The following is a 114667-nucleotide window of genomic DNA, read 5'->3' on the forward strand; positions in this document are numbered from 1 at the left end:
AGGAGAAAATCATGGCAAAGCTCAGCACTGAGGAGCTGCTCGACGCGTTCAAGGAGCTCACGCTCATCGAGCTGTCCGAGTTCGTGAAGGCGTTCGAGGAGACCTTCGACGTCACCGCCGCCGCCCCCGTCGCGGTCGCCGCTGCCGGCCCCGCCGGTGGTGCCCCCGCCGAAGAGGCCGAGGAGAAGGACTCGTTCGACGTCATCCTCGAGGCCGCTGGTGACAAGAAGATCCAGGTCATCAAGGTCGTCCGCGAGCTCACCTCGCTCGGCCTCGGCGAGGCCAAGGCCGTCGTCGACGGTGCCCCCAAGGCCGTGCTCGAGGGCGCGAACAAGGAGGCTGCCGAGAAGGCGAAGGCCGCTCTGGAAGAGGCCGGCGCTTCGGTGACCCTGAAGTAATCACGCCCCGCGCGTACCGACGGCCCCGGGATCCACGGATCCCGGGGCCGTCGTCGTTCCGCGACGCGCGTCAGAGCAGGGGCGCGCCCGGGTCGATGCCGTCCATCGGGGCGGTGGAGTTCCGCACGATCAGGCGCGAAGGGATCCGCAGTCTCGTGCGGGCCCGGGGCGGATCGGCGATCTCGGCCAGCAGGAGCTCGACGGCGGCCGTGCCCTGCTCGCGCGGTACCTGCTGCAGTGTGGTGAGGGCGAACATGTCAGCGAACTCGTGGTCGTCGATGCCGACGACGCTCAGGGCGGACGGCACGGAGATCCCGAGGCGGCGCGCGGCGATGATCGTGCCGATCGCGACTTCGTCGCAGACTCCGACGATCGCGCTGGGGCGCCGACGGGCGTCGCCGAGCAGGTCGACGGATGCCGCATACCCGCCGGGCATGGTCACGGGGGAGTGCACGTGGCGCACCCGATCGGCGAGACCGGCGTCGTTCATGGCGCGCTGATAGCCGGCGAGGCGCTGCTGGTCGACGTGCGCCCAGTGGCTCTCGGGCGCGCCGCCGACGAACGCGATGTCGCGGTGGCCGAGCCCGATCAGATGCTCGGTCGCTCGGCGGGCGGCGTAGTCGTCGTCGACGGCGACGACACTCGTCTCTTCGCCGTCGCCCACGACGCTGACGATCGGGCGCCCGATCCGGGTCAGTCGTTCCAGCTCTTGGTTGACGGGCTCGAGTCCGACCGCGATCAGGCCGTCGAACCGTTTGCGCGCGAGGAAGTCGTCGAAGATCCGCGCGCGCCCCTCGGTGCCGGGCTTCGCGTCGTACAGGGTCAGGTCGAGGCCGCGTTCCAACAGCGATCGCTGGATGCCTTCCAGCACCTCCGCGAAGAACCAGCGGTTGACGTACGGCATGACGACGCCGATCGTCTGCGTGCGTCCCGTGGCGAGGCTGACCGCGCCCGCGGAGGGGACATAGCCGAGGTCGTCGGCGGCGCGGCGCACGCGCTCGCGTGTGGCATCCGACACGTAACCCGTGCCGCTGAGCGCGCGGCTCGCGGTCGCTTTCGACACACCGGCCCGTGCAGCCACCTCCGCGATCCCCGCCATACCCGCTCCTCCTCGAGTCTTGGAGAACCCTACTCAGAACCGCCCAGGATATGGAACCGGTTGCCGAGGAATGGGTGCGCTCCCACGCCCGATCTCAGGCCGTTATCTGGTCGTGATCTTCCAGGCGTTGTGCGCGGATCGTTTCTCGCTTACCGTGACGTGGAAACGGTTCCCTACGGGGAACCCCCTGCACAGGGAACATCTGAGCACTCAATGAGGAGGAATCACATGGGGATGTCACGGCGGCGCTGGATCGCGCCACTGGCGATCATGGGTGTGGCGGGTCTCGCACTGGCCGGTTGCGCCGAGGGCGGCAGCAGCAATGGCGGCGCGAGCGGTTCGGCCGGAGGCACGGTCCGCATCGCGGGCGGCATCACGGGATCCGAGGCGGATGCTCTGCAGAAGGTCTTCGACGACTGGAGCAAGACGAGCGGCGTCACCGTCCAGTACACGGGCGACAAGAGCTTCGAGGCGAACATCGTGACCAAGGTGACCGGTGGCGACGCGCCCGACATCGCGATCGTCCCTCAGCCGGGTCTGCTGAAGACGCTCGTCGGCACGGGCGATGTGAAGGCCGCGCCCAAGGCTGTCGAGGACAACGTGGATGCCAACTGGTCGCCGGACTGGAAGAAGTACGGCACCTTCGACAACACCTTCTACTCGGCACCCATGCTGGCCAACATCAAGGGCTACGTCTGGTACTCGCCGGCGAAGTTCAAGGAATGGGGCGTCCAGGTCCCCAAGACATGGGACGAGCTGCTGACGCTCACCAAGACCATCCAGGAGAAGACCGGCGCGGCGCCCTGGTGCGCGGGCTTCGAGTCCGGCGGCGCGTCCGGGTGGCCCGGAACCGACTGGATCGAAGACCTGGTGCTGCGCCAGTCCGGCCCCGATGTATACGACCAGTGGGTCGCGAACGAGGTGAAATTCACTGACCCGAAGATCGCCGATGCCTTCACGGCTGTGGGCGACATCGTCCGCAACCCCGCGTACGTCAACGCGGGCTTCGGTGATGTCAAGAGCATCAACAGCACCGCGTTCGGCGATGTCGCGGCCAAGGTCGCCGACGGCTCGTGCCCGATGACCCACCAGGCGTCGTTCCTGACGGCGAACTTCCTCACCGTGAAGACGGCCTCCGGTGAGACGCCGAAGGTCGCGCCCGACGGCGACGTGTACGCGTTCGTGCTCCCGGGCTACAAGGAGGGGGCAGCCACGATCGAGGTCGGCGGCGAGTTCGTCGCGGGCTTCTCCGACAGCGAGGCCACTCAGAAGGTTCTCGAGTTCATGTCCTCGCCCGACTTCGCCAACGCCCGCGTCAGCGAGGGCGGCGCCATCTCGGCGAACCTCAAGGCCGACCCGTCCAAGGCATCCAGCGAGTTCCTCGTCGAGGCGATGAAGCTGCTGCAGGATCCCAACACGACGGTGCGCTTCGACGCTTCCGACCTCATGCCGGCCACGGTCGGTTCGGGCTCGTTCTGGAAGGGCATGGTGGACTGGATCGACGGCAAGGACCAGGCCACGGTCCTGAGCGACATCCAGGCCGGCTACAACAACTGATCACCGCATCCCGCGCGTGATCCGCGGGTGGGCGGCCGACGACACGTCGGCCCCCGCCCGCGGCGCGTGCACTCTCGTCATCCCTCGTCCCGCGTTCGCCGAAGCACACGGAGGCTCCTCGATGTCCGCACCCACCACCGCGCCCGCGCGACGTCAGGCGGAGGGCGTCACGCCTCCGCCGCGCGAGCGCCGATCCTTCTCCTCGCGCACGACGACGCTCATCGCCGTCGGCGCCCTCGTCATCGTCCTCGCCCTGGTCGTGCTGCTGCTCCTGAGCGCGCCGGTCTCCGATCCCGCGAAGATCGTCATCCCGGGGCTCTCGCTCACCGCGTTCTTCCAGTGGCTCGGCGTCATGGGGCCGATCGTGCAGATCCCGATCATCCTCGTCGTGTTCGGTGCTGTCGTGGGCATCCTGCTGCTCTTGATCGAGTACGCCCCGCGCGCCGGTCGGGTGTATTTCTGGATCCGGCTCGGCTCGTGCTTCGCGATCCCGGTCATCGCGCTGATGCTGCTGCGGCCGTACCAGAACGCCTTCATCTACGTGCTGGGCATCGCCGTGGTCGCCGGTGCGGCGCTGTTCCTGCTCGATTATCGCGCCCGGCAGGGCGCCGGCTACCTGTTCCAGCTCGTCCTGTTCGCCGCTCCCGCCGCCGTCCTGCTGCTGATCGGTCTCATCTACCCGTTCATCGCGACGTTCGTGCAGTCGTTCTACGACAAGACAGGTGCAGAGTTCGTCGGCTTCGAGAACTACGTGTGGGTCTTCACCCAGCCCGAGGGGACGTGGTCGGTCATCAACACGGTCATCTGGGTGCTCATCTGCCCGACGATCGCGACGGTCGTCGGCCTCGCCTACGCCGTCTTCATCGATCGCGCCGCCGGGGAGAAGTTCCTGAAAGTGCTGATCTTCATGCCGTTCGCGATCTCGTTCGTCGGCGCCGGCATCATCTGGAAGTTCATGTACGACTACCGCCAGGGCGACCAGCTGGGTCTTCTGAACGCGATCGTGACCCTCTTCGGCGGCGATCCCGTCGCCTGGCTGAGCGTCACGCCCCTGGTGAACAGTCTGCTGCTCATGGTCGTCTTCATCTGGAGCCAGACGGGGCTCGCCATGGTGATCCTCTCCGCCGCGATCAAGGCCGTGCCGACCGAGCAGATGGAAGCCGCCGAGCTCGACGGCGCGAACGCCTGGGAGAGGTTCCGCAACGTGACGGTGCCGGGCATCCGCTCGTCGATCGTCGTCGTGGTGACCACGATCGCCATCGCCGCCCTCAAGATCTACGACATCGTCGCCGTCATGACCGGCGGCCGGGCGAACACCTCGGTGCTCGCCTTCGAGATGGTCAACCAGCAGCAGCGCTTCCAGAGCTACGGCCACGCGGCGGCGCTCGCCGTCGTGCTGTTCATCTTCGTGACACCGCTGATCGTCTTCAACATCATCCAGATCCGCAAGCAGAGGGAGATCCGATGAGCACCGCCGTCGACATCATCGAGCCCGTCGCGGACACCCGCACGGCCCGACAGCTCTCGCGCGACACGCGCAAGCACGAGGCGATGGCGCGCAAGCGCCTGACCTCGAAGGGCGCCACGATCGCGGCCCTCGTCATCGCGATCTTCTGGACGATCCCGACCTTCGGGCTGTTCGTCACGTCGCTGCGGCCGGGCTCCGACGTGCAGAGCACCGGGTGGTGGACGGTGTTCGTCGACCCGGCGTTCACGGTGGAGAACTACCAGAAGGCGCTCACCTCGGGAGGAACCGCGCTGACCCTCGGGCAGTCGTTCCTCAACTCGCTCGCTATCACGATCCCGGTCGTGTTCTTCGCGCTCGCCACGGCGTCGCTCCTCGCCTACGCGTTCGCCTGGATCGACTTCCCGGGGCGCAACATCGCCTTCATCGCCGTGTTCGCCCTGCAGATCGTGCCGCTCCAGATGGCCCTCGTGCCGTTGCTGAGCCTCTTCTCCCGCGGCCTGTCGGTGGGTGACGTGATGATCTTCCCGCCCCTCGATCTGCGGGGGCTCGAGCACAGCTTCGCGACGGTGTGGATCGCGCACACCATCTTCGCGCTGCCGCTGGCCGTGTTCCTGCTGCACAACTTCATCTCGGAGATCCCGAGCGAGGTGATCGAGGCCGCGCGCGTGGACGGTGCCGGCCACGGGCAGATCTTCTTCCGGATGATCCTCCCGCTCGCCGCGCCGGCCCTGGCATCCTTCGCGGTGCTCGAATTCATCTGGGTGTGGAACGACCTGCTGGTGGCGACGATCTTCGCGCCGTCGTCCTCGCTGCCGATCACGCAGTCGCTCAACTCGCTGTCGGGCACCTGGGGCGACCAGTGGTTCCTGCAGGCGGCGGGCACGTTCATCTCGATTCTGGTCCCGCTCGTGGTGTTCTTCGCCCTGCAGCGGTTCTTCGTCCGGGGGCTCCTCGCGGGGGCGACGAAAGGCTGACCGCGCGCGGCGGCCCGTTCGGGGCCGCAGGGGCCACGGCTCCGGGTGACGGCGATCCTCGCCGCCCGGAGCCGTCGGCGTCCTAGGGTGAAGTCATGACGCCGTCGGTCGATCCGATTTCCGCTCCTGCCGTCGACGAGGTCGACCCCTCGACGGGCCTGACTGCCGCCGAGGTCGCGCAGCGCGTGGCCGCAGGAGAGACCAACGCGTACGAGGCCGACACCAGTCGCAGTGCCGCCAGCATCATCAGGGCGAACGTCTTCACCCTCTTCAACGGGATCGTCTTCGCGTGTTTCGGGGTGCTGTTCGCGCTCGGACGCTGGCAGGACGCCCTCTTCGGATTCGCCGCGGTCGCCAATGCGGTCATCGGCTCGGTGCAGGAGTTCCGGGCGAAGGCGGCGCTCGACCGGCTCGCGCTGCTGAACGCCGCGGCGGCGCGCGTGCGGCGGGACGGTGTCGAGGCGGAGATCGCGCCGGGAGAGGTCGTCCTCGGCGACATCCTCGTGCTGCGCGCGGGCGACCAGGTGCCCGCCGACGCCCGGGTCGTGACCTCGCGCGGATTGCAGATCGACGAGTCGATGCTCACCGGCGAGGCCGACGCCGTCGACAAGCGGCCGGGAGACGACGCGCTGTCGGGGTCGATCGTCGTCGGCGGAGACGGCGATGCGCAGGTGGTCCGCGTCGGTGCGGATGCCTACGCCAACGCGTTCGCGGACGAGGCGAAGCGGTTCTCTCTCGTCGGATCAGAGTTGCGCGACTCGATCAACCGCGTGCTGACGTGGGTCGGCTGGGGGATCGGCCCGATCGGTCTGCTCGTGCTGAACGCGCAGATGCAGGTCGCGGGCGGCTGGCGCTCGGCGTGGCAATCGGGTGCCTGGGTGCAGGCGGTCGTCAACACGATCGCCTCGCTCACGGCGATGATCCCCCTGGGGCTCGTCCTGATGACCTCGATCACCTTCGCGGTGGGTGCGGCGCGGCTCGCCGCTCGCCAGGTGCTCGTCAACGAGTTGCCCGCGGTCGAGGGCCTCGCCCGCGTCGACGTGATCTGCCTCGACAAGACGGGCACCCTCACGGAGGGCCAGATCACCTACGGCGATGCGACCGTGCTGGTCGAGGCCGATCGCTGGCAGCGGGTGCTCGGGTGGTACGGGACGGCGCCGGATGCCAATGCCACCGCCCGCACACTGCGGGGGCCGTTCGGCGAAGAGGCGCCGCTCGAGGCATCCGAGTCGATCGCGTTCTCGTCGGCGCGTAAGTGGAGCGCGGTCTCGTTCGCGGGAGCGGAGGGGACGTGGGTCCTCGGCGCGCCGGAGATGATCTTCGGGGCATCCGCCACCGATCGGAACGACCCGCTGGGTGCGGTCGTCATCGACCGCGCTGCCTCGGGGCGGCGGACGCTCGTGCTGGGTCTCGCGCCGGCGTCGCTCACCGCGGCGCAGGCCGACGCGGAGGAGCTGCCGGCACACGTCCGCCCCGTCGCGGTGCTCACGTTCCGCGAGAAGGTGCGCTCGGACGCCGCGCAGACCCTCGAGTACTTCCGCGAGCAGGGCGTGGGCATCCGCGTCATCTCCGGAGACAACCCGCGCACCGTCGCGGCCATCGCGCGCGAGGTCGGCCTCGATGTCGACGAGGGCTACGACGCACGGACCCTCCCGGACGACGACGATGCGCTCGCCGACGTCATGGAGGAGCAACACGTGTTCGGGCGGGTCTCGCCCGAACAGAAGAAGCGGATGGTCGTGGCGCTGCAGTCGCGCGGGCACACCGTCGCGATGACCGGTGACGGGGTGAACGACGCCCTCGCCATCAAGACCGCCGACATCGGCATCGCGATGAACTCCGGCGCGGCGGCAACGAAGGCGGTGGCCCGGCTCGTGCTGCTCGACGGGCGGTTCTCGCACCTTCCCGACGTCGTCGCCGAAGGTCGTCAGGTCATCGCGAACATCGAACGGGTCTCGATGCTCTTCCTCACCAAGACCACGTACGCCACGCTGCTGGCGATCCTGTTCGGCGTCCTGCTGCTGGAGTTCCCGTTCCTTCCGCGGCAGCTGTCGATCACCGACGGGCTCACGATCGGCATCCCCGCGTTCTTCCTCGCCCTCATGCCCAACGCGCAGCGGTACATCCCCGGATTCCTCCGGCGTTCGCTCAGCTTCGCGATCCCGGCGGGTCTCGTCGTCGCGATCACCCTGACGACGTACACGCTGATCGTGCGGGCCGCGGGCATCGGCGTCGACGAGGTGCGGACGGGCGCGACGATCATCCTCGCCGTCGTCGGCATCTGGATCCTGTCGGTGCTGAGCCGACCGCTCAACCGGTACAAGGGCGCGGTCGTGGGGGCGATGTTCGTCGCCCTGGTCGTGATCTTCTCGATCGGGTTCGCGCGCGGCTTCTTCGTGCTCGTCGATCCGAGCCAGCTCACCGCGACGGTCGTCGCCGTGTGCTCGCTCGCGGCGATCATCGCCGTGGAGATCGTCCGGGCCGTGCAGAAGCGCGTCATCGCGCGAGCCGAGGCGACCGGTGGCACGCCGGCGATCGCGGCGCATCCGACGGATGCCCCGCGCCGCCCGATCCCCGTGTCGATCGCCGTCGTGCTGGTGTATCTCGGCGGGTTGGCGAGCGCCCTGTTCGGCCTGCTGTTCCTGCTCGCCCGCTACGACGTGCCCGGCGACGAGGTCTTCGAGGTGTCGCTGATCGGTGTGGGGATCATGCTGTTCGGGCTGCTGTCGGTTGCGGCCGCGGCGGGTCTGTCACACGCGAGCGGGCTCTCACGGGTGTTCGTGACGGCCGCGACCGGCGTGCTCGTCGCTCTGCAGGTGTGGAGTCTCGTCGTCTCGCACGACTGGAGCTGGTGGTCCGCGGTGCAGATCGTCGTGTACGCCGTCGTCGTGACCGGGCTCTGGGCGCCGCCGGCCGGAGGCTACTTCCGGCCGGTGCTGCACGCGGGTCGCGGGTGACCGGCGCCGGTCACCCGGTGCAGGCCAGCGTGCGCTGCAGCGATTCCATGAGGTCGATCTCGGCGGACTGGGTCGCAGCGACGCCCTGAGCCACCTGCAGGGCGCGCGGATCGGTGCCCTGCTGTGAGAGCGCCTCGGCCATCGGCACGGCACCCCGGTGGTGCCGGATCATCAGCGAGAGGAACCGGCAGTCGGCGTCCGTGCCGGTCGCGGCTCGCAGCGCGTCGAGCTCCGCCGTCGTCGCCATCCCCATCTGCGCCCTCAGCTCGGCGTCGGACGCGGGCGCGGCATTCGTGTCGCCGCTGTGCGCGTGGCCGCTGCCCGGCATGGTCATCCATGCCATGAGCGGACCGCCGGCCTGCGGAAGGCTCCACTTCACGAGCCAGTCGTAGAACTCGCCCCTCTGGGCCGACTGCGTCGTCGCGATGTCGTAGGCGAGCGAGCGCACGGCATCGTTCTGCGTCGTGCGGTAGATATCCATCGACATCTCCACCGCTTGCGCGTGGTGCACCTGCATGTCGCGAGCGAAACCGGCTTCGGGTGAGTCGGTGCCCGGAGCGGAGGGGGCGGCGGCACCGAACGTCGAGAACCGCCCGATCGCGAAGGCGGCGGCGAGAGCCAGGATCGCGACGAGAAGCACCGCCCACCACGGCGGGAGCGTGCGAGCAGCGGCGCGAGGGGTCATGACCTCTTGCCGGGCCCGTCGATGCCGCCGGTGCAGGGCGCCCCCGGCTCGGGCACGCTCTGGCTGCGCCAGTACTCCTGGAAGAACGCGGTGATCCGCGGATCCGAGGCATCCTGCACCTTCAGCTGCGCGTTCCAGGCGCTCAGCACGATGGGGCTCGGCAGGCCTTCGTGCGGGGAGAGGAGGGCATAGCTCGACGGCATCAGGGCGCGGAGGCGATCGAGCTCGTCGCCCGAGACCTGGGTGCGGTCGTACGTGACCCACACCGCGCCGTGCTCGAGCGAGTGGACGGCGTTCTCGTTCTGCTGCGGCTCGTCGTAGACAGCGCAGTTGAGCCAGAACTGGTTGTGCGGGCCTCCGGCCGGGGGGTTCTGCGGGTAGTCGACCGTGCCCTCGACGTGGCGCGTCTCGTTCGAGAACGTCTCGACGCCGTCGATCCGGGCGCCCGACGCCTGCCCCGAGTAATCGGGCGCGCCGGGCGGGGCGAAGATGACGGATGCCGCGACGAGGGCGACCACCGCGAGCGCGGCTGCACTGCCGACCACCCACCACGTGAACCGGCCGCGACGGCGTCGGGCGAGCTGACGCTCGTACTCGGCGAGCTTCTCGCGCTTCTGCTCTTCGCGCTGGTGTTTGACCGACTGCTGGATCTTCGCCTGGGTGGCGGGGTTGCCGCTCTGTCGCTTGTTCGGGGGTGTCGTCGGGGTCATGGGGATGATCTCGCTCGGCTCGGTTCGACGGTGGGTCGGCGGCACCGCGGCGCGCGCACCCTCCCGATTTTATGCGCTCGCATGAGACCGCGGGTCGGCCCGCGGGTAGAATCGTCCGAGACGTCGAATCGTTTCGACCCTTTTCCGCCCGCACCCCGGGCGCATCCTCCTTCTCTCACTGCCATCGACGGGATCCCGTGCGCGACACCTCGACCATTCCCACCGCCGGCCACGCCGCGAGCCGCCCCACCTCGTCCACGGGGGCGATCCGCACCCTCGGGTCCGACCCCGCCACGGCGCCGATCGTCCTGCATCCGGGCGATGCGATTCCGGCCTCCCGTCGCGTCGTGTACATCCTGCTGCTCGGGGCTCTGACGGCGCTCGGGCCCTTCACGATCGATCTGTACCTGCCGGCGTTCCCGGTGCTGCAGGCCGACTTCGGCACGACGGCGGCGGCGATCCAGCTGACCCTGACCGGCACGATGATCGGCTTCGCCCTCGGTCAGCTCATCGTCGGGCCGCTCAGCGACCAGGTGGGTCGACGCATTCCGCTGCTCGCCGTCACTGCTCTGCACGTGCTCGCGAGCGCGGCCGCCGCGCTCGCCCCCGACCTCCTCCTGCTCAGCATCGCGCGCGTGCTGATGGGGGTCGGTGCCGCCGCGGGCGGCGTGGTGGCGATGGCGATCGTCCGCGACCTGTTCGGCGGACGCCGGCTCGTCGTCATGCTCAGCCGGCTCGCCCTCGTCTCGGGTGTCGCGCCGGTCATCGCCCCGCTGATCGGGTCGGCACTTCTCGCGGTGATGCCGTGGCGCGGACTGTTCGTCGTCCTCGCGATCTATGGGACGGTCATGCTCGTCTCCGCGATCCTGCTCGTGCCCGAGACGCTGCCGAAGGCGCGACGCAGTGCGGGAGGCGGTCGCGCCGTGCTGCAGCGCTACCGGAGTGTCTTCGGGGACCGCGTCTTCCTCGGGGTGCTCATCATCGGCGGAATGACCTTCAGCGGGCTGTTCTCCTACCTGTCCTCGTCCTCTTTTCTCTTCCAAGAGGGGTACGGATTCGACGCGCAGCAGTACGGACTGCTGTTCGCGGTGAACTCACTGGGCATCGTGTTCGGTGTGCAGCTGGCATCCCGCCTCGCGGCACGATTCGGTCCGCAGTGGGTGCTCGCGGTGTCGACCGCCGTGCTCGTGGTCGCGGGCTCCGCCATCATCGTCACCGACCAGTTCGGCCTGGGCCTGTGGGGCACGATGGTGCCGCTGTTCGTGTTCATCACGGCCTGCGGGTTCACGTTCCCGTGCGTCCAGGTGCTGGCGCTCGACCGGCACGGCGCGGCGGCGGGTACGGCGGCGTCGGTGCTGGGTGCGTGCAACTTCGGCGTCGCGGGCCTCATCTCGCCGATCGTCGGATGGGTCGCGCACGACGCCGGCATCACCGCGACGACGATGGCGTCGGTGATGGTCGGCTGCGCCGTGATCGGATGCCTCGCGCTCTGGCTCGTCGTGCGCCCCCGTACCGTGGAGCGGCTCGCGCCCTGACCTGCGCCGGGGCCTGATCCGCGCTCAGGTGCGGCGAGTCCGACCCCCGAACCCCGGGGCGCGTCGTGCGTTCTCGGTGTGGCCCCCCGGCCTGGGCCGGACCCGTCGGCCACACTGAGGCGATGGATGCCCCGGTCGACGACGAACGCCTCACCACCGCGCTGCAACGCCTCGTGACCGGCGTGCTGCTCGTCGCCGCGGCGGTGGTCCTCGGCATCCTCGTCACGGTCGAGGCCGACGTCGATCTCGACGACTGGTGGAACGGCGTCGTCTCGCTGTTCGCGCCGCTCGATCCCGTCGCGCTCGTGCTGAACTTCCTCGGCGGGGGATGGTTCGCGACGTTCGTGATCCCGCTCGGCGGCGCCGCCGCGCTCTGGGCGCTCCGACGCCCGTGGGGAGCGCTGTTCGTCCTCGTGGCGTCGGCCGCCAGCGCCGCCGGGGTGCAGGTGCTGAAGGCGGTCTTCGGGCGGGCGCGGCCCGAAGACATGATCGTCGTGTCCGATCACGGATCGTTCCCGTCGGGGCACACCGCCAATGCCGCCACCATCGCGGTCGTCGCCGTCGTGCTCTTTCCCCGTGTGTGGGTCGCCGTCGTCGGCGGCGCGTGGGTGTTCGTCATGGCCTTCAGTCGGACGCAGGTGCACGCGCACTGGTTCAGCGACACGGTCGGCGGAGCGCTCGTCGGCGCCGGGATGGCACTCGTCGTCGCGGCCGCCCTGACGACCCGAGTCGACCGTGAGCGGCGACACCTCTCGTCGGTAGGCTGACGACATGAACGCGCCGGATGCCGCTGAGATCGCCCGACTGCAAGCCGAAGCCGAGGCCGCCGAAGCGGCGCTGAAGCTCGCGCAGGCCAAAGCCGCGCTCGCCGCCGCACAGGCGGCCGCGGCGAGTGCGGCAGGTGCTGCCGGGGCGGATGCCGCGGGTGCTGGAGCGGCGGATGCTGAGGAGAAGTCGGCGCAGAGCGAGGAATCGGCCCCAGAGCCTCCTCAGGAATCCGCATCTCCTCAGGAGCCGACCGCCGAATCGGCCGCTGGACAGGCCGCCCCGACGGAGAAGCCGGCCGAGGCGGTGCCCGAGGCATCCGCGGGGCCGCTCGACCACGACCAGGTCGCCGCGATCACGAAGGGGTACACCTTCGAGGGGGCGACGCTGGATCTCGGCGCGCTGATGAACACCGACCCTGTCGCGGGCGCGCAGATCCGCATCCCCCTCGCGATGATGAACCGGCACGGGCTCGTCGCCGGAGCCACCGGAACCGGCAAGACCCGCACCCTGCAGGGCCTCGCCGAGCAGCTCGCCGCCAAGGGCGTGCCTGTCTTCGCGGCCGATATGAAGGGCGATCTCTCCGGCGTCGCGACGCCGGGTGAGCCCAGCGACAAGCTGCTCGCCCGCACAAAGGCGATCGGCCAGGACTGGACGCCGGAGGCATCCGTCACCGAGTACTTCGCCCTCGGCGGCATCGGCAAGGGTGTGCCGGTGCGCGCGACCGTGTCGGGCTTCGGTCCGCTGCTGCTGAGCAAGGTGCTGGGCCTCAACGCCACGCAGGAATCGAGCCTCGGACTGGTCTTCCACTACGCCGACGCGAACGGCCTCGCCCTGGTCGACCTCTCCGACCTGCGCGCCGTCCTCACCTGGCTCACGAGCGACGAGGGCAAGGGCGAGCTCAAGGAGCTCGGCGGCCTCTCGGCGGCGACGGCGGGTGTCATCCTGCGCGAGCTCATCACGTTCGCCGACGACGGGGCCGACGTCTTCTTCGGCGAGCCCGAGTTCGATGTGCACGACTTCCTGCGGACGGCGCCCGACGGGCGCGGCGTCATCTCGCTGCTCGAGGTGCCCGGCGTCGCCGACAAACCGGCACTGTTCTCGACGTTCCTCATGTACCTGCTCGCGGAGCTGTACGAGCTGCTGCCCGAGGTGGGCGACGCCGACAAGCCGAAGCTCGTCTTCTTCTTCGACGAGGCGCATCTGCTGTTCAAGGATGCCTCGAAGGACTTCCTCGCCTCGATCACCCAGACCGTGCGCCTCATCCGCTCGAAGGGCGTCGGCGTCTTCTTCGTGACGCAGACCCCGAAAGACGTCCCCGGCGACGTTCTCGCGCAGCTCGGCTCGCGCGTGCAGCATGCGCTGCGCGCCTTCACGCCCGACGACGCGAAGGCGCTGCGCGCCACCGTCGGGACCTACCCGAAGAGCGGCTACGACCTCGAACGGGTGCTGCAGGAACTCGGCACCGGTGAGGCGATCGTCACGGTGATGAGCGAGCGGGGAGCGCCGACGCCCGTGGCCTGGACGCGCCTGCGTGCGCCGCAGGGGCTCATGTCGCCGACGCCCGATCCCGACATCGAGAAGGCCGTGCAGGCCTCGCCATTGCTCGCGAAGTACGGCACCGCAATCGATCCGGAATCGGCGCGCGAGATCCTCGCGGCGAAGATGAACGCCGCCGCCGAGAAGGTCGCCGCCGACGAGGCCGCCGCAGCGCAGGCCGCCGCCGACAAGGAACAGGCCGCGGCGGACAAGGAGCTCGCGAAGCAGCAGGCAGCCGCGGCCAAGGCTGAGGCGGCGGCCGAGAAGGAGCGTCAGAAAGAGTACGACCGTCTCATGAAGGCATCCGGAGGGTCGCCGCGGAGCAAGCCTCAGAAGTCGGCGCTCGAGCAGGTCCTGAACTCCACATCGACGCAGACGATTCTGAACTCCGTCATCCGCGGCATCTTCGGTAACGGCCGCCGGCGCTGACCCGTCCCGCCCCTCCTCCGATAGGGATCCGATAGGGAGTAAGGGCGGGACCGCAAGGGGGTGCGTGCGCGGCGGCGGCCGGGTTAGCGTGACCGACATGGAGCATTCGGACACCCCGCTGTCGACCCCGACGGGCGAGGAGGAGGCACTGCGCGCGCAGCCCGGCCCGGCCGGTGCGCCGCCGCTGGTCCTGGTGCTGGGGTCGACGGGCTACATCGGAGGACGGCTCGTGCCACGGCTTCTCGCCGGCGGCTACCGCGTGCGGGTGCTGGTGCGCGACCCCGCCCGTCTCGGAGCATTCGATTGGGGCGACCGGGTGGAGGTCGCCCCCGGGTCGGCGACCGACCGTGACGCCGTCGCCGCGGCCTGCGCCGGTGTGGACGCGCTGTACTACCTCATCCACTCGATGGGTCAGGGGGCGGGGTTCGAGCGGGCCGACCTCGAGGCGGCGCGGACCGTCGCGGATGCTGCGGCCGCGGCATCCGTCGGTCGCATCGTCTATCTCGGCGGGCTGCATCCCGAGGGCGTCGCGCTCAGCCCCCACCTGCGCTCGCGCGTCGAGGTCGGGGAGGTGCTGCTCGCCAGCGGCGTGCCGACTCTGGTGCTGCAGGCGGGCGTCGTCATCGGATCGGGCTCGGCCTCGTTCGAGATGATCCGCCACCTCACCGAGGTGCTGCCGTACATGCCCGCGCCGCGCTGGGTGCGCAACGTCATCCAGCCGATCGCCGTGCGCGATGTGCTGTACTACCTGCTCGCCGCCGCCCGCGTTCCGCACGAGATCTCGCGGGCCGTCGACATCGGCGGGCCCGACGTGCTGCGCTACGGCCAGATGATGAACGGCTACGCCGTCGAGGCGGGTCTGCCGCAACGGCCGATCGCGCCGTTGCCGGTGCTCACGCCCGGCCTCGCGTCCCACTGGGTCAACGTCGTGACCCCGGTGCCCCGGTCGATCGCGCGCCCGCTGATCGCGTCGCTGCAGAACGAGTGCGTCATGGACGACCGCGACATCGACGCGATCATCCCGCCCCCCGAAGGCGGCCTCACCTCGTACCGCCGGGCCGTCGCGCTCGCCCTCGGGCGCGTCGAGGCCGACTCTGTCGAGACGAGCTGGCAGGATGCCGAGGTCACCGGCGTCCCGTCGGATCCGCTCCCGTCCGACCCCGAGTGGGCGGGGCGCACCGTCTTCACGGATGTGCGGACGGCCGACACCCCGGCATCCCCCGAGAGCCTCTGGGCGGTCATCGAGGGGATCGGCGGTGAGAACGGCTGGTACTCGGCGCCGCTGCTCTGGGCGGTCCGCGGCTGGATGGATCGCGTCGTCGGCGGTGTCGGGCTGTCGCGCGGACGTCGTAGCCGCTCGCGCGTCGCGGTGGGCGACGCGATCGACTTCTGGCGCGTCGAGAAGGTCGAGCCCGGGCACCTGCTGCGTCTGCGCGCGGAGATGAAGGTGCCGGGGCTCGCGTGGCTCGACCTGCAGTGCGAGCCGGGCGAGGGCGGGGGAGCGCGCTACCGCCAGCGCGCGGTGTTCTTCCCGTCGGGGCTCGCCGGTCGGCTGTACTGGCTGTCCGTTCTGCCGTTCCACGGCTTCATCTTCCGCGGTATGGCGAACCGCATCACCGCGGCCGCCGAGGCCGAGGGCGATCGTGGCCCGGCGACGCCGGGGACACCTGCGACCTAGACTCGCGGGATGCCTCACCTGCGACCGTTCCGACCCGGAGACGACGCCGCGCTCGCCGAGATCTGCCTCAGGACGGCGGATGCCGGCGCCGACGCGACGGGCATCCTCGAAGACGACGACGTCTGGGCCGCGGTCTTCGTGTTGCCGTACGCCGTGCGGCATCCGGATCTCGCGTTCGTCGTCGAGACCGACGACGGGCGCGCCGCCGGATATGTGGTCGGCGCCGACGACACCGACGCGTTCGAGAACTGGTTCGCCGCGGAGTGGTGGCCCCGCCATGCGGAGCGGTGGCCCCGACCCGCCACGCCGCCCGACGGGGCGACCCCGTCGCGGCAGGAGGGTCTGCTGACCTACGCCTACGGGCGGCGCGCCGGGGCTGAGCCGTTCGCCGCGACGTATCCGGCGCATCTGCACATCGACCTCCTTCCCGAGCTGCAGGGGCAGGGGTGGGGCAGGCGGCTCATCGACGAGCTCGCGGGCGCCCTGCGCGCCCGAGGAGTGGCGGGTCTGCACCTCGCGACCGACACGCGCAATGCCGGCGCGATCACGTTCTACGAGAGACTCGGCTTCCGTCGCATCCCGTCGCACGCCGACGTCGTCGCGTTCGGGATGTCGCTCGGCTGACGCGGCGGTTTCTCCCGAGATCGTCGCGGGGCGCTCCGGCGTAGGCTGGCGGGGTGAGCGTTCCCGCCCTGGTGATCACCGTGTCCGATCGTTCCGCGGCGGGGGTCCGCACCGATGCGAGCGGCCCGGTCGCCGTCGTCGCGTTGCGCGAGGCGGGCTTCGGATGCCCCGAGGCGGTCGTCATCCCCGATGGGGCGGATGCCGTGGAGGAAGCACTGGGCGTGGCGCTCGAGGCGGGCATCCGGCTCATCGTCACGACCGGTGGGACCGGGCTCGCGCCCCGCGACCAGACCCCCGAGGGCACGCGCCGGGTGATCGAACGCGACCTGCCCGGCGTCGCCGAAGAGCTCCGCCGCCGCGGGCTCGACGACACCCCGGCCGCGATGCTGTCGCGCGGCGTCGCGGGCGTCGCGGGTGACGCCCTGATCGTGAACCTTCCCGGATCGCCGCGCGCCGTGGCATCCGGTATGCCTGTGATCACGGCGATCGCGCACCACGCCCTCGCACAGCTCGACGGAGGAGACCACGCATGACCATCCGCATCGCCCGCATCAGCGACACCGCCCTCGACGTCACGGAACACCTCGCCGCTGTCGAGGAGCCCTGGGTCGGCGCCGTGACGAGCTTCGTCGGAACGGTGCGTGAGAACGACCCCGACGCGCGGACGCCCGTCGTCGCGCTCGAGTACTCCGCCCATCCGGATGCCGAGGCCACGCTCCACGACATCGTCACGACCGCGATCGGCGAGCACCGCGCCGTCGTCGCCGTGAGCCACCGCACGGGGCGTCTCGTCGTCGGCGATGCCGCCGTCGTCATCGCCGTCGGAACGGCCCACCGCGACGAGGCGTTCGGGATCTGCCGCACCGTGATCGAGGAGATCAAGCGCTCCCTGCCGGTGTGGAAGAAGCAATGGACCGACGACGGCGACGCCACCTGGAAGGGCATCGGCGGCTGAGCCTTCCGGTACCGGCCCGCGGCCGGCCCCGCCGCGGGCGTCGGAGGCAGCGCCGCGGGCGCGGGCGTCGGCGTGCCGATCAGCCGCCGGCGAAGGGCGGCAGCACGTCGACGAGGCTCGCGTCGGTGAGCGCGATGTCGTCGTCGGTGCGCCGGCCGTCGACCAGCACGGCGCAGCGGGGCAGGATGCCGCCGAGTGCCGGATGCTCGTCGACGAGCGCCGCGCGCAGATCGCCGAGCGTCGACTCGGTGCGCTGCTCCTCGGGCGTGCCGACCGCCTCTTCGGCCGCGGCGAAGTAGCGAACGCGCGCCATCAGTGCGTCCCGCCGGGTGCGCCGTCCCACGCGGTGGCGAGATCGACCACCGCCGCGACCGCGGTGCGTACGTCGTCGGGGGTTCCCCCGGCGAGCCCCGCGACGAGGCCGGCGACGAAGGCGCTGAACGGTGCGGCGGGCCGCGCCACTCCGTTCGCGACGTCACGGGCGAGGTCGAGGATCAGCGAGATCGGCAGATCGTCCTCGGCGAGGCCGAACCGTTCGCGCAGGGCAGCCGCCCACGCGTCGAGGGCTTCGGGGGGAAGGGTGCGGTCGCTCATGAGGTCTCCTTCGGGGAGGGCGAGCTGGGACGGGGGAGAGGTGAGGGTTCCGACGGGCGGAGCGGGGGCGGCGGCGCGGACGGGCGCCACGGCGCCCGTCCGCGCCACATCGTCCCAGGTGTCGATGTCGATGGTCGCATCGGTCGGCGCGGCGAGCACGACTGCACCGAGCGGCGCGAGAAGCGCCCGCGCCGGCGCGTTCACGCCGCGGCCCGGCAGGGCACGTGCGGCGGCGCGCAGTTCGTCGACGGGGTAGAGGCCGGTGAGCCATTGGGGCCGCGCGTCGCCGTCGCTGAGACAGAAGCCCCCGCGAGCATCGCCGTCCGACGACGTCGCACGTGCCGCGTGCAGCCGTGTGACGGCCGCGACGGGATCCACCAGATCGGCCGCGAGGACGAAGAGCCACGAGGGGGACGCGGGCCCGTGCGCACCGTCGTCGGGCTCGGACAGGTGGTCGAGTGCGGCGACGATCGCGGCGGCGGGGCCCGAGAACGGCGGATCCTCCCGCAGCCAGACGAGCGAGCGGATGCGCGGTGCGCCGTCGATGCCGGGGCGCCGCGGACCGACGATCACCACGGGGTCGCAGCCGGCCGCGGCATCGACGGCTCGCTGCAGCAGCGGGCGTCCCTGCACCTCGAAGAGCGGCTTGTCGAGGCCCCCCAGGCGCGACGCGCGGCCCCCGGCGAGGAGGATCGCGCCCGTGGTGGGCATCATTCCGGACGCGTCCAGTCGCCGCTCTTGCCGCCGGTCTTGCGCACGAGGCGCACGTTCTCGACGGCGGTCGATTTGTCCATGCCCTTCACCATGTCGACGACGGCGAGGGCGGCGACGGCGACGGCGGTGAGCGCTTCCATCTCGACGCCGGTGCGGTCGGCCGTGCGGACCGTCGCCTCGATCTCGACGCCGTCGTCGACGATGTCGACGTCGACCACGGCGCCGTGGACGCCGATCACGTGAGCGAGCGGCAGCAGCTCGGGGGTGCGCTTGGCGGCTTGGATGCCGCTGATGCGCGCCACGGCGAGCACGTCGCCCTTCGGGGTGGTGCCGTCGCGCAGCGCGGCGATGACGTGCGGCGCGCAGCGCACGAAACCGCGCGCCGTCGCCGCACGGACAGTCGGCTGCTTCTCGGTCACATCGACCATGCGGGCGTGTCCGGCGGCGTCCAGATGGGTGAAGGTCATGGCATCCTCGTGTTCTCGGGTTCGATCTGCGGCATCCGGCCGCTCAGTCGATCAGCATCACGTCGACGAGGTCGCCCGCCGCGACCGCGTCGACCTCGGCGGCGACGACGGCGTACCCCTCGGCGCCGCCGAGCCGTCCCGCGAGGTGCGAGCCTCCGCTGGAGGCGGGCGCGGCACGCCAGACGGCGGGGTCGGTGCGGTCGATCGTCACGGGCAGGTACTGGCGACGCCCCGCCGGCGTGCGCCAGCCGACGGCGGCGGGGATGCGCAGAAGGGGGCGCCGCACCTCGGTGCGCCCCTGCAGCGCGAGAAGGGCCGGGCGGACGAACACCTCGAACGACACCGCGGCGCTGACGGGGTTGCCGGGCAGACCGAACAGCAGCGTGCGGCCCGCGAGGCCGAAACCCTGCGGCTTCCCGGGCTGCATCGCGACCTTCCCGAAGGTCATCTGCGAGACCGTCTGGCGAACGACCTCGTAGGCGCCCGCGCTGACGCCGCCGGTGAAGACCACCGCATCCGCCGCGTCGGGGCCGGTGGTGACCTCATCGAGGAGAGCTCGCAGCGCCGAGCCCTCGTCGTCGACGATCTCGCGGCGGACGACCCGCGCTCCGGTCGCCGCGATCACGCCCGCGAGCAGGATGCCATTGGACTCGGGGATCTGCCCGCGCTCGAGTCGGACGCCCTCCGCCCCGGTCGCGCTCCCGAGTCGCTCCAGCGGAACCAACTCGCTGCCGGTAGACACGACGACGACGCGGGGGGCGACCGCCGCCGTCACCTCGGAGATGCCGACGGCGGCGAGGGCGCCGATCTGCAGCGGGCCGAGCAGGGTGCCCGCGGGCAGGACCACGTCGCCGCGCCGGGTGTCCTCGCCGCGGCGGCGCACGTGCACGCCGCGGCGCGCGGGGGCGGATGCCACCGCGATGACACCGAGCGAGTCGGCGAGCCCGCCGACGGTGTCTTCGAACGGGACGATCGTGTCGGCCGCGGTGGGCAGGGGCGAGCCCGTCATGATGCGCGCCGCCTCGCCGGTACCGATCGCGGGGTCGACGGCGCTCCCGGCGGGCAGGTCGGCGACGACCCGCAGCCGCACCGGAGCATCGGCGTTCGCCGCCGCGACATCGACGTGGTGCACGGCGAATCCGTCCATCGCGGAGTTGTCGAAGGGCGGCAGATCGATCACGGCGCGCGCCGGAGCGGCCAGGGTCGCGCCGAGCGCATCCGCCAGCGGGACAGTCCGCGCGGGCACCGGGACGACGGCGGCGAGCACCGCCGCGAGGTGCTCGTCGACGGTCAGGAGGGCGCGGGCGTGCAGGCCCGCGCCGTCGCTGGTGCCGGACGGCGTCGTCACGTCCACGCCGCGAGCCCGCCGACGAGCACGCGCGCATCGACGCCGCGCGCGTGCAGCACCTCGGCGGCCTGTTGGGCGCGCATGCCGTGTGCGCAGATGACCACGACCGGCCCGTCGGCGTCGAGCTGGGCCGGGTCGGCGAGGAAGTCTCCGAGCGGGATCAGCACCGAGTCGGCGACGACGCCCGACTGCGTCTCCCACGGCTCGCGCACATCGAGCAGGACGGCGTTCTCCTCGTCCTTCGCCGCAAGCATCTCGGCCGCCGTGACGTGCGCGATGGCGGGCGCGCCTCCGGTACCCGCGATCGAGGAGGTCGACGCGGAGGGCGAGACCGGGTGCGGGTGCGCCGATCCGTCTCGTCCGTCTCTTGCCGCCGGATCCGCCGTCGAGGACTCCGTCGTGGATTCCGACGTGGGGTGCAGCGGCACCTCGGTGAACCGGCCCTGCAGGGCGTCGATCACGAGTACCCGCCCGAGCAGCGGCTCACCGATGCCGGCGATGAGCTTGATCGCCTCGACCGCCATCACCGATCCGACCTGCAGCGTGAGGGCGCCGAGCACACCCACGTCGGCGCAACTCGGGGTCTGCCCGACGCGGTCGGTCGGGTGCAGGTCGGCGAGAACCACAGGTTCGCGCCCCTGAGGCGGCGCCGACCAGAACACCGTCACCTGCGCATGGAACTCCTGCACGACGCCCCAGACGAGCGGGATGCCGCGACGCTCGCACTCGGCGGCGACGATCGTGCGCGTCGCGAACGTGTCGGATCCGTCCAGCACGAGGTCGGCGTCCGCGAGCAGTGCGACCGCGTTCGCGGCATCCAGCCGTTCGTGCACCGCCACGACGCGGGTCTCGGGGCTGAGGTCGGCCGCGGCGCGCACGGCCGAGTCGACCTTCGGGGCGCCGACGTCGCCGAGGCGATGCAGCACTTGGCGCTGCAGGTTCGTCAGATCGACGTCGTCGTCGTCGATCACCGTGAGGGTGCCGACCCCGGCGGCGCACAGAGCGAGCACGGCGGGCGAGCCGAGCCCCCCGGCGCCGATGATCGCGACGTGCGCGGCGGCGAGATGGCGTTGTCCCGCCTCGCCGAACCCGCGGAGCGCCGCGTGTCGCTGCGTCCGCGCGCGCTCGTCGTCCGAGAGCGCGTCGACGGGGTGGACGAGCGGAGGCAGCGGCATGCGTTCAGGCTAACCCGCGGCTCCGACCGGAGCGGGCGCACGCCCGTGAAAACCGCAGGAGCGGATTATCCACGGTCAATGATCCGCGCCTGCGGGTAGATTCGTCTCATGACCAGCTACCGCATCGCCGATGCCGCGCGTCTTCTCGGCGTGAGCGACGACACCGTCCGCCGCTGGATCGATCAGGGCGCGCTCCCGACGAACGGCGCCGCGCCCGCTGAGATCCCGGGTGCCGCGCTCGCCGCGAAGGCCGTCGACCTCGCCCGTGCCCCGGGGGATCCGACCGACCGGCTCTCGAGCGCCCGCAACCGCTTCACCGGCCTCGTGACGCGGGTGCAGCTCGACGGGGTCATGGCGCAGGTCGACATCCAGTCCGGCCCCCATCGCGTCGTCTCGCTCATGTCGGCCGAAGCCGTCCGCGAGCTCGGTCTCGAGCCGGGTGCGCTTGCCGTCGCCGTTGTCAAAGCCACCACCGTCATCATCGAGATCCCGAAGGACTGACCCGTGCGCCGCACCCCCCTCACCGCCCTCGCCCTGGCATCCGCCCTCGCGCTCGCCCTCACGGGCTGCGCGGCTGCCGCCACTCCCGCGGAGTCTGCGGCTCCGACATCGTCACCCACCGCGTCGTCGACTCTCACGGGCGAGCTGACGATCTCGGCCGCCGCGTCGCTCAAGAAGGCGTTCGACGAGCTGGCCGTCGAGTTCGAGGCGGCGAACCCCGGCGTCGATGTGAAGCCGATCAGATACGACGGCTCATCGACCCTCGCGACGCAGATCCTCGAAGGCGCGTCGGTCGACGTCTTCGCCTCGGCCGACGAGAAGAACATGAAGAAGGTCGTGGATGCCTCGCTCGCGAGTGCGCCCGAGCTGTTCGCGACGAACGTGCTGACCCTCGTCGTGCCGAAGGGCAACCCCGGCAAGGTCACCGGACTCGCCGACCTCGCGAAGCCCGACCTCGACGTCGTGCTGTGCGCGGCCGAGGTGCCGTGCGGCGCCGCGTCGACGACGCTGCTGCAGAACGCCGGCGTCCAGGCATCCGTCGACAGCTACGAACAGAGTGTGACCGCCGTGCTCACCAAGGTCGCGAGCGGCGAGGCCGACGCGGGGCTCGTCTACGTGACGGATGCCGCGACGAACGCCGACGTCGAGACGGTGACCACGGCCGGCGCGGACGCCGTCGTGAACCGCTACCCGATCGTCGCCCTGACGCACGCAGCCCACCCCGAGGCGGCGGCTGCCTTCGTCCGGTTCGTGCTCTCCGACGCCGGGCGGTCGGTCCTCGGCGGGCTCGGCTTCGGCCACCCCTGAGCCGGGCCCGCCATCGATGGAGGAGCGGCGAGGGTTCGTCCCGCAGGTGCTGATCGTGCCGGCGGTGTTCGGCCTCGCCCTGCTCGCCGTCCCCCTCGCTGCACTCGTCGGGAGGGTCGACTGGTCGACGCTCTGGGGTGATGTGACCTCTCCCGAGGCGCTGTCGGCCCTGCGGCTGTCGCTGCTCACCGGCGCGACGGCGACGGCGGTGTGCGTCGTCCTCGGTGTGCCGCTGGCGCTCCTGATCGCGAGATCGGGCGACCGGCTCGCCGCCGCGCTGCGCGCGCTCGTCACGGTGCCACTGGTCCTGCCGCCGATGGTGGGTGGGGTCGCGCTCCTCTTCCTCTTCGGGCGCAACGGCTGGCTCGGCGTTCTTCTGGCCGACGCGGGGGTGAAGCTTCCGTTCACGACGCCCGCCGTCGTCATCGCGCAGACCTTCGTGGCGCTGCCGTTCCTCGTGCTCGCGCTCGAGGGCGCGCTTCGCTCGACGGGCGTCGGCTACGAGCAGACGGCGGCCGCACTCGGCGCGGGCCGCTGGCGCATCCTGTGGCGGGTGACGCTGCCGCTGGCCGCCCCGGGGCTCGTCGCGGGTGTGGTGCTGTGCTTCGCCCGCGCGGTGGGCGAGTTCGGGGCGACCGCGCTGTTCGCCGGCAACGCCCCCGGCGTGACCCAGACCATGCCGCTGGCGATCTACACGGCGTGGGGTGGGGCCGGGGTCTCGCAGGGGACAGCGGTGGCGCTGTCGCTTCTGCTTCTGGCGACCGCGATCGTCGTGCTGCTGCTCGTGCGTGCGTGGCGCCCCGCGACGGGGGTCGTGCGGTGAGCGGCGGCACCGCGGCGACTCGTCCGCTCGCACGGCAGGCGGCCTCGGCGACCGGCGCGGCACTCGACGCGCACGTCATCGTGCGGCGAGACGCTTTCACCCTGGATGCCCGCGTGACCGCCGCCCGCGGCGAGGTCGTCGCGCTCATGGGGCCGAGCGGGGCCGGCAAGTCGACTCTTCTCGGGGTGCTGTCGGGGCTGCTGCGCACGCGCGAAGGGCACGTGCGGCTGGACGGTGTGACCGTGTCGGGCGCGACGGTGCAGGTGCCGCCGCAGCGGCGCGGCGTCGTGCTGCTGGGGCAGGAGCCTCGGCTGTTCCCCCATCTCTCCGCGCGCGACAACGTCGCGTTCGCCCTGCATCGGCGGGGGCGTACCTCCCGTGCGGCGATCCATGACGCCGCGGATGCCTGGCTGCACCGCGTCGGGCTCGGTGACCGCGGTGCGCATCGTCCCCGCGCACTGTCGGGTGGTGAGCAGCAACGCGTCGCCCTCGCCCGCGCACTGGCCGCCGGGCCTCGGGTGCTGCTGCTCGACGAGCCGCTCTCGGCCCTCGACCCTGCGACGGCCGCGGACATCCGGGCCGTTCTGGCCGCCCAGCTCGCCGCCGCCGGCGCCACCGCCCTCATCGTCACGCATGCGGTCGTCGACGCCGTCGCGCTCGGCGATCGGCTCGTGCTGCTCGAGAACGGGCGGGTGACCCAGTCGGGGGCGCCGCGCGAGATCCTCACGGCGCCGCAGACCGCGTTCGGTGCGGCCATCGCCGGCGTCACCCGTGTCGTCGGGCGGGTGGAGGGCGGCGTCTGGAGGGCGGGACGGCTCTCGCTGCCCGCCCCGGCGTGCCCGGCCGGAGCGGCCATCGCGACGATCGCCTCCGGCGCCGTGGCTCTCCTCGACGCGCTGCCCGCCGAGCCGGCCGGCCGAGTGGTCTGGACCGCACGGGTGACCCGGATCGATGCGACGCCGAACGGGGCCCGGATGCAGACGGCGGATCCCGACGTCGCGGTCGACATCGCGGCCGCCGCGTTCGCGCAGCGCCGTCTCTCGATCGGCGATGGGGTGACGCTCTGCCTCGACCCGGACGGCGTCCGCATCGCACCCGAGGCACTGCCCGCCGATACGGAGCGTTGACCGCCGGAGCGGGCCGGGCTGGCGCCCGCGGCGCGAACTGCTCCCGCGCACTGCTGCGGCGCGCAATCCTGCGGTCCGCTGCTGCGCCCCGCTATCGCCGTCCGCTACTGCACCAGGCGCCCATCGGCCAGGCGGATCGTGCGGTCGACCAGCCCGGGCGGCACGGCGACGTGGGAGATCAGCACGATGGCCTGGTCGGGGCCCACCGCGCCGAGCAGGTCGGTGAGCAGGGCATCGGATGCCGCGGGATCGACGCCGGCGGTGGGTTCGTCGAGCACGAGCACGGGGAAGGCGCGCAGGATGCCACGGGCCAGCGCGATCCGCTGCGCCTGTCCGCCCGACACGAGTGCGCCGCGCTCGCCGACGCGAGCGTCGAGACCGCCGCGCTGGCGCAGCCAGTCGCCGAGGCCGACGCGTGCGAGCACGGCGGCGAGCTCGGCATCCGTCGCGGTGTCCCGGGCGAACAGCAGGTTCTGCCGGATGTCCTCGTCGAAGAGCATGGGCTGCTGTTCGCAGAGCCCCACCGTGCGCCGCACGGCATCCGCCGGCAGCCTGTCGACGGGTATGCCTCCGACGGAATACTCGCCACCGGTCGGCTCGAGGAAGCGCACGAGCACGTGCGCGAGGGTCGTCTTTCCCGCCCCGCTCGACCCCACGACGAGGATGCGCTCGCCGGGTCGGACATCCAGATCGATGCCGTCGAGCGAGGCGGCGGATGCTCCCGGCCAGCGGGCGGTGACCCCGCTCAGGCGGAGGCCCTCGCCGAGATCCGCCGCCGCGGGCGCCGGATCTGCGGCTTCAGCGGGAAGCTCGTGCGGGGCCGAGGCCGGCACCGACGTGGCGATCCGCTCCGCCGCGGCACGCACCTGTCGCCACGACGACGCTGCCAGCGGAACCGCGGTGAACACCTCGAACACCGCCATCGGCACGAGGATCGTCACGGCGAAGGCGGGGCCGGTGATCGTGCCGTCCGCGAGCGCGGGAGAGGCGACCATCACGGCGAGGATCGATGCGGCGCCGGCGAGGACCGACACGATGGCCGTGGTGCCGGCCTGCGCGGCGGCGCGACGGGTCACTGCCCGGCGAAGAGACGCATCCGTTCGTCGGATGCGCTCTCGCCCCGCGCCGTCCGCGCCGTACGCGATGAGCACGTCGAGGCTGCCGAGGTAGTCGAGCACGGCGTCGGCGAGGCGTCCGCGCAGGGGCGCGATCGACCGTTCGGCGCGCGACCCCGACGCCCAGCCCCATGCCGTGGCGACCACCGCGCCGACGACGAGGCAGGCCAGCAGGGTGAGCGCGGCGGGCCACCAGACGAACGCGACCAGGATGACGGCGCCGACGGCCACGCAGGCCGACGAGACGAGGGGGAGGGCGACCCGCAGCGGCAGGTTCTGCAGCTCGTCGACGTCGTCGACGAGGGCGCCGAGCACCGAGCCCCGGCGCGTGCGGGCCAGGCCGTCGGGGGCCAGCGGGATGAGACGGCGGACGAGGTCGGTGCGCGTCGTGGCGAGCTGGCGCAGCGCCGCATCGTGGCTCGCGAGTCGTTCCGTGTAACGGAAGGCGGCACGGCTCAGCGCGAACGCCCGCACCCCGACGACGGCGGCGCCGAGGAACATGACGGGCGGCTGCTCGCTCGCGAACACGATCAGCCAGGCGCTGCACGCGAGAAGGGCGACGGCGGATGCTTCGGAGAGGAACCCGCTCGCCGCGCCGGGCCAGAATCGGCGCAGTGACGGAATGGCGCGCCGCAGGATGCCGGCGGCCGTCGTCGCCGGGGCCGGCGCGGTCTCGGAGGCTTCAGCAGTCGCCGGCGGCACCGGGGGCGCAGGCGTCGCCGGCGTCGGGGCGGGGGCGCTCATGCGGTCACCTCCGCCGGGTGCAGGGCGACGACCTGGTCGGCGATCGCGCGGGCGGTGGAGCGGTGCGAGACCAGGAGCACGGTGGCACCGGCATCCGCCAGTGAGCGCACCGACGCCCACAGCGCGGCCTCGGTGTCGGCGTCGAGCGCGGCCGACGGCTCGTCGAGGGCGATCACGGGGGCGTGGCCCGACAGATGACGGTGGAAGGCGCGCGCGACGGCGACGCGCTGGGCCTGACCGCCGGACAGACCGGCGCCCTGCACGCCGAGCTCCGCATCGGGGTCCAGCGCTCCGGCGCCGGCGAGATCGAGCGCGCGGCGCACGGTGCCGTCGGCGGTCGCGTCGCGGTCGTCGCCGAGGCGTACGTTCCCGCCGATCGTGCCCGAGACGAGGCCCGGCTGCTGCCCGGCCCACGCGAGCCAGTGCCACGGGGCGACGGTGCGGACGTCGCGACCTCCGATGTGGGCGACGCCCTCGAAGTCCGCGGCGCCGCGGAGGGCCGCGAGCAGGCTCGTCTTTCCACTGCCGCTCGGACCCTCGACGAGGGTGACCGTGCCGGGGCGCGCGGCGAAGCTCACCGGAGGAAGCAGCGCGGCGCCGCGCCGCACGCGCAGATCGCGGACCTCGAGGTCGAAGGATGACCCCGAGGGCAGGGGTGCGTCGGCGGCATCCGCTCCGGTGCGCGGCGCACGGCTCGCGGCATCCAGCACGGCGAACACGTCCTCGGTCGCGGCAACCCCTTCCGCGGCGGCGTGGAACTGCACGCCCACCTGGCGCAGCGGCAGGTAGGCCTCGGGGGCGAGCAGCAGCACGAAGAGTCCGACCGCGAGGATGAGCGAGCCGTCGATCAGCCGGAAGCCGATCGAGACGGCGATGATCGCGACCGAGATGGATGCCAACAGCTCGAGGGCGAACCCGGAGAGGAACGACACCCGCAGCACCCGCATCGTCTCGCGCCGGTACGACGCCGTCACCTTCTCGATCGACGAGACCGCACGGTACTGGCGGCCGAAGACCTTGAGCGTCGACAGCCCCCGCACCGTGTCGGCGAAGCGCGAGGCGAGCTGGCCGAGAGTCTTCCACTGCGCGTTCTGCACCGACCGGGTGGCGAGGCCGATGAGGATCATGAACAGGGGGATGAGAGGGATCGTGAGGACCACGGTGAGGCCCGAGATCCAGTCCTGCCACCACATGATCGCGATGAGGATGGGGGTGGCGATGGCCGTCAGCACGAGCTGCGGCAGGTAGCGCGCGAAGTAGGCGTCGAGGGCTTCGAGCCCGCGCCCCGCGACGACCGCGAGCCGGGCCGAGTTCTGCTCGGCCAGCCATCCCGGTCCGAGGCGCCCGATCGCCGCGACGAGCTGCTCGCGCAGCTGCGCCTCGACGCGCGCGGCCGCGCGGGCCGAGACGACCTCGCGCACCCACAGCAGCACTGCACGCACGGCGACGACCCCCGCGAGCAGCATCAGAGTGCGGGGCAGGTCCGCGCCCGAGGCTCCGGTGCCCAGCGCATCGATCGTCCCGGTGATCGCGCGGGTCAGCAGCCAGGCGAAAGCCGCGATGACGAGGGTCTGGGCGAACCCGATCGCGGCGATCGCGACGAAGAATCCGCGCGAGGCGGAGGCATACCGCAGCAGCCGCGGGTCGACCGGCCGCATACGTGTGCGCTCGGGCGACGACTCGGCATCCGGCATCTGTCCATCCTCTCAGATCGGCCCGCACCGAAGCCCGGCGCGCGGCGCCGGCCGAATTCCCACGGTGATCCCGGCGGAGTGTCCGGAAGGCCGGGGTAGCCTCGGACAATGGTCGCGATCCCGCTCACCCTCACCCGGCCCCGCGCCGCCGGTGCGGCGGTGCCGACCGCGGCCGGAGCGGCTGTGAACGGATGCCCGGGTGACCCGCTCGTCGACCGCTTCGGACGGGTGCACCGCGACCTGCGGATCTCGCTGACCGATCGGTGCTCGCTGCGCTGCACCTACTGCATGCCCGAGCAGGGCAACGAATGGCTCGCCCGATCGAGCATCCTGACCGTCGATGAGATCGAACAGGTGGCGCGCGTCGCCGCCGCATCCGGCATCACGACCTTCCGGCTGACGGGCGGGGAGCCGCTGCTGCGCACCGACATCGTCGACGTCGTCCGCCGGCTCGCGGCGATCCGCACGCCCGACGGGGCCCCCATCGACCTCGCGATGACGACCAACGGCATCCGCCTCGCCGACCTCGTCGGGCCCCTCCGCGAGGCGGGGCTGCGTCGGCTCAACATCTCTATCGATACGCTCCGTCGCGACCGGTTCCGACACCTCACCCGGCGCGACCGGCTCGGCGATGTGCTCGACGGGATCGCGGCGGCCGCGGCATCCGGTCTGCGCCCCCTCAAACTGAACGCCGTCGCCATGCGCGGGATCAACGACGACGAGATCGTCGACCTGGTCGAGTTCGCGCTCGCCCATGATGCGCAGCTGCGGTTCATCGAGCAGATGCCGCTCGACGCCGGCCACACGTGGGACCGGTCGTCGATGGTGACGCGCGCCGAGATCCTCGAGGCGTTGTCGGCGCGGTGGCGCCTCACCGCGGTCCCGGGCCGCGGCGGCGCGCCCGCAGAGAAGTGGACGCTCGACGGCGGGCCCGCGACCGTCGGTGTCATCGCCTCGGTCACGGCCCCCTTCTGCGGCGCGTGCGACCGGCTGCGCCTCACGGCCGACGGACAGCTGCGCAACTGCCTGTTCTCGACGGGGGAGTACGACCTGGTGCCCGCGCTGCGCGGCGAACCCGGCACCGGTGATGCCGATGGAGACGCGGTGCCTGCGGGGGATGCCGGGCCGCACCCCGCCTCGGATGCCCGGATCGACGCGGTGCTGCGCGCCTGCGTCGCAGGCAAGCTCCCCGGCCACGCGATCGACGACCCGTCCTTCCTCCAGCCGGCCCGCGGAATGAACGCCATCGGCGGCTGACGCCCCCGCGCTCGCCTCGCGTTGTTGCGCGCGTGCCTCGGGCAGCAGCGCGGCCTCGCTGCGACCGCACTCCTCGCCGTTGCGTCCGCGAGAAACCACTTTCGACGCGAGAAACACGCGCACGAGTGGTTTCTCGACTCGAAGCTGGTTTCTCGCTCCACGAGTGGTTCCTCACCCGTGGCGCTGTGCGGCCCAGGCATCCACCGCCGTCGGGCGTCAACGAGGCGCCCGTGCTGCCCTGTGTCAGCAGCGCGCACCGCCGTCGCGTCCGCGAGAAACCACGCTCGCCGCGAGAAACACCTGCAGGAGTGGTTTCTCGCCGCGAAGGTGGTTTCTCGGGCGCCAGGTCGCCCGCTGGTGTACCCGCCGCCTGGCATCCGTCGCCCGCGGCGCGCCGCGCCGTTGCCCCCGCCGTCACGTCGCCCGCGCCGCTCAGCACAGAAACGGCCGAGCCGCTGCGTTTCGACGGTACGAAACGCAGCGGCTCGGCGTGGATCGGGACGTGAGTCCCGGCGGGGTCAGTGCGCGCCGGCGAGCTCGGCCTTCTCGATGATCGAGCGCGTGACGCGCTTGCGGAACACCCAGTAGGTCCAGCCCTGGTACAGCAGCACGAGGGGCAGGAAGATCAGCGCCGCCCAACTCATGATCTGCAGTGTGATCGGCGTGCTCGACGCGTTCTGGATCGTCAGGCTGTACGCGTCGTCGGTCGAGGACGGCATGACGTACGGGAACAGTGCCAGCCACAGCGTGAGCACCGCGAAGACGATCGCCACGGCGCCGGCGGCGAAGGCCTGCCCGTCGCGGTCGGCCCAGTTCGCGGCGATGGATGCCAGGAGGGCGACGGCGGCGATGATGCCGCACGCGATCACGGCCCACAGCAGCGGAGCCTCACGGCCCGCCGCGAGGAAGATCGTCCAGACGACGGTTCCGGCAGCGAAAACGACCGCGGGGATCGCGAGCTTCTTGCCGAGCGCTTGCGCGTCGTGGTGCACCTGCCCATCGGTCTTGAGGCCCACGAAGTGCACGCCGTGGAGCCAGAACAGGAGCATCGTCGTCACGCCCACCCACAGGCCGTAGGGGTTCAGCAGCGTGAACAGCGTGCCGGTGAAGTTCTTGTCGGCATCGATCGGCACCCCCTGCACGATGTTGCCGACGGCAACGCCCCAGAGCAGGGCCGGCAGGAACGAGCCGATCGTGATCATCCCGTCGAAGCGGCGCTTCCACCGGATGTCGTCGCGCTGGTGACGGTACTCGAACGAGACGCCGCGGACGATGAGGGCGAGCAGGATGATCAGCAGCGGCAGGTAGAACCCGCTGAACAGTGTGGCGTACCAGTCGGGGAAGGCTGCGAACAGGCACGCGCCGGCGACGATGACCCAGGTCTCGTTGAGGTCCCACACGGGGCCGATGGTGTTGATCACCTGGCGGCGCGAGACCTCGTCCTTGCCGAGGAAGGGAAGCGACATTCCGACACCGAAGTCGAACCCGTCGAGGACGAAGTAGCCGACGAACAGCACTCCGACGATGAAGAACCAGAGGTAGGCGAGATCCATGTCTGTCAGCTCCTAGTAGACCGTCGAGGGGGTTTCTTCGACGGACAGTTCGTTCGGGTCGGGGTCGCCGGGCTTCGGCAGCGGTGCCGGACCCTCCTTCACCGTCTTGAAGATGAGGCCGAACTCCACCACGGCGAGGATCGCGTAGATCAGGGTGAAGGCGATCAGCGAGACGAGCACGGTCCAGCCGGGCACGTTGGGCGAGACGCCGTCCTGGGTGAGCATCAGCCCGAACACGATCCAGGGCTGGCGTCCCATCTCGGTGAAGATCCACCCGACGAGGATGCCGAACAGTGCCAGGGGTGCCTGCCAGATCGCGAGTCGCCACATCCAGCCGGCGACGGGGCGCTTGGCGTTCTTGCGGGTGACCCACAGGCCCGCCACGGCGATCGCCGTGCTGATCAGGCCGAAGCCCATCATCCAGCGGAACGCCCAGTACGTGATCCACAGGACCGGGGCGAAGTTCCCGTTCACCTGGTCGGCGAACTGCGGGAACATCTGCGTCGTGTAGAGGTGGTTGAGGTCGTTGATGCCCTCGACGCAGCCGTTGAAGTCGTGCGTCGAGAGGAAGGCCAGGGCGTACGGGACGCGCAGCGACCACACTTCGCTCGTGCCGTCGGGGGTTCCGATCGAGAAGATCGAGAACGAGGCGTTCGCGCCGCAGGCGGAGTTGAACATCGCCTCCGCGGCGGCCATCTTCATCGGCTGCGTGTTGACCATGACGATGCCCAGCTGGTCGCCCGACAGGGCGGTCGCAGCGAAGCCGGCGATCATGGCCCACAGGCCGAAGCGCAGCGACGTGCGCATGAGGTCGATGTTCTGCTTGCGGGCGAGGTGCCACGCGGATGCCGCGATCATGACACCGGCGGCGAACATGATGGCTGCCGAGATCGTGTGCGGGAACTGCGTGAGGGCGACGGGGTTCGTCAGCACCTTCCAGAAGTCGTCCATCTCGGCGCGGTGGCCCTGCGTGGACATCTGGTAGCCCTGCGGGTTCTGCATGAACGCGTTCGCGGCGAGGATGAAGTACGCCGAGAGCCACGTGCCGAACACGGTGATCCAGATGGTCGCGAGGTGGATGCCGCGCGGCAGCTTGTTCCAGCCGAAGATCCACAGGCCGATGAACGTCGCCTCGAAGAAGAACGCCATCAGGCCCTCGAAGGCGAGCGGTGCGCCGAACACGTCACCGACGAAGCGGCTGTAGCTCGACCAGTTCATGCCGAACTGGAACTCCTGCACGATGCCGGTGACGATGCCCATCGCGAAGTTGATCAGGAAGATCTTGCCGAAGAAGCGGGTCAGCAGCAGCCACTTCACGTTCGCGGTGCGGAACCACATCGTCTGGAAGATGGCGACGAACAGCGACATCCCGAGCGTGAGCGGCACGAAGATGAAGTGATAGAGCGTCGTCAGGCCGAACTGCCAGCGGGCGAGCAGCAGTGGGTCCAGGAAGTCCATCGTGGTCCTCTCTCACGGCCCGAGCGGACCGTCTTCCATATGACTGAAGGTACACAGCGGCTTCTCAGCCCTCAGGTGGGCGGCGCCGTGAAAAAGACGTGCGAATGGCTCGCGATCAGGCCTTCTGCGACGCGTGCAGCAGCTGGACGATGCATTCGCGGGGATCGCAGGAGGACCGCATGCCATCGACGGACAACGGCCCGCCGGCGGAGCTGAGGACGCTCTGCATGATGCTCAGGTGCACGCTGCACAGCACCTCGCGGTGGTCTGCCTGCGCGGATGCCTGGGCGCACGGCGTGAGCTCGACGGTCAGCTCGTCCTCGTCGACGAAGGGGTCGAACCCGGCGCCGACGAGGTCTTCGACCAGTGCATCGATCTGGTGGAGCGCGGTGGTGTCGAGCTCGGGCGTCTCACCCGGGATGACGCGCCGCATGAGGTCGCCGCGTTCGGCGGCCGCGCGGGCGCGGCGCCGCTGCACCGGGCTGCAGGCGTTCACGCCGTCGGTGGCGCTGTAGAGCACGCGGGGGCGGCCGCGCGTGGTGCGGTGCTCGGTCGCCGAGACGACGTATCCATCGTCCATGAGGCGCTGCAGATGCTCGCGCACGGTGTTCGGGTGGAGGGCCGTCGCCTCGACCAGTTCGGCGATCGTCCGCTGCGGCCGTTCCTGCACGAGGTGCAGGATCTCGACGCGTGAGTAGTTGGAAATGGCGCTGTAGCCCGCCGGGCGACCTGTGGTCATGCCACATATTATTCACGGGATCGGACGCCGGCGCCACTGGCGGGGGCCTCGGGTTTCTTCCGGCCCGGAGGTAGAGGGCCCGACCTGCTCCCATTCCCTCCTTTCGGAGGGGACGGGCGCTGCCTCCGCACTCAGCGGGATCACGGGTGGTGCGCTCTATAGTCGGCGCATGGATCTCTGGCAGCTGCCCGTCATCGAGGGCCCGCTGCCAGGGGCGACGCTGGCGGTGGCCGCGGCGCTGTTCATCGTCGTGGCGGTGCGGCGGTGGCGTCGCCGTGCTCTGATCTGGGCGCTGGCGAGTGCCGGTGCCGGCGCCGTCATCGGATATCTCACCTGCAAGATCGTGAGCGAGGCGAAGGTGTTCGGCACCCTCCTGCCGCCGTTCGTGTGGCACTGGGTCGTTCCGGTGTTCGCCGCCGTCGGCTTCGTGCTCGGAGCGCTGCAGGGGACGAGGGCGTGGCGGAAAGTCGTCTCCGTCGCCGCCGCTGTCGCGATCCTGGTCGCGGGCGCGCTCGGGGTGAATCTCGCGTTCGGTCTGAATCCGACGCTGGGAAGCGTCGTCGGCGTCGCGCAGCCGGAGATCGAGATCCCCGCCGTCGAAGCGAGCTCGGCGGCGCCCTCGCAGCCGCTCTATCAGACGTGGACGCCGCCGGCCGGAATGGCTCTCATCGGCAAGCGCGGAAGCCAGATCATTCCCGCAACCTCTTCCGGATTCGCGGCTCGGCCCGCGGGTATCTACCTCCCGCCGGCTGCCCTGGTGAAAGACCCGCCCGCGCTCCCTCTGGTGATCATGATGATGGGGCATCCGGGCACTCCCGATCCCACGTCGATCTCGTCGGCCCTCGACGGCTTCGCCGCCCATCATCAGGGTCTTGCGCCGATCGTGATCGTCCCCGACCAGCTCGGCGAGAACGTCGCCGACACCGCCTGTGCGGACTCGGATGCCTATGGCAAGGCGCGCACGTACGTCACCGTCGATGTCGTCGCGTGGGCCAAGGCGCACCTCAACGTCATCCAAGACCCCGCCTACTGGACCATCGCGGGCTACTCGAACGGCGGCGGCTGCGCGATCACCTTCGGAGCCCAGTCGCCCCAGCTCTGGAAGAACATCCTCGACATCTCGGGTGAGCCCTACCCGGGATCGGAGCAGCCGGCGAACATCACCAAGATCATCTACGGCGGGAACGCGTCGGCGTTCGAGGCATCCAAGCCCGTCAACATCCTCGCGGCGGCGGCGCCCGGCAGCTATCAGGGCATGAATGCGATCCTCACCGCCGGCGGGGCGGATCCCGAGTACATCAAAGGCGCGGACATGCTCGCGAAGGCCGCCGGCGCGGTGGGCATGAACGTGGTGCGCTACAACGTGCCCGGAGCCGGACACACGGGTGATGCGCTCAAGGGCGGGCTCGCCGAGGGCATCCGGGTGCTGTACCCGATCCTGGGGCTGTCTGCGCCCTGAGCGCCGGGGAGTCCTGTGTCAGGCCGGTGGTTCCGCAGGGTGCACGTCCGGTCGCACGGGACCGAAGGCGTCGATGAGCTGAGCCACCTGTCTGCGCAGGCGCTCGCCGAACTGCTCCGGGGTGAGGGCGCACTCCGCGTGGAGCACGCCGTAGACCTCGTGCGAGGCGATGGCATAGAACTCGCGCACGAGGATCGGGACACTCTCCGGCGGCGTGAGCCCGAGCTCCACCAGGGTGCGGGCGGACCTCTCGAACTCGCGGCGTCGTTCCGCGCGCACCTCGTCGAGCATGGTCGCCGCCCGAGGGTCGGCGTCGGCCGCCGCCTGGAGGGCGCGCCAGAGGCGGTGGGTGCGCGCGATCGCGCCGGCGAGCAGGGCGAGGTACTCGTCGATCGCTTCGGGTAGTGGCATCCGTTGTGTCAGGCCGACGTAGGCCGGCTCTCCGGCGAGGGGAAACGCCTGCCCATGGCCGGCGAACGCCATCGCGAAGGCGGCGAACACGAGGCGACGTTTGGGCCCCGCCAGACCCACGCTCTCGACCGAGACCCCGGCGCGGTCGGCGATGGCCTGAAGGGTCGTCTGCCCGTAGCCGTTGTCCGAGAACAGCTCGGCCGAGGCCTGCAGAATCCTGCGCCGGGTGCCGGCGGCGGCATCGGCCCTGGTCACCATGCGGGTGTCCTGACGCCGGCGCACGGGCGGTGTGGCGGGAGCGCAGGATGCCGGAGCGGTCGCGCCGAGAAGATGTGTCCCACGTGCGGTCGTCCTCCGCGACGGGGGTGTTCGGGAGAGCCGAGGCGTCGGTCCGAACGCACGCTATCGGCGGTGATTCCACCGATGCTAGTTGGTTACGGTCTATCCGTAGCGAATCGGCGAGGAATCCCGTCGTGGTCACTGGTGGTATTCGAGGCGGTCGCACATATTCATTTGCATGTCGATATAGTCAAAGTGTCGCCGACGTCCGATCGTCCGGGCAGACCTCGCCCGTTCCGTCAGGAGAATCCATGAACGCCTCGATCCGCCGCCCTCTCTGGCCTCGTGTCTCCGGCATCCCGACCGTCATCGGGTCGGCCGGCGGGCCGCTCATCGCGCGGTCGCGGCTGACAGAGGCGAAGTAGCGTTCATCGTGCCCCGGAGCTATCACTCACCCCAGCGCCAGGCGGAGGCCGCGGCGACCCGCGCGACCATCGTCGAGGCCGCCGCGCGCCTATTCATCCGCGACGGATATGTCGCCACGTCGATCAAGGCGATCGCGGCAGAGGCGGGGGTCTCGGTTCCGACGGTGCATCTGAACGGGCCCAAGCATGCGCTCCTCATCGCCGCATTCGAGCGCACGTTCGCCGGTGACGAAGGACGGCACTCCCTCACCGAACGCCCCGAGCTGGTGTCGATCATGAGCGAATCCGACACCGACACGGCCATCGCGCGCTACGTCGACTTCCTCATCGATGCCAACCGGCGCGCCGCGGCGATCGTGCGCGCGATGCTTGCCGCCGCCGACAGCGACGACCAGGTGCGCGCCGCCTATCTCGATCTCGAGATGCGCCGGCACCGCGATATGACGATCGCGGCGGGATGGTTCCTGCAGCGCGGCCGCATCCGCGTCGATCAGCTCGCTGATGCCGCCGACGTGCTGGGCCTGCTCACCGGCGCCGACCCGTGGACGCACCTCATCGTCGTTCGCGGGTGGGACATCGCCGCCTACCGGTCGTGGCTGATCGCCCAACTGACCCGTCTGTCCGACAACCTCGCCTAGCCCCTCCGCGCCCGTGGGCGCTCGTCCTCGAAAGGTCCGAGATGACTTCCTCCGCCCTGCTGTGCAGCATGCCCGCCGTGGGTCATGTCGGGCCGCTCCTCGTCGTGGCACGGGAGCTGCAGCGGCGCGGCTGGCAGGTGCGGATGCTCACCGGCGCCCGTTACCGGAGGATGGTGGAAGACGCCGGCATCCGCTTTCTCGCCCTTCCCGCCGAAGCCGACACGCTCGACGGGATCGGAGCGGGGGACGACGAGCGCGATCGAGGCCTCGCGACCATCAACCGCGGCGTCGAACGGGCCTTCGTCGACCCGGCGGCGCCGGCCGCGGCCGCCCTCGAGCAGATCCTGCGCGACGAACCCGCCGACGTCGTGCTGCACGACATGACCTTCCTCGGAGTGCAGACCCTCTTCAGCCGGTCGGCGTCCGAGAGGCCCCTCACGGTGATGTGCGGAATCGGCCCCGCCGGATTCTCCAGCCGCGACACCGCACCGTACGGGCTGGGCATCACGCCGCTCCGGCAGCCCCTGCTCAACCGTGCGCGCAATGGCGTGCTGGGCGTTGCAGCGCGCGCCGTGCTGCGCCCCGTGCATCGATCGCTCGATCGCTTTCTGGCAGGAGTCGGCGCCCCCGAGCTGCGCGGTGCGTTCTTCATGGATGCCCTGTCGCGCAGCGATCTACTCGCCCAGTTCACGGTGCGCGAGTTCGAGTACCCCCGCAGCGACGCCCCGTGGAACCTGCGGTTCTACGGCCCGATGGCGACCGCCGCCGCACAGCCGACCCCGACGCCGGCGTGGTTCCACGAGCTCGATCCGGCGCTTCCCCTCGTGCATGTGACCCAGGGGACCGTGGCCAACACCGACTACACCGAGGTGATCGAGCCGACGCTCGCCGCCCTCGCCGATCTGCCCGTGCAGGTCGCGGTCACCACGGGGGGGTCGCGGCATCGACACGCTCCCACCGCTGCCGGCCAACGCCTTCGCCGCGAGCTACCTGCCGTACGACGAGCTTCTCGCCCGTACCAGCGTGCTCGTGACCAACGGCGGGTATGGCGGGCTGCATCACGCGATGCGCCACGGCGTGCCGATCGTGATCGCCGGCGATTCCGAAGACAAGGTCGAGACGTCCGCGCGGGTGCAGTACGCCCGGGTGGGCGTCAACCTGCGGACGGGGCGACCGACTCCGGACGCGATCCGCTCGGCGGTGCGCCGCATCCTCGACGATCCCTCCTACGCGGCCAACGCGCGTCGCATCGGCGATGCCATTGCGGTGGCTTCGGGAGCGCCGGGACTCGTGGACGACATCGAGAGGATGCTCGCCGTCCGCGCGTGATCCCGTGCGATCGCGCCGATGCTTCAGAGCTACGGGTACTTCGCGCCGCGCATCCGGCGCGGCTGACGAGCCGGCCGTTCGTCGACCGGACCGGCGCCCCCTGAGGGGCGGGCAGGATGCCGGTCCGGTCGAACGCCGGGACTGCGTCAGTGCTCGGTGTTCGGCTTCCAGCCGAGAGCCGGTGCGACGTGCGTCGCGAAGGACTCGATGACACGGAGGTTGAAGGCGACGCCGAGCTGGCTCGGGATCGTCAGCATCAGCGTGTCGGCCGACATGACCGCGGCATCCTGCATCAGCTGCTCGACGAGGACGTCGGGCGCGGCGGCATAGGTCTTGCCGAACGTCGAACGGAAGCCGTCGATGTAGCCGATGCCGTCGCCCTCGTTCGAGTGGCCGAAATACATCTCGTCTTCGGCCGTCGTGATGGGGAACACCGACCGGCTCACCGACACGCGCGGCGTGCCGGCGTGCCCGGCATCCGTCCAGGCCGTGCGGAAGCGGTCGATCTGCTCGGCCTGCAGCACGTCGAAGGGTCGTCCGTCGGCCTCGGTGACGAGCGTCGACGACATGAGATTCAGCCCCATGCGGCCCGCCCACTCGGCCGTGTCGCGTGAGCCGGCGCCCCACCACACGCGCGAGCGCAGGCCGGGGGAGTGCGGCTCGATGCGCTGCATGCCGTGCCCGCCGCCGAACGGCGAGTCGGCGTCGCGCTCGGCGAGGCCCTCGCCCTCGATGGCGCGCAGGAACAGGTCGAAATGCTCGCGCGCGAGGTCGGCGCCGCGGGGGTCTTCGGCGGTGTAGCCGAACGCCTCGTAGCCGCGCACGACCGTCTCGGGTGACCCACGACTGACGCCGAGCGCCAGGCGTCCGTCGGAGATGAGATCGACGGCGGCCGCCTCTTCGGCGAGGTAGAGCGGGTTTTCGTACCGCATGTCGATGACGCCCGTGCCGACCTCGATGCGCTGCGTCTTGGCCGCCATCGCCGCCAAGAGCGGCATGGGCGCGGCCTGCTGGCGGGCGAAGTGGTGCACGCGCACCGCCACGCCGTTCACCCCGATCTCATCCATGCCCTGCGCGAGGTCGATCGCCTGATGCAGCATGTCGCCGGCGGTGAGCTCGCGCCCGCCGCCGAGGGGGCCGTAGTGGCCGAAAGACAGAGTTCCGAAGCGTTCCATGACGAGGACAACGCTACGCCCCTGGCATCCATTCCGCTGAATGGATGCCAGGGTGCCGGCGATCTCGTCGCGAGAGGCATCCGCTGCCGCGCCGGGAGGGACGTCTGCTGCCGCGCTGCGAGGGGCAACCTCTGCTACTACGCCGTCGAGAAACCAGAACCGTCGCGAGAAACACGCGCTGACGTCGTTTCTCGCGTTCGAGTTGGTTTCTCGTGGGCGTTGACGCGCGGGATGCCGAGGCGGAGGTCAGAGCCCGTCGCGAACCCCGCGGACGAAGTCCTCGACATGGGTGCGCAGCGACCCGATGCGCGACTGGCGCGCGGCTTCGACGTCGAAATCGGCGTACGTCGATGTCGGGCGGCGGCGGGCGTTCTCGTTGCATTGGAAGCGATCGCAGGCGAGAGTGCCGACCGTGTCGCCCCGACGACCGGCGTCCCCGACGCGCTTGGCCGTGAACAGCAGCACGTCGTTGGGCAGGTGGATGTCGGCGCACCACGCGCACTGCGCGCGGCTCCGGGGCCGGGCATCGGCCTGGCGCAGCAGAAGCCCCGTCGGGATGCCGTCGAGTTCGACGACCACGTACCCGACGAGCGCGAGCTTGCGGTCGCGCGCTCCATAGAACTGCAGCGCGTCCCAGGGGGTGTCGGACACGTCGCCCGGAAGAGTGAGGTTTCGCCGTTCGGACTGGGTGACGTTGATGAGCGAAGCGCGGATCTGGGCTTCGGTGAGAGCGTGCATGACGATGGCCTTTCGTGACGAAGAGGCGGATGCCGCGGTGCCGTGCAAGACGGCGACCGATGGCGTACCCGAGGGGCGGGACGCGCGGCATCCGCGAGTGAAGAGGGATGACGATCAGCGCCGCGCGCGGGCAAGGCGCTCCACGCGGCGCGGAGGCGGGGTCACCTCTCGTCGGCGAAGAACTCGCCGACGACCTCCCTCTGGCCCGCACGTCGGGGGCCGTTCACGATGCTCACACTTTGAGCGTACGCCTCATCCGCATGGATGCCAGGGGCGTCAGCGTCACCGCGAGAAACCACATCCGACGCGAGAAACACCCACGTGGATGGTTTCTCGCGTCCCACGTGGTTTCTCGACGTGGCGCGAGGCGGGCCGAGTGGAGATGGTGCGAGATAGATGCCCGCCCGCGAGAAACCACAACGGGCACGAGAAACATGTGCTGGAGTGGTTTCTCACGCGCCATGTGGTTTCTCACGACGAGGCGAGGGGATGCCAGGCGGCGAGGCAAGACGGAGGGGGCGGCGGCGAGGGTCACCGCGGGGGTGGGCGCAGGCCTGTCTCGATCACGATGCGGCCTCCCGTGATGACGCCCGGGCCGTCGTCGGGCGTCGGGGCGGGCGCCGGCGTGATCTGCTCGGCCTCCCACACCGCGTGGGCCTCGGCTGCCGTCGGGCGCCAGACCTCGTCGAATCCGAAGGTGCCCCCGGAGGGGCGTGCGACGTGCTCGCCGCGTCGGCGCCGACGCGCGGTGTCCCAGGAGTACCTGGCGAACCACACGGGCATCGCGGCGAGTGCCGCGAGGAAGAACCACATGATCGCCGCCCCGAACATGTCGTCATCGTACGTCGCCGGGAACAGCCCGCGCAGTGGGGTGGTTGGATCTCATCATGACCCGTATCGGCAGCAGTGACCTCGACGTCTTCCCCCTCGCCCTCGGCGGCAACGTGTTCGGCTGGACGGCCGATCGCGACGAGTCCTTCCGCATCCTCGACGTCTTCCGCGAAGGTGGCGGCGACTTCATCGACACCGCCGACTCGTACAGTGCGTGGGCCCCCGGGCACAGCGGCGGCGAGAGCGAGACGATCATCGGCGAATGGCTCGCCAGCCGCCGCCCCGAGGGCGTGACGGTCGCGACCAAGGTCAGCCAGCACCCGCAGTACAAGGGCCTGTCGGGCTCGAACGTGCGGGCGGCGGCCGAGGCATCCCTCGCACGCCTGGGCGTCGAGCGGATCGATCTCTACTACGCGCACTTCGACGACGCCGAGACCCCGCTCGAAGAGACCGTCGCCGCTTTCGGTCAGCTCGTGGCCGACGGACTCGTGCGCTACACGGCGGTGTCGAACTACTCCGCAGACCGCATCCGCGAGTGGGTGCGCATCGCCCGCGAGCTCGGTGTCGCCGAGCCGGTCGCGATCCAGCCGCACTACAACCTCGTGCATCGCGAGACCGAGAACGACATCGTCCCCGTCGCCGAAGAGTTCGGGCTGTCGCTGGTGCCGTACTTCTCGCTCGCGAAGGGCTTTCTGACGGGCAAGTACCGCTCGACGGATGCCTCCGCGCACGACACCCCGCGGGCCGAGGGCGCCGCCGTGTACGCGACACCGCAGGGCCTGCAGATCCTCGACGTGCTCGAGCGCATCGGCGCGGCGCACGACGTCTCGATCGCGGCCACGTCGCTCGCCTGGCTGCGTGCGAAGCCGACGGTCGTCGCCCCCATCGCGTCGGCGTCCAAGCTCTCGCAGGTACAGGACCTGCTCGACGGTGGGCGCATCGAGCTCACCTCCGACGAGGTCGCCGAGCTCGACGAGGTCTCGGAGTGGACTCCCGCCGACATGTGATCCGCGTCGCGGGCAGGTCTCCGTCCGCACCATGATGGAGGCATGCCCGACGACTACACGCACGGCCACCACGAGAGCGTGCTGCGCTCGCACCGCTGGCGCACGGCCGAGAACTCCGCCGCCTACCTGCTGCCTGAGCTCGTTTCCGGGGCATCGGTGCTCGACGTGGGTGCCGGTCCTGGGACGATCACGCTCGATCTCGCCGTGCGGGTCGCTCCGGGCCAGGTGCGCGGTGTGGATGCCGCGGCGGACGTCATCGCGCAGGCCGAGGCGGATCGCGTGGCATCCGGCGTGGACAACCTGACTTTCGCCGTCGACGACGCGTATGCGCTGTCGTCGCCCGACGATTCGTGGGATGTCGTGCACGCGCACCAGGTGCTGCAGCACGTGACCCGGCCCGTCGACGCGCTGCGCGAGTTCCGCCGCGTCGTGAAGCCGGGCGGCGTCGTCGCCGTGCGCGACGTCGACTACGAGGGTGTCATCTGGTGGCCGCGGCTGCCGGGGCTCGATGAGTGGATCGAGATCTACCTGGCGGTCCACCGTGCGACGAGCGGCGAACCTGCGGCGGGACGCGAGCTCAAGGCCTGGGCGCGCGCCGCAGGGTTCACGGACGTGCGCTCGTCGGCGTCGCTGTGGCTGTTCGAGACACCCGAGGATCGCGCGTGGTGGGGCGGTATGTGGGCCGACCGGGCCCTGCAGTCCTCGTTCGCCGACAATGCGCTGCGGCACGGCATCACCGATCGTGACGGTCTCGAGCGGATCAGCGCCGCGTGGCGTGCGTGGGAGGCGGATCCCGACGCGTGGCTGCTCATGCCGCACGGCGAGGTGCTCGCCCGCGGCTGACGCGGTGCGGGGTGGAGATGTCGCGCCGGGCTCGTCTGGAGACGCGGAGAGGCGCGCCGTAGGCTGGGCCGGTGTCCGAGCCTCGCCCCGCCGTCCTGAACATCTCCGCGTACCTGTTCACGCATCTGCCGGATGCCGTGGCGCTGCAGCCCGCCCTGCGCGAGCGCGCCATGGCGCGCGGGCTCTGCGGCACGATCCTCCTCGCCGAGGAGGGCATCAACCTCTTCCTGGCGGGCGATCCGGACGAGGTCCGCAGGTTCGTGGACGAGCTGCGCACCGATCCGCGCCTGGCCGCGCTGCAGACGAAGGAGAGCTGGTCACAGGCCCAGCCCTTCCGCAAGATGCTCGTGAAGGTGAAGCGCGAGATCATCCGCATGGACCGGCCCACGATCCGACCCGAGACAGGGCGGGCTCCCGCTGTGGCACCCGCCACGCTCCGCCGCTGGCTCGACCAAGGCCACGACGACGACGGACGCGAAGTCGTGCTCCTCGACACGCGCAACGCGTTCGAGGTCGACGAAGGCGCCTTCGAGGGCGCCGTGGACTGGCGCATCGACCGGTTCACGCAGTTCCCCGACGCGGTGGCCGAGCACCGGGACGAGCTCGCGGGCAAGACCGTCGTCAGCTATTGCACGGGAGGCATCCGCTGCGAGAAGGCGGCGCTGCACCTGCGCGACGAGGGCATCGACGCGTGGCAGCTCGACGGAGGCATCCTCGCGTGGTTCGCCGAGGCGGGCGCGGCGCACTACCGCGGCGACTGCTTCGTCTTCGACGAGCGCCGCGCCGTCGACCCGAGCCTCGCGCCGGTCGCCCTGGGCGGTGCCGCATGAGCGGGCCGCGCGATCTCGGCGACGGCGCGGTGCTGCGCCCCGCCGCGGTGGGCGACGTCGACGGCATCCTCGCCCTCATCCACGCCCTCGCCGTCTACGAGCGCGAGCCGGATGCCGTGGAGAACACTCCCGAGATGCTCACCGAGGCTCTCTTCGGCGCCGATCCCCGGGCATTCGCGCACGTCGTCGAGCGGGACGGCCGGATCGTCGGCATCGCGATCTGGTTCCTCACCTACTCGACGTGGACCGGGCGGCACGGCATCTGGCTCGAAGACCTCTATGTGGACGAATCCGAGCGGGGCCGCGGATACGGGCGCTCTCTCATGTCGGCCCTCGCCGCGGTGTGCGTCGAGCGCGGCTACTCGCGTTTCGAGTGGACGGTGCTCGACTGGAACGCCCCGTCGATCGCGTTCTACCGGTCGATCGGTGCGGCGCCCATGGACGAGTGGACGACGCAGCGCCTCGACGGCGACGCCCTCACGGCCCTCGCCCGCGGCTGACCCGGGCCGGCGCGTCGTGGCGCGCCACGGTTTCGAGCCCGTGCGGCATCGCTGCGGATCGAGCGGCGCGGGCCTTGGCGACCGCGGTGGGGGAGGCGCGGAGTAGGGTCGCCGCATGCACGAATTGACGCGAGAGCAGGCGCGCCGCCTGGCGGTGCGCGCACAGCTGCTCGACGCCGATCGTCCCGGTGACGTCGTCGAGGTCGTCGAGCAGGTCGGAGCCATCAAGATCGACCCGACCGCGACGATCGCGCCCGCTGAGCAGACTGCGCCGTGGGCGCGGATCGGCTGGGGATACGAGCCCGGCCAGCTGACCAAGGCCGTCGAGCAGGACCGTCAGCTGTTCGAGTTCGACGGGCACTTCCGAGCGGCGTCACTGCTGCCGGCGACCCTCGCCCGTATGCGCGGACGGGTCTTCCGCGCCCAGGCATCCGAATGGCTCGCGGCCAACGATGCGTTCCGCGCCGATGTCCTCGCGCGACTGCGCGCCGAAGGGCCGGTCATCGCGGCGGCCATCCCCGATACGAGCCAGGTCGCCCACACGAACGAGGCCGGCTGGTACGGGTCGAACCAGGTGCCGCGCATGCTCGAGCTGCTCTCGTATCTCGGTGAGGTGGCGATCGTGGGTCGCGAAGGTCGTCAGCGGGTGTGGGACATCGGCGAACGCGTCTACGCGGGCGTACCCGAGATCCCCTACGACGAGGCGAGCGACATCCTCGAGCGGCGTCGTCTTCAGGCGGCGGGGATCGCGCGGCGGCGCTCGACGTGGACACCGGTGGGCGAGGCGGGCGAGCCGGCGCGGGTCGAGGGGTCCGCGTGGACGTGGCAGGTGGATGCGGCGGCGCTGGCGGGCCTCGAAGACGATGCCGGCGGGCGGGTCGCGATCCTCAACCCCTACGACGGGATGCTCTTCGACCGGCCACGGTTGAAAGAGCTCTTCGACTTCGAGTTCGTGCTCGAGCAGTTCAAGCCGAAGGCGCAGCGGCGCTACGGCTACTTCGTGCACCCGATTCTCATCGGCGATCGGTTCGTGGCGCTTCTGGACGCCCAGCTCGACAAGAAGAAGGAGAACCTCGTCGTCGCGGCCGTGCACGAACTCACCGACCTCGGCCCCGAGGATCGCGAGATGATCGACGCCGAGATCGACGACCTCGGCGAGTGGCTCGGTGTCCCGGTCGTGCGCAGTCGCTGACCGGCCCTGCCGCCCGTTCTCGCCGACGAGGCCGCCGACGCGCTGGGCGTTCCGGCCTCGGGACTCAGTCGTCGGCGCGCTCGCGCGGGGCCAGAGCGAGCGCGACCTGCTCGTCCGTCGTGAGCGGAGCGCGGGTGACGAGCTCGTGCACGAATGCCAGCTTGCGACGCACCGGCGGGCTGATCGTGAAGGGATACAGATCGGCGAGCCCCATGGAGCGGTTGATGCGGTTGAAGCCCTGCGACAGGGCCTCCCAGTCGCTGAGCACCCGACCGATCGGCTGATCGTCGTAGTGGTCCTCGGGAACCACGTCCACGTCGCGACGCGTGGCGGAGGCATCCAGTCTCATCCCGATCGCGGCGGCGGTCTTCAACGTGCCCACGATGTGCAGGTAGTGCGCGAAGGTCTCGGCGAAGTCCTCCCACGGGTGCATGGTGGCGTACTCGGAGATGAACGAGTCCTGCCATCCGGCCGGCGCTCCGGTCTCGTAATGGCGCGTCAGGGCGTCCTGGTAGCTCGCACGTTCGTCACCGAACAGGTCGCGGCACTGCGCCCACGCCGTGTCGTCGCGGATCAGCACGTTCTGGAAGTAGTGACCGCTCTCGTGGCGCAGGTGGCCGAGCACCGTGCGATACGGCTCGCCGAGGCGCACCCGCAGCGCCTCGCGCACATCGTCGAGGCTTTCGGCGAGGTCGATCGTGATGATGCCGTTCGCATGCCCGATGATGACGCGTCGGCCCTCGGAACGGCTCGAGAGCAGGTCGAAGCCGAGCCCGCCCGGCCAAACGTCCCACGGCACGATCGGAAGACCGAGGTCGCCCAGCTGCAGCAGCAGTCGGCGTTTGGCCTCTTCGGTGGTGGCGAGCTTCTCGAGGGCGATCGTGTCGTCCGCCGGCGGCCGTGTGCGCGTCAGCCGGCACGAGAAGCAGCGTCCCGCGGGGGCATCCTCGCGCACCAGCCAGTTGCAGCCCCACCGGCGCTCCGAGCAGGTGTACCAGGTGACCCCGTCGACGACCGCTCGTCCGTCGCGGATGCCGACGAAGCGGCGCTCGATCACTTCGAGCCCCATCTCGGTCGTGCAGTCCGGACACACCAGCGTGTCGAGGTAGACGAAGCGGCGGCAGGAGGGGCAGCGCGGCGTGGAGCTCACGCAGCAACCGTACCGCCCGGTCGACCCGCGCCGCGCGGCATCCCAGGCGCGGCCGGGTGTCACACGACGACACGCGATTCGTGCGGCGGGACGGGTCGGCACGACGATGGACCACGGCGACGCGAGGCGCAGGATGCCCGTGACGCAGAAAGGACGGACGATGACCACCCGGGGGTTCACGACACGGCAGCTGCACGAGCGGGCGACGGGAGCCACTCCCACTGCACGGGCGACACCCATCTACCTCACGGCGGGCTTCGAGTTCGACGAGTACGACAACGCCGCCGCGCATTTCGGTGCAGGCGAGGGCTACGCCTACACCCGCATCGGAAACCCGACCGTCGAGACCGTCGAGCACACTCTGGCGGCGCTCGAGGGCGGCTCGCAGGCGCTGCTGCTCGCGAGCGGGCAGGCCGCCACCTCCGTCGCTCTGCTGGCTCTGCTCGAAGCCGGCCAGCACATCGTCTCGTCGACTCACATCTACGAAGGCACCCGCGGACTGTTCCGCGACAACCTCTCGCGGCTCGGCATCGCCACGACCTTCGTCGACGACATCGACGACCCGGATGCCTGGGAGGCCGCGATCCGGCCCGAGACCCGCGCGTTGTTCGCCGAGTCGATCTCCAACGCCGCGAACCGGCTCATCGACATCGCCGCGATCGCCGAGGTCGCCCATCGCCACGGCATCCCCCTCGTCGTCGACAACACGTTCGCCACCCCGTACCTTGTGCGCCCGATCGAGCACGGCGCCGACGTCGTCGTGCACTCGGCGAGCAAGTTCCTCGCGGGACACGGCAGCGTGCTCGGCGGCGCGATCGTCGACAGCGGGCGGTTCGATCCGGCGCGCGACGGTCACCTGTTTCCGCACCTCATCGAGCCGGGTCGGGGCGGAGCCGCGAGCATTGCGGACCGGGTGGGCGGGGACGCCCGCATCGCGTACGCGCGCGAGAGTGTCGCGCCGCGCTTCGGACCGACGCCCTCGCCGCTGAACGCCTTCCTCATCGGGCAGGGGATCGAGACGCTGAGTCTGCGCGTCGAGCGCCAGAGCGCCAACGCCCTCGCCGTCGCCCAGTGGCTCGAGGGCCGCCCCGAGATCGCCGCCGTCGACTACGTCGGGCTCATCGGGCACCCTCATCACGCCCTCGCCGAGCATCTGCTGCCCGACGGCTACGGCTCGGTGTTCAGCTTCACGGTGCGCGGGGGATCGGACGCCGCCCGGCGCCTCGTCGAGAGCCTCGAGGTGTTCACCCACATGACCCACCTCGGCGATGTCCGCTCGCTCGTGCTCCACCCGGCCTCGACCTCGCACGTCACCCTCAGCGCCGACGAGCGCGCCGCCGTCGGCGTGTTCGAGGGCACCCTGCGGGTGTCGATCGGCATCGAAGACGTCGCCGACCTCACCGCCGACCTCGCACGGGCTCTCGCCGTGGCGTCCCCCGTCGACGTCGCCGTGGTCGCGTGAGCGCGCCCGGCTCGGGGAGCGCGCGGCCGCAGCACTTCGGCTGGTTCCTCGCGCGCGGCTTCGGCCCGCACGGGTGGGGGCATCCGTACCTCGACTGGGACTACGACTGGACCCGGCCCGACCTCTATCAGCAAGTCCGCGCGCGAGCTCGAACAGGCCGGATTCGACTTCGTGCTGATCGAGGATGCCCCCTCGCTCGGCTCGGCGGAGACGATCGACCTGCGCGTGCGGCACGCGTTCGGCGGTCCGAAGCACGATCCGCTGCTGCTCGCGCCGTACCTCTTCCAGGCGACGCGTCATCTCGGGGTGATCCCGACCGTCAACCCCGCGGCCACGCTGCCGTACACCGCGGCGCGCCAGTTCGCGACGCTGCAGCACCTGAGCGGCGACCGCCTCGGGCTCAACGTCGTCACCGACACCGGCAGTGCGCGTCATTTCTCCGACGCCGCGCCCCTCGGGCACGACGCCGCCTACGACCGCGCCGAGGAATGGCTCTCGTCGTTGCGCGAGCTGTGGGCATCGTGGAGCTCGCCGGCTGGCAGCGCCCTCGTGCGCGACGCCGCCTCGGGCGTCTATGCCGACGGCACGCGACTGGATGCCGTCCGCCACCGCGGCGAGTACTACGCCTTCGACGGTCCGCTGAACGCGATCCCGTTCGAGCGGGGCGAACCCGTCATCGCCTCGCCCGGCGGCTCGGGTCGCGGCCTCGCGTTCGCGGGGGCGAACTCCGACATCCAGCTCGCGCTCGCGCCGCTCACCGAGAAGAGCGTGCGCGAGTACCGTGCCCGCATCCACGCGGCTGCGATCGAGCGGGGGCGCCGCCCCGACGACATCCGCATCATGTTCGCGATCCAGCCGGTGATCGTGTCGTCTCCGGAAGAAGCCGATCGGCTCGTCGCCGCATCCGCCGCCCCCACCGACGATGTCCTGCGGCAGATCGCGCAGCGCCAGTCCAGCGACCTCGAGACCGATCTCACCTCGCTCGATCTCGACGCCCCGCTCCCGTCACGTCTGTTCGCCGAGCACGTCTCGCAGGGGTCCCTGCGCAGGCTGACCGGAGACCGGGATGTGGCGACCGCGCCGCTGCGTGCACACCTCACGGCGCTCGCGCGGCTCGGGCGCATCTCCGACCGGTCCGGGTTCGTCGGCACGGCGGAGGAATTCGCCGACCTCGTCGAGGAACTCGGCACCTGGGGCAACGACGGCGTGCTGCTGTGGGGCGACCTCCACCCCGTCACGGTGCATCGCACCCTCGACGAGCTCGTGCCGGTGCTCCGCCGCCGCGGCATCCTGCGCCGCGATCACACGGGGCAGGGGCTGCGCGCCGATCTGCACGCGTTCTGACCTCCGGGCGCCGCGCACCGGGCGGAAGCGCCACGCGAAAAGGCCGCGTCACCCCGACGGGTGACGCGGCCTTCTCGCAGGAAGGTCAGCCGAGCTTGTTGGCGCTCAGCCACGCCTTCGCGGCGTCCTTCGGGGACTTCTGGTCGACCTTCACCTCGACGTTGAGAGCGACGAGGCCCTCGGGGGTCAGGGCGGCGCTCACCTTGTTGATGACGTCGGCGACCTCGCCCGACACCGAGGCGTTCACGAGCGGCACGACGTTCGACGCGAGGAAGAGCCCCTTGGGGTCTTCGAGGGTGACGAGGTCCTTCGTCTTGATGTCGGGCTCGGCGCTGTAGACGTTCGCGACCTGGATGCCTCCGGCCACGAGCTCGTCGACCGTGGTGTCGGCGGTCCCCTTGAAGGTCACGTCGACGCCATACTTGTCCTTCAGGCCGCTCGGACCGTAGGGACGCTGCTCGAGCTCGGGCGCGCCGCCGAGCACGAGCGGCGAGATTCCGGCGAGATCGCCGATGGTCTTGAGGTTGTGCTGCTGGGCGAACGCGGCGGTCACGTTGTACGAGTCCTGGTCGGTCGCCGAGGACTTGTCGAGCACCGCGAGGCCGGCCGGCAGCGCCTTCTTCAGCGCCGCGTAGACGTCGTCCGACGCCGTGACGGTCGTGTTCTTGTCGAAGTACTGCAGCAGGTTTCCGGTGTACTCGGGCGTGAGCTGGATGGTGCCGTCCTGGAGCGACGGGATGATCGCCTCGCGCTGTCCGATGCTGAACGTGCGCTTGACGGTGAAACCGGCGCCTTCGAGTGCCTGGGCGTAGATCTCGGCGATGACCTCGTTCGAGTAATAGGCCTGCGAGCCGACGACGATCGTTCCCGAGGCAGGCGTCTCGGACGCGGCGCCCCCGGTCAGCGGGTCGGACGAGGCGCAGCCGGCGAGAGCCAGCGCGGTGACGGTCGCAGCGCCGAGAGCGGCGACGAGGCGGGTGCGGATGCGGGACATGGGGTGCCTTTCTGAGGATGCTGTGTGGTGCGGAACGGGGAGGTCAGGGTGCGGCCGGCACCGCGCGCGACGCGGTGCGACTCTCGCGGGCGACGCGACCCGCGACGCCGCGCGGGACGACGAGGCGCTGGAGCAGGGCGAACGCGCCGTCGAGCAGGAGCGCGAGCGCCACGACGAGGAGGGACGATCCGAGGATCTGCGGGAAGCTTCGGACCTGGATGCCCTGGATGATGAAGAATCCCAGTCCGCCGAGACCCACGTACGCGGCGACCGTCACCGTCGCGACCACCTGCAGGGCCGCGGAGCGGAGGCCGCCGATGAGGAGGGGGAGCCCGAGCGGTACCTCGATGCGCCAGAGGATCTGCCAGTCCGTCATCCCGACGGCGCGCCCCGCATCGATGACCGTGCGATCGATCGCTTCGAACCCGGCGTAGGCGCCGGCGAGGATCGACGGGATCGCGAGCAGCACGAAGGCCACGACGGCCGCCTCGGTCTTGTGCACGACGCCCATCAGCAGCACGAGGAGCACCACCAGTCCGAGCGAGGGGAGGGCGCGGGCGGCGCCCGAGAGGGCGACGGCGATCTCGCGTCCTCGCCCCGTGTGGCCGATGAGCCAGCCGAGGGGGATCGCGATGAGCGCCGCGACGGCGACCGAGCCGAACGTGAAGGCCAGATGCTGGCCGATCGCGAGGGGCAGCGGCAGCGAGCCGGTCAGCCGATCGGGCGAGAAGATCCACGCGAGGGCATCCGCGAAGGCGTTCATGCGACGCCCTCCGCGAGACGGGCATGCGCGGCGGCGCGACCGCCGCGGCGGCGACCGCGCCTCGGCTCCCAGGGCATGAGCAGCCGGCCGAGCAGGACGAGGAGGAGATCGATGACAAGGGCGATGACCACGACCGCCACCACCCCGGCGAGGATCTCGGGGACGATCCGGCGCTGGAAGCCGTTCGTGAACAGGTAGCCGAGGTTCTGCACGCCGATCAGGATGCCGACCGTCGCGAGCGAGATCGTCGAGGTGGCGGTGACGCGCAGCCCCGCCAGCAGCACGGGCCCGGACAGGGGCAGATCCACGGTCCAGAAGCGTCGCCACGGCCCGAACCCGACGGCGACGGCCGCGCTGCGGGTGGCGGGGTCGACCGAATCCAGGCCGTCCGTCACCGAGCGCGTCATGATCGCGACCCCGTAGATCGTGAGGGCGACGATGAGGTTGGCCTCGGTGATGTACGGCACGCCCACGGCGGCCAGAAGGGCGAACAGTCCGAGCGAGGGGATCGTGTACAGCAGGCCGATCGTGGTGAGCACCGGTCCGCGCAGTCGCGTATAGCGCCAGGCGACCCAGCCGACGGGGATCGCGATGAGGAACCCGAGCACGATCGGGATCGCGCTCTGCCGGAGGTGGTCGACCGCCAGAGAGGAGATGAGGTCGAGGTTGTCGAGAATCCAGCTCACGGCGTCGTCCCGGGCCCGTGGGTGTCATCGAGCGGTTCGTCGACCAGCACGCCCTGGGTGCGCCCGGCGGCGTCGACGAGCACCGTGCCGCGGTCGGTGCGCTTCAGACGCAGTGCCCGCGCCCCGCGTTCGACGCCGACGAACTCCGCGACGAAGTCGCTCGCCGGGTGCTCGATGATCTCGTCCGGAGTGCCGACCTGGGCGATGTGGGCGCCCTTCTCGAGGATCACCACCTGATCGCCGAGCAGAAAGGCCTCGTCGATGTCGTGCGTGACGAACACGACGGTCTTCTCGAGATCGCGCTGCAGCCGTCGGGTCTCGGCCTGCAGTTCGCTGCGGACGATCGGGTCCACCGCCCCGAAGGGCTCGTCCATCAGCAGGATGTTCGGGTCGGCGGCCAGTCCTCGCGCCACGCCGACGCGCTGCTGCTGACCGCCCGACAGCTGTCGCGGGTACCGGTCGGAAAGGGCGCGGTCGAGGCCCACGATGTCGAGCAGCTCTGCGGCCCGCTCGCGCGCCTGCCGCTTCGGCACTCCCTGGAGCACCGGCACCGTGGCGACGTTGTCGAGAACCGTGAAATGGGGGAGCAGCCCGGCGTTCTGCAGCACGTACCCGATGCCGCGGCGCAGCCGCACCGGATCGCGATCACGGATGGGCTCGTCGTCGATGAGGATCTCACCGCTGGTGGGTTCGATCAGCCTGTTGATCATGCGCAGCAGCGTCGTCTTGCCGCAGCCCGACGAGCCGACGAAGACCGTCGTCTTGTGTGCGGGGAGGACGAGGCTGAAATCGTCGACGGCCACGGTGCCGTCGTCGAATCGCTTCGTGACGGAGCGGAACTCGATCGCCATATGTGCTCCGGCTCTCTTCCGGGTCGGTGGTCTCCCACCCAATCACATGCCTGCGACATCGGCTCGGGGGGTTGGCATAGGAGGTCACAGTCGGGTAGGGCTGGGGTCATGGATGTCGAATCGGATGCCGCGGACTACGACCTCATCGTGATCGGGGCGGGCCCCGTCGGCGAGAACGTCGCCGACCGCGCGGTACAGGGCGGGCTGCGGGTCGCCATCGTGGAGAGCGAACTCGTCGGCGGCGAGTGCTCGTACTGGGCGTGCATGCCCTCAAAGACGCTGCTGCGCCCCGTCGCCGCGCTGAATGCGGCGCGTGCGGTGCCGGGGGCGGCGCCGGCGATCTCCGGTGGCGTCGATGTCGCGGCGACCCTGCGGGCCCGCGACGCGATGGTGCACGAGTGGAGTGACGACGGGCAGGTCGCCTGGCTCGACGGGGCCGGCATCGACCTGGTGCGCGGGCACGGACGGATCGACGGCGAGCGCAGCGTGCGGGTCGAGGCATCCGACGGCACGGTTCGCACGCTGCGTGCGCGCGACGCCGTCGCCGTCTGCACCGGCTCGGCTGCCCTCCTGCCCGACGTGCCGGGGCTCGCGGATGCCGCGCCGTGGACCAGTCGGGAGGCGACCGCGGTGCAGCAGGTGCCTGCGTCGCTCGCGATCCTCGGCGGCGGCGTGGTGGCGTGTGAGCTGGCCACGGCGTTCGCCTCGTTCGGGACGCGGGTGACCCTGATCGCCCGCTCGGGGCTGCTCGGCGGCCTCGAGCCGTTCGCGGGGGATGCCGTGGCGGCATCGCTGCGCGACGCGGGCGTCGAGGTCCGGATGCGGGCGCGGGCGCAGCGCGTGGATCGCGACGCCCACGGCGTGCGGATCACTCTGGACGGCGGCGACGAGGTGACCGCCGACGAGCTGCTCGTCGCGACGGGGCGGGTGCCCCGCACGGCCGACGTCGGACTGGACGCGGTCGGCCTCGAGCCCGGCACGTGGATCGAGGTCGACGACACCCTCCGCGTCCCCGGCAGCGACTGGCTGTACGCCGTCGGCGACGTCACCCATCGCGCCCTTCTGACGCATCAGGGCAAGTATCAGGCGCGCGCCGCCGGTGATGTCATCGCGGCCCGCGCCAGAGGCGGCGACGTGGACGACGCCCTGTGGGGGCGGCACGTCGCGACGGCCGACCATTCCGCCGTGCCGCAGGTGGTCTTCACCGAGCCGCAGGTCGCCGCCGTCGGTCTGACCGAGAAGCAGGCGACGGATGCCGGGATGCGCATCCGGGCGGTCGAGGTCGACCTCGCCGCGATCGCCGGTGCCGCCACGCACGCCGAGGGATACCGCGGCACCGCGCGCGCCCTCGTGGACGAGGACCGCCAGGTCATCGTCGGCGCCACCCTGGTCGGAGCGGATCTCGCGGAGCTTCTGCACGCCGTGACAATCGCGGTCGTCGCCGAGGTGCCGCTCGCGCGCCTGTGGCACGCGGTCCCGGCCTACCCGACCATCAGTGAGCTCTGGCTGCGCTGGCTCGAGGCATACGGTCGCTGACCGGTTCACGGCGTTCTCACGGCCTGTTCACGGCCTGAGCGATATGTGAACGATATATCGTTATGTATCGTTCACGATTCGACGGAGGTTCTCATGAGCAACGCGTACGGCGGACACGGCTTCGGCGGTCCGGGATTCGGCGACCGCGATCGCGGCGGCTTCGGCGGGTTCGGATCCGGCGGCGACGGCGGCAAGGGTTTCGGGGGAGCGGGCATGAGCGAGCTGTTCGACGTGCTCGGCCAGCTGAAGCAGAATGTCGAGCACGGCTTCGGCGCCCGGTTCGACATGAAGGCCGGAGGCCGGATGGGGCGTGGTGATGTGCGCGTCGCCATCCTCGCGCTCCTGGCTGAGCGACCCATGCACGGCTACCAGATCATCCAGCAGATCGACGAGCGCAGCGGCGGCGCGTGGAAGCCGAGCCCCGGGTCGGTCTACCCCACGCTGCAGCTGCTCGCCGACGAGGGCATGGTCGAGGTCAACGAGCAGGACGGTCGCAAGACGTACGCGCTGACCGAGGCCGGACGCGCCGAAGCCGCCGACAAGCCCGCGCCCTGGCAGACGTCGGCCTCGGCGGGCGCCGACCCCGATGCGCCCGGTCGTGCGGCGGGCGACGGCCCCGGTTTCGGTGCGCTCCCGAAGGCGGGGGCGAACCTCGCGCAGGCGGCCATGCAGGTCGGTCGGATGGGATCGCCCGCGCAGGTGCAGCGAGCCGTCGACATCATCGACGAGGCGCGCCGCAAGCTGTACGCCATCCTCGCGGAGGACTGACCCGATGCCGACGGAGGGCCGGCTGTCACCGGCAGCCGGCCCCCTCGCCGCGGCGCGCTCCGGCCGTGCCGGCCGAGCGGATGCCGCGGCCGACCCGCGGGCGCGCGCACGCTATCGGCGCATCGTCGGATTCGCGACGTCCGTCATGATCGCGACGTGGTGGTTCGACCTCGTCCTGCCGCGAATCGGATTCCGCAGCCTCTCCGAGGGGGGCCGCGTCGCGCGGTTGCAGCGCACCGCGCGACGCTTCCGGGTGCTGGCGATCGACCTCGGCGGTCTCATGATCAAGGTGGGGCAGTTCCTCTCGTCCCGACTCGATGTGCTGCCACCCGAGGTGACGAGCGAACTCGAGCAGCTGCAGGACGAGGTGCCGGCGGTCCCGTTCGCCGAGATCCGGTCACTGGCCGAGGCCGAGCTCGGCGTGCCGCTCGAGCGCGCGTACACCCGCGTCGACGAGGAGCCGGTAGCGGCGGCATCCCTCGGTCAAGCCCATCGTGCGCTGCTGTCGCCGGAAGACGCCGAGATCGCCGGGTTCGCGGAGGTCGTCGTCAAGGTGCAGCGGCCGGGCATCGACGAGATCGTCGAGATCGACCTCGCGGCACTGCGGACCATCGGCCGAAGGCTCAGCCGCATCCGCCTCGTCTCGGAACGGGTCGACGCACCCGCCCTCGTCGAGGAGTTCGCCGCAACCTGCCGCGAGGAGATCGACTACCTGCACGAGGGCGTCAACGCGGAGCGGTTCGACGAACTGTTCTCCGACGGGCGGCGCGTCGCGGCGCCCGTCGTCGTCTGGGAGCGCACCACGCGCCGTGTGCTCACCCTGTCGGATGTGACGGCCATCAAGCTGAACGACGTCGACGCGCTGCGCGCCGCCGGCATCGATCCCGCCGCGGTTGCGCGGGCGTTCGCCGAAGCGATGTTCGAGCAGCTGTTCGGCGCGGGGTTCTTCCACGCCGACCCGCACCCCGGGAACGTCTTCGTCACACCGCACGCTCCGGACGAGTCCGGCCGCACCTGGACCCTCACCTTCATCGACTTCGGAATGATGGGCCAGGTTCCCGCCGGACTGCGGGCCGGGCTTCGCCGCATCGTGATCGCCGTGGCCGCGCGTGACGGCGCGGGGCTCGTCGCCGGCATCCAAGAGATCGGGGTGCTGCTGCCGGGCGCCGACACGACCGACCTGGAGCACGCCCTGACCGCCCTGTTCGCCCGCTTCGGCGGGCTGTCGTTCGGTGAGCTGCAGAACATCGATCCGCGCGAACTGCGCGACTTCGCCGACGAGTTCGGTGCCGCGATGCGGCAGTTGCCGGTGCAGCTGCCGGAGAACTTCCTACTCATCACGCGCGCCGTCTCTCTCACCTCGGGTGTGTGCAGTGCCCTGGACCCCCGCTTCAACGTGTGGCAGGCGATCGAGCCGTTCGCGCAGCGGCTGCTGCGCGAAGAGAGCCGCGACGTGTTGACGAATGCCACGCAAAGCGCCGTCTCGTATGCGCGGACGGTGCTCGGGCTGCCGCAACGGATCGACGCGGTCGTGGCACGGGTCGACCGCGGCGGACTCTCGGTCGACACGCCGCAGGTCGGCGACCGGCTCGATCGTCTCGAGGTTCTGCTGCGGCACACGGTCGCCGCCGTGGTCTTCGCCGCCCTGGTCGTGGGGGGAGCGCTGCTGATGCCGAGCGTTCCCGCCGTCGCCGCAGGGATGCTCGTCGTGAGCGTCGTTCCGTTGCTGTTCGCGCTGGCCGGTCTCGGCCGCACACGGGGTCGTTCACGGCGTCGATGAAGGCCGTCCGTCGCACCCACCGGTCCTCTGTGGGCCACGGCGTGTCGCGTCGGGGCTGAGCAGATGAACATGCCCTGAACACCGTCCCGGTCGCACCGATCGGGGTCGCCGCCGATGGCAGAGTACTGGCATCCGTCGACCACCCCCTCGCTACAGGACGGCCCATCCGTGACGACGAAGCTGCGCAACGCACCGGCGGCGTCTCCGGTGCTCGACCCGCACCGCGGCGACGCTCTGCTGCGACCGGCGGCGCTCGCGAAGGTCTGGACCGGGCGCGACGCGCCGTTCGAGACGATGGCGGTTCCGGGCGTGCTGCTCGGGCCCGGTGATGCGATCGTCGCGGTCGAACTGGCCACGGTCTGCGGCAACGACGTGCGGATCGTGGCGGGCGCGCGGCCCGCCCCTGCGCCGCTCGTGCTGGGGCACGAATACGTGGGCCGGATCGTCGCACTGAGTCCGTCGGGCGCGCACGATGCGTCGGGTTCCGCGCTGCGCCTCGGGGATCGTGTCGTGGCGGGGAGCGTCGTCGACCCCGCCGGGCCCGGCTCAGGTTCGCCCGAGGACGATTCCGACGCGGGAGTCCCGGCCGCCGACGGTCCGTCGCGGCGGGTGCGTCACTACGGTGCCGAGCGGATCGGCGCGCACTGGGAGCTCAGCGGAGCCTTCGCCACCCACGTGCACGTGCGCCGCGGCACCGCGATCGTGCCCGTCGGCGAGCGGATCCCCGCCCGCGTCGCGGCGCCGGCCGCGTGCGGCGCCGCCGTCGCGTGGGCCGCCCTGCGGCATGCGGAGCAGTCCACCCGGCTGGCGCAGGCGGTCGTGCAGATCGACGGAGCCGGTCTGGTGGGGCTCACCGCGACGTCGATGGCCGCCGATCGCGGTGCGCGCGTCGTGGTCTCGGAACCGGACCGACGCCGACGCGTGCTCGCCCGCAGATTCGGTGCGGTGGCCGCCTACGACCCCTGCGACCGCGCCGCGCGCGAGAAGGCGCTGCGCAAGGCCGGCGCCACCGTCGTCGATGTCGTCCTCGACGGGGTCGGTGACGACGGCGCGCACGATGCCTCGGGCGCTGACCTGCGCGCGGCGATCGACTACCTGCGCGGCGCGTGGGGGCGACGTCCGTTCGAAGACCTCGTCGACCCCGTGCTGCCGCTCGACGCCGTCGATGAGGCCCTGCGGCTGTCGGGTCCGGGGGGCCCGGTGCGGGTGGGGATCGACCCGCGTCGCTGACGGGGCCCGGTGCGGGCGACGCCGAGGTCGCAGCGGCGGGCGAACTACCCTGGAGGGGTGTCCGACCTCGCCGCCATCCGTGCCCATGCCGACGACCTCGCCGACTTCGTCGCCGCTTCGCCGTCGAGCGTCCATGCCGCCGCCGAGGTGGCGCGCCGACTGATCGACGCCGGGTTCACGGCGCTCGACGAGGCCGACGCCTGGCCGATCGAGCCCGGCACGCGGCACCTCGTCGTGCGTGACGGCGCCGTCATCGCCTGGGTCGTCCCCGGCCGTGCCGACGCGGCGACGGCCTTTCGGATCTTCGGCGCGCACAGCGACTCGCCGGCATTCAAACTCAAGCCGAAGCCGACGACCGGACGGTACGGCTGGCTGCAAGCGGGCGTGGAGATCTACGGCGGACCGCTGCTGAACTCGTGGCTCGACCGCGAGCTCCGTCTCGCGGGACGCCTCGTGCTCGACGACGGCACCGAACGCCTCGCGGCGACGGGGCCGCTGCTGCGGCTGCCGCAGCTCGCGATCCACCTCGACCGTGAGGCGAACGACCACCTCGCGCTGCACAAGCAGAACCAGACGCAGCCCGTGTGGGGTCTCGGCGACGCGGCATCCGCCGACCTGCTCGCCGAGGTCGCCGCCGCCGCCGACGTGGACCCCGCCCGCATCCGCGGCTACGACCTCGTGACGGCCGACGCGGCTCGCGGAGTCGTGTTCGGCAAGGACGACGCGTTCTTCGCGAGCGGACGCCTCGACGACCTCGCCTCCGTGCACGCGGGTGTCGTCGCGCTGGCCGCGGCGGGAACGGACGCCGAGCACATCGCGATGCTCGCTGTCTTCGACCATGAAGAGGTCGGCTCGGGCACCCGTACGGGCGCCGCCGGACCGTTTCTGGCCGACGTGATCGAGCGGGTGCAGCTCGGCCTCGGCGCCTCGCGCGAACAGCAGCTGCGCGCGCTCGCCGGCTCGTGGTGCGTCTCGAGCGACGTCGGCCACTCCGTCCACCCGAACTATCCCGAGAAGCACGACCCGGTCGTGCAGCCCGTGCTCGGCTCGGGCCCGATCCTCAAGATCAACGCCAACCAGCGCTACGCGACGGATGCCGCCGGCGCCGCCGCCTGGAACGGCTGGTGCGAGGCCGCGGGTGTCGTCTCGCAGGAGTTCATCTCGAACAACGCGGTGCCGTGCGGCTCGACGATCGGCCCGATCACGGCGACCCGTCTCGGCATCCGCACCGTCGACGTCGGCATCCCGATCCTGTCGATGCACTCCGCGCGTGAGCTCGCCGGAACGAGCGATCTTCTCGCACTGACCCGCGTTGCGGCGGAGTTCTTCCGCACGCGGCGTTGAGTCCTCGCACCGCTCCCGCCGCGCGGCGGGAGCGGTGGGGCAGAGCTCACTGCGCCCGAGTCGGCGCCGTGCCGGAGCGGAGGCCTCAGGCCTCGGCGCGGGGCGGCAGCACCCAGCCGGCGCGGGGGAAGTGGCAGGTGTAGCCGTTGGGGATCCGCAGCAGGTAGTCCTGGTGCTCGGGCTCGGCTTCCCAGAACGCGCCGAGGGGCTCGATCGTCGTGACGGCCGGGGCGGGCCACAGGCCCGAGGCGTCGACGTCGGCGATGGTCTCTCTCGCGACCGCGTCCTGCGCGGGTGTCACGGGGAAGATGGCCGATCGATAGCTCGAGCCGATGTCGTTGCCCTGGCGATCGAGGGTCGACGGGTCGTGGATCTGGAAGAAGAACGCGAGGATGTCGCGGTACGTGGTCGCGGCCGGGTCGAAGACGATCTCGACGGCCTCGGCATGCCCGGGGTGGTGGCGGTAGGTGGCGTGGTCGTTGGTGCCGCCGGTGTAGCCGACCCGCGTGTCGAGGACGCCCGGCTGGCGCCGGATGAGGTCTTCCATGCCCCAGAAGCAGCCGCCGGCGAGGATCGCCGTCTCGGTGCCCGGGGTGCGGGTGATGCTGCCGTCGTCGGTCATGGTGTGCTCCTCGAAGTGTCATCCCCGGGTCGTCGGGGTGATCCGTCTGTCGCCGCGATCGCGGCCTCGGGGGAGACAACGTCGCTTCTGTCGATTCTGGTCCCTCGCGAACCTCCGAAGGCGCTGAGAGAGCCGTCGCGGTAGAATGGATGCCTCCGCAGCGCCCACCGGTGCTGCGAGGTGCATCTACCAGCTCGATCGCGAACCGGGAAAAGGCGGCACGTCACAGGCGAGCCGATTCTCCGGAGGAGCACGTGGACCCCACCGACACCGACGCCCACCCGATCGCGCGCGGCGCGACCGCTCACGCGGATGAACGGCTGCGCACGCGCGCGCACACCGCGGCCCCGGCGCAGCGGAGCGCATCGCCTGCGTCCGCCGGCCTGCTGGCGCACACCGGATGGGTGTACTGGCCCCTCGCCTTCATCGCGCGCCTGCCTTTCGCCATGATGACGGTCGGGGTCCTCATGCTGGTCGTCTCGGCGACCCACTCGGTTGCCCTCGGCGGGGCCACCTCCGCCGCCGTCGGCATCGGCGTGGTGATCGCCGGGCCGGTGATCGGCGATCTCGTCGACCGTCACGGGCAGCGGCTGGTGCTCGTCCCCGTCGGGCTCGCCAACGGCATCCTGCTCGCACTCTTCCCCCTGATCGCGACCGAGGACAGGCCGGCCGGGGTGCTGCTGGCGGCGGCTCTCGCCATCGGGCTGACGGCGCCGCAGGCGTCGGCGATGTCGCGCAGTCGGCTGCTCGCCATCATCGGGGCGCGGGTGGCTCCCGACAGGCGCGCCCGAACGACCAGTCGCATGATGTCGTACGAGTCGGCCGCCGACGAGACGGCGTTCGTGATCGGTCCGGTCCTGGTCGGTGTGTTCGCCGCCCTGATCGCGCCGTGGGCGCCGATCGCGATCGCCGCCGCGCTGAGCCTCGGTTTCGTGACGGCGTTCGCGTTGCATCCGACAGCGCGCACGTCGCCGTCGGGGGTGGATGCCATCGGCACCCGTGCACCGATCCGCGATGTCCTGTCCACCCGGATCCTCGTGCTCGTGGGGGCGGCCTCCTCGGTCGGCCTCTTCTTCGGGACGACCCTCACATCGCTGACGGCCTTCGCGCAGGAACGCGGTGCCGAAGAGCAGGCGGGGCTCCTCTACGGGCTCCTGGGGGTCGGGTCGGCCGTGCTCGCCCTCGCCGTCGGCCTGCTGCCGGCGCGATTCGCGCTGCGGCGCCGGTGGATCGCGTTCGCGCTCGTGCTGACCGCCTCGGCGATCGGCTATGCCACCGCGACGACGCTGTCGGACGTCGCGGTCTGGCTGCTCGTGATGGGGCTCGGTGTGGGGCCGACGCTGGTCACCCTCTTCTCGCTCGCGGGCGAGCGGGCACCGCTCGGGCGCACAGCCACGACCCTGACGCTGCTCGGTTCGGCGCTGACCCTCGCGCAGGCGCTGTCGTCGGCGTTCACCGGCTGGATCGCGCAGGAGTTCTCCACCCGTGCGGCCCTCACCCTGCCCGCGATGGCCGCGGCTCTCGCCCTGGCGTTCGGGGTCGTCAACCTCGTGATCGAGCGCCGCGCGCGCCGCACGGCGGTGTGATCGCCGGCCTCACGCGGGCGCCCGGCTCGTCGTGACGGCCGGGTCAGACGACGAAGCGCACCCAGTTCGCGCCGCGACCGGTCTCGATGCGCTGCAGGAACGTGAGCGTCGTGCCCTCGACGGCGTAGAGCGAGACGGTCGTCGACTTCTCGCCGGCGGCGACGAGCAGCCGCCCGTCGGGGCTCGTCGCGAACCCCCGGGGCTGCTGCTCGGTGACGGTGACGGACGTGGCATCCGTCGGCGCGCCGTCGCCCGCGAGCGGGAGCGCGGCCAGCGTGCTCTCGGTGCGCTCCGAAGCCCACAGCACGGCACCGTCCGCGCCCGCATGCAGGTCGGCGCCCCAGATGTAGTGATGCGCGAGCGGGTCGGCACCGAACTCGCTGTGGCCGAGCCGCGCATCCGGGTCGACCGCGCGCGCCGCCCCGACGAACGACAGCTCGCCCTCGTCGAGGTCGCGGCGATAGTGCAGCACCTCGCCGGAGAACTCGGTGATCACGTAGGCGGCCTCGCGTGCATCGTCGAGCAGGATGTGCCGCGGTCCGCTGCCGGCGGGTGCCGCCGCCGTCGGTGTCGCCAGCGGAGTGAGCGTCAGATCGTCGCCGAGCGTGTACTGCGCCACGAGGTCCGCGCCGAGTGAGACGAAGTACGCGAACCGGCCGTCGGCGCTGGCGAGCACGGAATGCAGGTTCGGGTACGCGATGCGGTCGGCGGGCGACCCGACGGAGCCGTCCGCCACCGCGCAGACGATGCCGTAGCCACCGCCGTAGCTCGCACCGAGCAGCGCCGTGCCGCCGCGCGTGAGGGTGAGGTAGTTCATGCCGCCGGAGGGCAGATCCAGCCGCGAGCGCGGGGTGAGGATGCCGGTCGTGCGGTCGAGTGAGAGGGTGACGATGCCGGCCGGCTCGCCCTTCACCGCCGCGTAGACGAGGTTTCGTCCACCGTCGACGGCGAACGAGGAGCAGCCCGTGAGGCCCTCCGTCACGGCGAGGCGTTCCAGTCGGTCGTCCACGAGACGGAACGACGAGATGGAGCCGTCACCGGCGTTGGCCACGAGGACGAGAGAAGCAGCAGAGGTCACCGTTCCAGCGTAGGCCGCCGCGTGGCCGGCGTCGTCCGGTCGAGGCTGCCAGGCCGTAGTCTCGAAACAACGGAAAGGAGCCCCCATGGCCCGCATCCTGCTCATCGGCGGGCACGGAAAGATCGCGCTCCTGCTCGAGCCGCTTCTCGCCGCCGCCGGTCACCACGTCACCGCGGTGATCCGCAACCCCGATCACGAATCCGACGTCGCGGCGGCCGGCGCCACGCCGCTCGTCGCCGATATCGAGCGTTTCGACCTCGATCAGTTCACGAACCTCGTCAGCGGCAATGACGTCGTCATCTGGTCGGCGGGGGCGGGCGGCGGCGACGCCACCCGCACGATGGCGGTCGACCGTGATGCCGCGATCCGTTCGATGGATGCCGCAGCGCGGGCCGGCGTCCGCCGCTACATCATGGTGTCCTACTTCGGCGCCGGTCCCGATCACGGCATCGACCCCGCGGACTCGTTCTTCGCGTACGCCGAGGCGAAAGCCGCCGCTGACGTGCACCTGCGGGCGAGCGATCTCGACGCGACGATCGTGGCGCCGTCGCGGCTGACGTCCGACGAGCCGACGCGGCGGATCGACGTGGAGGCCGCCGCGTCGGGCTCGGTGTCGCGTGCCGACGTCGCGGCCGTCATCGCAGCGGTCATCGACGAGCCGTCGACCGTGGGTCGCACGATCTCGTTCAACAGCGGCGACGTGCCCGTCGTCGACGCGGTGCGCGCCGCGGCCGGGGAAGAGAAGCCATGAGCGACCAGCGCACGACCTGGGTGCTCGTCGACGGCGAGAACATCGACGCGACGCTCGGGGCGTCGATCCTCGGGCGGCGTCCGCAGCCCGACGAGCGCCCGCGATGGGACCGGGTGCTCGCATTCCTTGCGGGGCGATGGAACCAGCAGACCCGCGGCCTCTTCTTCCTCAACGCGACGACCACGCTGCCGATGTCGTTCATCCAGGCGCTGCTCGCGCTCGGCTATCAGCCGATCCCGCTGTCGGGCGGCGCCGACGAGAAGGTCGTCGACATCGCGATCCAGCGGACGCTGCAGGCGCTGCGCGATCGCGCCGGCGATGTCGTGCTCGTCAGTCACGACGGCGACTTCGTCGACGACCTCGGCGCGCTGCTCGACGGGCGTCGTGTCGGCGTCATGGGCTTCGCCGAGTTCCGCAACGCCGCCTTCGGCGACCTGCCGGGCGTGGAGTTCTTCGACATCGAGTACGACGTCGAGGCATTCGACGCGCAGCTTCCCCGCGTGCGCGTCATCGCGATCGACGAGTTCGACCCGACGCAGTTCCTGCGCTGAGGCGCATCGATCAGGAGACGGACCAGATGCCACGGACCATCGTCATCACGGGGGCCAGCGACGGCATCGGCGCGGCGGCCGCGCGGCAGCTGCACGACGCCGGAGAGACGGTGGTCGTGGTCGGGCGCAGCGCCGAGAAGACCCGGGCCGTCGCCGAGAGCCTGGGGGCGCCGTGGCACCTCGCGGACTTCGCGGAGCTCGATCAGGTGCGGGCCCTGGCGCAGACGCTGCGCGAGACGTATCCGCGCATCGACGTGCTGGCCAACAACGCCGGCGGGGTCTTCGGTGAACGCACGCTCACCGCTGACGGGTTCGAGCGCACGTTCCAGGTGAACCATCTCGCGGGCTTCTTGCTGACGCAGCTGCTGCGCGATCGCCTGATCGAGAGCGGGGCATCCGTCATTCAGACCTCGAGCGTCGCGGCGCGCGCCTTCTCACGATTCGACATCGACGATCTGCAGGCCGAGCGCCGCTACACATCGAGCACGGCCTACGGCAACGCGAAGCTCGCGAACATCCTCTTCACGACCGAGCTCGCGCGGCGGCTGGGTGGGCGGGGTGTGTCGGCCGTGGCGTTTCACCCCGGTGCGATCGCGAGTGGTTTCGCTGGGTCGTCGACCGGACTCTGGCACTGGATGTACACCAACCCCGTAGCGAGCCGCCTGCTGACCTCGGTCGATGTCGGAGGGTCGCGCCTGGCGTGGCTCGCGCTCGGAACCCCGGGGGTGGACTGGCAATCCGGCAAGTACTACGCGAACAACCGGCCCGCCCGCACGAGCCGGCTCGCGGCGGACCCGCTGCTCGCCCGTCGGCTGTGGGAGAAGAGCGCCGAGCTGGTCGGGGTCGGCGCCGACTGAGGGTGTGCGGTGCCTCGCACCCCACGGCCCGCGCGGATCGCTGAGGTCGGTCTCAGCGATCCGCGCCTGACGCGCTTTCGTGCGAGATCGCGCCCAGGATCGCGTCCACGACGGCGGGCGTCGCGTGCGGAGCGATATGCAGATTGAGCGCCGGCTCGATCAGCTCGACCTCGAGCACGCACCGGCCGAAAGCGGCCGAGTCGACGATGTCGATGCGGGCGTAGAGGGGGGTCTCTTCCGCGGACGCGGCGGCGACGGCGCGCAGCACCTCCTCGCCGAAGCGCCGTTCGGCGGGCGACGCCTCGACGAGAACGGGGTTCTCGGCGTACACGCCGCCGCGAAGTCCTCCGCCGGCCTCGAGCAGCGCACCTTTCGCGATCGCGTGGGTGAAGGTGCCGCCGATGACGTACAGCGCCTTCTCGTGTCCCTCCGAGAGCTCGGCGATCTCGGGCTGGATCATCGCCACGCCCCCTCCGCCGATGATCCGCTCGGCAAGTTCGAGCGCGCGGGGATCGGATGCCGCGAACAGTCCGGTGTCTCGGGCGCCCGCCGACATGGCCGGCTTCACGACGAGGCGCGCGCCGGGGGCGTCGTGCGTCGCGATGGCCCGCGCCGCGGCATCCGTCGTCTCGGCATACACGGTCGGCACGACGCGGATGCCCCCGTGTTCGAGCTCGCCGAGATAGCGCTTGTCGAGGTTCCAGCGCACGGTGGCGGGGGTGTTGACGACATGCGTCGCCGTCTCGGCCCGGTCGAGCCAGTCGAGGAACTCTCGCGGCCGCTCGGGGTAGTCCCACGGCGAGCGGATCACCAGCAGATCGAACGCCGCGAGATCGATGGTGGGGTCGTGCCAGACCACCGATTCGGCCGCGACGCCGCGGGCCTGCAGGGCCGCGAGGAGCACCGGGGTGTCATGGTCGGGGTCTTCGGCGGAGTAGGCATCCGTCACGACGATGCCGATGCGGGGCGAGGGGGAGGACACGAGCGCCCAGCGTAGCGGCCGGTCGATCGGGGCGGGGGCGCCAGAGGGGCGGGCCGGGGGATCAGACGGGTGCGGCTGTCAGAGGATCCGCCCGATCGGCTCGCGCTTCTCGAGCTGGAACCGGTCTTCGGTGCGGCCCCGTGCCCAGTACCCCGACAGTGAGACCCGCGCCCGGTCGAGGCCCCGCTCGTCGAACAGGACCGCCCGGATCGCCTTCATCGATTCGCGCTCGCCGTGCGCGAACACCTGCACGTCGCCCTCCGGCCAGTCGAGCTGTCGCAGCACCGCCGCGAGCGCGTCGATGGCGTGGTCGGGGTCGATCGCCCATTCGATGCGCACCCCGTCGGGGGCGTGCAGAGGCAGGATCGCCGCGTCGGAGTCGACCTCGATGATGGCGTGGCCCACGGCATCCGCCGGCAGAGCCTCGAGCGCGGCCGAGATCGCCGGCAGCGCCGACAGGTCGCCCGCCAGGACGTGCGCGTCGGCGGTGGCGTCGGGCGCGTAGCCGCCGCCCGGACCCATGAGCGACAGTCGGTCGCCGGGGCGGGCGCGCGCCGCCCAGGGGCCGGCGAGCCCCTCGTCGCCGTGGACGACGAAGTCGATCGCGAGCGTGCGCGCCTCGTGGTCGACGCTGCGCACGGTGTACGTCCGCGTCACGGGCAGCGACTCGGGGGAGGGCGTCGTGAACTTCAGCTTCACGTACTTGTCGGTCTCGGGACGGTCCTCGAAGGCCGCGAAGCCCTCGCCCCCGAGGACCACCCGCACGAGATACGGCGAGAGCCGCTCGGTGCCGACCACCTCGAGGTCGATGGTCGGTCGGGGCGGACGGACGGCGGTGCGTGAAGAGAGGGCCACGGTTCCACGGTAACCGCCGCCGGTCGCCGTGGCTCGGTCGCGACGACATCGCCGCGGGAGCCGGCGCCCGACATAGCCTGGTGAGGTGGACATCGATCCGGCTCCGAGTGCGCGCGAGCAGTTGCGCGCGCTCGCCGCGACGTCGTCCACGGCACTCGGCCCGCGGGTCCCCCCTCCCGGGGCGGCGGTGCCTCGGGCGGCCGCCGTGCTGATGCTGTTCGGCGTGCTCGACGCGCGCGCGAGCGACCATGTCGCGCAGGATGCCGCGGTCTCGCGCGACCTCGACGTGCTGCTGCTGGAGCGCGCCACGACGCTCCGCGCCCATCCCGGTCAGGTCGCCTTTCCCGGCGGTCGACTGGATCCGGGAGATGCGGGCCCGGTCGCGGCCGCGCTGCGCGAAGCCGAAGAGGAGACCGGGCTCGACCCGTCGGGCGTCGACGTGCTCGGGGCGCTTCCCGCCGTCCCCCTGGAGCATTCCGGTCATCTCGTGACCCCGGTGCTGGGGTGGTGGCGGCATCCGTCACCGGTGCGCGTCGTCGACGTCGCCGAGTCGGCCGCTGTCTTCCGCGCACCCGTCGCGGATCTGCTCGACCCGCGCAACCGCGGCGTGACCGTCTTCGAGCGTGACGGCCTGGTCTGGCGGGGGCCGGCCTTCGAGGTGCACGGGCACCTGGTCTGGGGGTTTACGGCGATGCTGCTGGATGCCCTATTCGACGGCCTCGGGTGGACGGAACCGTGGGATCTCGGCGCCCGCACCCGGCGGATCGCGCTTCCGATCTGACCCCGGCTGCCGGGCTGAGTGTTCCGCCAGCGTGCGTCATGAAGATGCGCACGCGGTGGGGACAGGGCGTGCGCGCGTGTGAGGATCGGCGAGCAGGATGCCGGAGGGACGAAGATGCACGGGCGCGAACGAGGAGCTGCGGGGGTGTCGCGGCGGGTGCTGCTGGCATCCGGACTCGGATCGGTCGCGGCGCTCGCGCTCGCGGCGTGCGTGCCGAGCGCAGGCGGCGGAGCGAGTGCGTCCGGCGGTGTCGCGCCGACCGGGTCGGCTGCACCTGCACCGGGCGCCTCGACGTCGCCCGGCTCCGACGGCGGGCCGCGGGTGATGTTCATCCGCCACGCCGAGAAGCCCGCGGCGTCGGGCTCGCCGTACGGCGTGCAGCCCGACGGCACGCGTGACGACGAGTCGCTGACCGTGCAGGGCTGGACCCGCGCCGGCGCGCTCGTGGGACTGTTCGACCCGCAGACGCCCGATGGTGCCTCGCCGGTGCGCGCGGGGCTCGCCCGCCCGACCCGCATCATCGCCGCAGACCCGTCGAAGGGCAGCCGTCGCCCCGCGCAGACCGTCACGCCTCTCGCGGCGCGCAGGGGTCTGACCCTCGAGACGACGTGGAAGAAGGACGATACGGCGGCGCTGGCCGATGCGCTGCGCACCGCCACGGGCCACGTGCTCGTCTCGTGGGAGCACGAGCTGATCCCCGACATCCTCGGCCACCTCGGTCAGATCGACCCGGCGCCCCCGACGGCGTGGCCGAGCGAGAGGTTCGACCTCGTCTGGTGGCTGAGCCCGTCGGGTGCCGGCGGGTGGAGTTTCAGCCAGGTGCCGCAGCTTCTGCTGGCCGGCGACTCGCCCGCGCCGGCCTGACGACACCTGCGGCATCGGCACTCGCCGACGGCTGATAAGATCGACGGCGGAAGTGTGTCCGAGCGGCCTAAGGAGCATGGCTGGAATCCATGTAGGCGGGGTAACTCGCCTCGCAGGTTCAAATCCTGTCACTTCCGCCACAGGATGAGCGTCGTCCCGATCGGGGGCGGCGCTCATCTGCGTTTCGTGACGTGGGGAGACACGAAGCGCGGTCGCCCCACGGTAGCTGCGGCGCAGAACCCGTCGGGAATGCTTGCGCTGCGCGTGCGGTTGTCACGGTGCGTCGCGTCTCGCCGCGTCCGGCGCAGCGGGAGTTACCGTCGAAGAGGTCGCATCCCCCCGCGACCCTGCCCCACCGGCATCCGCCGTCTACGGAGAAACACCCTCATGAGTTCCACCCCTCCCACCGCGCCTGCGGCGCGTCCGCCCCGGCCGAAGAAGCCGTTCTACCGCTCGTTCGGCTTCCAGATCACGGTCGCGCTGATCGCGGGCATCCTGCTCGGCATCCTCGCCCTGAACCTCGGGCCCGATGCCGCCGGCAAGGACAACGGTCTGACGGCGACCCTGTCGACCATCGGAACGGCGTACGTCACGCTGCTGAAGGCGGCCGTGGTGCCGCTCATCTTCCTCGCGATCGTCGCGAGCATCACGCAGCTGCGGAATGTCACGAACGCCGCGCGCCTCGCCGGGCAGACGCTGCTGTGGTTCGGCATCACGGCTCTCATCGCGGTGACGATCGGCATCGTGCTCGGCATCACGATCCAGCCGGGCAACCGTGTCGCCCACGACCAGCTCACCACCGCCGACCCGTACACGGTCGGCACGTGGTGGAACTTCCTCAAGGGCCTCATCCCGCAGAACGCCTTCGGTCTCACGGTCTCGAGTTCGGCGAACGCGACCACCGGCGCGATCTCGTCGACCGTCGGGTTCAACATCCTGCAGGTGATCGTCATCTCGGTGGCGATCGGCGTCGCCGCCCTCAAGGTCGGAAAGCGCGCCGAGCCCTTCGTCGCCTTCACCCAGTCGTCGCTGAAGATCGTGCAGCGGGTGCTCTGGTGGATCATCCGCATCGCGCCCCTCGGCACCCTCGGCCTCATCGCCTCGGCGGTGGTCGAATACGGCACCGACAAGCTGCTGGCCCTCGTCTGGTTCGTCGTCGCCGTCTACGTGGGCCTCGTGCTGGTGCTGTTCGTCGTGTACCCGATCCTCGTGAAGAGCCACGGTCTGTCGGTCCGGCAGTACTTCTCCGGCGTGTGGCCGGCGGTGCAGCTCGGCTTCGTGTCGCGCTCGTCGATCGGCACCCTGCCGCTGACGCAGCGCGTTACCGAGCGGAACCTCGGCGTGCCCCGCGAATACGCGTCGTTCGCCGTTCCGCTGGGCGCGACGACCAAGATGGACGGCTGCGCCGCCATCTACCCGGCGATCGCCGCGATCTTCGTCGCGCAGTTCTTCGGCGTCGAGCTGAACGTCGTGTCGTACCTGCTCATCGCGCTCGTCTCCGTCGTCGGCTCGGCCGCCACGGCAGGGACCACCGGGGCCACCGTCATGCTCACGCTGACCCTCTCGACGCTCGGACTGCCGCTCGAAGGTGTCGGACTGCTGCTGGCGATCGACCCGATCCTCGACATGGGCCGTACCGCGGTCAACGTCGCGGGCCAGGCCCTGGTGCCGACGATCGTCGCGAAGCGCGAAGGCATCCTCGACCGCACGCTGTACGACGCGCCGCGCGACGGCGAGCCGTTCGCCGACGACTCGGACGACGACGCGGACCCCTCGCCTGCAGACGCCGTCGACGACGGCATCCGCACCGAATCGGCGCGCGCCTGAGCGCGGGCGCCCGCGCCGCCGGCTCGGTCAGGCGCGGGCGCCCCGCTCTGCGAGGCCCGATCCGGGGCGGATCACGAGCGACCGCGGCAGGACGAGCGTTCTGACGCGGTCGCCGGTCGGCACCGCCTCGAACAGTCCCCGGCGGATCCGCTCGGCGTCCGTGAACGCGCGGTCGGTGACGGATGCCCGGCCGCCGACCTCTGCGCCCGCCGCCTGTTCGGGGGCGTAGCTGGCGCGTTCGACGGCCGACACGAGCCGCGCCACCGCGTCCGGCGGAGCGCCGCCGGCGATGAGGTGCTGTCCGAACGCGCGTGGCGTCTCGGCGAGTCGCAGCGGGATGCCCCGATCGATGGCCGCATCCTGCGCGTTCCGCCAGGCGCCGTCGATGCCCCCGCGCGCGCGTCGCATCCGGCGCCGCACCCACGTCGCCGTCGCGGGGGCGATCGCGACCAGCAGTGCGGCGAACACGGCGGTGAGCACCGGCCACACGTCGATCGACCGTGCCGCCGCAGGGGCGGCCTCGGAGGGCTGATCGGGGCGCTCGGCGGGCCCGCCCGTCGCCGAGGACGTCGGCGACGGCGCCGCGGACGGTGTCGCCACGTCGGTCCCCGCGCTGTCGGCCGGCTCGGATGCCCGGCGGAACTCGGTCGCGACGCCGAGGCTCTTGGTCGGCTCGAACGGCACCCACCCGATCCCGTCGAAGTACACCTCGGGCCACGCATGCAGCTGGCTCATGGTCACGGCGGCGACGCGTTCGCCGTCGACGATCCGCCCCGTCGGAGAACCGGGCAGGAAGCCCACGACGACCCGCGAGGGCATGCCGAGCGAACGCGCCATCAGGGCGAACGAGCCGGCGAAGTGCACGCAGTAGCCCTGCTTGCGGTCGAGGAACGCGGCGACGGCATCGACGCCGGCGTCATCGAAGCCGTCCTGCACCGGCGCGCTCAGCGAGTATGTGAACTCGGGACCGCGGAACCAGGACTGCAGCGCGACGAGGCGGTCGTAGTCGCTGACCGCGCCCGCGGTGACGCTGCGCGCGGTCCTGGCGATGACGCCGGGGGTGTCGGCAGGCAACGCGGTGAGGTCGAGCGGCGAGTCCGCGATGCGTGCCGACGAGCTGCGGATCTGCTCGAGCGTCGGCCGGGGGACGTGCGAGACCACGTCGTAGCTCTGGCCCTGCACGTTGCCGCTCGCGGTGAACACGGTCCGGCTGTACGGCACGACGCTCCACGCCCCCTCGAGCCCGGCGACGCCCACCGCCGGAAAGGGGATCGGCAGATACTCCGACGACAGCTGCGAGACCTGAACGCTCGTGCGGTACTCCGTCACCCGAACGCCGTCCTCGGCCGTGACGGGGGCGAGGGCATCCGCCGCCAACGGGACCGAACGGGGGCGATCGGGCTGCCAGACGCGGCCGTCGAAGCTCGAGAGCGTCGCGACGCGGAGGTACGGGATGTCCGGCGCATCCCCGTGGAGCGTCAGCACCGTGACGTCGCCAGGTCGGCGCAGGTCGTCGCCGAGGTCGAGGGTCGGATCGATGCTCGTCGCCGCACCGAGCCCGCCCGGCGCGGCCGTCGGGGGCGGCAGCGCCGGGCCGACGACGACGGCACCCGTGATCGCGAGGGCCCCGACGGTGAGCGCGAGGGCCGTGACCCCGCCTGCTCGGGGCGACGCGGCGGCCTCGCGCGTGCGCGTCTCGGCGCGCAGCAGCCACAGGATCGCCGCCGCCAGCAGCACGAACGCGGGTACATCCACACCGGCCGGCACCGCGATCGCCGGGATCAGCCACACGGCCACGAGCGCGATCGTCGCCAGCAGCGGCATCCGCGTCGTGAGCACCACGTGATCGAGCCCGATCGCCAGCAGCCCGAGGCACGCGACGATCACGAAGCTCAGCCCGGCCGACGGCTCCAGCGGCGCGACGCCGTCCACGATCTGCGCGGCCGCGCTCTCCACCAGATCGCGGGCCTCGCCGAACGAGGCCGCGGACGGCAGGACGCCGAGCATCGCCGTGCCCGGCAGGAACACGGCGGTGACGGCGACGACCCAGACGACGAACTGGATGAGTGTGACCGCGACAGCGGGCATCCGCCCGATCCGCCGCAGCCCGAAGCCGGCGCCGAGCAGCGCCGCCGAGAGGATCGCGGCGCCGGCCATCCACGCCCCGCTGTGCACGACGCGCAGCAGCGGCACCATCGTGACGGCCAGGGCCACCCAGAGGGCGATCGTCAGACGCAGCTCACCGCCGGGCCGCCGCCGCGGCGCCGGCTCAGCCGGCGGCACGGCGCACCCCTCGGTCGACGGCGTCGCTCCACGCCGCGGGCAGATCCGCCCCGGTCGGCGCGAGCGCGACGCGCCATCCGGATCGCGCGGCCTGTGCCAGCGCCTCGTCCCCATCGGGATCCCGCCGTGAGCCGACGACGATCAGCACCGGCAGTGCGCTGTGCGGCACAAGCGGCGAGAGCGCGGAGGCATCCGTCGGCCCGAGGGCGCCGGTGACGACGACGAGGGGGCCGACCGTGCCGCCGGCGAGAACGCCCACGAGTCCGCCGAGGCCGCTGTCGCGGTGCGCGCGCACCGTCGCGAGGTCGACGCCGAGCTGTTCCCGCGCGGCGAGGTCATCGCCGTCGATCGGCTCGGTGAGTACGGCGCCGTCGCCGTCGACGACCGTGACGAGGTAGCCCTCGCGGGCCAGCAGCGTCGTCACCGACGCGCACGCGGATACGGCGGTCTCGAACGCCGGATCGGAGCCGGTGGTCCGGGTCGCCTCGACCGACCAGCGCAGCGCGCTGCGGTCGAGGACGACGAGCGCTTCGGGGGTTGTCTCCTGCTCTTCTTGGCGGACCATGAGTTCGCCGCGATGAGCGCTCGCGCGCCAGTGGATGCGGCGCATCGAGTCGCCCGCCGCGTAGTGACGCGGGATCAGGTTGTCCGAGCCCTCGCCGAGCCGGTCGACCGTGGAGTGCATACCGCCCCCCAGGTCGCCCGGCTGATCGATGAGGGGGCCGAGATCGACGACCGCGGGCGTCACGGTCAGCGGGTCAGGGCGCCCCACGCGTCGCCGTCGCCGCGCGAGGCCGAAGGGGTCGATCGTGAGCAGCGAGAGCGGGCCGACGGGTTGGATGCCACGGCGCAGCGCCGTGACCCGGTACTCCACGGGGGCGGCGGGCGCGCGCCCCCGACCCGGCGCGGACGGGACGATTCCCGACGCGTCGCCGCTGAGGCCGGGCGGGAGGCCGTCGCGCCACCGCCCCTGCGCGGTGGGGAGCAGGGAACGGATCTCGACCCGCATCCGCACGGTCGCCTCGCCGCCGACCGCGGGCGTGTCGGGGGCGAACGAGCGGGTCACCCGCTCCGTGCTCGGCACGAGGTAGAGCGTCGCGGCGCTCGCCGAGACGAGCACGAGCAGCAGGGCCGCCACGTAGAGGAGCTCGGCCAGCCCGAACCGCTGCGCGACCACGATGCACACGATCGCCAGCGCGACCGCTCCGGTGCCACGGAGCGTCAGCGGCCAGCGCGAGAACATGACCTCAGCGCGTCGCGAGCGGAACGCGGACGGTGCCGACGATTCCCCGCAGGGCCGCGGAGATCGTGTCGGCGGCAGAACGGCTGCGCGCACTCGTCGTGCCGCGCGCGACGATCAGGCGGTGCGCGAAGACGGGCTCCACGAGCATCGCGACATCATCGGGGATGACGAACTCCCGCCCGTCCAGCGCTGCCCAGACCTTGGCGGCGCGCACGAGCTGCAGCGTCGCTCGCGGGCTGGCGCCGAGGCGGATCTCGGGATGCTCGCGCGTGGCGCGGGCCAGGGCCACCGCGTACTCCTCCACGGCGGGGGAGACGTGCACGGCGCGGGCCGTCGCGATCAAGGCGCGCACGCCGTCGGCGTCGACGACCGGCACGAGGTCGTCGAGCGGGTTGACGCTCTCGCGCTGACGCAGCATGAGCGCTTCGCTCGTGGCATCCGGGTACCCCATCGAGATGCGCATCATGAACCGGTCGCGCTGCGCCTCGGGCAGAGCGTAGGTGCCCTCCATCTCGAGCGGATTCTGGGTCGCGACGACGAGGAAGGGGTTCTCGAGCGCACGTGAGACGCCGTCGACGGTGACCTGCCGCTCCTCCATGGCCTCGAGAAGGGCGGATTGGGTCTTGGGAGAGGCGCGGTTGATCTCGTCGGCGATGACGATGTGCGCGAAGATCGCGCCCGGCTTGAACTCGAACTCGCGGTCGACCTGGTTGTAGACGCTGACGCCGGTGACGTCGCCCGGCAGTAGGTCCGGCGTGAACTGGATGCGGCGGACCGTGGCATCCACCGATGCCGCGAGCGCGCGCGCCAGCATCGTCTTGCCGACGCCCGGCACGTCCTCGATGAGCAGGTGCCCCTCGGCGAGCAGGCACACGAGAGCTGTGCGCACCGCGGCGGGCTTGCCGTCGATCACCCGCGACACGGATGCCAGGACGGCCTCCGTCGCACGGGAGAACGCGTCGGCGGTGATCGGTACGTGGGACATACGTGGCCTGTCTCGCGGCGGCGGGATCGCCGCGTCGTCGCGGGGTGTGTCGCTCGATGCTAACCCGCGGCGGCGCGGGCCGGCCCCGACGTCGGGTAAACTCCAAGAAGCTCTCCGCGAGGCGGCATCCAGGCCAAATCCCCCAGGACGGAAACGTAGCAAGGGTAACCAGGCTCTGCCGGGTTCGCGGAGAGTCTTACTTTCCCGGCGGTGTCTCGAGCTCACCGCCGGTGCCCCGGCATCCGCATCGTCGCGTGGTGCCCGCTCGTTCTCTTCCTCTTCCGCGCGCTTCGGTCTCGGCCATGTGTCGCACCCGCGCCGGGAAGGTTCGGGGTCGCGTCTGCCCACGCCCGGAAATGTTCGGGGTCGCGTGTGCCCGCGGGCATCCGGTTCGGGGCCGCGTGCGGTCGATGGATGCGCGAGTCGGCGACCACACGCGACCCCGAACCCGGCGATCGAGTCGCGCGCAGGATGCCCCAGGGTGCGACCGCGGGGGACTGCCGGGTTTTGTCCGGGCCCGATCTGGCCCGGTCGCGCGCGCCCCGCCTAGGCTGAAGGGGTGGCGCAGAGCATCTACATCACCTCCACGGAGGGCCTGTCCGGAAAGTCCACCATCGTCCTCGGGGCGATCGATGCGCTGAGCCGCTCGATCCCGCGCGTGGGGGTGTTCCGCTCCATCGCGCGGTCGACGAGCGAACGCGACTACGTGCTCGAGATGCTCCTCGATCACGTCGGCGTCGACCTGGACTACGACGAGTGCGTGGGCGTCACCTACGACGAGGTGCGTCGCGACGCGGATGCCGCGATGTCGAAGATCGTCGAACGCTTCAAGGCCGTCGAGGCCAAGTGCGACGCGGTCGTGATCGTCGGCAGCGACTTCACCGACGTCGGCTCCACGAGCGAGCTCGGCTACAACGCCCGGATCGCGGCGAACCTCGGTTCCCCGGTCCTGGTGGTGCTGAACGGCCGCGCGGACCAGGGCGACCGGCTCGGGGTGAGCGTCGCCCGCACGCCCGAGCAGTTGGGCCAGCTCATGTCGCTCGCCCTCACCGACATCACCCACCAGCGTGCCGAGCTGTTCGCCGTGATCACGAACCGTGCCGACCCGGCGCGGCTCGTCGAGATCGACGCGGCGGTGCGCGCCGTCGTCGAGGACGCGCCGGCCGTCGACGGCACGCGCGAAGCACCCGTGGGCGTGTGGGCGATCCCCGAGGACGTACTGCTGGTCGCCCCCGCCGTCCGCGACATCCTGCTGCGGCTGGACGGCACCCTGCTGCGCGGCGACGACGAACTGCTCACGCGCGAGGTGCTCGACGTGGTCGTCGCGGGGATGTCGCTCGACAACATCCTGCCCCGCCTGACCGAGGGGGCCATCGTGATCGTCCCCGCCGACCGCACCGAGGTGCTGCTGGGCCTTCTGCTCGCCAACTCGTCGGGCACGTTCCCCTCGATCTCGGGGATCATCCTGAACGGGCCGTTCCCGCTGCCCGGCCCCGTCCGCGAACTCATGGCGGGCCTCGACTCGTCGCTGCCGATCGTGCAGACCGATCTCGACACCTATGACACGGCCGTCCGCGTCATGGGCACGCGCGGTCGCCTCGCGGCCGGATCGCAGCGCCGCTTCGACACGGCGATCGCCCTGTTCGAGCAGAACGTCGACACCGAGGAGTTCGCCCGCGCTCTCGGCCTCGCGCATTCCGCCGTCGTCACCCCGCTCATGTTCGAGTACCAGCTGCTCGAGACCGCGCGTCAGGGGCGCAAGCGGATCGTCCTTCCTGAGGGCGGCGACGACCGGGTCCTCAAGGCGGCGGCGACCGTGCTGGCCCGCGGCATCGCCGACCTCACGATCCTCGGCGAAGAGGCCGACGTGCGCGGACGTGCCGTCGAGCTCGGACTCGACCTGTCGGCGGCGCAGGTGCTGAGCCCCTTCGACCCCGAGATCGTCGACCGCTTCGCGCGGGAGTACGCCGAGCTGCGCAAACACAAGGGCGTCACATACGAGAAGGCCGCCGACACCGTCACCGATGTGTCGTATTTCGGCACCATGATGGTCCACCTGGGGCTGGCGGACGGCATGGTCTCGGGCGCCGCGCACACCACCGCGCACACCATCCGTCCCGCCTTCGAGATCATCAAGACCCGGCCCGGCGTCTCGGTGGTCTCGAGCGTCTTCCTCATGGCGCTCGCCGACCGCGTTCTCGTCTACGGGGACTGCGCCGTCATCCCCGACCCCTCTTCCGCCCAGCTCGCCGACATCGCGATCTCGTCGGCCGAGACGGCCCGGGAGTTCGGCATCGATCCGCGCGTCGCGATGCTGTCGTACTCGACCGGCGAGTCGGGCTCGGGCGAAGACGTCGATAAGGTGCGCGCGGCGACGGCCATCGTCCGCGAGCGTGCCCCCGAGATGCTCGTCGAGGGTCCCATCCAGTACGACGCCGCCGCCGACGCCGCGGTCGCCAAGGCGAAGATGCCGGGTTCGGCGGTCGCCGGTCGCGCGACGGTGTTCGTCTTCCCCGATCTGAACACCGGCAACAACACCTACAAGGCGGTGCAGCGCTCCGCCGGCGCGATCGCGATGGGGCCGGTCCTGCAGGGGCTCAACAAACCGATCAACGATCTGTCGCGCGGCGCCCTCGTCGACGACATCGTCAACACCATCGCCATCACCGCGATCCAGGCTCAGGGAGCATCCGCATGACCGTCGTCCTCGTCATCAACAGCGGTTCGTCCTCGTTCAAGTACCAGCTGGTCGACGTCGAGACCGAGACGGCGCTCGCCTCGGGCCTGGTCGAACGCATCGGCCAGAGCGTGGGCGCAGCCCGCCACCAGGTCGGCGATGCGACCTACGATCGCGAGCTGCCGATCCCGGACCACACCGTCGGCTTCCAGGTGATGCTCGACGCGTTCGCCCAGAACGGCCCGTCGCTCAGCGAGTACGCACCCTCCGCCGTCGGGCATCGCGTCGTGCAGGGCGGCGCGCGCTTCTTCCACCCGACGATCATCGACGACCTCGTCGAGATCAACATCGACGAGCTCTCGGTGCTCGCCCCGCTGCACAACCCCGGCGCGCTACAGGGCATCCGCGCCGCACGGGATGCCTTCCCCGACCTCACTCACGTTGCGGTGTTCGACACGGCGTTCCATCAGACCCTGCCGCCGGCCGCCTACACGTACGCGATCGACCACACGATCGCGCGCAAGCACCGCATCCGCCGGTACGGATTCCACGGCACGAGCCACAAGTTCGTGAGCGAGGCCGCCGCCGACTACCTCGATCGGCCCCTGCGCGAGCTGAAGCAGATCGTGCTCCACCTCGGCAACGGCGCCTCCATCACCGCCGTCGACGGCGGTCACTCGGTCGAGACCTCGATGGGCCTCACCCCGCTCGAGGGACTCGTGATGGGCACGCGCTCGGGCGACATCGACCCCTCGGTCCTGCTCGTGCTCGCCCGCCGCGAAGAGCTGACCCCGGGCGGTCTCGACGAGTTCCTCAACAAGAAGAGCGGTCTGCTGGGCCTCACGGGTGTCTCGGACATGCGCGACATCGAGTCGCGCCGTGCCGAGGGGGCAGGGGCGGCGATGCTCGCCTTCGACGTGTACATCCACCGTCTGCGCGCGTACATCGGCGCCTACATCGCCCAGCTCGGCGGCGTCGACGTGATCTCCTTCACCGCCGGCGTGGGTGAGAACTCCGCGCTGGTGCGGGCCGAGGCGCTGGCAACCCTCGGGTTCCTCGGCGTGCACATCGACGCCGAGCGCAACGAGGCGCGCGAGCGCGGCATCCGTCGCATCTCCACGCCCGACTCCGCAGTCGAGGTCCTCGTCGTTCCGACCAACGAAGAGCTCGAGATCGCGCGGCAGACCCTGAGCGTCGCGATCCCCGCCTGACGGGGCTCGGCGCAGCGCCGGGGTTGCGCCGCCCGGAGTGCGGGCGGCGCCCCCTCCGGACACATGGCGTTCACACCCCGCCACTACGCTGAGAGCGTGGCAGACGCACTCCCCGACCTGACGACCTACGACGGCGTGCTGTTCGACCTCGACGGCGTTCTCACGCCGACGGCGGAGGTCCATATGCGCGCATGGCGGACGATGTTCACCGATCTGTTCGCGGCGTGGGGCATCGACCCGCCGTACACCGACGACGACTACTTCCGCTTCCTCGACGGAAAGCAGCGCTACGACGGCGTCGCCGGCCTGCTGCGCTCACGCGATGTCGAGGTGCCGTGGGGTGCGCCGGATGACCTCCCCACGGCCGACACCGTGTGCGGGATCGGGAACCGCAAGAACGAGGTGTTCGCCGCCACACTGCGGGCCGAGGGCATCGCCCCGTACCCGGGATCGCTCGCGCTCCTCGTGCGACTGCACGAGGCCGGCACCCCCATCGGCGTGGTCTCGAGCTCGAAGAACGCCGAAGAGGTGCTGACGGCAGCGGGCATCCGGGACTTCTTCCCCATCGTCATGGACGGCGTGGTCGCGGCGCGCGAGGGTCTGCGCTCGAAGCCCGAGGCCGACATGTTCGCCGCCGGCGCGCGGATGCTGGGCGTCGATCCCGCCCGCAGCGCCGCCGTCGAAGACGCGCACTCGGGTGTGCAGTCCGCCTCGGCCGCCGGGTTCGGCCTCGTCGTCGGCGTCGATCGCGGCGCCGGCGCGCAGGCGCTGCGCGAGCTCGGCGCGGATGTCGTGGTCGACGACCTCGCGGAGCTCGTCCGCTGATGGGGCCGCGATCCGCAGGAATGGACGGCATGGACCGTCGACGCTTCCCGGTCGATCCGTGGCGCCTCGTCGAGACCGAGTTCTCGCTCGACGACGTCGGCGTCACCGAGACGCTGTTCGCTCTCGGCAACGGCTACCTCGGCCTGCGTGGAAACCACCCGGAGGGGCGGCACGCGCACGAGCAGGGAACCTTCATCAACGGGTTCCACGAGACGTTCCCGATCCGTCACGCCGAGCAGGCCTACGGCTTCGCGGAGGTCGGGCAGACGATCATCAACGCGCCCGACGCCAAGGTCATGCGCGTCTACGTCGACGACGAGCCGCTCGCCTTCGACGTCGCCGACATCCGCGACTACGAGCACGCGCTCGACCTGCGCCGGGGGGTCATCACCCGCCGGGTGCGCTGGATGACCCCCAGCGGCAAGGATGTGCTCATCGAGAGCGATCGGATGGTCTCCTTCGAAGAGAAGCACCTCGCCGCGATGCGCGTCACCGTCACGGTGCTGAACGCGGATGCCCCGGTCACGATCAGCTGCCAGCTGATCAATCGGCAGGACGGCGAGGACGTGTACGGCGGTGCGGCTCCGGGCGGCGCGAGCGCGAAGAAGGCCGGCTTCGACCCGCGCAAGGCGGAGAAGATCCACGACCGCGTGCTGCAGCCGCAGGAGTACTGGCAGTCCGGGGGGCGTTCGGCCCTGTCGTACCGCGTCACCGAGTCGCGCATGACCCTCGCGGTCGTCGCAGACCATCTGATCGAGACCGAGAACGACTACTCGGCGCGCACGCTCGTCGAACCCGACATCGCCAAGAACGTCTTCCGCGTGCAGGCCCGGGCGGGCGTTCCGGTGACCGTCACCAAGCTCGTGAGCTATCACACCTCGCGCGGGGTTCCCGCGCGCGAACTCGTCGACCGAGGGCGTCGCACGCTCGACCGCGTCGAGGCCGAAGGCGTGCAGACGCAGTACGACCGCCAGGCGGCGTGGATGGATGCCTTCTGGCAGCGCTCCGACGTCGTCATCGGCGGACGCGACGACCTGCAGCAGGCCACACGGTGGTGCCTCTTCCAGCTCGCCCAGGCCGCAGCCCGCGCCGACGGCCAGGGCGTGCCCGCGAAGGGTGTGACCGGATCGGGCTACAGCGGTCACTACTTCTGGGACACCGAGATCTATGTCCTGCCCTTCCTCATCTATACGAGCCCCGTCTGGGCGCGCAACGCACTGCGCATGCGCTACCTGATGCTCCCGGCGGCCCGCAAGCGCGCCGGTCAGCTGAACGAGGCCGGGGCGCTCTTCCCCTGGCGGACGATCTCGGGCGAAGAGGCATCCGCCTACTACGCCGCCGGAACCGCGCAGTACCACATCAACGCCGACGTCAGCTTCGCGCTCGGCAAGTACGTGCGCGCAACCGGCGACGACGAGTTCCTCTATCGTGAGGGCGTCGACATCGCGGTCGAGACGGCGCGCCTGTGGGCGACGCTCGGGTTCTGGCGCTTCACCGAGGACGGTGAGCCCGAGGTCTTCCACATCCACGGGGTGACCGGTCCCGACGAGTACACGACGGTCGTCAACGACAACCTGTTCACCAACGTCATGGCCCGCTACAACCTGCGCTTCGCGGCGCGGATCGTGCGCGAGATGGCGGAGGAGGCCCCCGCCGAGTACGCCGCGATGGTGGCACGCCTCGGACTCGACGACGGCGAGCCGGATGCCTGGGATGCCGCCGCCGAGGCGATGCACATCCCGTACAGCGAAGCCCTGGGCATCCACCCGCAGGACGCGGTCTTCCTCGAGCGCGAGGTGTGGGACCTCGAGAACACGCCGACGGAGCAGCGTCCGCTTCTGCTGCACTTCCACCCGCTCGTCATCTACCGCTACCAGGTGCTCAAGCAGGCCGATGTCGTGCTCGCGCTGTACCTCCAGGGCAACCACTTCACCGACGACGAGAAGCTCGCCGACTTCGAGTACTACGACCCGCTCACGACGGGCGATTCGACTCTGTCCGCGGTCGTGCAGGCGATCCTGGCTGCCGAGGTCGGCTATCAGGATCTCGCCCTGCAGTACTTCGCGCAGTCGATCTTCGTCGATCTGGGCGACCTGCATCACAATGCCGCCGACGGCGTGCACGTCGCCTCGGCGGGTGGCGTCTGGACGGCGTTGGTCGCCGGTTTCGGCGGCATGCGCGACCACTACGGCGAGCTGTCGTTCGATCCGCGGCTGCCGAAGGACTGGCCCTCGCTGTCGTTCCCGCTGCAGTGGCGTGGCACGCCCCTGCAGGTGACGATCACGCGGCGCGAGCTGACCGTGACGGCGGGCGAGGGCGATCCGGTCGCCTTCTCCGTGCGCGGGCGCGACGTCGAGGTCGTCGGCGGAGCGACGGTCAGCGTGCCGCTCGCCGGGCAGGGGCCGGTCATCGCCGGCCGTCCGACGCTCGGCGACCTCGGGGAGTCGCTCCGCGAAGACGGGACGCTGCTGTCGGCGTCGGTCCCGAGCGCGACGATGACCACGAGCATTCCGGTGGTCACCGGCTCTCTGCCCGTATCGGAGCTCGCCCACCCGCGCGAAGAGCACGGGAACCTCGGCGTCGACTCCTGACGCCCGCTTCGCGCTGAGGCCGCCGACCCCGGGTCGCGGCCTCAGGCGACGTAGGGCGCGAGGCTCTCGGCGAAGGGGGAGAGCCGGGCGACGAGTGCCGGCGCGTCCACGATGCGGTGCCGCGGCCCGGCGAATGCGAGCGCGCCGGCGATCTCGCCGTCGGCACCGCGCAGCGGAACGGCCAGGCATCCGACCCCGGGCGTCGCACCGTCCATCCGGGTGACGCCACCGAGCCGCGCGAGCTCGGTCGCCGCGGCCTGCGCTGCCGGGCCGTCGCCGCCGGTGGCGACGAGCATCAGCACCCCGAGAGCGGAGTGCTCCGGGTCGCGGGCGAGGCGGACCGGGTCGCTCAGGGGGAAGTCCGGGTCTTCGTCGAGGATGTGCAGCCGTCCGTTCGTGTAGGCGGCCACGTGCACCCCACCGCGCAGCGTCGCCCGTGCCTCGGCGATCAACGTGCGCGCCGTCGTGGGCAGCCGCGCCGGCTGGACCGCCGCGGCGAGCTGCGTCACCTTCGCCTCCAAGGCGAAGCCCGACAGATCGGGCGTGCGCACCAGGTACTCGTCCTCGACGAGGAGGTTCAGCAGGCGATACGTCGTCGCGCGCGGCAGATCCAGGTGCGTGGACAGCTCGCGTGCCGTGACGCCCGCGCCCAGCTCCGCGACCGCTTCGAGCACCGTCAGAGCGCTGTGGATGGCGCGGGGCTGACGCGCCGACAGCGACGGTGCGCCCGCCTCAGCCATCCGGGTCGTCCCGCGCCACGCCACCCAGCACGGCATCGGCGACCGGCACGTCGTAGGCCCCCAGCGTGCCGAGCGGTCGCCGCAGGCGCCACGCGATCGCGATCGCGGCGACCACGGCGATCGCGATCGCCACGGCCATCGCGGGGCTGCCGGAGGACACGTCGGCGGCGGCGAATGCGACGACCGCGGCCAGCAGGGCGATGGCCGCGACCCACGACATGACGACCGCCGCCTGCGTCGACTCGCCGATCCGGCGCAGGAACACGGGCGCGGCGAGGCACACCAGAGCGTAGGAGACGATGTAGCCGACGCCTCCGATGGCGAGTGTGAGGTGCATCGCCGCCCGCAGGTCGACCCCCGTCACCGCGAGGGTGAGGGGGACGGCGACCACGATCGGCAGCGACACCGAGATCGCGCCGATGGGCGTGCCGTAGCGGGCGTGCGTGCGTCCGACGGTCGCGCCGAGAACGCCGTCTCGGCCCATCGCGAACAGCACCCGGGCGAGAGCAGTCGTCGATCCGATCGCGCACGCGAGGAAGGATGCCGCGATGCCGGCATCCGCCAGCACCGCCCATCCGCCCAGGCCGAAGGCGTTCGCGAGGTCGTTGACGGGCGAGGCGCTGCGCGAGAGGTCGCGCCCCAGTCCCGCGAAACCGGCCACCTGGGTGACCGCGGCGAGAAGGTACAGCACGAGCGAGACGATCACCGTCGCACGGATGGCGCGGGGGATCGTCCGCAGCGGCGCGCGCGCCTCGACCCCCAGCGTGGTGGCGCTCTCGAACCCGACGTAGGCCGTCAGTGCGATGAGAGCCCCCGCCGCGACGCCGAGGGCGGAGTCGGAACCCGAAGGCAGGAGCGATGCGGGGTCGATCGGTCCGATGCGCGTGAGCAGCAGGGTGAGCAGCGCGGCGATGAGCGCGACCGAGGCGAGCTCGACGACCAGGGCGACACGCGCGGAGAGGCGGATGCCCCGCACGAGGACGATCGTGAGCAGAGCCGACTCGGCGAGCACGATCGCGCCGATGCCGAGCGGGGTGTCGATCTCGGGCGTGATCGGGCGCAGCAGCAGCCGCGTGTAGTGTGCGCCGCCGAGAAGGGCGAACATCGCGATCGCGCCGTACCCCACGAGCACGGCGGCTCCCGTCGCCAGGCCGCCGCGCGGCCCGAAGCTGCGGGCCGCGTAGGTGTAGAGCGCGCCGCTGGCCGCGAGTCGCCGGGCGAACTGTCCGACGGTTCCCGCCATGAGCAGGCTCAGCACGCCGGCGACGAGGACCGAGACGACGACGGCTCCGGCCGAGACGCCGGCGACCAGACCGGTCACGGTCGTGGCAGCCGCCGCGGGTGCGACCGCCGACACCGACTGCGCCATGACGTCGACGAAGCCGACGCTCTGCCGGTCCAGGCCCTCCAGGGGAGAACGCCGACCGAACGCACGGACCGGCGCGGGATCGTGGATCGCACGCTCCAGAGCGGTCATCGATGCCTCCTCGCCGCTCGATGCTAGGCGGGCGCCGTTGCCCGGCGGCGTCCCGGGTGTTTCCGTGCGGTTTCCCCGAATGAGACGGCGCACGCCCGTGCTCCCGTTTGGGGTGCGCGAGCTTTCACGCTGCGGGAACGGGGGCGTGATGCGGCGGGACGAGCATCGCCTCATCGGATTTTTCCCGGCCCGACCCCAGAGAGGTCCCCATGACGAAACTCGATCCATCCGCCGCCGCGACGACCACGGCCGGCACCCGCACGCTGACCGGATCGCTGGGGGCGACCGCGATCGTCTTCATGGTGGTCGCCGCTGCGTCCCCGCTCACCGTCATCGGCGGCGCAGCCCCGCTGGGCATCCTTCTCGGCAACGGCGTCGGGTTCCCCGCACTGTACGCGGTCAGTGCGGTCATCCTGCTGCTGTTCGCCGTCGGTCTGTCGGCGATGTCGCGGCACATCCCCCGCCCGGGCGCCTTCTTCACCTACGTCGGATACGGCCTCGGCCGCTCGACCGGCCTCGCCGCAGCCTGGATCGCGATGCTCACCTACACCGCGATCCAGGTGTCGGTGTACGGCTACATCGGCTACATCCTCTCCTACACACTGCAGACCTACACCGGTGTGACGCTGCCGTGGTGGCTCATGGCCCTCGCGATCATCGGACTCGTCGGCATCCTCGGCTACCGCCACATCGACCTGTCCAGCAAGGTGCTCGGCGTGCTCCTGATCGCCGAGGTCGGCATCGTCGCGATCCTCGTGGCGGTCGTCCTCTTCCGTGCACCCGAGGGGCTGAGCCTCGCGCCGTTCCAGCCGTCGCAGGTCGTCAGCGGCTCGCCCGGCGTCGGCCTCATGTTCGCGATCGCGGCCTTCATCGGATTCGAGGCCACGGCCATCTTCCGCGACGAGGCGCGCGATCCCGACCGCACCATCCCGCGCGCGACGTACCTCGCCGTCATCGGCATCGGCGTCTTCTACACGGTCGCCTCGTGGGGCCTGGTCATGGCGTGGGGACCGAGCGGGGTGGTCGACGCCGCCGCGGCCGACCCCGGCAGTCTCATCCTGCGTACGATGGCGACCTACCTCGGCACCGCCGGCGAGGTCATCACGAACGTTCTCCTGATCACCTCGATGTTCGCGTGCGTGCTCTCCTTCCACAACGTCGTCACGCGCTACCAGCACTCGATGTCGACCGCCGGCGTCCTGCCCGAGCGTCTCTCGGGCGTCCACCACCGCCACCTCTCGCCGCACTTCTCCTCGCTCGTGCAGACCGTCACGGCTGCCGTGCTGGTGGTGGTGTTCGCCATCTTCCAGCTCGAGCCGGTGCTGCAGGTGTTCACGTGGTTCGCCGGCGTCGCGACCCTCGCGATCGCCGTGCTCATGGCGGTGACCTCCATCGCCGTGATCGTCTACTTCGCCCGCACGCGGCGTGACCGACGCCTCTGGAACACCGTCATCGCGCCCGCGCTCGGCTTCGTCGGGCTCGTGCTCTCGTCGGCGCTCATCGTCGCGTACTTCCCGATCATGGTGGGCGACATGGATGCCGACGGCGCACCCGTCTTCGGCGGCGTGAGCTGGTTCCTCCTCGGCCTCGTGGCCGTCTTCCCCCTCATCGGCTACGCGCAGGCGGCCTGGATCCGCACCCGCCGCCCCGCCGCCTACGCCAAACTCACCGACGCCATCGCAGGCTGACCCCCACCAGGAGATCACCATGACCCTCACCGACCCGACGATCGCCGCGCCCGCCGCTCGTGCCACCGTCCACCCGCTCGCCTCTCTGACCGCCGCCGAGATCGAGGCCGTGCGCGCCCTCGTGCTCGCCCTCCCGTCGACGACCGACCGGGTGCGCTTCGCCTACGTCGGCCTCGAGGAGCCCGCGAAAGGCGACATCCTCGCCTGGGAGGCGGGCGGGGCGCTCCCCGAGCGTCGCGTCCGGGTGCAGCTGCTCGACATGACGACGACCCGCTCGAGTGATCTCGTCGTCTCGCTTGCAACGGGCGAGATCCTCCGCGAGACCGTTCTCGACGGCACGGGCGGGCAGCTGCCCATCCTCGACGCCGAGTTCGAAGAGGTCGCGACGATCGCGAATGCCGACGCAGGCTGGATTGCGGCGCTCGCCGCGCGGGGACTGACCGTCGATGACGTCGTGCTCGTGCCGCTGTCCGCCGGGAATTACGGCTACGCGGCCGAAGAGGGGCGCCGCATCCTGCGCACGTTCGCCTTCCGACAGGATCACCCGAAGGACCACCCGTGGGCGCACCCCGTCGACGGCCTCACGGCCTACATCGACGTCGCCGCGCGCAGCGTCATCCAGATCGTCGACACCCCCGGCTTCGCCGTGCCCGACACGAGCGGCAACTTCGACGACCCGGAGCTCCAGGGCCCGCCGCTCGAGGGGCTGCGCCCGATCGTCATCACCCAGCCCGAGGGGGCGAGTTTCACTGTCGACCAGGAGCACGTCACCTGGGGTGACTGGGACCTGCGGATCGGATTCGACACCCGCGAGGGACTGATCCTGCGGCAGCTCAGCTTCCAGGGGCGGCCGGTCATGTACCGCGGCTCGATCAGCGAGATGGTCGTTCCCTACGCCGACCCTGCGCCGAACCGCTTCTGGCAGAACTACTTCGACACGGGGGAGTACCTCTTCGGGCGGTACACCAACGAGCTCGAGCTCGGCTGCGACTGCGTCGGAGACATCACCTACGTGGATGCCGTGCTCTCCGACGAACTCGGCCTGCCGCGAACGGTCCGCAACGCGATCTGCATGCACGAGGAGGACTTCGGCTCCCTCTGGAAGCACACCGACATCTTCACCGGGTCGAGCGAGGTGCGCCGTCAGCGGCGCCTCGTGATCTCGTTCTTCACGACCGTCGGCAACTACGACTACGGATTCTTCTGGTACCTCTACCTCGACGGCACGATCGAGTGCGAGGCGAAGCTCACGGGCATCCTGTTCACGTCGTCGTACCCGGGCGAGGGGTATCCGTTCGCGTCCGAGGTCGCACCGGGTCTCGGTGCGCCGTACCATCAGCACCTCTTCTCGGCGCGGCTCGACATGACCGTCGACGGGCTCGCGAACGTCGTCAACGAGATCGACGCCGTACGCCTGCCGATCTCGGCGACGAACCCGGCGGGGAACGCCTTCACGAAGAAGGTGACGCCGCTCCTCTCCGAGAAGGCGTCGGGCCGCGTCGCAGACGGGGCCGTGAACCGCGTGTGGCAGATTGCGTCGACGGAGCACACCACCTCGCTCGGCCAGCCGACGTCGTACGTGCTGTTTCCGACCGAGACACCGGTGCTGCTCGCCGACGACGCGTCGTCGATCGCGGCGCGGGCCGCTTTCGCCACGAAGAACCTGTTCGTGACGAAGTACGACCCCGACGAGCGCTATGCCGCGGGTGACTTCGTGAACCAGCATCCGGGCGGCGCGGGCATCCCGGCGTTCATCGCCGGTGACGAGCCGCTCGTCGGCGAGGACGTCGTGCTGTGGCACACCTTCGGCCTCACGCACTTCCCTCGCAACGAGGACTGGCCCGTCATGCCGATGGACTACGCGAAGTTCACGCTCAAGCCGTACAACTTCTTCGAGCGGAACCCGACCCTGCACGTCCCGGCGCCGCGGTCGTCGCATTGCGCCCCGCGGCATGCGCACGGCACGGCCGCGCACGACGCGGAAGGGCACGCGCACGGCGGCGATGCGCACCCGGCCTCGTCCGACCACGGCGACGCCGGTCACGCTCACCACTGCTGAGATCGTGACGCCGCACCTGCTCGCGCTCGCGCCCGCCGCGGTCGGACTGTGCTGTCTGGCAGCCGACCGCCGGCGGGCGCGGGTGCGCGAGGTCGCCGCAGGCCTCGTGATGATGATCGCGATGATCGACTCGGCGGTCGGGCACCTCGTGCCGCTCGTCTGGTGGGTCGCCCTGCTCCTCGCCACCACCATGGCGCTCGCCGCCTCGCACCGCCGATCACGCCTCGCACACGGCGCAGGGAGCGGTCCGGTCCGCGGCACCGAGGCGACGATGGTCGCGCATGCCGCCGGCGGCATGGTCGTGATGGCCGCGCTGCTGCTCGCGATGGCGGCCGGCGGCGCCGCGGCCAGTACCGGGTCGGGCCTCGGGGTCGCGGCGCACGCGCACGGCGGTTCCGGGGTGGGAGCGTCGGCGGCGGAGATCGGCGTGCTCGGCGTGACCCTCGCCGGCGTCTACGTCGTGGCATCTCTCGTCGTCATCGCGCGCTCCCGCTCGCGTCTAGACCGCGGTCAGTACGCGGCGATGGCGGTCTCGGCTGGGATGATGGCATGGGGCCTCGTGCTCTGAGCCGCGCCCGGGCCCGCCGGGTCCGCCCGGGCCGGCTGGGTCCGCCGGGCCACCGGGCCCGCCGCGCGCCGGGGGCCGCCTCGGCCCCAGGCCGGGGGCGCCGGGGCGCGCCCGTTCACAACTCCGGAGTTCTGCCGCGGGACGCCGGATCAGTGGGCTCCGGCGGCCGCCTCCGTCGATTTCTCCGGAGTTGTGGACGCGACGATCGCCCGGACCGCGTCGCGCCCGGCGCGGTTGGCTCCCACCGTCGACTGCGACGGGCCGTAGCCGATCAGGAACAGGCGCGGCTCGTCGAGCGCGCGCCCGTTCGCGACGCGGACGCCGCCGGCCGAGGTGCGCAGCTGCAGCGGCGTGAGGTGGCCGATATCGGCGCGGAAGCCGGTCGCCCACAGGATGGCATCCGCGCGTTCGAACGAGCCGTCCGGCATCCGTACGCCGTCCTCTTCGATCGACGCGAACATCGGATGCCGCACGAGCACCCCGCGCACCCGTGCCGACTCCGACCAGGCGGTGCGGTGTTGACCGGTGATCGAGATGACGCTGCCGGGTGGCTCGCCGCGGCGCACGCGCTCCTCGACCCCCGCGATGGCGGCGATTCGTGCCGCGGTGTCGAACTCGGCCGCATCCCAGCGCACCTCGCGCCGGGTCACCCAGAACGTCTCGGCGACGTGCGAAATCTCATCCAGCAGCTGCACGGCGGAGATCCCGGCGCCGACGATGAGGACGCGGAGCCCGGCGAACTCGGCCGCCGAGACGTAGTCGTGCACGTGCAGCTGACGGCCGCGGAACCGCTCCGCTCCGGGGACGTGCGGCCAGAACGGGCGTCGCCAGGTGCCCGTCGCGTTGATGACGTATCGCGCCGACCACACGCCTGTGCCGGTCTCGACGAGCAGCCGTCCCTGGGGATCGGCGTCGGCGCGGCGCACGGCCCGCACGCGCACGGGGCGCCGCACCCGCAGATCGAATCTCTCCTCGTAGGCGGCGAAGTACGCGGGCAGCACGTCGCGCGCGGCGGCAGCGGGATCGGCGGCAGGCACGGCGTAGCCGGGCAGCTCGTGGATGCCGTTGACGGTGGCCATCCGCAGCGAGTCCCAACGGTGGCGCCAGGCCCCGCCGGCGCCGTCGTCGGCATCGAGGACGACGAAGCGACCCTCGTCGCCCGGGGCGTCGTCGACGGGGGAGTAACCCCGGCGTCGCAGGTGATAGGCGGCCGAGAGTCCGGCCTGCCCGGCGCCGATCACGACGACGTCGACGGGCTGCGGATCCACGACTCGTGCAACGGCGCACGGGCGCGCGGTGTTCCCACCGGCGGCTGAGCCGATGTCGCAGGCACGCCGTAGTCTGTTCTGGTGACCACCGCCCTGTATCGCCGCTACCGGCCCGAGAGCTTCGGCGAGATGATCGGCCAGGCCCAGGTCACCGAGCCGCTCATGACGGCACTGCGCGGCGACCGGGTCGGCCACGCCTACCTGTTCAGCGGTCCCCGCGGATGCGGCAAGACGACGTCGGCGCGCATCCTCGCGCGATGCCTCAACTGCGCGCAGGGGCCGACCGACACTCCCTGCGGCACCTGCGACAGCTGCGTCGAGCTCGGCCGCGGCGGCGGCGGATCGCTCGACGTGGTCGAGATCGACGCGGCATCCCACAACGGTGTGGACGACGCCCGAGACCTCCGCGAGCGCGCGATCTTCGCGCCGGCGCGTGACCGTTTCAAGATCTTCATCCTCGACGAGGCGCACATGGTCACCCCGCAGGGGTTCAACGCGCTGCTGAAGCTCGTCGAAGAGCCGCCCGAGCACGTGAAGTTCATCTTCGCGACGACCGAGCCCGAGAAGGTCATCGGCACGATCCGCTCGCGCACCCATCACTATCCGTTCCGCCTCGTGGCGCCGGCGGCGATGCTCGAGTACGTCGAGCAGCTGTGCGCCGAAGAGGGCGTGCAGGTCGAGGCCGGAGTCCTTCCCCTCGTCGTCCGCGCCGGCGGCGGGTCGCCCCGCGACACGCTCTCGCTGCTCGACCAACTGATCGCAGGGTCCGACCCGTCCACGGGTGCCGGCGGAGCGGATGCGACGCTCGTGCGCTACGAGCGGGCGGTCGCTCTGCTCGGGTACACGCACGCCGAGCTCCTCGACGAGGTCGTCACCGCCTTCGGTGCCTCCGATGCTGCGGCGGCGTTCGCCGCCGTCGACCGGGTGCTGCAGACCGGGCAGGACCCGCGCCGTTTCGTCGACGACCTGCTCGAGCGGCTGCGCGACCTCATCATCGTGGCCGCCACGGGAGAAGGGGCCGCGGCGGTGCTGCGCGGCACGCCCGCGGACGAGCTGGAACGCATGTCGCGTCAGGCGGCCGCATTCGGAACAGATCGGCTCTCGCGCATCGCCGACCTCGTCGTCGGCACCCTCGACGACATGAACGGGGCGACCTCTCCCCGCCTCCAGCTCGAGCTGCTCGTGGCGCGCGTTCTCACCTTCTCGACCGCGGGGCTGTCGACCGGCGGCGCGGCGATCGCCGCGGCTCCGGCCGGCTCCGTTCCGTCCGTCTCTCCGGCGGCGGCCACGGGTGCGCCTGCCCCGCGACCGGCCGCCCCGGCGGAGGCCGCGCGCGCGCACGATTCGGGGGAGTCGGCCTCGGTCGTGCGCGGAGCGTCGACCACACCCGAGATCGCACCTCCGGCATCCGTCCCCGCCGCTCCGGCGGTCGCACCCGTGGTGCCGGTCGCTCCGGTCGTCCCTGCGGGACCCGTGACCTTCGACCAGCTGCGCGATGCGTGGCCCGAAGTTCTGCAGCGACTCGAAGGGGTGAGCCGGTCGTCGTGGATGCTCGCGACCGCCGCGACGCCGCTCGCGTACGCCGACGACGTTCTGACCCTGGGCTTCCAGAGTCAGGCGGACGTCGCCGCGTTCAAGAAACTCGCCGCCGGCAAGGGGCCCAGCGAGGACCTTCGCGGCGCGATCCTGGACGTTCTCGGCGTCCGCGTGAAGTACGTCGCTCGGCACGACGGTCCTCCGCCTCCGGCGAGCGGGTCTGCGGCCCCCACCGGTCCCGGCGACCCGACCGGTCCGGCCGGCTCCGACGGGGGCGAGACCGGGACCCGCGGCCCTGGACCGGGTGGTGTGACCCCGGCAGGCGGAGCGCCCCGCGGCACCTCTCCCGCGAACCCGGGCCCCGGCCCTGCTGCCCGCGACGGCGGAGCGTCGGCACCGCGTGGCGGTGCATCGGCGGCGCCGGTCGCTCCGGTCACGGAGTGGGCGGTCGCGACGATTCCCACCGGCGAGCCGGACGTCGCCGCGCCACCGCAGTTCGCAGTCGACGACGAGCCCGACGACATCGCACCCGCGCGGGCGTTCCAGATCGAGCGCGAGGGCGAGGTCATCCCCGATTCCGACGTTCCGCCGGACGACGACGATGCCCTGCCGCCACCCGACGATCACGGGTACGCGCCGCCGCGCGTCCCCGCGCCCACCGAGCGTCGTCCGGTCGCGTCGGTCTCACCGCCGGCCGCATCGTCAGCGTCGCCTTCGTCGCGGTCGAACCGGATCGAGCGGGTGGGCGAGGCCGTCGTGCGTCAGGTGCTCGGGGCGACCTTCGTGCGCGAAGAGCCGCACGTGACGGCGACGAGGTTCAGCTAGCCCATGTACGACGGCATCGTCCAAGACCTCATCGACGAGTTCGGCCGGCTTCCGGGCATCGGCCCGAAATCCGCCCAGCGCATCGCGTTCCACATTCTGCAGACCCCCACCTTCGACGTCGCGCGACTGTCGCAGCTGCTCGGCGAGCTGCGTGAGCGGGTGCGCTTCTGCGAGGTGTGCGGCAACGTCAGCGAACAGGAGCGCTGCGCGATCTGCCGGGATCCGCGCCGCGACGGCACGCTCATCTGCGTCGTCGAAGACGCCAAGGACGTCTCGGCGATCGAGCGCACGCGCGAGTTCCGCGGGCTTTACCACGTGCTGGGGGGAGCGATCAGCCCGATCGCCGGCGTCGGCCCCGATGAGCTGCGCATCACCCAGCTCATGCAGCGTCTGGCCGACGGCACCGTGCAAGAGGTGATCCTCGCGACGAACCCGAATCTCGAAGGCGAGGCGACGGCGACCTATCTCAGCCGTCTGCTGCATTCGCTCGAGATCCGCGTCACGCGACTCGCCTCCGGCCTTCCTGTCGGCGGCGACCTCGAGTACGCCGACGAGGTCACCCTCGGCCGCGCCTTCGAAGGCCGCCGCAGCATCTGAACCCGTGTTCGGCGCGCACCGTTCGTTCTCGTGCGCGGCACCTGTCGTCCATCTTGTTCGGACATCCTGTGTGCATGAGCGGCGAGATCCTCATTCTCATCCTCGTGATCGTCACGGCCATCGCCTTCGACTTCACGAACGGATTCCACGACACCGGCAACGCGATGGCGACGTCGATCGCGACGGGCGCGCTGAAGCCCAAGGTCGCGGTGACGATCTCCGCGGTCCTGAACCTCGTGGGCGCGTTCCTGTCCGTCGAGGTCGCGACGACGATCACGAAGGACGTCCTGAAGATCCAGACGAGCTCCGGCGGGCTCGTCGAGGGGCTGAGCGGCGAGACGGCGATGACGATCATCTTCGCCGGCCTCGTGGGCGGCATCGTCTGGAACCTCCTGACCTGGCTGCTGGGGTTGCCCTCGAGCTCGTCGCACGCCCTCTTCGGCGGCCTGATCGGAGCCGGCCTCGCGGGTGCCGTCGCGATCAACTGGGAAGGCATCATCGCCAAGATCATCGTCCCGGCGTTTCTCTCACCGGTCATCGCGGGTGCGGTCGCGGCCCTCGGCACGTTCCTCGTCTACGCCCTGACCCGCGGCGTGGCGCGCAAGCGACGCGACGCCGGGTTCCGCTGGGGCCAGATCGGCACGGCATCCCTCGTCTCCCTCGCCCACGGCACGGGCGACGCGCAGAAGACGATGGGTGTCATCGCGCTCGCCCTGATCGCGCACGGCTCGCTGTCGACGCAGAGCATCGAGCAGGACGGCCTGCCCGTGTGGATCATCTTCGTGTGCGGGGCGGCGATCGCCCTCGGCACCTATCTGGGCGGCTGGCGGATCATCCGCACGCTCGGCAAAGGGCTGGTCGAGATCGACTCGCCGCAGGGCATGGCCGCCGAGGCATCCTCGGCCGCGATCATCCTCACCTCGAGCTCGATGGGCATGGCGCTGTCGACGACGCACGTCGCGACCGGATCGATCCTCGGTTCGGGCGTCGGAAAGCCCGGCGCGCAGGTGCGCTGGGGTGTCGCGGGGCGCATGGCCACGGCGTGGCTCACCACGATGCCGGCAGCGGCGATCGTCGGCGCCCTGTGCTACTTCGTGGCCAACGGCATCGGGGGCGTCGCCGGCGCGATCGTGGTGTTCGCTCTGCTGGTGGCGCTGTCGGTCGCGCTGTACCTGCGCAGCCGCCGCCAGCCGGTGCACGCCGGCAACGTCAATGAAGAATGGGACGGCGGCCTCGTTCCCGCCGGCTCGCAGCAGACGCCGGTGGCGTGAGCGAGGATCGGAGAGACGATGGACATCCACTGGGCAGACATCCTCCTTGCGGCGGTGCGCGTTCTGATCGTGGGCGCACTGTTCGGTGCGGGCCTTCCGGCGCTGTTCGCGCTCGGGCTGCGCCTGCAGGCGACGGGTGCGGGTGAGACGGATGCCGAGGGCGCTGCGACGGCCCGGCGCCCGGCGGCCACGGCGACGGCTTACGTTCTATTCGGCGTGGTGATCGTGGCGGTGCTGCTCGGAGTGCTCTTCATCACGCGGCACAGCCTCAACCACTACTTCGGCATCTCGGTCTTCGGGGGCTGAGGTGGCAGAGGGAATCGGCGCCGCGATCCTGCGCTGGCTGCGTGCCGGCTATCCGGAGGGCGTTCCCCCGACCGACTACTATCCGTTGCTCGCGCTGTTGCGCCGCACCCTGAGTTCCGCAGAGTTCGAGGCCGTCGTCGAGGCCCTCGAGACGCGCGACGACGCGGTCGTTCGGGTGAGCGACATCCGTGCCGCGATCGAGCACGTCACCTCCGAGCCGCCGGAAGAGGCGGACATCCGCCTCGTGGCGTCACGGCTCGCGGCCGCGGGGTGGCCGCTCAGCGGCTCCGCGAGGCAGTGGGCGGAGCCCGAGGCGCCCGTGCCGCCGGCCGGTCCCGGGCTCATCGAGCGTGTGCTCGCGTGGCTGCGTCGGGGCTACCCCGAGGGCATCCCCGCGTCGGACTACGTGCCGATCCTCGCCGTACTCCGTCGCCGGCTGAGCGACGACGAGGTCACCCGTATCGCGGACGCCCTCGTCGCGATCGGCGCCGAGCGCGGTGAGGTGTCGGTGGTCGACGCGCGCGTGCTCATGAGCAAGGTCCTCGACGACCTGCCTTCCGACGAAGACCTCGCCCGCGTCGAGGAGCGGTTGACGGCAAGCGGACTGGTCCTCGACCGCCCCGGCGGGGCATGACGTCGCGCATGGCGCGGGCGGCATCCGCCTCTCTCTAAGATGGTGCGGTGGGGCCGGTGGTCCCGCATCCTCTTCCACGCCCACACACGCCGGGAGTTCCACACGTGGCGCTGATCGTCCAGAAGTACGGCGGCTCGTCCGTCGCCGACGCCGAGAGCATCAAGCGCGTCGCGAAGCGCATCGTCGACACCCGTCGCGCGGGCAACGACGTCGTCGTCGCCGTGAGCGCGATGGGTGACACGACCGACGAGCTGCTCGACCTCGCGCACGACGTCGCGCCCATCGCGAACCCGCGCGAGCTCGACATGCTGCTCAGCTCGGGGGAGCGCATCTCGATGGCGCTGCTCGCGATGGCCATCCACTCGATGGGATTCGAGGCGCGGTCGTTCACCGGCAGCCAGGCCGGCATGATCACGACCGCCGACCACGGTTCGGCGCGCATCGTCGACGTCACGCCGGTGCGTCTGCGCGAAGCGCTCGACGAGGGCGCGATCGTCATCGTCGCCGGGTTCCAGGGCTTCAACCGCGACACCCGCGACATCACGACCCTCGGACGCGGCGGGTCCGACACGACCGCCGTCGCGCTCGCCGCGGCGTTGAAAGCCGACGTCTGCGAGATCTACAGCGACGTCGACGGCATCTTCACGGCCGACCCGCGCGTCGTGCCGAAGGCGCGAAAGCTCGACGTCGTCACCTCTGAGGAGATGCTCGAACTGGCCGCGAACGGCGCGAAGGTGCTCTACATCCGCGCCGTCGAGTACGCCCGTCGCCACGGCGTCATGATCAACGCCCGCTCCAGCTTCAGCTCCGGCCCCGGCACGTTCGTGCTCGGCCCGGGCATGACCGTTCCCGCCGGTCTGGCACCAGCCCCCACAGAGGAGTCCGCAATGGAAGAGCCCATCGTCGCCGGTGTCGCCACCGACCTCGGCCAGGCCAAGATCACGGTCATCGGCGTGCCCGACGTGCCCGGCAAGGCCGCCGAGATCTTCACCGTCGTCGCCAAGAGCGGCGCGAACGTCGACATGATCGTGCAGAACGTGTCGGCCGCTGCGACCGGTCGCACCGACATCTCGTTCACGGTGCCGAAGTCGGATGCCGCCATCGCCCTGCGCGCGCTCTCCGCCGAGCAGCCCGGCATCGGCTTCGAGAGCCTCGTGCACGACGACCAGATCGGCAAGCTGTCGGTCGTCGGTGCCGGCATGCGCACGCACTCGGGCGTTTCCGCGACCCTGTTCGAAGCGCTGTCGACCGCGGGCGTGAACCTCGAGATGATCTCGACCTCCGAGATCCGCATCTCGGTCGTCGTCCGCGGCGACGACCTGGCGGGCGCCGCTCGGGTCGTCCACACGGCGTTCGGCCTCGACGCCGACGCCGAGGCGGTCGTCCACGCCGGCACCGGCCGCTGACGCGACATCCGCTCGATCGCCGCCGCCCACGGCCGCATCGCGCGGTCGAGTCGGCAGGAAACCGTCTCTCGTCGGCAGGGACGCACGCCTCAGACGCGGATGCCCGGGCATCCGGCCCCGGTAGAATCACCGAAACCCCGCACTCACGCAAGGATCCCTCATGACGCGCATCTCTGATTCAGGACTCTCCGTCGCCGTCGTCGGCGCGACCGGCCAGGTCGGCACGGTCATGCGCGAGATCCTCGCCGAGCGGAGCTTCCCGATCCGCGAACTGCGCCTGTTCGCGACGGCCCGCTCCGCCGGCACCGCCGTCGAGTTCGGCGGCGAGACCGTGGTCATCGAGGATGTCGCCACGGCCGACCCTTCGGGCATCGACATCGCCCTGTTCTCCGCCGGTGCGACCGGCTCGCGCGCCCACGCTCCCCGGTTCGCCGAGGCCGGCGCGGTCGTCATCGACAACTCCAGCGCCTGGCGGATGGACCCCGAGGTGCCCCTCGTCGTGAGTGAGGTCAACCCGCACGCGACCGTGAACCCGCCCAAGGGCATCATCGCGAACCCCAACTGCACGACGATGGCCGCGATGCCGGTCCTCAAGCCGCTGCACGCCGCGGCCGGACTCGAGCGCCTCATCGTCTCGACCTACCAGGCGGTGTCGGGCTCGGGCCTCGCTGGTGCGCAGGAGCTCCTCGGCCAGGTCGAGGGCGTGCTCGCCCAGAACCACACGCTCGATCTCGTCCACGACGGTTCGGCGGTCGACTTCCCCCAGCCCGAGAAGTACGTCGCGCCGATCGCGTTCGACGTGATCCCCTTCGCCGGGAACCTCGTCGACGACGGTGACAACGAGACCGACGAGGAGAAGAAGCTCCGCAACGAGTCGCGCAAGATCCTCGAGCTGCCGGACCTCCGTGTCGCCGGCACCTGCGTGCGCGTGCCTGTCTTCACGGGGCACTCGCTGTCGATCCACGCCGAGTTCCGTGATGACCTCACGCCCGACCGGGCGCGCGAGATCCTGGCATCCGCCCCCGGTGTCGTCCTCGAAGAGGTGCCGACGCCGCTGCAGGCCGCCGGCAACGACCCGAGCTATGTCGGTCGCATCCGCGCCGACCAGTCCGCTCCCGAGGGCAAGGGCCTGGTCCTCTTCCTCTCGAACGACAACCTCCGCAAGGGTGCGGCGCTGAACGCCGTCCAGATCGCCGAGCTCGTCGCGGCACGCCTGGGCGCGGCCGCTCCCGCGGCCTGATCGCCGCCACCCCCTCGAGACCGCGTTCGCGCGTCGAGACCGTGACTCGTACACGCGGTCTCGACGCGCGAACGCCGTTTCGGTGCGCGAGTGCCACGCGGAGCGGGCCGACTGGCGCCCGGAGTTGCGGTGGGGGAAAGAAACCCGAGAGTTCTCGAACGACGGATGCCATGGCGGCGGAGGCCGGAGATAACCCCGCCTAGACTGGGACATCGTGAGCGAACCCGTCGATGTCGTCCTGATCGGTGGTGGCATCATGAGTGCCACCCTGGGAACCCTGCTGAAGAAGTTGCAGCCGGACTGGAAGATCGTCGTGCTCGAGCGGCTGAGCGAAGTCGCTCAGGAATCGTCCAACGCGTGGAACAACGCGGGCACCGGTCACTCGGCGCTGTGCGAGCTCAACTACATGCCCGAAGGCGCGGACGGCTCGGTCGACCCGGCGAAGGCCGTCGCGATCAACGAGCAGTTCCAGCAGAGCCGTCAGCTGTGGGCGAGCCTCATCGAGCACGGCATCCTCGACGAGCCGTCGACGTTCATCAACGCGACCCCGCACATGACGTTCGTGCGCGGCGAGAAGGATGTCGCCTACCTCAAGAAGCGCTACGAGGCGCTGCGCACCCAGCCCCTGTTCGCGGGCATCGAATACTCCGAGGACTCGCGCGTCATCAATCAGTGGGCGCCGCTGCTCATGCAGCGCCGACGCAAGGGCGAGCCCTTCGCCGCGACGCGGGTGCCCGCCGGCACCGACGTCGACTTCGGCTCGCTCACCCGCCAGCTCTTCGACCACCTCTCGGGCGAAGGTGTGGAGGTGCTCACCAACATCGAGGCGCGCAAACTCCGCCGCAACGCCGATGGCACGTGGAAGATCTCGTTCCGCCGCACGCTCGGACGCACGCCCGGCTCGCTCGACGCGCGGTTCGTGTTCGTCGGGGCCGGTGGCTGGGCGATCAAGCTGCTGCAGTCCTCGGGCATCCCGGAGATCTCCGGGTACGGGGTGTTTCCGATCGGCGGCCAGTGGCTGAAGACGTCCAACCCCGACATCGTCGCGCAGCACAAGGCGAAGGTCTACTCGCAGGCCTCGGTCGGTGCGCCACCGATGTCCGTGCCGCACCTCGACACCCGCGTCGTCGACGGCGAGGCGTCGCTGCTGTTCGGTCCGTTCGCGACGTTCAGCCCGAAGTTCCTGAAGAACGGACGCATCACCGACATCGTGGCGCAGGTGCGCCCGGGCAACATCGGTCCGATGCTGAAGGTCGCCATCGACAACCCCGGCCTCATCAAGTACCTCGTGGGTGAGCTGCTGAAGAACCACGCGAAGAAGGTCGATTCGCTCCGCGAGTTCATGCCCACGGCGAAGGACGAGGACTGGGAGCTGCTGCAGGCCGGTCAGCGCGCGCAGGTGATGAAGAAGGACCCGAAGAAGGGCGGCGTGCTGCAGTTCGGCACCGAGGTCGTCACCTCTGCAGACGGCTCGATCGCGGGGTTGCTGGGCGCCTCGCCGGGCGCCTCGACGGCGGCCTCCATCATGCTGGGCCTGCTGAAGACGTGCTTCCCCGACCGGATCGCGCAGTGGGAGCCGGAGCTGAAGGCGCTCATCCCCAGCTACGGTCAGACGCTGAACGGGCGTCCGGATGCTGCTCGGGCCTCGGTCGCCGAGACGGCGGCCGCGCTCGAGATCAACGTCTGATCCGCCGGGGCCCATGGCGAAGCTCTACTTCCGCTACGGAGCGATGAACTCCGGCAAATCGACCGCGCTGCTGCAGGCGGCGTTCAACTACGAGGAGCGCGGCCAGCACGTCCTGCTCGCCAAACCTGAGATCGATACGAAGGGCGCCGACCGGATCGCGAGCCGCCTGGGGGTCTCCCGTCCGGTCGACTTCCTGATCGGACCGGACGACGACGTCCGGGCGCTCGTCGCGGAGCATCGCGAGAAGCTCGGGGGAGACCTCGCCTGCGTGCTGATCGACGAGGCGCAGTTCCTCGCCCCCGCGCAGGTGGACGACCTGCTGCGACTCGTGGTCGATGAGCGCATCCCCGTGCTCGCCTACGGCATCCGCACCGACTTCCAGACCCGGGCGTTCCCGGGATCGGCGCGTCTGCTCGAACTCGCGCACAGCCTCGAAGAGCTGAAGACGATCTGCCGGTGCGGGCGCAAGGCGCTCTACAACGCCCGTCTGGTCGGGGGGCGTTTCGTCTTCGACGGCGACCAGGTGGCGATCGACGAGCTCTCGCATCAGAAGGTGACGTACGAGTCGATGTGCGCCGAATGCTATTTGCGGGAGTCCGGCGGGCGCCTGAGCTGACGGACGCGCGTGCACCGGTGTGTTGCGCCGTGAGGCGCACCGCTTGGTCGGCGGATGGCGGTGGGTTACCGTGGTCTGACCAACCCGGAAGGCGACGATGACCGACTCTCCGCCCGCGCGCGCCTGGCGCGTCGTGCTCGAATCCATCGAAGGCGACCTGCTCGAGGGCAGGCTCGGCCCCGGTGATCGTCTGCCGCCCGAGAGAGAGCTCGCCTCGACGCTCGGCGTGGGGCGATCGAGCGTCCGCGAAGCGCTCCGCGTGCTCGAGGTCATGGGGCTCATCCGCACCGGCACCGGGTCGGGTCCCACGGCGGGAGCCATCGTGACGGCGACCCCGCACGGCGGCCTCGCCCAACTGCTGCGCCTGCAGGTCGCGGCGCACGGCTTCCCGATCCCCGACGTGTACGAGACGCGTCTGCTGCTGGAGGAGTGGGCGGTCGCCCGCCTCGCCGGCCAGCCGGACGCCGATCTCAGCGCCGTGCATGCGGCGTTGGATGCCATGGAGGCGGACGGGCTGTCGATCAACGACTTCCTCGCCCTCGACTCGCAGTTCCATGTGCGGCTGGCCGAGGCATCCGGCAACGTCGTGGTCTCGGCGACCATGGCGGGCCTGCGCGAGACGATCGAGAGCTACATCCGCGGCGGAGCCGGGCGGATCGTGGACTGGGAGGCGACGGCCGCCCGTCTGCGGCGTGAGCACGCCGACATCGTCACCGCGATCGAGCGGGGCGACAACGAGAGCGCGCAGCGGCTGCTGCGGGCCCACATCACCGGCTATTACTCCGATGCGGGACTGCCGACCCCCTCTCCGATCTGATACGCCCCCACTCCGAAGAAGGTCGATCATGGTCCAGCGCCAGCTGCCGAAGATTCCCGAGTTGATGGAGCTGATGCAGTTCCGTCGTCCGGAGTGGGATGCCACGAAACGTCGGCTCGAGGGGGCGTTGACGATCGCGGATCTGCGTCGGGTCGCGAAGCGACGCACACCGAAAGCGGCGTTCGATTACACGGATGGCGCCGCGGAGGGTGAGGTCTCGCTGGCGCGGGCGCGCCAGGCGTTCGAGGACGTGGAGTTCCATCCCGACATCCTTCGCCCGGCGGAGCATGTCGACACGTCGGTGGAGGTTCTCGGGGGCCGGTCGGCGCTGCCGTTCGGGATCGCGCCGACCGGGTTCACGCGACTGATGCAGACCGAGGGCGAGGTCGCCGGTGCGGGGGCTGCGGGGGCGGCGGGCATCCCCTTCACCCTCTCGACATTGGGGACGACGTCGATCGAGGGCGTCCGTGCGGCCAATCCGGAGGGTCGGAACTGGTTCCAGCTGTACGTCATGCGGGATCGTGAGATCTCCTACGGCCTGGTGAAGCGGGCTGCGGCAGCGGGATTCGACACGTTGATGTTCACGGTGGACACCCCGATCGCGGGCGCGCGGCTTCGGGACAAGCGCAACGGGTTCTCGATTCCCCCGCAGTTGACGCTCGGCACGATCGTGAACGCGATTCCGCGTCGGTGGTGGTGGGTGGACTTCCTCACGACCCCGAAGCTCGAGTTCGCGTCGCTGACGACCACGGGCGGCACGGTGGGGGAGCTGCTCAATGCGGCGATGGATCCCACGATCGGGTACGAGGACCTCGAGGTCATCCGGTCGATGTGGCCGGGGAAGATCGTCGTGAAGGGTGTGCAGAACGTCGCGGACTCGGTGCGGCTGATCGATCTGGGGGTGGATGGCATCGTGCTGTCCAACCATGGGGGGCGTCAGCTCGATCGGGCACCGGTGCCGTTCCGGCTGCTGCCCGAGGTGGTCCGCGAGGTCGGGGCGGATGCCACGGTCATGGTGGACACCGGGATCATGAACGGTGCGGACATCGTCGCCTCGATGGCGCTCGGTGCGTCGTTCACGCTGATCGGGCGCGCCTATCTCTACGGCCTCATGGCCGGGGGTCGTCGAGGTGTGGACCGAACGATCCAGATCCTGCGCGCGGAGATCGAACGCACCATGACCCTGCTGGGCGTCTCGTCCTTCGCCGAACTCGAACCCCGCCACGTCACCCAGCTGCAGCGGCTGACACCCGTCTCCGGGGTCACAGCGCCGTCCCCGGCCGCGGCCATGCGGATCTGACCGCGCGGGTCTGATCGGTCGGATCGGCCCGCTCAGCGAGTGGGGAGGGTGGGGATGAGTCCCTCGAGGAAGGTGGCCGTGTCGGGCCATCCTTCGACCGCCTGGCAGGTGACGCCCATCGCCCGCACGGGGTAGTCGTTCCCGTGCTCGTCGAGGCGATCGCCGACGAAGAGCATGTCGTCGAGCGGGATGCCGGTGACCTCGGCCAGACGGGTCATTCCGTAGGCCTTGTCGATGCCGCGGTGGGTGATGTCGACGGAGGTCGACCCGCCGGAGCGCACCTCGAGGTCGGGGATGCGTGCGGCCACGGCGTCGCGGAGCGTGTTCTTCTTCTCGCCCGTCGGATCCCAGGCGACCTTGGCGTCGAGAGGAGCGGCCTGCCCCAGCGCCGAGAAGGTGATCTGCGAGCCGCGGTCTTCGAGGATCGGCCCCCAGGTCTCCTCGGCCCAGAGGCCGAGGCGGCGGGCCTCCTCCTCGACGGCCGTCAACGCGCGGGACTTCTCGTCGTCGGTGAGGCGGTGAGCGTAGACGGTGCGCACGCCGTCAGCGGTCAGGCGGTAGTACTGGGTGCCGCACGTGGGCATGAGATGGAACCGGTCACGCAGGGCGGCATCGGCTTCGGGCAGGCGCTCGACGACCTGCATCTGGAACTGCTGCAGCTGACCGCCCGAGATGATCGCGACCTCGACGCGGTCGGCCAGCGCGAGCAGCAACTCACCCATGCGGGGGTCGATGGGGCTCTTGGACGGCGCGAGCGTGTCGTCGAGGTCGAACGCGACGAGGCGGGGGGCGCGGGGCGTGTCGGTCATCGGGGTCCCATCCGGTGCGTGAGCGCTCCGAGGCTCCGTGCCCGGACGGCGGTCCGCTGCGGAGCGTCGATGCGTGGGGGTGCCGGCCGGTCGACCGGATCGGACTCCGATCCGCGGGGGCCGGGCCGATCGAGAGTCTATCGGAACGGCGTGCACGCGAAGGTGCTCGTGCGCCCCCTGAGATGAGGAGACGACGAAGGGGCCGATCCGTGGATCGGCCCCTTCGTCGTGCTGGTCGGGGTGACAGGATTTGAACCTGCGGCCTCGTCGTCCCGAACGACGCGCGCTACCAAGCTGCGCCACACCCCGTGGCACCCCTCCGAGTCTACCCCGTCGGAGCCGTAGCGCCGAATCGAGAACGCGAATTCGTGTTCACGACCGTGCGCGGAGGGTCAGGACCGAGGCCTCGGGTCGGCAGCCGAAGCGCACGGGGGCGTAGATCGAATGCCCGAGTCCCGCCGAGACGTTCAGCGGCACACGGCGTCCGTCGTGGTCCCAGGTGCTGAGCCCGCGCGCCTGATCGAGGGGGATGTCGCAGTTCGCGACGAGTGCCGAGCGCGAGAACGGCACGCGCACCTGTCCACCGTGCGTGTGCCCCGCCAGCAGCAGATCGGCGCCGAGGTCCGTGAACCGATCCAGGATCCGCCGATAGGGCGCGTGGGTGACGCCCAGAGTCAGATCGGAGGCAGCGGTCTTCGCAGAACGCGGAACCGGCGAGAGCGCGTCGATGGCGGCGGGGAGGGCGTCGAGGTCGTCCCAGTCGCGGTGCGCGTCGCTCACGCCGAAAGCGTCGATCCGCACCCCGGCGGCTGTGACTGCGGCTGCCGTGTTGTTGAGATCCGACCATCCGAGATCGTCGGCCATGAAGGCATCCAGCGCCGGTGTGTCCAGGCGCTCGACGCGCCGCTTCTGCGTCGACGGGCCCGAGAAGTAGCGCAGGGGATTGCGCGCGCTCGGGCCGACGACGTCATTCGAGCCGTGCACGAAGAACCCTGGCACACCGCGCAGCGGTGCGAAGGCGCGACGGATGCCGGTGAGTCCGTCGGCATGCCCGAGGTTGTCGCCGGTGTTCACGACCAGGTCGGGCTGCACTTCTTCGGCGAGGCGTGCGATCCACGACTGCTTGCGACGCTGCCAGGGGGCCATGTGGGCATCGGAGAGATGCAGCACATGCAGCGTCGGCGAACCCGCCGGCAGGACGGCGAGATCGTGGTGGCGCACGGTGAAGAGGTAGCGCTCGATGCACGTGCCCCAGACAGCGGCGGCGGCAGCGGTCGCCCCCGCCGCCGAGACAGCGGCGAGGGCGACGCGGCGTCCGGAGGTCACGGGCGCGAGCCGCAGGTCTTCGCCTGGTACTGCACCGTGATGGCGGAGCCTCGCGCGACGACGGAGCCCGGCGCAGGATCGGTTCCGGTGACGGTTCCCTCGGCGGTCGCCGAATCCACGGCGGTGCACGCTGTCGTCACCTGTCCGAAGCCTGCTCCGCGCAACGCGTTGACGGCATCGTTGGGCTTGCCGCTGACGGCGGGCACCGAGACCCCCTGGCCGTTGCTCGGGCGGATCGTGACCGTCTGTCCAGCGGCGACGCGTCCCGCACCCGGGTCCTGTTGGATGATCGTTCCGGCGGCCTCGACACCGTTGACCTGATCGCCGACCGTCACCGTGAACCCGGCCGTGCGCAGCGTCTGCGTCGCCTGGTCGACCGTCATGCCGATGACGGAGGGAAGGTCGGTGAGCACGTTCTTCGTCAGGGCCGAGTCGGGCGACGGGAACCGGTCGCCGCCGTACTTGGCGTTCGCCGCGCCCTGCATCGCCGGCCAGATCGAGTTGCGGATGCGCGAGAGCTGATAGCCGCTCTCGTAGTAGTCGCTGAGCAGTGCGTCACCTTCGACGTTCCCGACCCAGACCACGGTCGCGACCTTGGTCGAGGACCCGTCCATCCAGGTGTGCAGGTACTCGTGGATACCCGTCTTGCCGAACACCGGCACGCCGTCGCCGATCTGGGCGCCCGATCCGGTGCCGGTCATGACGCCCTGCAGCGTGTACGCGGCGGTGCTGGCGACCGCATCGCTCATCGCCGGGCTGCACGTGCGCTGCGGGGTGATGTCCTTGCCGTCGTGGTCGAGAGCCTTGTCGATCGCCTTCGATGGGCACAGCGACCCGTTCGCGGCGACGGAGGCGTAGACCTGCGCCATGTCGATGGGGGCGACGGCCTGGTCGCCCAGCACGTTGTAGGCGAAGTTGGTGGTGTCCAGAGGGCTGCCGTCGCCCGACATCACGCCCATCTTCATCGCGAGACGGTTGGTGCTGCACACCGAGATCTTCTCGGCCATCGCCAGGAAGCCGGAGTTGAGCGAGTCGCGGGTGAAGTTGTACACCGTGCCGGAGTATCCGGGATTGTTCTCGAAGTTGCCGATCTGCCCGTTGCCGTTGTTGCCCGCGACGACGTTCTGGATCGTGCCGTCGCACTGGTCGATCTTCTTCGGGCCGACCCGACCGTTCAGAGTCTCATTGACGGAATGCCCCTGCTCGAGCCAGTTGAGCAGGCTGAAGATCTTGTACGTCGAGCCGGCGGAGTGACCGCCGCCTCCGTTCGCGGCGCGGACGTTGTAGTTGACCTGCGTCGTGGGGCCGTTGACCCCGGAGTCCTCGATGGAGTACGGGCGGTTCTGCACCATGGAGAGGATGCGGCCGGTGCCCACCTCGACCTGCACGCCGGAAGCGCCGAGGTTCATGTAGTCCACGTGCGCCGGCACGACCGAGATGGCCTTGAGCGCGTCATCCTGCAGCGTCGGGTCGAGGGTCGTGTAGATCTTCATGCCGCCGCGACGGAGGTTCGCGGCGCGCTGGTCGTCGCTGTCGCCGAACGCGGGGTCGGTGAGCAGGACCGACCGCACGTACTCGCAGAAGAACTCCGCGCCGCTGGCCGTCTGGCAGCCCTGCGCGCGGTCGGTGATGTGCGGCTCGATCGGGCTCGCCTTGGCCGCCGCATACTCGTCCTGCGAGATCTTGCCGTCATCGAGCATGCGTCCGAGCACATAGTTGCGGCGATCGAGGGTGAGGGAGTACCCGTCGGCGGCACTGTTGACGGCGTTGCCGTCCTTGTCGGTGGTCGACCCGTTGGGCATGTCGAGGCGGTAGACGTTCGGCGCCTGCACCATGCCGGCGATCGTCGCGGCCTGCGCGATCGACAGGTTCGCGGCGGGGATGCCGAAGTAGTGCTCCGAGGCGGCACCGATCCCGTAGACGAGACCGCCGAAGTTGGTGATGTTGAGGTACCCGAGCAGGATCTGCTCCTTCGAGTACATCTTCTCGAGCTGGATCGCGTAGCGCATCTCCTGCACCTTGCGCTGGTAGCCCTCCGAGCCCTTGTTCACGGTCGTCGTGGAGTAGCAGGCCTGGACTTCGTCGTCGGTGGTCGCCTTCGACTCGCAGTTCTGCATGAGCACGTTCTTGACGTACTGCTGGGTGATCGACGATCCACCGCGGTTCGAGCCGTTCGAGGCGTTGCCCACGAGCGCGCTGAGCGTGCCGACGATGTCGACGCCGCCGTGCGTGAAGAAGTTCTTGTCCTCGCTCGAGGTGATCGCGTCGTACATGACGGGGTTCACCTGGTCGAAGGTCACCGGCACGCGGTTCTGGTCGTAGAACTCGGCCATGACGACGTCGTTGCCGCTGGCATCCTTGCGGTAGATCTCCGTCGGAAGCATCAGCGGGTCGATCTGCAGGAAGCTCGGCATGTTGTCGAACGTGTCCAGGGCGCCGGTCGCGGCGTAGCCCGACACCGCGATCGCGGGCGTCACCGTGGAGGCGATGAGAACACCGGCCACGGTGCTCAGGCCGACCAGGCCGGCGAGGCCGCCGAGCACGCCGGTGGCCGTCCTTTTGAGATGAGGCATAGGCTTGATGGTAGGGGAGAACCCTGTGCGATCCCTTGACGGGGGGATGCCGGGGAACGGCCTCCGCGGGCGCCGCACGCCCGGGCATCCGTCTGCCCGACCACTCGACTCCGATGTCGCCTGAGGAGGCTTCATGACCACGTGGGAGTACCTCACCACGCCCCTGCTCATCCACAACACCGCAGCGATCCTCAACAACTGGGGCAAGCAGGGGTGGGAGCTCGTCCAGATCGTCCCCGGCCCCGAAGGCGGGCTGGTCGCCTACTTCAAGCGCCCGACCGGCGGCGGAGCGGCCAACGCCGGTCTCGGCGCCGCCGCGGTCGCCGCGCAGCAGTTCACCGGGGCGGAGGGGCAGGCGTGAGCGCCGCGATCAGCGCCCGTCTCGCCGAACTCGGCATCGAGCTGCCCCCCGTCGTGCCTCCCGTCGCGGCGTACATCCCGGCGACCGTCCACGGCGACCTCGTCTACACATCGGGTCAGCTGCCGATGATCGCCGGTGCGCTCCCCGCCACCGGCAAGGTGGGCGAGGGACACGGGCTCGTGCCGGCCGCCGACGCCAAGGACTACGCCCGTCAGAGCGCGCTGAACGCGCTGGCCGCCGCCGCGGATGCCGTGGGCGGCGTCGACAAGGTCGTCCGCGTCGTCAAGGTCACCGGATTCGTGGCATCCGTGCCGGAGTTCACCGGACAGCCCGGCGTCATCAACGGCGCCAGCGAGGTGCTCGGTGAGATCTTCGGCGACGCCGGTCGTCACGCCCGCTCCGCGGTGGGGGTTCCGGTGCTGCCGCTCGACTCTCCCGTCGAGGTCGAGGTCGTCTTCGCGTTCGTCTGACGCGCGCGGGTCGGCGCGGCGGGAGCGCGCCGAGGCATTGCGCTGCGCCGCCGCGGCCCGACAGAGTGGGGCATGCCGATCTTCGCTCTGCTCGTCTTCGTGGTCATGGTCTCGGCGCTGATCGACGCCATCACCCGCCGCGACGACCAGGTGCGCCACCTGCCGAAGTTCGCGTGGATCATCTTCATCGTGCTGCTGCCGCTCGTGGGGTCGATCCTCTGGTTCGCCCTGGGCCGTGAGTGGGGCGCAGCACCCGAGGCCCTGAGCTTCGGCGACCCGCGTCGGTGGTCGAAGGATCAGGAGCAGCCCGCACCGGCATCCCGCCCGCGCGACACCCGCACGACCGAGCAGCAGCTGGCCGATCTGGAGCGCGAGGAGCGCGCCGCCCACCTCGAAGCGGAGATCCGTCGTCGCCGTGCCGCGAGAGAGGGCGGCGCGGACTGACCCGCGCCGCCCTCTTCGGCCGTCCGCAGCGCTACCTGCCGCCCACCTGGCCCTGGATCGTCGACATCACGAGGGTGTCGGCGAGGGTCGTCGTGTCGCCCACCTCGCGGCCTTCGGCGACGTCGCGCAGGAGGCGTCGCATGATCTTGCCCGAGCGGGTCTTCGGCAGTTCGCCGACGATGTAGATGTCGCGGGGGCGGGCGATCGGGCCGATCTGCTCGCCGACCCACTTGCGCAGGGTGTCGGCCAGACCCTTCGGCGAATGCGCATCGAGGTAGCTGCGCTTGACGATGACGAACGCAACCACCGCCTGGCCGGTTGTTGCCAAAGTATGCGTCAGCGATCGGTTCGTTGGGGTTGAGCGGAGAGGGGCGACGTTGTCATTCTCGTCGTCGGTCCTGATGCCCGGTCCGGTGAGGAGACCGCGACAAGTCTCGCGGACGACGGGGAGCATCGCCAGCTCGAGCTCGAGCTCGCCCGAGGCCGCCCGCGCCGATGGCGCCGGCGGCCTCCGCCCGTGTCACCGCATCAGACGCGTGTTCGGCGCCGCGTCCGGAGCGATGAGCCGATCAGTGCGCCCGCTCCGAGCACGAGCAGTGCTGGCCCGACCCAGAGCGCCGGGCTCAACTCGCCTCCGGTCGCGGCGAGTTGATTGCGCTGCACGGTCACCGCGGCAACGACGGTGAGGCCGATGTCGTCGAAGCTGAGGATAAGGTGGTGCTCCCCGTCCGTGACGCCGGTGAGGTTGAAGCCGCCGGTGATGGCGGCGCTGTCCCACTGGACAGTGCCGAGCGATACCGGGGTCGATCGCATGTTGCCGATGATGGACGACCGCGAACCCTGCATCTTCGTCAGGAGTGAGGACATCAGGTCGAACGCTTCACTGCGCTTGTCGGTCAAGCCGGCCAGTCGCAGCACATCCATCTGCTGAGTGTTCGTGACGGCGTCGAGTTCGATGCGCAGCGTTGCGACGAGGTCGGCAGCGGCCGTTCTCACCTCGGTGGAGTCCGACTTCGCCGAAAGGAGAACGTGCGACCCCACGGCCGGGCGTGCGGCCGCGATCGCAGTGGCCAGCGACTCATCAGTCGGCCCGGCGACGTATGCGTTCAGGGCCGTGATGGCCGCGTTGAGCGTGACCACGCGGGCGTTGCGTTTCTGCACATCCGTGACCTGGGAGGAAAGCTGTTGGTCGAGCAGCCGGACACGCTGATCCTGGACAGCGCGCAGAGCCCCTTCGAGATCGAACGCGGTGAGCGAGATCTCGTTCACGGTCACGCCCGGCAGCCTGGAGACCACCGGCGACAGCAGCTGGTATGCGGCGGCCGCCTCGTTCTTAGACGGCCGCTCCGCGAGACCGAGCGCCTGTCCCGAGCCGTTGAGGAGAGGGAATGTGACATTCGGTGTGCCCGCCGCGGCCGCGAGCAGGGCGGCAAGCTCGGGCTCCGAGATGCTGCTGAAAGCGCCGGTGAGACCGACATCGTCCGGACGCTGGAAGACCGCGACGTAGGCCTTCTGTACCGGGTTGGTGGAGGGCGAGGGTGTCGGGGTGGCTGTGGGTGTGGGTGTGGGTGTCGGGGTGGCTGTGGGTGTGGGTGTGGGTGTGGGTGTGGGTGTCGGGGTGGCTGTGGGTGAGGGCGTCGGTGTCGGGACGTCCGTGGGTGTGGGTGTCGGGGTGGCGGTGGGTGAGGGTGTCGGGGTGGCGGTGGGCGTGGGTGTCGGTGTCGGGGTGGCTGAGGGTGTGGGGGTCGGTGCCGCGGTATCCGAGATGAGCGCGAAGGAGCGGGCCACATCGACGAGGCTGGGGCTCTCTTCGCCTCGGGGAAGCGCGAAGGCGGGATTGTCCGACGGCTGCGCATCCGCGAGCGTGAATCCCGTGGCCGGCTCGAAGCGGATGCTGTAATCGTCGGTGGATGTCGTCGGCAATGAGCCTGATCGGAATGTGCCGTCTGCGGCGACGGCGACGCGCTGCACTGCCGTGCCCCCACTGAGGATGGTGATGCTCGCGCCCGAGAGGTCGGCGAGAGGGGAGGCATCCGACGTCGCGGTCACCGCGCCGCTGATCTCACCGAAGGAGCCCTCCAGCGGGACGGTGACGGCATCTCCCCGCGTGGGGTTGAACTCCCTCCTCGCCGTGGGTTCGAGGAGGTCGCCGACAGCACCGGGCCAGGACGCCTCGGCGATGAAGCTGGTGTCCGTCGCGGGTATGCGCACGGACACCGTTCCGTCTGCCGAGGTGGTTCCGGTGGCGATGACCTGGTCGAGCTCGCCGGTGGAGAGCACGGTCACCGTCGCGCCGCCGAGCGGAGCGGATGCCGTCCCGTCGGAGAGAGTCGTCGTGATGAGTATGTGGCCTGCTTCGGACTCCGCGGCGCTGGCGACGGCGGGCAGCCCCATCAAGACAAGGCCGGTGGCTACGGACAGCACACCTGCGGTGCGTAGCGGGGAGACCAGATTCCGACGTCGTCGTGCGACGGGGTGGGGCATGGCGATCCTTTCCGATGGTTCGTGGCTAAGTATGGACTCAGTCCAAACTTTTACGCAACCCAGGGAGATCGACCTAGGGTGGGATGAAGGGAGAGGAGGGACGGCGATGACGGAAGGGCTCCGCGAGAAGAAGATGCGCGTCGCGCGTCGGGCCATGGAGGAGGCCGCGGTCGGAATCGCCTATGAGGAAGGCGTTCACGCCGTGACGGTCGACCGCATCTGCGAAGTGGCGATGGTGTCGCGCAGTACGTTCTTCAACTACTTCCCCTCGCTCGAGCATGCGATCTTCGGATCCGCCCTGGTCTACGACCCTGTCCTGACCGAGCGCATTTTGAGCGCGCACCGAGACGACCTCGTGATCGCCGCCTCGCGGATCGTGATGGAGACCGTCCGTGGGCAGGGTGACGACGAACTGCTGCGCAAGCGGTTCGCGCTTTTCGCCCGGGAGCCGGGAACGACGACGACGGTGTCGTGGGCGGCCGGGACGAGCCGCGCCGGACTGCAGGACGTGATCGAGAACTGGCTCGATGCACATCCGGCATCGGCTCGCCTGGCGCACGCCAATCACGCCACGGAGGCGCGGATGATCGTGAACTTCTCCATCACGCTCGGCGACGAGGTTATGCGGCTGGTGGGTGAGGACGGCGGGGACTTCCCGTTCGACCCCGCCGTGTTTCGCACGGTGCGCGAGCGGATGAGGGCGCTGAGCATACCCGCACGGTGAACGCCCCGCACCGCGATCAGCGGTACGAGGCGTTCGGGACCGCCGCTACTTCACCTGCGCCGAGATCACGCTCATCACGGCCGTGTCGGCGAGGGTCGTGGTGTCGCCGACCTCGCGGCCTTCGGCGACATCGCGCAGGAGACGGCGCATGATCTTGCCCGACCGGGTCTTGGGGAGTTCCCCGACGATGTAGACGTCGCGCGGGCGCGCGATCGGCCCGATCTGCTCGCCCACCCACTGGCGCAGCGTGCCGGCCAGACCCTCCGGCGAGTGCGCGTCGAGATAGCTCTGCTTGATGATCACGAACGCGACAACCGCCTGGCCGGTGGTCTCATCGGATGCCCCGACGACGGCCGCCTCGGCGACGGCTTCGTTCCCGACGAGAGCCGATTCGATCTCGGTCGTCGACAGGCGGTGACCGGAGACGTTCATGACGTCGTCGACGCGGCCGAGGAACCAGACGTCCCCGTCGTCGTCGAGGCGGGCGCCGTCACCGGCGAAGTAGTAGCCCTTGTCCTGGAACTTCTCCCAGTAGGTCTCGACGAACCGCTCCGGGTCACCCCAGAGGCCGCGCAGCATCGACGGCCACGGCTTCGTGAGGACGAGCAGGCCTCCGTTGCCGTTTCCGACATGCTCGCCCGACTCGTCGACGACATCGACGCCGATGCCGGGAAGCGGCACCTGCGCGCTGCCGGGCTTGGTCTCGGTGACGCCCGGCAGGGCCGAGATCATCATCGCGCCGGTCTCGGTCTGCCACCAGGTGTCGATGATGGGGGCGGTGCCGGCGCCGATGATGTTGCGGTACCACATCCACGCCTCCGGGTTGATGGGCTCGCCCACCGACCCGAGCAGACGGATCGAAGACAGATCGAAGCGCTGCGGGATCTCGCGCCCCAGCTTCATGAACGAGCGGATCGCCGTCGGAGCAGTGTAGAGGATCGTCACGCCGTACTTCTCGACCAGCTCCCACCAGCGGCCGGGGTGCGGGGTATCCGGCGTGCCTTCGTACAGCACCTGGGTGGCGCCGTTCGCGAGCGGACCGTAGGTGACGTACGTGTGCCCGGTGATCCATCCGATGTCGGCCGTGCACCAGAAGACGTCCGTCTCGGGGTGCAGGTCGTGCGCGACTCTGTTGGTGAACGTCGCCTGCGTGAGGTAGCCGCCGGAGGTGTGCAGGATGCCCTTGGGCTTGCCCGTCGTGCCTGAGGTGTACAGGATGAACAGCGGGTTCTCGGCGGGGAAGGGCTGCGCGACGTGGTCGGCGGATGCCTGGGGCACCGTGTCGTGCCACCAGATGTCGCGACCCTCGGTCCAGCCCACCTCGTTCTCGGTGCGGCGCACCACGAGGACGTGTTCGACGGTGCCCTGGGGCCCGTTGCCGCGGTCGGCGAGAGCCTGGTCGACGGCGGGCTTCAGAGGTGACACGCGTCCCTTGCGATAGCCGCCGTCGGAGGTGATCACGAGCTTCGCGCCGGCGTCGTCGATGCGGGTGCGCAGGCTGTCGGCCGAGAAGCCGCCGAAGATCACGGAGTGGATCGCACCGAGGCGCGCCACGGCGAGCATCGCGGCGATCGCCTCGGGGATCATCGGCAGGTAGATCGCGACCCGGTCGCCCTGTTCGACGCCGAGGTCGGTGAGGACGTTCGCGACGCGTCTGACCTCATCGGTGAGCTCGGCGTAGGTGATGCGCCTCTCGTCGCCCGGCTCGCCCTCCCACAGCAGCGCGACCCGATCGCCCGCCCCGGCCTCGACGTGGCGGTCGAGGCAGTTGTAGGCGACGTTCAGCTCGCCGTCGGCGAACCACTGGGCGAACGGCGGGTTCGACCAGTCGAGCACCTCGGTGAACGGCGTGTGCCAATGCAGCGCGCGGGCCTGCTCGGCCCAGAACGCCTCGCGATCGGCGTGGGCCTGCGCGTACAGGTCGGCGGTGGCGACCGCGTTCGCGGCGAACTCGGGCGACGGTGCGAACCGGCGGTTCTCGGTCAGCAGGTGATCGATCTGGCTGCTCATCAGGCGCGCTCCTTTGCGGCGATGGTTCCCGGGCTCGGGCCCGTGGACGAATGAGGACATCTAGCCATATGCGTCGGACGGGTCACCACCGCCGAAAGGAGGGAGCGCGCGGAGCGCGCCCACTCAGAGATATATCGCTCGGTTCGGGCCCTTTCGGCTTGGGGAGGTCGAAGCTCCCTGCGTACGCTCGTGAGCGGCCGAACTCTTGATTCTGGCACTGCGACATCTGCTCCCCCCACGCGGGTGTCGTGTGGGCGGCATCCCGTTTCCCCCGATGGGATGCCGCCCTCTTCCTCCCCAGGCGACGATTCGCTCCCGCTGTCCACGGTTCGTTCCCGCGGGCCGATCCCGTGATGCGGGTCGACCTACCGTCGGGGCATGTCCGAACCGTTCATCGCCCGCAGGCGGGTCCCCGAGGCCGTGCGGAGGGCGGGCGCGCTCAGCCCGCGCGACACCTCGCGCGACGTGCCCGCGACGGGTGCGTCCGGCGGTGGTCGCGGGGCGGATGCCGGCATCCCCCTGCCTCGGCGCGCGCTCCCCGATCACCCGGCGATCGAGCCGCTGCGCGATCTGCTCGCCGACCCCACCGTGACCGACGTGTTCGTCAACGGTGCCGATGGACTCTTCGTCGACCGGGGCCGGGGGATCGAGCGCGTCACCGGGTGGACGGCGGGCGCAGACGAGTTGCGCGCGCTCGCCGTCGCTCTGATCGGGATCGGCGGTCGCCACCTCGACGACGGGACCCCCCTCGTCGACGTGCGCTGGGAACACGGCGCGCGTGTGCACGCGGTGCTGCCCCCGGTCGCATGTTCCGGCGCGGCGATCTCCATCCGGCTGCCGTCGACCGACCTGCCCGACCTCGACGATCTGGGGCGACGAGGTATGTTCGATGCCGTCACCGCGACTCGTCTGGAGGCGTTGGTGGCGCAGCGGGCGAACCTGCTGGTCACCGGCGCGACGGGAGCGGGGAAGACGACGCTGCTCGCCGCTCTCCTCGGGCGCGTCCCGGCCACCGAGCGCATCGTCACGATCGAGGATGTCGCCGAGCTGCGCATCGCGCATCCGCATCACGTGGGTCTGGAGGCCCGCCAGTCGAACCTCGAAGGGGCGGGTGCCGTCTCGCTCGCCCGCCTCGTCCGCGAGGCACTGCGGATGCGGCCCGACCGCCTCGTGGTGGGGGAGTGTCGCGGGGAGGAGGTGCGCGAGCTGCTGACCGCGCTCAACACCGGGCACGCGGGCGGGGCGGGAACGGTCCACGCCGGAGGGATCCGCGACCTTCCTGCGCGGCTCGACGCGCTGGGTGCGCTCGCGGGCCTCGATCCGCAGGCCACGGCGCGACAGGTCGTCAGTGCCATCGGGGTCGTCGTGCACGTCGAGCGCGGCCCGGACGGTGTGCGCCGCATCGCCGGATTCGCCCGCCCGGTACTCGAGGACGGCCGACTCGCCGTGGAGGCGATCACATGAGCGGCGCCGCGACCCGACGGCGCGGATGGGCGCGCCTGCGCGAGCGGAAGCATCCTGCGCGCGATCATGAGCGGAACGATGATGTTCCCGCCGACGCGGTCGATGTGGCATCCGTCATCCAGCGCGTCGCCGTGCTGCTCGACGCGGGTGTCGCCCCCGCCCGCACGTGGCAGCTGCTCGCGGAGGTCGGCGAGCCGTTGGCCCTGCAGATCGCCGAGGCCCCTCCGGGGACGGCCGTGGGCGACATCCTCGCCGCCCGCGGTGACGCGTGGGGAGATGTCGCCGTCGCCTGGCGGGTGGCGGAGACCGTCGGTGCTCCGCTGGCCCCGAGCCTGCGACGGTTC

99 protein-coding genes, 2 tRNA genes, 1 other RNA gene and 3 pseudogenes (1 of these 105 only partly in view) are annotated in these 114667 nt (G+C 70.9%); 66 read left to right on the forward strand and 39 right to left on the reverse strand.

The window, feature by feature from the left end; genetic code table 11:
• Positions 1–11 precede the first annotated feature (11 nt).
• Positions 12–398 carry a 50S ribosomal protein L7/L12 gene (gene rplL, locus JOE64_RS03510; protein ID WP_204962977.1) on the forward strand — a complete coding sequence of 129 codons (387 nt, stop codon included), beginning with the start codon at positions 12–14 and terminating at the stop codon, positions 396–398.
• 70 nt (positions 399–468) lie between these two features.
• On the opposite strand, the gene JOE64_RS03515 is transcribed toward rplL, so the two are convergent.
• Positions 469–1497, reverse strand: coding sequence for a LacI family DNA-binding transcriptional regulator (locus JOE64_RS03515; RefSeq protein WP_204962978.1), 1029 nt, complete (start codon positions 1495–1497; stop codon positions 469–471).
• Positions 1498–1725: 228 nt separating this feature from the next.
• Between JOE64_RS03515 and JOE64_RS03520 the strand changes: the two genes are divergently transcribed.
• The 4 genes from JOE64_RS03520 to JOE64_RS03535 all read left to right on the forward strand — a co-directional run bounded on the left by JOE64_RS03520 (position 1726) and on the right by JOE64_RS03535 (position 8453).
• Complete coding sequence (locus JOE64_RS03520) at positions 1726–3054, forward strand: ABC transporter substrate-binding protein (protein WP_204962979.1); 1329 nt, start codon at positions 1726–1728, stop codon at positions 3052–3054.
• A 121-nt stretch (positions 3055–3175) separates the two neighbouring features.
• Positions 3176–4522: a carbohydrate ABC transporter permease gene (locus JOE64_RS03525; protein WP_204962980.1), complete on the forward strand. Its 1347-nt coding sequence runs from the start codon at positions 3176–3178 to the stop codon at positions 4520–4522.
• The gene (locus JOE64_RS03530) at positions 4519–5496 is read left to right on the forward strand and encodes a carbohydrate ABC transporter permease (protein WP_204962981.1); all 978 of its coding nucleotides are present in this window, start codon (positions 4519–4521) and stop codon (positions 5494–5496) included. The genes JOE64_RS03525 and JOE64_RS03530 overlap by 4 nt, the downstream gene beginning before the upstream one ends.
• A 95-nt stretch (positions 5497–5591) precedes the next feature.
• The gene (locus tag JOE64_RS03535) at positions 5592–8453 is read left to right on the forward strand and encodes an HAD-IC family P-type ATPase (protein ID WP_204962982.1); all 2862 of its coding nucleotides are present in this window, start codon (positions 5592–5594) and stop codon (positions 8451–8453) included.
• Between the two features lie 10 nt (positions 8454–8463).
• Here the strand turns inward: JOE64_RS03535 and JOE64_RS03540 are convergent, their stop codons facing one another.
• Positions 8464–9138, reverse strand: a complete 675-nt coding sequence (locus JOE64_RS03540) for a DUF305 domain-containing protein (RefSeq protein ID WP_204962983.1) — start codon at positions 9136–9138, stop codon at positions 8464–8466.
• Complete coding sequence (locus JOE64_RS03545; protein WP_204962984.1) at positions 9135–9848, reverse strand: thioredoxin-like domain-containing protein; 714 nt, start codon at positions 9846–9848, stop codon at positions 9135–9137. Before JOE64_RS03545 ends, JOE64_RS03540 begins: the two co-directional genes overlap by 4 nt.
• A gap of 197 nt (positions 9849–10045) precedes the next feature.
• On the opposite strand from JOE64_RS03545, the gene JOE64_RS03550 reads away from it, so the two are divergent.
• From JOE64_RS03550 to JOE64_RS03580, 7 genes are all read left to right on the forward strand, one after another.
• Positions 10046–11383: a multidrug effflux MFS transporter gene (locus tag JOE64_RS03550; protein WP_204962985.1), complete on the forward strand. Its 1338-nt coding sequence runs from the start codon at positions 10046–10048 to the stop codon at positions 11381–11383.
• A 122-nt stretch (positions 11384–11505) separates the two neighbouring features.
• The gene (locus tag JOE64_RS03555) at positions 11506–12150 is read left to right on the forward strand and encodes a phosphatase PAP2 family protein (protein WP_204962986.1); all 645 of its coding nucleotides are present in this window, start codon (positions 11506–11508) and stop codon (positions 12148–12150) included.
• 4 nt (positions 12151–12154) lie between these two features.
• Positions 12155–14116: a helicase HerA-like domain-containing protein gene (locus JOE64_RS03560; protein WP_204962987.1), complete on the forward strand. Its 1962-nt coding sequence runs from the start codon at positions 12155–12157 to the stop codon at positions 14114–14116.
• A 97-nt stretch (positions 14117–14213) separates the two neighbouring features.
• Positions 14214–15794, forward strand: coding sequence for an SDR family oxidoreductase (locus JOE64_RS03565; protein WP_204962988.1), 1581 nt, complete (start codon positions 14214–14216; stop codon positions 15792–15794).
• A gap of 9 nt (positions 15795–15803) precedes the next feature.
• Entirely contained in the window at positions 15804–16418 is a 615-nt protein-coding gene (locus tag JOE64_RS03570) for a GNAT family N-acetyltransferase (RefSeq protein ID WP_204962989.1), read from the forward strand.
• 53 nt (positions 16419–16471) lie between these two features.
• Entirely contained in the window at positions 16472–16951 is a 480-nt protein-coding gene (locus JOE64_RS03575) for a MogA/MoaB family molybdenum cofactor biosynthesis protein (protein WP_204962990.1), read from the forward strand.
• Complete coding sequence (locus JOE64_RS03580; protein WP_204962991.1) at positions 16948–17373, forward strand: molybdenum cofactor biosynthesis protein MoaE; 426 nt, start codon at positions 16948–16950, stop codon at positions 17371–17373. The genes JOE64_RS03575 and JOE64_RS03580 overlap by 4 nt, the downstream gene beginning before the upstream one ends.
• A gap of 79 nt (positions 17374–17452) precedes the next feature.
• On the opposite strand, the gene JOE64_RS03585 is transcribed toward JOE64_RS03580, so the two are convergent.
• Genes JOE64_RS03585 through JOE64_RS03610 form a run of 5 tightly spaced genes read right to left on the reverse strand, consistent with a single transcriptional unit; the run spans position 17453 to position 21671 of the window.
• On the reverse strand, positions 17453–17686 hold the full coding sequence (locus JOE64_RS03585; protein WP_204962992.1) for a MoaD/ThiS family protein: 234 nt from the start codon (positions 17684–17686) through the stop codon (positions 17453–17455).
• On the reverse strand, positions 17686–18681 hold the full coding sequence (locus JOE64_RS14470) for an NTP transferase domain-containing protein (RefSeq protein WP_239531694.1): 996 nt from the start codon (positions 18679–18681) through the stop codon (positions 17686–17688). Before JOE64_RS14470 ends, JOE64_RS03585 begins: the two co-directional genes overlap by 1 nt.
• Entirely contained in the window at positions 18678–19148 is a 471-nt protein-coding gene (moaC, locus tag JOE64_RS03600) for a cyclic pyranopterin monophosphate synthase MoaC (RefSeq protein WP_204962993.1), read from the reverse strand. Before moaC ends, JOE64_RS14470 begins: the two co-directional genes overlap by 4 nt.
• Before the next feature lie 43 nt (positions 19149–19191).
• Positions 19192–20496, reverse strand: coding sequence for a molybdopterin molybdotransferase MoeA (locus JOE64_RS03605; RefSeq protein ID WP_271202451.1), 1305 nt, complete (start codon positions 20494–20496; stop codon positions 19192–19194).
• Positions 20493–21671 carry a ThiF family adenylyltransferase gene (locus JOE64_RS03610; RefSeq protein ID WP_204962994.1) on the reverse strand — a complete coding sequence of 393 codons (1179 nt, stop codon included), beginning with the start codon at positions 21669–21671 and terminating at the stop codon, positions 20493–20495. The genes JOE64_RS03605 and JOE64_RS03610 overlap by 4 nt, the downstream gene beginning before the upstream one ends.
• Positions 21672–21779: 108 nt before the next feature.
• On the opposite strand from JOE64_RS03610, the gene JOE64_RS03615 reads away from it, so the two are divergent.
• The 4 genes from JOE64_RS03615 to JOE64_RS03630 are packed head-to-tail and all read left to right on the forward strand — an operon-like array spanning position 21780 to position 24929.
• Positions 21780–22172 carry a TOBE domain-containing protein gene (locus JOE64_RS03615; protein WP_204962995.1) on the forward strand — a complete coding sequence of 131 codons (393 nt, stop codon included), beginning with the start codon at positions 21780–21782 and terminating at the stop codon, positions 22170–22172.
• Between the two features lie 3 nt (positions 22173–22175).
• The gene (modA, locus tag JOE64_RS03620) at positions 22176–22979 is read left to right on the forward strand and encodes a molybdate ABC transporter substrate-binding protein (RefSeq protein WP_204962996.1); all 804 of its coding nucleotides are present in this window, start codon (positions 22176–22178) and stop codon (positions 22977–22979) included.
• Positions 22980–22995: 16 nt separating this feature from the next.
• Positions 22996–23802, forward strand: coding sequence for an ABC transporter permease (locus tag JOE64_RS03625; protein WP_204962997.1), 807 nt, complete (start codon positions 22996–22998; stop codon positions 23800–23802).
• Positions 23799–24929, forward strand: a complete 1131-nt coding sequence (locus JOE64_RS03630; protein ID WP_271202443.1) for an ATP-binding cassette domain-containing protein — start codon at positions 23799–23801, stop codon at positions 24927–24929. The genes JOE64_RS03625 and JOE64_RS03630 overlap by 4 nt, the downstream gene beginning before the upstream one ends.
• Before the next feature lie 104 nt (positions 24930–25033).
• Here the strand turns inward: JOE64_RS03630 and cydC are convergent, their stop codons facing one another.
• Positions 25034–26788: a thiol reductant ABC exporter subunit CydC gene (gene cydC / locus JOE64_RS03635; RefSeq protein ID WP_204962998.1), complete on the reverse strand. Its 1755-nt coding sequence runs from the start codon at positions 26786–26788 to the stop codon at positions 25034–25036.
• Positions 26785–28482: a thiol reductant ABC exporter subunit CydD gene (gene cydD, locus JOE64_RS03640; protein WP_204962999.1), complete on the reverse strand. Its 1698-nt coding sequence runs from the start codon at positions 28480–28482 to the stop codon at positions 26785–26787. The genes cydC and cydD overlap by 4 nt, the downstream gene beginning before the upstream one ends.
• Before the next feature lie 108 nt (positions 28483–28590).
• Between cydD and moaA the strand changes: the two genes are divergently transcribed.
• The gene (moaA, locus tag JOE64_RS03645; RefSeq protein WP_204963000.1) at positions 28591–29739 is read left to right on the forward strand and encodes a GTP 3',8-cyclase MoaA; all 1149 of its coding nucleotides are present in this window, start codon (positions 28591–28593) and stop codon (positions 29737–29739) included.
• Positions 29740–30257: 518 nt separating this feature from the next.
• On the opposite strand, the gene cydB is transcribed toward moaA, so the two are convergent.
• The 3 genes from cydB to JOE64_RS03660 all read right to left on the reverse strand — a co-directional run bounded on the left by cydB (position 30258) and on the right by JOE64_RS03660 (position 33489).
• On the reverse strand, positions 30258–31292 hold the full coding sequence (gene cydB / locus JOE64_RS03650) for a cytochrome d ubiquinol oxidase subunit II (RefSeq protein WP_204963001.1): 1035 nt from the start codon (positions 31290–31292) through the stop codon (positions 30258–30260).
• 12 nt (positions 31293–31304) lie between these two features.
• Positions 31305–32750 carry a cytochrome ubiquinol oxidase subunit I gene (locus tag JOE64_RS03655; RefSeq protein ID WP_204963002.1) on the reverse strand — a complete coding sequence of 482 codons (1446 nt, stop codon included), beginning with the start codon at positions 32748–32750 and terminating at the stop codon, positions 31305–31307.
• 115 nt (positions 32751–32865) lie between these two features.
• Positions 32866–33489, reverse strand: coding sequence for an ArsR family transcriptional regulator (locus JOE64_RS03660; RefSeq protein WP_204963003.1), 624 nt, complete (start codon positions 33487–33489; stop codon positions 32866–32868).
• Positions 33490–33658: 169 nt separating this feature from the next.
• On the opposite strand from JOE64_RS03660, the gene JOE64_RS03665 reads away from it, so the two are divergent.
• On the forward strand, positions 33659–34948 hold the full coding sequence (locus JOE64_RS03665) for an alpha/beta hydrolase (RefSeq protein ID WP_204963004.1): 1290 nt from the start codon (positions 33659–33661) through the stop codon (positions 34946–34948).
• Positions 34949–34966: 18 nt separating this feature from the next.
• Here the strand turns inward: JOE64_RS03665 and JOE64_RS03670 are convergent, their stop codons facing one another.
• Positions 34967–35617, reverse strand: coding sequence for a TetR family transcriptional regulator (locus JOE64_RS03670; protein ID WP_204963005.1), 651 nt, complete (start codon positions 35615–35617; stop codon positions 34967–34969).
• 454 nt (positions 35618–36071) lie between these two features.
• On the opposite strand from JOE64_RS03670, the gene JOE64_RS03675 reads away from it, so the two are divergent.
• The 3 genes and pseudogenes from JOE64_RS03675 to JOE64_RS14890 all read left to right on the forward strand — a co-directional run bounded on the left by JOE64_RS03675 (position 36072) and on the right by JOE64_RS14890 (position 38030).
• A complete protein-coding gene (locus JOE64_RS03675) occupies positions 36072–36701 on the forward strand; it encodes a TetR/AcrR family transcriptional regulator (protein ID WP_204963006.1) in 630 nt (209 codons plus the stop codon).
• Between the two features lie 68 nt (positions 36702–36769).
• A pseudogene (locus JOE64_RS14885) lies at positions 36770–36922 on the forward strand (glycosyltransferase); the annotation flags it as partial.
• Between the two features lie 769 nt (positions 36923–37691).
• The gene (locus JOE64_RS14890; RefSeq protein ID WP_372432898.1) at positions 37692–38030 is read left to right on the forward strand and encodes a glycosyltransferase; all 339 of its coding nucleotides are present in this window, start codon (positions 37692–37694) and stop codon (positions 38028–38030) included.
• Between the two features lie 146 nt (positions 38031–38176).
• On the opposite strand, the gene JOE64_RS03685 is transcribed toward JOE64_RS14890, so the two are convergent.
• The 3 genes from JOE64_RS03685 to JOE64_RS03695 all read right to left on the reverse strand — a co-directional run bounded on the left by JOE64_RS03685 (position 38177) and on the right by JOE64_RS03695 (position 40774).
• Positions 38177–39205, reverse strand: a complete 1029-nt coding sequence (locus tag JOE64_RS03685) for an LLM class flavin-dependent oxidoreductase (protein WP_204963007.1) — start codon at positions 39203–39205, stop codon at positions 38177–38179.
• A gap of 246 nt (positions 39206–39451) precedes the next feature.
• The gene (locus tag JOE64_RS03690) at positions 39452–39943 is read right to left on the reverse strand and encodes an FBP domain-containing protein (RefSeq protein ID WP_204963008.1); all 492 of its coding nucleotides are present in this window, start codon (positions 39941–39943) and stop codon (positions 39452–39454) included.
• A gap of 531 nt (positions 39944–40474) precedes the next feature.
• A complete protein-coding gene (locus tag JOE64_RS03695) occupies positions 40475–40774 on the reverse strand; it encodes a hypothetical protein (RefSeq protein ID WP_204963009.1) in 300 nt (99 codons plus the stop codon).
• Between the two features lie 56 nt (positions 40775–40830).
• Here JOE64_RS03695 and JOE64_RS03700 point away from each other — a divergent pair, with 56 nt between their 5' ends.
• The 5 genes from JOE64_RS03700 (at position 40831) to JOE64_RS03720 (ending at position 45146) form a co-directional block, all read left to right on the forward strand.
• Complete coding sequence (locus JOE64_RS03700) at positions 40831–41781, forward strand: aldo/keto reductase (RefSeq protein WP_204963010.1); 951 nt, start codon at positions 40831–40833, stop codon at positions 41779–41781.
• Positions 41782–41823: 42 nt separating this feature from the next.
• Positions 41824–42624 (forward strand): methyltransferase domain-containing protein, encoded by an 801-nt coding sequence (locus JOE64_RS03705; RefSeq protein ID WP_204963011.1) that lies wholly within the window; start codon positions 41824–41826, stop codon positions 42622–42624.
• A 71-nt stretch (positions 42625–42695) separates the two neighbouring features.
• Entirely contained in the window at positions 42696–43454 is a 759-nt protein-coding gene (locus tag JOE64_RS03710; protein ID WP_204963012.1) for a sulfurtransferase, read from the forward strand.
• Positions 43451–43954 carry a GNAT family N-acetyltransferase gene (locus JOE64_RS03715; RefSeq protein WP_204963013.1) on the forward strand — a complete coding sequence of 168 codons (504 nt, stop codon included), beginning with the start codon at positions 43451–43453 and terminating at the stop codon, positions 43952–43954. Before JOE64_RS03710 ends, JOE64_RS03715 begins: the two co-directional genes overlap by 4 nt.
• 115 nt (positions 43955–44069) lie before the next feature.
• Entirely contained in the window at positions 44070–45146 is a 1077-nt protein-coding gene (locus JOE64_RS03720; protein WP_204963014.1) for a DNA glycosylase AlkZ-like family protein, read from the forward strand.
• Positions 45147–45210: 64 nt separating this feature from the next.
• On the opposite strand, the gene JOE64_RS03725 is transcribed toward JOE64_RS03720, so the two are convergent.
• On the reverse strand, positions 45211–46296 hold the full coding sequence (locus tag JOE64_RS03725; RefSeq protein ID WP_271202444.1) for a zinc-binding metallopeptidase family protein: 1086 nt from the start codon (positions 46294–46296) through the stop codon (positions 45211–45213).
• 160 nt (positions 46297–46456) lie between these two features.
• Here JOE64_RS03725 and JOE64_RS03730 point away from each other — a divergent pair, with 160 nt between their 5' ends.
• Both JOE64_RS03730 and JOE64_RS03735 read left to right on the forward strand, forming a co-directional pair.
• A complete protein-coding gene (locus tag JOE64_RS03730) occupies positions 46457–47758 on the forward strand; it encodes an O-acetylhomoserine aminocarboxypropyltransferase/cysteine synthase family protein (RefSeq protein ID WP_204963016.1) in 1302 nt (433 codons plus the stop codon).
• Positions 47755–49102, forward strand: a pseudogene (locus JOE64_RS03735) (LLM class flavin-dependent oxidoreductase). Before JOE64_RS03730 ends, JOE64_RS03735 begins: the two are co-directional and overlap by 4 nt.
• Before the next feature lie 85 nt (positions 49103–49187).
• Here JOE64_RS03735 and JOE64_RS03740 read toward each other — a convergent pair.
• Genes JOE64_RS03740 through JOE64_RS03755 form a run of 4 tightly spaced genes read right to left on the reverse strand, consistent with a single transcriptional unit; the run spans position 49188 to position 52396 of the window.
• A complete protein-coding gene (locus tag JOE64_RS03740) occupies positions 49188–50096 on the reverse strand; it encodes an ABC transporter substrate-binding protein (RefSeq protein WP_204963017.1) in 909 nt (302 codons plus the stop codon).
• Positions 50097–50139: 43 nt separating this feature from the next.
• A complete protein-coding gene (locus tag JOE64_RS03745; protein ID WP_204963018.1) occupies positions 50140–50859 on the reverse strand; it encodes an ABC transporter permease in 720 nt (239 codons plus the stop codon).
• Positions 50856–51545 carry an ABC transporter permease gene (locus tag JOE64_RS03750; RefSeq protein ID WP_204963019.1) on the reverse strand — a complete coding sequence of 230 codons (690 nt, stop codon included), beginning with the start codon at positions 51543–51545 and terminating at the stop codon, positions 50856–50858. The genes JOE64_RS03745 and JOE64_RS03750 overlap by 4 nt, the downstream gene beginning before the upstream one ends.
• Positions 51542–52396 (reverse strand): ABC transporter ATP-binding protein, encoded by an 855-nt coding sequence (locus JOE64_RS03755; protein ID WP_204963020.1) that lies wholly within the window; start codon positions 52394–52396, stop codon positions 51542–51544. The genes JOE64_RS03750 and JOE64_RS03755 overlap by 4 nt, the downstream gene beginning before the upstream one ends.
• A gap of 108 nt (positions 52397–52504) precedes the next feature.
• On the opposite strand from JOE64_RS03755, the gene JOE64_RS03760 reads away from it, so the two are divergent.
• The 5 genes from JOE64_RS03760 (at position 52505) to JOE64_RS03780 (ending at position 59054) form a co-directional block, all read left to right on the forward strand.
• Entirely contained in the window at positions 52505–53932 is a 1428-nt protein-coding gene (locus JOE64_RS03760) for a dihydrolipoyl dehydrogenase family protein (protein ID WP_204963021.1), read from the forward strand.
• A 93-nt stretch (positions 53933–54025) separates the two neighbouring features.
• Positions 54026–54700, forward strand: coding sequence for a PadR family transcriptional regulator (locus tag JOE64_RS03765; RefSeq protein WP_204963022.1), 675 nt, complete (start codon positions 54026–54028; stop codon positions 54698–54700).
• Positions 54701–54704: 4 nt separating this feature from the next.
• Entirely contained in the window at positions 54705–56480 is a 1776-nt protein-coding gene (locus JOE64_RS03770) for an ABC1 kinase family protein (RefSeq protein WP_204963023.1), read from the forward strand.
• 168 nt (positions 56481–56648) lie between these two features.
• Complete coding sequence (locus JOE64_RS03775; RefSeq protein ID WP_204963024.1) at positions 56649–57710, forward strand: alcohol dehydrogenase catalytic domain-containing protein; 1062 nt, start codon at positions 56649–56651, stop codon at positions 57708–57710.
• A gap of 57 nt (positions 57711–57767) precedes the next feature.
• Entirely contained in the window at positions 57768–59054 is a 1287-nt protein-coding gene (locus JOE64_RS03780; protein ID WP_204963025.1) for a M18 family aminopeptidase, read from the forward strand.
• 85 nt (positions 59055–59139) lie between these two features.
• Here JOE64_RS03780 and msrA read toward each other — a convergent pair whose 3' ends face one another.
• Positions 59140–59676 (reverse strand): peptide-methionine (S)-S-oxide reductase MsrA, encoded by a 537-nt coding sequence (msrA, locus tag JOE64_RS03785; RefSeq protein WP_204963026.1) that lies wholly within the window; start codon positions 59674–59676, stop codon positions 59140–59142.
• A 254-nt stretch (positions 59677–59930) separates the two neighbouring features.
• On the opposite strand from msrA, the gene JOE64_RS03790 reads away from it, so the two are divergent.
• Positions 59931–61262, forward strand: coding sequence for an MFS transporter (locus JOE64_RS03790; protein ID WP_271202445.1), 1332 nt, complete (start codon positions 59931–59933; stop codon positions 61260–61262).
• 43 nt (positions 61263–61305) lie between these two features.
• Here JOE64_RS03790 and JOE64_RS03795 read toward each other — a convergent pair whose 3' ends face one another.
• Positions 61306–62445 carry a lactonase family protein gene (locus tag JOE64_RS03795; protein WP_307821461.1) on the reverse strand — a complete coding sequence of 380 codons (1140 nt, stop codon included), beginning with the start codon at positions 62443–62445 and terminating at the stop codon, positions 61306–61308.
• Between JOE64_RS03795 and JOE64_RS03800 the strand changes: the two genes are divergently transcribed.
• Genes JOE64_RS03800 through JOE64_RS03810 form a run of 3 tightly spaced genes read left to right on the forward strand, consistent with a single transcriptional unit; the run spans position 62426 to position 64499 of the window.
• Complete coding sequence (locus tag JOE64_RS03800; RefSeq protein WP_204963029.1) at positions 62426–63091, forward strand: NAD(P)H-binding protein; 666 nt, start codon at positions 62426–62428, stop codon at positions 63089–63091. The two genes, JOE64_RS03795 and JOE64_RS03800, sit on opposite strands and share 20 nt — an antisense overlap.
• Positions 63088–63642: an NYN domain-containing protein gene (locus JOE64_RS03805; RefSeq protein WP_204963030.1), complete on the forward strand. Its 555-nt coding sequence runs from the start codon at positions 63088–63090 to the stop codon at positions 63640–63642. Before JOE64_RS03800 ends, JOE64_RS03805 begins: the two co-directional genes overlap by 4 nt.
• Positions 63643–63668: 26 nt before the next feature.
• Positions 63669–64499 (forward strand): SDR family NAD(P)-dependent oxidoreductase, encoded by an 831-nt coding sequence (locus JOE64_RS03810; protein WP_204963031.1) that lies wholly within the window; start codon positions 63669–63671, stop codon positions 64497–64499.
• 52 nt (positions 64500–64551) lie between these two features.
• On the opposite strand, the gene JOE64_RS03815 is transcribed toward JOE64_RS03810, so the two are convergent.
• Complete coding sequence (locus tag JOE64_RS03815; protein WP_204963032.1) at positions 64552–65481, reverse strand: ATP-grasp domain-containing protein; 930 nt, start codon at positions 65479–65481, stop codon at positions 64552–64554.
• A 78-nt stretch (positions 65482–65559) separates the two neighbouring features.
• A complete protein-coding gene (locus JOE64_RS03820) occupies positions 65560–66336 on the reverse strand; it encodes a siderophore-interacting protein (protein WP_271202446.1) in 777 nt (258 codons plus the stop codon).
• A gap of 91 nt (positions 66337–66427) precedes the next feature.
• Here JOE64_RS03820 and JOE64_RS03825 point away from each other — a divergent pair, with 91 nt between their 5' ends.
• The 4 genes from JOE64_RS03825 (at position 66428) to JOE64_RS03840 (ending at position 69808) form a co-directional block, all read left to right on the forward strand.
• Positions 66428–67117 (forward strand): NUDIX hydrolase, encoded by a 690-nt coding sequence (locus JOE64_RS03825; protein ID WP_372432899.1) that lies wholly within the window; start codon positions 66428–66430, stop codon positions 67115–67117.
• Between the two features lie 144 nt (positions 67118–67261).
• Positions 67262–67981, forward strand: a complete 720-nt coding sequence (locus tag JOE64_RS03830) for a hypothetical protein (RefSeq protein ID WP_204963034.1) — start codon at positions 67262–67264, stop codon at positions 67979–67981.
• A 48-nt stretch (positions 67982–68029) separates the two neighbouring features.
• Positions 68030–68121 (forward strand) — tRNA-Ser (locus tag JOE64_RS03835).
• A gap of 247 nt (positions 68122–68368) precedes the next feature.
• Positions 68369–69808, forward strand: a complete 1440-nt coding sequence (locus JOE64_RS03840) for a dicarboxylate/amino acid:cation symporter (protein ID WP_204963035.1) — start codon at positions 68369–68371, stop codon at positions 69806–69808.
• 27 nt (positions 69809–69835) lie between these two features.
• Here the strand turns inward: JOE64_RS03840 and JOE64_RS03845 are convergent, their stop codons facing one another.
• The 3 genes from JOE64_RS03845 to JOE64_RS03855 are packed head-to-tail and all read right to left on the reverse strand — an operon-like array spanning position 69836 to position 74319.
• Entirely contained in the window at positions 69836–72091 is a 2256-nt protein-coding gene (locus JOE64_RS03845; RefSeq protein ID WP_204965115.1) for a transglutaminase TgpA family protein, read from the reverse strand.
• The gene (locus JOE64_RS03850; protein ID WP_204963036.1) at positions 72078–73334 is read right to left on the reverse strand and encodes a DUF58 domain-containing protein; all 1257 of its coding nucleotides are present in this window, start codon (positions 73332–73334) and stop codon (positions 72078–72080) included. Before JOE64_RS03850 ends, JOE64_RS03845 begins: the two co-directional genes overlap by 14 nt.
• A gap of 4 nt (positions 73335–73338) precedes the next feature.
• A complete protein-coding gene (locus JOE64_RS03855) occupies positions 73339–74319 on the reverse strand; it encodes an AAA family ATPase (protein WP_204963037.1) in 981 nt (326 codons plus the stop codon).
• Positions 74320–74424: 105 nt separating this feature from the next.
• Here JOE64_RS03855 and ffs point away from each other — a divergent pair.
• The 5 genes from ffs (at position 74425) to JOE64_RS03880 (ending at position 81623) form a co-directional block, all read left to right on the forward strand.
• Positions 74425–74521, forward strand: an RNA gene (ffs, locus tag JOE64_RS03860) — signal recognition particle sRNA small type.
• A 357-nt stretch (positions 74522–74878) separates the two neighbouring features.
• A complete protein-coding gene (gene pta, locus JOE64_RS03865; protein ID WP_204963038.1) occupies positions 74879–77017 on the forward strand; it encodes a phosphate acetyltransferase in 2139 nt (712 codons plus the stop codon).
• Positions 77014–78207: an acetate/propionate family kinase gene (locus JOE64_RS03870; RefSeq protein WP_204963039.1), complete on the forward strand. Its 1194-nt coding sequence runs from the start codon at positions 77014–77016 to the stop codon at positions 78205–78207. Before pta ends, JOE64_RS03870 begins: the two co-directional genes overlap by 4 nt.
• Positions 78208–78303: 96 nt before the next feature.
• On the forward strand, positions 78304–79032 hold the full coding sequence (locus JOE64_RS03875) for an HAD family hydrolase (protein WP_271202448.1): 729 nt from the start codon (positions 78304–78306) through the stop codon (positions 79030–79032).
• Positions 79033–79061: 29 nt separating this feature from the next.
• Positions 79062–81623, forward strand: a complete 2562-nt coding sequence (locus tag JOE64_RS03880) for a glycoside hydrolase family 65 protein (RefSeq protein WP_204963041.1) — start codon at positions 79062–79064, stop codon at positions 81621–81623.
• A 41-nt stretch (positions 81624–81664) separates the two neighbouring features.
• Here the strand turns inward: JOE64_RS03880 and JOE64_RS03885 are convergent, their stop codons facing one another.
• Together JOE64_RS03885 and JOE64_RS03890 are read right to left on the reverse strand one after the other, a co-directional pair.
• A complete protein-coding gene (locus JOE64_RS03885; RefSeq protein WP_204963042.1) occupies positions 81665–82363 on the reverse strand; it encodes a helix-turn-helix domain-containing protein in 699 nt (232 codons plus the stop codon).
• Complete coding sequence (locus tag JOE64_RS03890) at positions 82356–83840, reverse strand: APC family permease (protein WP_204963043.1); 1485 nt, start codon at positions 83838–83840, stop codon at positions 82356–82358. Before JOE64_RS03890 ends, JOE64_RS03885 begins: the two co-directional genes overlap by 8 nt.
• Before the next feature lie 209 nt (positions 83841–84049).
• On the opposite strand from JOE64_RS03890, the gene JOE64_RS03895 reads away from it, so the two are divergent.
• From JOE64_RS03895 to JOE64_RS03905, 3 genes are read left to right on the forward strand one after another with little or no spacing between them, the layout of a single operon-like run.
• Complete coding sequence (locus JOE64_RS03895; protein ID WP_204963044.1) at positions 84050–85528, forward strand: APC family permease; 1479 nt, start codon at positions 84050–84052, stop codon at positions 85526–85528.
• Between the two features lie 19 nt (positions 85529–85547).
• A complete protein-coding gene (locus tag JOE64_RS03900) occupies positions 85548–87587 on the forward strand; it encodes a primary-amine oxidase (RefSeq protein WP_239531696.1) in 2040 nt (679 codons plus the stop codon).
• 4 nt (positions 87588–87591) lie between these two features.
• Positions 87592–88155, forward strand: coding sequence for a hypothetical protein (locus JOE64_RS03905; protein WP_204963045.1), 564 nt, complete (start codon positions 87592–87594; stop codon positions 88153–88155).
• 149 nt (positions 88156–88304) lie between these two features.
• Here JOE64_RS03905 and JOE64_RS03910 read toward each other — a convergent pair whose 3' ends face one another.
• Positions 88305–89423 (reverse strand): NAD(P)-binding domain-containing protein, encoded by a 1119-nt coding sequence (locus JOE64_RS03910; RefSeq protein ID WP_204963046.1) that lies wholly within the window; start codon positions 89421–89423, stop codon positions 88305–88307.
• 81 nt (positions 89424–89504) lie between these two features.
• Between JOE64_RS03910 and JOE64_RS03915 the strand changes: the two genes are divergently transcribed.
• The 11 genes from JOE64_RS03915 to JOE64_RS03965 all read left to right on the forward strand — a co-directional run bounded on the left by JOE64_RS03915 (position 89505) and on the right by JOE64_RS03965 (position 101658).
• Positions 89505–91784: a DNA polymerase III subunit gamma and tau gene (locus JOE64_RS03915; protein ID WP_204963047.1), complete on the forward strand. Its 2280-nt coding sequence runs from the start codon at positions 89505–89507 to the stop codon at positions 91782–91784.
• Positions 91785–91787: 3 nt separating this feature from the next.
• Positions 91788–92381 carry a recombination mediator RecR gene (gene recR / locus JOE64_RS03920; protein ID WP_204963048.1) on the forward strand — a complete coding sequence of 198 codons (594 nt, stop codon included), beginning with the start codon at positions 91788–91790 and terminating at the stop codon, positions 92379–92381.
• A 74-nt stretch (positions 92382–92455) separates the two neighbouring features.
• The gene (locus tag JOE64_RS03925) at positions 92456–93652 is read left to right on the forward strand and encodes an inorganic phosphate transporter (protein ID WP_204963049.1); all 1197 of its coding nucleotides are present in this window, start codon (positions 92456–92458) and stop codon (positions 93650–93652) included.
• 18 nt (positions 93653–93670) lie between these two features.
• On the forward strand, positions 93671–93958 hold the full coding sequence (locus JOE64_RS03930) for a hypothetical protein (protein ID WP_204963050.1): 288 nt from the start codon (positions 93671–93673) through the stop codon (positions 93956–93958).
• Position 93959: 1 nt separating this feature from the next.
• Positions 93960–94592, forward strand: coding sequence for a DUF3349 domain-containing protein (locus JOE64_RS03935; protein ID WP_204963051.1), 633 nt, complete (start codon positions 93960–93962; stop codon positions 94590–94592).
• 104 nt (positions 94593–94696) lie between these two features.
• Positions 94697–95998, forward strand: coding sequence for an aspartate kinase (locus JOE64_RS03940; RefSeq protein WP_204963052.1), 1302 nt, complete (start codon positions 94697–94699; stop codon positions 95996–95998).
• Between the two features lie 160 nt (positions 95999–96158).
• Positions 96159–97238 carry an aspartate-semialdehyde dehydrogenase gene (locus JOE64_RS03945; RefSeq protein ID WP_204963053.1) on the forward strand — a complete coding sequence of 360 codons (1080 nt, stop codon included), beginning with the start codon at positions 96159–96161 and terminating at the stop codon, positions 97236–97238.
• Between the two features lie 214 nt (positions 97239–97452).
• Positions 97453–98925, forward strand: coding sequence for a malate:quinone oxidoreductase (locus JOE64_RS03950; RefSeq protein WP_204963054.1), 1473 nt, complete (start codon positions 97453–97455; stop codon positions 98923–98925).
• 13 nt (positions 98926–98938) lie between these two features.
• On the forward strand, positions 98939–99541 hold the full coding sequence (locus JOE64_RS03955; protein WP_204963055.1) for a thymidine kinase: 603 nt from the start codon (positions 98939–98941) through the stop codon (positions 99539–99541).
• A gap of 97 nt (positions 99542–99638) precedes the next feature.
• Positions 99639–100358 carry a FadR/GntR family transcriptional regulator gene (locus JOE64_RS03960; RefSeq protein WP_204963056.1) on the forward strand — a complete coding sequence of 240 codons (720 nt, stop codon included), beginning with the start codon at positions 99639–99641 and terminating at the stop codon, positions 100356–100358.
• Positions 100359–100386: 28 nt separating this feature from the next.
• Positions 100387–101658 (forward strand): alpha-hydroxy acid oxidase, encoded by a 1272-nt coding sequence (locus JOE64_RS03965; protein WP_204963057.1) that lies wholly within the window; start codon positions 100387–100389, stop codon positions 101656–101658.
• Positions 101659–101690: 32 nt separating this feature from the next.
• On the opposite strand, the gene JOE64_RS03970 is transcribed toward JOE64_RS03965, so the two are convergent.
• From JOE64_RS03970 to JOE64_RS03985, 4 genes are all read right to left on the reverse strand, one after another.
• Entirely contained in the window at positions 101691–102467 is a 777-nt protein-coding gene (locus tag JOE64_RS03970) for an HAD-IIB family hydrolase (protein WP_204963058.1), read from the reverse strand.
• 232 nt (positions 102468–102699) lie between these two features.
• Positions 102700–102776, reverse strand: a tRNA-Pro gene (locus tag JOE64_RS03975).
• Positions 102777–102839: 63 nt separating this feature from the next.
• A complete protein-coding gene (locus JOE64_RS03980) occupies positions 102840–103793 on the reverse strand; it encodes a metallophosphoesterase (protein ID WP_204963059.1) in 954 nt (317 codons plus the stop codon).
• Entirely contained in the window at positions 103790–106366 is a 2577-nt protein-coding gene (locus tag JOE64_RS03985; RefSeq protein ID WP_204963060.1) for a transglycosylase domain-containing protein, read from the reverse strand. The genes JOE64_RS03980 and JOE64_RS03985 overlap by 4 nt, the downstream gene beginning before the upstream one ends.
• Positions 106367–106499: 133 nt before the next feature.
• On the opposite strand from JOE64_RS03985, the gene sp36 reads away from it, so the two are divergent.
• The 3 genes from sp36 to JOE64_RS04000 all read left to right on the forward strand — a co-directional run bounded on the left by sp36 (position 106500) and on the right by JOE64_RS04000 (position 107641).
• Positions 106500–106727, forward strand: a complete 228-nt coding sequence (gene sp36, locus JOE64_RS03990) for a Sp36 family protein (RefSeq protein ID WP_204963061.1) — start codon at positions 106500–106502, stop codon at positions 106725–106727.
• Positions 106724–107197 (forward strand): RidA family protein, encoded by a 474-nt coding sequence (locus JOE64_RS03995; RefSeq protein ID WP_204963062.1) that lies wholly within the window; start codon positions 106724–106726, stop codon positions 107195–107197. Before sp36 ends, JOE64_RS03995 begins: the two co-directional genes overlap by 4 nt.
• A 72-nt stretch (positions 107198–107269) precedes the next feature.
• Positions 107270–107641 (forward strand): PLD nuclease N-terminal domain-containing protein, encoded by a 372-nt coding sequence (locus JOE64_RS04000; protein ID WP_204963063.1) that lies wholly within the window; start codon positions 107270–107272, stop codon positions 107639–107641.
• A 31-nt stretch (positions 107642–107672) separates the two neighbouring features.
• Here the strand turns inward: JOE64_RS04000 and JOE64_RS04005 are convergent.
• Positions 107673–107963 (reverse strand): annotated as a pseudogene (locus JOE64_RS04005) (AMP-binding enzyme); the annotation flags it as partial.
• A gap of 206 nt (positions 107964–108169) precedes the next feature.
• Positions 108170–110125, reverse strand: coding sequence for a hypothetical protein (locus JOE64_RS04010; RefSeq protein WP_204963064.1), 1956 nt, complete (start codon positions 110123–110125; stop codon positions 108170–108172).
• Between JOE64_RS04010 and JOE64_RS04015 the strand changes: the two genes are divergently transcribed.
• Entirely contained in the window at positions 110124–110849 is a 726-nt protein-coding gene (locus JOE64_RS04015) for a TetR family transcriptional regulator (protein WP_204963065.1), read from the forward strand. The genes JOE64_RS04010 and JOE64_RS04015 overlap by 2 nt on opposite strands.
• Positions 110850–110894: 45 nt before the next feature.
• On the opposite strand, the gene acs is transcribed toward JOE64_RS04015, so the two are convergent.
• A complete protein-coding gene (acs, locus tag JOE64_RS04020; RefSeq protein WP_204963066.1) occupies positions 110895–112859 on the reverse strand; it encodes an acetate--CoA ligase in 1965 nt (654 codons plus the stop codon).
• 378 nt (positions 112860–113237) lie between these two features.
• Between acs and JOE64_RS04025 the strand changes: the two genes are divergently transcribed.
• Both JOE64_RS04025 and JOE64_RS04030 read left to right on the forward strand, forming a co-directional pair.
• A complete protein-coding gene (locus JOE64_RS04025; protein ID WP_204963067.1) occupies positions 113238–114323 on the forward strand; it encodes a TadA family conjugal transfer-associated ATPase in 1086 nt (361 codons plus the stop codon).
• On the forward strand, positions 114320–114667 hold the start of the coding sequence (locus JOE64_RS04030; protein WP_239531697.1) for a type II secretion system F family protein. 609 nt of this gene lie beyond the right edge of the window; 348 of the gene's 957 nt are visible here — the first part of the coding sequence; it begins with the start codon at positions 114320–114322; its stop codon lies beyond the right edge, outside the window. Before JOE64_RS04025 ends, JOE64_RS04030 begins: the two co-directional genes overlap by 4 nt.

This window comes from Microbacterium dextranolyticum (assembly GCF_016907295.1).
GTDB lineage: Bacteria > Actinomycetota > Actinomycetes > Actinomycetales > Microbacteriaceae > Microbacterium > Microbacterium dextranolyticum.

Excerpts from the sequence above, each read along its gene's own strand:
- JOE64_RS03960 (WP_204963056.1), top strand. The coding sequence starts at position 99,639 with ATGACCGACTCTCCGCCCGCGCGCGCCTGGCGCGTCGTGCTCGAATCC.
- JOE64_RS03720 (WP_204963014.1), top strand. The coding sequence starts at position 44,070 with ATGCACGAATTGACGCGAGAGCAGGCGCGCCGCCTGGCGGTGCGCGCA.
- JOE64_RS03805 (WP_204963030.1), top strand. The coding sequence starts at position 63,088 with ATGAGCGACCAGCGCACGACCTGGGTGCTCGTCGACGGCGAGAACATC.
- recR (WP_204963048.1), top strand. The coding sequence starts at position 91,788 with ATGTACGACGGCATCGTCCAAGACCTCATCGACGAGTTCGGCCGGCTT.
- JOE64_RS03840 (WP_204963035.1), top strand. The coding sequence starts at position 68,369 with ATGAGTTCCACCCCTCCCACCGCGCCTGCGGCGCGTCCGCCCCGGCCG.
- JOE64_RS03565 (WP_204962988.1), top strand. The coding sequence starts at position 14,214 with ATGGAGCATTCGGACACCCCGCTGTCGACCCCGACGGGCGAGGAGGAG.
- JOE64_RS03870 (WP_204963039.1), top strand. The coding sequence starts at position 77,014 with ATGACCGTCGTCCTCGTCATCAACAGCGGTTCGTCCTCGTTCAAGTAC.
- JOE64_RS03690 (WP_204963008.1), bottom strand. The coding sequence starts at position 39,943 with ATGCACGCTCTCACCGAAGCCCAGATCCGCGCTTCGCTCATCAACGTC.
- JOE64_RS03925 (WP_204963049.1), top strand. The coding sequence starts at position 92,456 with ATGAGCGGCGAGATCCTCATTCTCATCCTCGTGATCGTCACGGCCATC.
- rplL (WP_204962977.1), top strand. The coding sequence starts at position 12 with ATGGCAAAGCTCAGCACTGAGGAGCTGCTCGACGCGTTCAAGGAGCTC.
- JOE64_RS03695 (WP_204963009.1), bottom strand. The coding sequence starts at position 40,774 with ATGTTCGGGGCGGCGATCATGTGGTTCTTCCTCGCGGCACTCGCCGCG.
- JOE64_RS03765 (WP_204963022.1), top strand. The coding sequence starts at position 54,026 with ATGAGCAACGCGTACGGCGGACACGGCTTCGGCGGTCCGGGATTCGGC.
- JOE64_RS03525 (WP_204962980.1), top strand. The coding sequence starts at position 3,176 with ATGTCCGCACCCACCACCGCGCCCGCGCGACGTCAGGCGGAGGGCGTC.
- cydD (WP_204962999.1), bottom strand. The coding sequence starts at position 28,482 with ATGCCGGATGCCGAGTCGTCGCCCGAGCGCACACGTATGCGGCCGGTC.
- JOE64_RS03895 (WP_204963044.1), top strand. The coding sequence starts at position 84,050 with ATGACGAAACTCGATCCATCCGCCGCCGCGACGACCACGGCCGGCACC.
- JOE64_RS03625 (WP_204962997.1), top strand. The coding sequence starts at position 22,996 with ATGGAGGAGCGGCGAGGGTTCGTCCCGCAGGTGCTGATCGTGCCGGCG.
- JOE64_RS03850 (WP_204963036.1), bottom strand. The coding sequence starts at position 73,334 with ATGTTCTCGCGCTGGCCGCTGACGCTCCGTGGCACCGGAGCGGTCGCG.
- JOE64_RS03670 (WP_204963005.1), bottom strand. The coding sequence starts at position 35,617 with ATGGTGACCAGGGCCGATGCCGCCGCCGGCACCCGGCGCAGGATTCTG.
- JOE64_RS14470 (WP_239531694.1), bottom strand. The coding sequence starts at position 18,681 with ATGATGCCCACCACGGGCGCGATCCTCCTCGCCGGGGGCCGCGCGTCG.
- JOE64_RS03655 (WP_204963002.1), bottom strand. The coding sequence starts at position 32,750 with ATGGACTTCCTGGACCCACTGCTGCTCGCCCGCTGGCAGTTCGGCCTG.
- JOE64_RS03585 (WP_204962992.1), bottom strand. The coding sequence starts at position 17,686 with ATGGCGCGCGTTCGCTACTTCGCCGCGGCCGAAGAGGCGGTCGGCACG.
- sp36 (WP_204963061.1), top strand. The coding sequence starts at position 106,500 with ATGACCACGTGGGAGTACCTCACCACGCCCCTGCTCATCCACAACACC.
- JOE64_RS03795 (WP_307821461.1), bottom strand. The coding sequence starts at position 62,445 with ATGAGCAGGATGCGGGCCATGGGGGCTCCTTTCCGTTGTTTCGAGACT.
- JOE64_RS03855 (WP_204963037.1), bottom strand. The coding sequence starts at position 74,319 with ATGTCCCACGTACCGATCACCGCCGACGCGTTCTCCCGTGCGACGGAG.
- JOE64_RS03885 (WP_204963042.1), bottom strand. The coding sequence starts at position 82,363 with ATGGCTGAGGCGGGCGCACCGTCGCTGTCGGCGCGTCAGCCCCGCGCC.
- JOE64_RS03610 (WP_204962994.1), bottom strand. The coding sequence starts at position 21,671 with ATGCCGCTGCCTCCGCTCGTCCACCCCGTCGACGCGCTCTCGGACGAC.
- JOE64_RS03665 (WP_204963004.1), top strand. The coding sequence starts at position 33,659 with ATGGATCTCTGGCAGCTGCCCGTCATCGAGGGCCCGCTGCCAGGGGCG.
- msrA (WP_204963026.1), bottom strand. The coding sequence starts at position 59,676 with ATGACCGACGACGGCAGCATCACCCGCACCCCGGGCACCGAGACGGCG.
- JOE64_RS03615 (WP_204962995.1), top strand. The coding sequence starts at position 21,780 with ATGACCAGCTACCGCATCGCCGATGCCGCGCGTCTTCTCGGCGTGAGC.
- JOE64_RS03535 (WP_204962982.1), top strand. The coding sequence starts at position 5,592 with ATGACGCCGTCGGTCGATCCGATTTCCGCTCCTGCCGTCGACGAGGTC.
- JOE64_RS03570 (WP_204962989.1), top strand. The coding sequence starts at position 15,804 with ATGCCTCACCTGCGACCGTTCCGACCCGGAGACGACGCCGCGCTCGCC.
- JOE64_RS03580 (WP_204962991.1), top strand. The coding sequence starts at position 16,948 with ATGACCATCCGCATCGCCCGCATCAGCGACACCGCCCTCGACGTCACG.
- moaA (WP_204963000.1), top strand. The coding sequence starts at position 28,591 with ATGGTCGCGATCCCGCTCACCCTCACCCGGCCCCGCGCCGCCGGTGCG.
- JOE64_RS03985 (WP_204963060.1), bottom strand. The coding sequence starts at position 106,366 with ATGCCTCATCTCAAAAGGACGGCCACCGGCGTGCTCGGCGGCCTCGCC.
- JOE64_RS04025 (WP_204963067.1), top strand. The coding sequence starts at position 113,238 with ATGTCCGAACCGTTCATCGCCCGCAGGCGGGTCCCCGAGGCCGTGCGG.
- moaC (WP_204962993.1), bottom strand. The coding sequence starts at position 19,148 with ATGACCTTCACCCATCTGGACGCCGCCGGACACGCCCGCATGGTCGAT.
- JOE64_RS03545 (WP_204962984.1), bottom strand. The coding sequence starts at position 9,848 with ATGACCCCGACGACACCCCCGAACAAGCGACAGAGCGGCAACCCCGCC.
- JOE64_RS03800 (WP_204963029.1), top strand. The coding sequence starts at position 62,426 with ATGGCCCGCATCCTGCTCATCGGCGGGCACGGAAAGATCGCGCTCCTG.
- JOE64_RS03715 (WP_204963013.1), top strand. The coding sequence starts at position 43,451 with ATGAGCGGGCCGCGCGATCTCGGCGACGGCGCGGTGCTGCGCCCCGCC.
- JOE64_RS03770 (WP_204963023.1), top strand. The coding sequence starts at position 54,705 with ATGCCGACGGAGGGCCGGCTGTCACCGGCAGCCGGCCCCCTCGCCGCG.
- JOE64_RS03755 (WP_204963020.1), bottom strand. The coding sequence starts at position 52,396 with ATGGCGATCGAGTTCCGCTCCGTCACGAAGCGATTCGACGACGGCACC.
- JOE64_RS03555 (WP_204962986.1), top strand. The coding sequence starts at position 11,506 with ATGGATGCCCCGGTCGACGACGAACGCCTCACCACCGCGCTGCAACGC.
- JOE64_RS03560 (WP_204962987.1), top strand. The coding sequence starts at position 12,155 with ATGAACGCGCCGGATGCCGCTGAGATCGCCCGACTGCAAGCCGAAGCC.
- JOE64_RS03965 (WP_204963057.1), top strand. The coding sequence starts at position 100,387 with ATGGTCCAGCGCCAGCTGCCGAAGATTCCCGAGTTGATGGAGCTGATG.
- JOE64_RS03740 (WP_204963017.1), bottom strand. The coding sequence starts at position 50,096 with ATGTCCCGCATCCGCACCCGCCTCGTCGCCGCTCTCGGCGCTGCGACC.
- JOE64_RS03530 (WP_204962981.1), top strand. The coding sequence starts at position 4,519 with ATGAGCACCGCCGTCGACATCATCGAGCCCGTCGCGGACACCCGCACG.
- JOE64_RS03945 (WP_204963053.1), top strand. The coding sequence starts at position 96,159 with ATGACGCGCATCTCTGATTCAGGACTCTCCGTCGCCGTCGTCGGCGCG.
- JOE64_RS03685 (WP_204963007.1), bottom strand. The coding sequence starts at position 39,205 with ATGGAACGCTTCGGAACTCTGTCTTTCGGCCACTACGGCCCCCTCGGC.
- JOE64_RS03745 (WP_204963018.1), bottom strand. The coding sequence starts at position 50,859 with ATGAACGCCTTCGCGGATGCCCTCGCGTGGATCTTCTCGCCCGATCGG.
- JOE64_RS04015 (WP_204963065.1), top strand. The coding sequence starts at position 110,124 with ATGGCGATCCTTTCCGATGGTTCGTGGCTAAGTATGGACTCAGTCCAA.
- JOE64_RS03705 (WP_204963011.1), top strand. The coding sequence starts at position 41,824 with ATGCCCGACGACTACACGCACGGCCACCACGAGAGCGTGCTGCGCTCG.
- JOE64_RS03970 (WP_204963058.1), bottom strand. The coding sequence starts at position 102,467 with ATGACCGACACGCCCCGCGCCCCCCGCCTCGTCGCGTTCGACCTCGAC.
- JOE64_RS03700 (WP_204963010.1), top strand. The coding sequence starts at position 40,831 with ATGACCCGTATCGGCAGCAGTGACCTCGACGTCTTCCCCCTCGCCCTC.
- JOE64_RS03760 (WP_204963021.1), top strand. The coding sequence starts at position 52,505 with ATGGATGTCGAATCGGATGCCGCGGACTACGACCTCATCGTGATCGGG.
- JOE64_RS04010 (WP_204963064.1), bottom strand. The coding sequence starts at position 110,125 with ATGCCCCACCCCGTCGCACGACGACGTCGGAATCTGGTCTCCCCGCTA.
- JOE64_RS03890 (WP_204963043.1), bottom strand. The coding sequence starts at position 83,840 with ATGACCGCTCTGGAGCGTGCGATCCACGATCCCGCGCCGGTCCGTGCG.
- JOE64_RS03955 (WP_204963055.1), top strand. The coding sequence starts at position 98,939 with ATGGCGAAGCTCTACTTCCGCTACGGAGCGATGAACTCCGGCAAATCG.
- JOE64_RS03730 (WP_204963016.1), top strand. The coding sequence starts at position 46,457 with ATGACCACCCGGGGGTTCACGACACGGCAGCTGCACGAGCGGGCGACG.
- JOE64_RS03515 (WP_204962978.1), bottom strand. The coding sequence starts at position 1,497 with ATGGCGGGGATCGCGGAGGTGGCTGCACGGGCCGGTGTGTCGAAAGCG.
- JOE64_RS03810 (WP_204963031.1), top strand. The coding sequence starts at position 63,669 with ATGCCACGGACCATCGTCATCACGGGGGCCAGCGACGGCATCGGCGCG.
- JOE64_RS03540 (WP_204962983.1), bottom strand. The coding sequence starts at position 9,138 with ATGACCCCTCGCGCCGCTGCTCGCACGCTCCCGCCGTGGTGGGCGGTG.
- JOE64_RS04000 (WP_204963063.1), top strand. The coding sequence starts at position 107,270 with ATGCCGATCTTCGCTCTGCTCGTCTTCGTGGTCATGGTCTCGGCGCTG.
- JOE64_RS03900 (WP_239531696.1), top strand. The coding sequence starts at position 85,548 with ATGACCCTCACCGACCCGACGATCGCCGCGCCCGCCGCTCGTGCCACC.
- JOE64_RS03520 (WP_204962979.1), top strand. The coding sequence starts at position 1,726 with ATGGGGATGTCACGGCGGCGCTGGATCGCGCCACTGGCGATCATGGGT.
- cydC (WP_204962998.1), bottom strand. The coding sequence starts at position 26,788 with ATGAGCGCCCCCGCCCCGACGCCGGCGACGCCTGCGCCCCCGGTGCCG.
- cydB (WP_204963001.1), bottom strand. The coding sequence starts at position 31,292 with ATGGATCTCGCCTACCTCTGGTTCTTCATCGTCGGAGTGCTGTTCGTC.
- JOE64_RS03930 (WP_204963050.1), top strand. The coding sequence starts at position 93,671 with ATGGACATCCACTGGGCAGACATCCTCCTTGCGGCGGTGCGCGTTCTG.
- JOE64_RS03660 (WP_204963003.1), bottom strand. The coding sequence starts at position 33,489 with ATGACCACAGGTCGCCCGGCGGGCTACAGCGCCATTTCCAACTACTCA.
- acs (WP_204963066.1), bottom strand. The coding sequence starts at position 112,859 with ATGAGCAGCCAGATCGATCACCTGCTGACCGAGAACCGCCGGTTCGCA.
- JOE64_RS03880 (WP_204963041.1), top strand. The coding sequence starts at position 79,062 with ATGGACCGTCGACGCTTCCCGGTCGATCCGTGGCGCCTCGTCGAGACC.